Genomic DNA, 115343 nt, shown 5'->3' with positions numbered 1-115343 from the left:
TGCCCGAAGCGCAACTCGACCGCTTCATGTTCAACGTGAAGGTTGACTACCCAAATCTGGCGGAAGAAGAGCAGATTCTGAATGCGAGTTCGGCGAGTGAGCGTCAGGAAGTGCGGAAGGTTCTTTCGGCGAAAGCGATCCTTTATTTGCAGAAGCAAATCCAAGCGATCGAGATTGGCCCATTGACGGTGAACTATGTGGCGCGACTTGTTCGTGCGACACGGCCGATCGATGACACCGCACCAAAATTCATTCGGGAATTGGTGGATTGGGGGGCGGGACCTCGTGCTGGTCAATTCTTGATCGCCGGCGGTAAAGCAATCGCCGCAATGGATGGACGGGCGAGTGTCTCGATTCAGGATATTCGCCGGGTTGCGATCCCCGTATTGCGACATCGCCTTTCGACGAACTTTCAGGCACAGGCCGAAGGCATGACCTCGGATTCTGTGATTGCACGCCTGATCGATGAAATCCCGGAGCCCAAGATTCCAAAATATGTCTAAGCCGCCGGTTGGATCAGGCGGATTTCGATCCTTGATTCGTCGAGCGACTTGTCGCCGTTGCAGATTCTGATTCCGCGATTCTGACTGTCCGCCCCATTGGAGATGCGTGTCGATGAAATCAAACGTCGTGCTGATCGCGTGTGTGGGTTTGCTTTCGGTTTTAGGGATCGCGAATAACGGCGAATCGGCCGAGGCTGTGACGTCGTCCAGCGTCGTTGATCCCGGGCCGAATCGCCGGGATGAGCCGATGGCCAGCGAATTCTCACTGGAGAAGGCGACGTCGTTTCTCGATTCGGCCGCGCTTCAGTGGCAGAAGGATCGTAAGTGCTTCACCTGTCACACGAACTACGCTCACCTCTACGCTCGGCCGGCAAAGTCGGATTCAGACACCACTGCGCACGAAGTACGTCAGTCTGCAGAAGAGCTGATCACGCGCCGCTGGGTCGAAAGCGGGCCGCGTTGGGATGCGGAGATTGTGGCCACGGGGGCGGCGCTGGCGTTTAACGACGCCGCAACGACGGGCAAGCTGCATCCGCTGACACGGCAGGCGCTCGATAGGATGTGGACGGTCCAGCGTGATGACGGTGGGTTCACCTGGATCAAGTGCAATTGGCCACCGATGGAATCGGACGATCACTACGGTATCGCACTGGCCGCACTGGCCGTTGGCGTGGCGCCCGAAAACTACGCCCAAACTGAAAATGCCCAGCAGGGAATGGCGAAGCTGCAGGACTATTTGAAGAAGAATCCCGGGACGATGCTGCACCATCGAGCGATGGTGCTGTGGGCGTCGACAGCGGTGAGTGGGTTGCTGAGCGATCCGGAAAAGCAGCAGATTGTCAATGAATTGTTGGCCTTGCAAAAGGCGGATGGTGGATGGGGCCTGGCAACGCTCGGCGACTGGAAGCGCTTCAATGATGAGCCGCAAGAGACTGAAGTCAGTGACGGATACGGAACAGGTTTCGTCGTCTACGTCTTGCGTCGGAGTGGGATTCCTGCCAACGACGCGCGCATCGAGCGTGGTGTCAATTGGCTGAAGAGCCATCAGCGCGAAAGTGGCCGATGGTTTACGCGGTCACTCTGGAAAGACAGCAAGCATTACCTGACACATGCTGGAACGGCCTTCGCGGTCATGGCGCTGCAAGAATGTGAACCTCAGTGAATTGATTCAAGTGACTCAAATCGAGAGTTTTTGAATTCTCGAGTTCCGGGCATCGGCAACGTATAGAAAATGCTGGCTGTCGAATGCCAGGCCATGGGGTAGGCGAAATTGGCCAGGTTCTTTTCCTTCTCCGCCCACCCTGCGAATAAAGTGGCCGTCTGCGGTAAACTGTTGGACGTGGTGGTTTGTGGAGCTCACCCACACCCGGTCGTTGTGGTCGATTGCGACGGCCAGGGGGCCTGGCATGTAGCTGTGGCCGCCGAAATGGCCGGGACCGACTTCGTTATCTCCCCAGGCGAGAACAAATGTGCCGTCGGGGTGAAACTTCTGCACCCGACCGACTGACGCCTCGGTCGTGTAGAGATCTCCGTCGCTGTTGAAGGCCAGAAAGTGCGGCCCGCCGCCACGGCCTCGGGGGGACGAGTTGCCACCAAATTCACCCGTCGCCATGCCGTGCTTACCCCACGCGCCAAGGGGCGATCCCTGAGGTGAGAGTTGCTGCACGCGTTGGTTCGCCTGATCGGCGACATAGACAATCCCATCTCGACCAATCGCGATCCCACCCGGTTGGTCGAATTCACCCGGGGCCGATCCTTGCTTGCCAAATTCTCTGACGAGTTTGCCTTCGGGATCATAGACAGCCACTTTGTGCTTCATCATATGTGTGACATACAACAGGCCGTCTTTGTCCAACGCCAAGCCCCCGGGCATGGGATCGGTTTCAAATGCGTCGAGAAACCGGCCTTCTTGGTCAAATCGCTGCACGCGCGACTTGGCTTCCGCGTTCGATTGCCGAAAGTCCGTCACCAGAATCTCATCGCTTTTGTTCACAGCGATCGCAATCGGGATATTGAACTCCCCCTCGCCATGGCCGTTGGTCCCCCATGTCAGTACGACTTGAGGAATTGTCGACGCTTCGTCCTGGCCTTCAGATTGAGCCCAGGCTGACGGCGAACCGAGCGAAGCGGCTCCGCAAAGTCCACATCCGATCCGTAAGAAATCCCGGCGTCGCAGTTTCATCGGACTTCTCACAATTTCGGGACACTTATGAATCGTATCACTGAATACTATTGTGAATCGCGTTCGGGAACATCACAAGCGTGCAGAAACGGAGAACCGATTTCGATGCCCGGCGAAGTTTGCTTCGCCAAACACATGCATCTCGTGGTCGGCTTCGGAACGGCGTCATTCACTTTTTGGGGTGACTGTGAACCGTGGATGTGAACAGCAGTCTCATATTGGCCGGAATCGCACACATTTTGCCGTCGGGCACTAGTGCGGCTGCAAGTACCCACGAAATGCCCCCCCCCGGCAATCTTGACTTAAGTCGCGAGTGACGGACGCAATTGCCGCTCGCTGCGCGAATCATGTCGTCGCTGCATCTTGGATACTTGCTTTTGCAGCATACGAATTGCGGGCACCTCCAGAAGTTGTCCATTTCCGGAGAGTGTGTGCTTAAGAAGTTTTCATGGTGATTGAAGGGTGTGGTCGCAAGTGTCCGCTACCCAGGCGACCTGACTTCCAATAACCTCGCTGTCGTTGCATCACTCGCGTTGTCGACCGTCGAAGGTGACAGGATCATCGGCGGTTGGGCACGGAAATCGCTCTCAAGACGTTGGTCTGGAGTGATCAACTTGTTCGCGTATCGCCTTCCAAGAATGTCGTGTTGAGTGAGCTAAAACGAAAGACAGAGAAATGACAACGACCAGATGGATTTACTTGAGCTGCCAGGTTGCAGCCGTCGTTTGCATTCTTGCCGCTCATTGTCCAGCCGCTGGCAATGAAATTGCGGATATGATCGTACAAGCGCACGCGGACGGAAAAACCGAGGTGACCATTCCACCCGGGATTTACACGTCATCGAACTACGGAGTGAATCTCAAGGACATTGGCAATCTCACGGTGAACGGTGACGGAGTTACTCTGCTGGCTGGCATCGGTATCAGCTTGACTCGCTGTCATGACATGACGTTTTCCGGATTTACGCTGGATCAATCTCCACTCCAGTTTACCCAGGGTACCATTTCGGCTGTGTCACCGCCAAATGGCCCCGCCGCGGCATGGATTGAGTTCAAAGTGGACGCCGGTTATCCGCAATTTCCAGTGACATTCAAGCCGACGAGCATCGGAATTTTCGATCCCGAATCCCATCAATGGAAGCGAGGAGTTCCCGATCTTTACGCAAAAGACGTACAAACGATTGATGCGGATACCGCGCGTCTTCATCTTGCTTCATTTCCAGATGGTATCGTCAATGTCAAGGTCGGCGACTCGATCGTGCTGAAGAGCAGCGGCATCTCCGGAATCAGTGTCAATCAGTGCGACAATCTGACATTTAAGGATATCACTTTATTCCATTCGGGGATTCTCGTCTCCCAAAGTGGCCGCGGTATGGTGCTTGACCATATCACGATCGCGCGCGGGCCTCGGCCAGAGGGAGCGACGAGAGATCGACTATTGGCGGCGCTGTCGGACGGCGTTCACTATGCGAACTCACGCTTCGGTCCGACGATCGAGAATTGTGATTTTGGTTTTCAAGGAGACGATGGGGTGAACCTTCATGGTCCCACGTTGGCACTCGTCGGCTTCGAGCCGCCACGTACGGCATGGGTTGCTTACAGGATCAAGGATCCACTTGATCAACTCGTTCAGCCCGGCGACATGCTGCGCTGTATGGACCCGAATACGTATAGCGTAATGCAAGAATTGACGATCGCAACAATAGAACGCGAGCAGCAAGACCTGCCAGAAGCTTTGGCAATACTTAGAAAGGCGATTGACAACAAAGGTCTCGACAATGCGTTCGTATTTAAGGTCACGATTGAAGAATCACTCGATGACCTGCCTTTGGGTGTCGTGTGTGATATCCCACAACTGAATTGCCCCAATTTCGTGATTCGAAATAACGTCTTTCATGATAATCGAGGGCGTGGACTGCGCATTGACGCATCCGATGGAGTCATCGAGCACAATCGCATTGAACGCACGAAAATGGCGGGAATTGCACTGGGCCCAGAATATCCGTTTTGGGGAGAAGCCGGCTGGGTGACCAATGTGCAGATCATTGGGAATCATTTGACCGATATCAATACCTATTCAACGACCGCCGTCAACGGCTGGCCGGACGGTGGTGCGATCAGTGTGGGAGTCAAGCTGCCCATCACATGGGACAAAAAGCTCTCTTCGACCACGACTGTTCCGTCAGGGAATCGCAAGATCGTAATTCGAGGGAACGTGATCGATCGCGCGGCATTGAATGGCATCTATATCAATGCCGCCAGCGATGTCTTGGTAGAAGATAACAAAATGCGGGAGACGAATTATTACCAGGCGGCCGGCAGAGATCGTCACTTGTATCGATTGAATATCGGAAAGGGCATCGATGTCACAAATTCAAAACAAGTGGTCTTGAAGAATAATCAAATCGAACGCAACAAGGCCAAGCCGCAAGCGAAAAGGCGGTAACCCGGGCCACGACGCAGTCACCGCGAGAATCGATTGTCGAAGTGGCTGCGGCCCTCTTCCACGTCAATGGAGGGCGGACGTTGTAGTGAGACGACGGCCAATGTTGACCGAAAAATTTCCGCCAGTGGCCGCCTGGGTGTTTTGCGGCCGTTGTTTCATGTGAATCCTGACAAATTTGTCGCCGACCATTATGGCGTCGCGGCCGGATTCGCAGTAATGAGAAGCGGTGAGCTTCGTTAAAGCGACGGCCGAAGAACTGGCTGACATCGACTGGCCCCTGAAAACGCACATGACAGCCGATTCAGATCAGTTCGTTCAAGATCTCTTCCCTCCAAGGCCGCCAATCGACATGATGTCGCGACGAACAAAATATTGGTCTTCGGCCGAAACTTTCTGACCTCGTGCGTGTTTGATGAGAGGGAAGTCGCCGGGACGTTTTCCGGAAAACGGAACGCTGTGACTGCGACCATGAACACTGTGGCAAACGTCGAAGATTCGGGATATCTCCACGATCCCGAGGTCCAGTTGATGCTGCGCGCGAAGAAGGGCGACGATGATGCATTTTCCAAGCTTGTTGTCGCCTATCAGGATCGCCTGACAACCATCTTTTTTCACATGACCCAAAATCAGGAGGCTGCCGAAGATCTGGTCCAGGAAGTCTTCATGAGGATTTACCGGGCGCGTCATGGGTACCAGCCCAACGCCAAGTTTTCGACATGGCTGTTTCGAATTGCCAACAATCTGGCGATCAATGCACACCATAGTAAGGTCCGCCGAAAAGAGATCGCGTTGCCAACCGGCGAATCGTCGTCGCAGAATTCGATTCATCCCGACGATCGGCTATTGGCGGAAAAGTCGGCCATGACCCCCACGCGTCAACTCGACAAACGCGAGCTGCAGGCGGTGGTACAGCAAGCGATGGATCAATTGAACGAACGCCAGAGATTAACGGTTCTGCTGCACCGCTTCGAAGGAATGAGTTATCAGGAAATCAGCGACGCCATGGAACTCTCGGTGCCTGCCGTAAAGTCCTTGTTGTCACGTGCCCGCGACACTTTGCGTCAGGCCCTCGAACCCTACATGCAAATGGGAAAGTAATTCGCAAAGCAGCACATTTGGTGAAATTGAAATGGCACGCTTCCAAAATGGACGCGCACAAGCGGGATCGATCACTCATCGGTACGCCGTACAACACACATGACCGTGTCAGCCCCTGCCCATGGTTGCTGATGGACCGCATCTGACGAACTGCAACATGGAAAAATCCGTCCGCCTAAGCGCCGAACAACGAGACGATCTGGTCGCCTACCTTGACGGGGAATTGCCCGACGAGCAGGCACGCACGATCGATCAGATCATCGCGCGCAGCGAGGTTGCCCGTCACGAAGTCGAAGCGTTGGCACGGACTTTTGAATTGCTGGACGTACTTCCCACGATTCGCGCGTCAGACGATTTTGCCACCCGCACCCTGACGTCGTTGAAAGTGATGGAAGCCCCCTTCGTTCTGACGGACCAATGGTGGTTTCGATATCTGGTTCGCACGGCAACCATCTGCTGCTGGATTGTGGCGTTAGGCGGATCGGCCTGGCTGGGATTCGAGATCACCCGTGATTGGATTCCAGACCGAAATGAAGAGATCCTCCGCGACTTGCCGATCATCGAAAACCTAAACAAATATCGAGATGCAGGTGACATCGAATTTCTGAGGCAACTGAAGTTTTCCGGCGTTTTCGAGGAACCTCAGGAGAAATAAGCCATGCAACACCGTGTTGCCCTGACGATTGCCCTCATTGCCGCTCAACTCTTGACCGCGCCGCTTTCGGCGCTGGACCGACAGGTCATCGAGGATCGCGTGAAGCGACTCGAGAACTTGTCAAAAAGCGATCGTGAACAGTTTGACCGACGTGTCGCCGAATTTGAACAGCTGAGCGGCGAAGAACGCTCGCGTGTTCGCACGCTTCATGAAGCCTTGATCGCCGATCGAAAATCGAATGGGGGACTCACGGCTCTTCTCCAAACGTATGCCGATTGGCTGGACACACTGTCTCCTATTCAGAGGGACGAGCTTCAGCGTGAAAAAGACACGGGCAAAAGAATTGCATTGATTCGAAAACTGAAAGAAGAGCAGGATCACAAATCGAAAGACGAAGACGATCGACCGAACGAAACGGCTGAACGAATGGATGTCGAGACACTTTCGTTCATTCGCCGCAAGATCGATCAACCGTACGGATTCGACATCGCCGATCTGACAACGACGATGAAGGCCCTGGTTAATGATTTGCCGCCGGAAAAACGCCTACCCGGATTCGACGCGCCTCAGTTAACGCAATACACGCAGATCATCAATGCGCATGCGCAGTGGAAGCAGTCATATAGCCAATGGCCCGATGATGACACACTGGCGAAGATCAAGAAGGCGATCAAACAGCGAACGGCGGAATTGATCACGCATTCAAACGCCATGGGCGAATCGCCTCGCGAGACAGCCGTAAGGCTGCTTCTCATGGGAATCGTGAAGCAGGCAGATTCTTCGATCAAGATCTCGAATGACGAGCGTGAAAAGGCATTGAATTCGATGAAGCCGGACGAACGGCGAAAAGTGGAAAAGCTTTCGGTTGAAAGACGCAATCAGGTCCTTCGACGGCGATATTTTGAGAGCCATGACGATGACGCTTATAAACGTTGTTTGGAAGTCCGCAAAAGCGTGATGGACCTGTTCCAGCAAATGGATGTGAAGCTTCCAACGATGCTCGAAAAATTCAAGAAGAACTTCGAGAAGATTCCCAAGGAAAAGGATAAACAACTCTGATGTCACGCTGGCCGTTCGTTTTGGTTGCCGCCCTGATCACACTGCCAATCTTGTTGATGGCCGGAGTCGGTGCCTGGGCAATCTGGAACTCGGGCCACTGGTTCTGGTTGTCGTGGGCGATTCCGATTTGCTGGAGTTTGGCGTGGGTCGTACTTCAGCTCGTCAATCGAATCGAAGTCCCACTTCCCGAAGTCGGCTCGAAAATTCACTGGACGCCGCGGGATCAGTCTGCGGCCGCAATCATCAAAGCGGAACAAAAACGAGTCGCGGAATTCACCGGCGAGCAACTGATTGATCCCCAGTTCTACACGACACGCACCATCGAGATCGCAACCGCGTTTGCCAAACATTATCACCCGAAAGCAACTGACCCACTGGGGGCGGTCTCCGTAGTCGAACTGTTGACCGTTGTCCAACTGGTTGCTGAAGATCTCGAAAAGCTGTTGCGTGAAAATGTACCTGGAAGTCATTTGGTCACGGTCGCGCAATGGAAAATGCTCGCCAACGCACCGGCCTGGTGGCGAACGATCAATAATATTGGCTGGTTGGCGTCGGTCATTATCAACCCGGTCAGTGTCGCACGCTATGCAGTGTCCAAGGCCTTCGTCGATCCGATGTCGAAGCAGATCCAGACGAACGTACTCGGAGCCTTCTATGCCATCTTCGTGCAGCAACTGGGCTTCTATCTGATCGAACTGAATAGTGGCCGACTGCGGGGTGGGTCGGCTCGATATCGTGCGGCAATGCATCGGCTCGAGCCCGCTCCCCAGGTGACCGATGCCCCACGAGAAGCTCAACCGCCCAACCGCACAGAGCCCGTTTCCGTCACCATTGCAGTCATCGGCCAAGTGAAAGCCGGAAAGTCGAGCCTCGTCAATTGCTTGATCGGCGAACAGCAAGCCGCCGTCGACATTTTACCCCTGACACGATCTGTTGCGCGTTATGACATGCAAGTCGAAGGGAATTCGGATCGACTCATCCTGCTCGACACACCGGGCTACAGCGATTCGGGAGCCACCAGCGAACAAATGTCCGAAACGCGCGAGGCGGTTCGAAATGCCGATCTCGTCCTGCTCGTCCTTGATGCACGGTCTCCCGCCAAGCAAGCCGACATAACAGCCCTTGATGACCTGGCCGTTTGGTTCCGGGACCAGCATCGACTGAAGCCCCCGGCGATCGTCGGTGTCGTTTCGAAAATCGACGGGCTAAGCCCCGTCATGGAGTGGGCACCGCCCTATTCGTGGGAGCAGCCAACACGTCCGAAAGAACACAGCATTCATGCGGCGGTCGAATTTGCGCGGCAGACGTTTGCCAGTCGTGTTGAATCGATGGTTCCCGTTTGCACCGATCGAGAGCACGGACATGTCTTCGGCGTCAACGAGTATCTCCTGCCGACAATCTCTCTATTCCTTGATGAAGCGCGCGCCGTTTCGCTCGTGCGATCGCTGCATCGCGAATACGACCAAGAGCGTGCATGGAAGGTCGTTGGCCAGTTGATTTCCGCGGGCACGAAGATTCAGCAGTTCGCACCGGCATTTACCAAGACTCAATTGCAGCAGGTCGCGCGCACGATTCTCGGTTCCGTCATCAAGAATCCCTAAGAACTTTGGCCAGACGATTCACGAGGATCCTCCTGCGACAATGTATGCCCAGCGGGATTCCGCAATTGGACGCCACAATTCTTACCGCATAGAATCTTGCTGCCGCGGCAAATCGCACTCAGGTCAATGCTTCAGAAAGGCCGTTCATGAGGTTCGTTCGAATCAACCTGCCTGCAGTGCATCTGATTGTCATGATCCTGCTGATCTCAGGACAGACACGCGCGAGGGCGGACGACCCGGTCAAGACACCAACCGAAACGTCGAAGACCTCGGACGCCGCAGTTCGTCCGACCGAGAAAACCGTTCAGGAACTTGCCGCGAGTGCGAAAAAGTCCGTCGTGGTCGTGACCTTCACCGGCCGCGATGGACAGCGTCAAGGGCTTGGAGCCGGCTTCATCTTGTCGGCCGATGGACTGATCGCGACGAATCTGCACGTCATCGGTGAAGCTCGTCCAATCCAGATCGAACTTCATGATGGCCGCAAGTTTGATGTCACCGCAGTCCACGCGACCGAACGCTCACAGGATCTTGCAATCCTCAAGATCGACGCCCGCGATCTACCGACACTTCCTTTGGGAAATTCCGATGAACTTCGTGAAGGGCAAGCCGTCATCGCCATCGGAAATCCGCTGGGGCTGGAACGGAGCGTCGTCAGTGGAGTCTTGTCCGGCCGCCGCGACATCGACGGACGAAACATGCTTCAGATTGCGCTGCCGATCGAACGCGGCAACAGTGGTGGTCCCCTGCTGGATCTGCAAGGGCATGTTCATGGACTGCTGACATTGAAATCCCTGAAATCCGAAAATCTGGGCTTTGCAATTGCCGTGAATGCGCTCAAGCCACTGCTCGATAAACCCAATCCGATCCCGATGAGTCGCTGGCTGACGATTGGAACCATTGACGCCGATGAGTGGACGGTGCTTCCCGGCGGACGATGGCGTCAACGCGCCGGACAGATTGCCGTCGATGGGCGGGGGGGTGGATTTGGGGGTCGCGCGGTTTGCATTTCGAAAACCGCACAACCAGTCGTTCCCTACGAAATGTCGGTGCAGGTCAAGTTCACCCCCGGCGATGGGGCTGCGGGATTGGTGTTTCATTCCGACGGCGGCGACAAGCATTATGGATTCTATCCAAGCAACGGCAATGTCCGGTTCAGTCGCTTTGACGGTCCCGATGTTTATTCTTGGGCTGTCTTGCGGGAAACCCGCGCCAACAATCTGAAAAAAGATGGCTGGAACTTGCTGAAAGTCCGCGTGGAATCCGACCGCGTGTTCTGCTTCCTGAATGGTGAACAAGTCTTCGAGGTGGACGATTCCACCTACAAGACTGGCAGTGTCGGCCTGTGCAAGTTCCGTCAGACAGAAGCCGAATTCAAGAGCTTTCGAGTGGGCGAGCGATTAACGGAAAATAAACCTGATGCGGCCGCACTGGAGCGAATCACGAAAGCTGTCGAAGGAATGACGCACGAGGATTCGTCATTCACCACGGCACTACAGCAGCTCAAAGGTGAAGGGGCCGTCGTCGACGCATTCCTGGAACATCAGGCGAAGGCGCTGGAATCGCGTGCCGCACAACTTCGGCGACTTGCAACCGACATCCACACTCGAAGAACCCTCAGCGAATTCCAGTCAGAAATTCAACGTGATCAGATCGACTTGTTGAGAGCGGCGCTCTTGATCTCCAAGCTAGACAATCCGGAACTCGAGCTTGAGGCCTACATCGGACAACTCGAACGTCATACCGCGCGAATCCGCGCTGCGGTCGCAGAAAACTCAACCGAAGAAGAACGCTTTGCGGCGCTCAATCGATATTTGTTCGAGGAACAAGGGTTTCATGGCAGCCGTACGGACTATGGGAACCGTTCCAACAGCTACATCAATGAAGTTCTCGAGGATCGCGAAGGACTTCCGATCACACTTTCCGTCCTGTACATCGAAATTGCCAAGCAACTCAACTTGAACATCGTCGGCGTTGGTATGCCCAGCCATTTTCTCACTCGACATGAACCTAAAACCGGACCCGCTCAACTGGTCGATGTCTTCGATCGTGGAAAATCGCTCACCCCCGCAGAAGCGCAGGCGATGTGCGAAGAACTTTCAGGATTGCCCTGGCAGGAATCGTATCTACAAACAATTACGTCACGCGCGATCCTCGAAAGGATGCTGCGAAATCTTGTGAATGTGGCCCGCGAATCGCGTGATGCCGAGAGGATGCTGCGCTACACCGAAGCGGTGCTCTGCCTGAATCCTGAGTCTGCACAAGATCACCTGAATCTGGGTATTCTCTGCTATCAGACGCAGCGTTGGCAGCAGGCCCGCTCGGCAGTCGAATGGCTGTCCACGCACGACTCGGCCGTAGGACGCGACACCATTGAAGAATTGGGGCATGCGATCGCGCGCGAGTCTGAAAAGTAAGCCGCGCGTCCGTTCGGCCGATCCGATTTTTCAAACGTCACACCATATGTTGCCTTATCGCATTGCACTGCTGTTTGAATACGCCACTTTGAACGGCGGCGAGCGTTCCATGCTTGCTGCGATTGACTGGCTGCAAGCGAACGATCCGCGATTTGCATTTGTCGCGATCGCTCCCTCAATCGGACGGCTTGCCGATGCACTGCACGACCGCAAGATCCAAGTTATCGACCGGCCGCTCAAGCCGTCGCAAGGATTGCCATCGTTGTCAGGCGATGTCGAATCGCAGCTGATGCGTCTGATCGAATCCTGTCAGCCCGACCTGTTGCACGCGAATTCGCTCTCAATGGGACGTTGGACCGGAAGAATTGCATCGACACTTCCGATTCCCACGTCATCTCATTTACGCGACATCATCAAACTCAGCCGCGCGACCATCAACGATCTCAACCAAAATACACGGCTCATCGCGGTCTCGCAGGCGACGCGCAGGTTTCACATCGCTCAAGGTCTTTGCGACGATCGCTGTACCGTTGTGCATAACGGCCTCGATCTGAACCACTTTCAACCCCGAGCACGCACGGGGCGATTGCATGCGGAACTGGGATTGCCCGTCACTGGGGCGGGATCTCCGAATCGCCGCTTCCCGTTGATTGCCACCATCGGTCAAATTGGGTTGCGAAAAGGCCAAGACGTTTTGGCTGCCGCGGCCACACAGATTGTCGCGAAGGTGCCCCACGCTCATTTTCTTGTGATTGGCGAACGGTCGTCACAAAAACTGGAGAGTGTCCAATTCGAACAAACCATCGTCCAGACGTTCGCGCAATCGAAGTTGAGCGACCGCCTGCACTTGCTCGGGCATCGTGAAGATGTTGCCGCTGTTCTCAATGAAATCGATCTTCTCGTCCACCCGGCAAATCAAGAGCCATTCGGGCGTGTCCTGTTGGAAGCATCCGCGTGTGGCGTTCCCATCGTCGCCACCGATGTCGGAGGCACATCAGAAATCATTCTTGACGGTGAAACCGGCTTGCTCGTCCCACCTCGCGATCATCACGCCCTCGCAGGATCGGTGATTGAGGTACTGACGAATTTCCTCAGGGCAGAACGACTGAGAACCCAATCGCGCGAACGCGCTCTTCGTCAATTCTCCATCTCAGATTCTGCGAGAAATCTTTCACAAGTGTGGATGGAAGTATTAGAACATCATCACGCACGACCGCGTCTGCTCGATGGACGCTCGCTACGATAATCAATTGCTGCCAAGGAAGACGTCTTGCCCTTCACGGCCTGATGAAAGCACGGAGACAGTCTCAAATCGGATTCAAAAACTCCTTGAAACTGTGTAGATCAAGACATCTGCCGTCACAAAGTTCAGCAGTCCGCGAAAGCCCCTTCGCGGCAGGAACTGCCACAACGCATTAATACTTCGGCGACACCGTCGAAATAGTCATCTCGCATTACCTATCCTGCCATGTGGGTGACTTGCCGGTTCAAGTTGTCCGGCTCGTTCCGTCGATAGCGACGAAAGAAGTCTCTGGAAGAGGCGGATGGTGCGGCTGTTTTCGTGCCGTGATTTCTAATTTCGGTGAGACAGAATCGCACGTCGTGGGCGAACGGAGTCCCAATATGAATGGCCGAATCAGGCATTTTGCCGGCAGCGTGGCCGCAGTCATCGTGATGACTGGGATGGCGATTGTCGATACTTCGGCACAGGCTGCGACGCTTCCCAAGCCGACGCATACGAACAAGACTCGGTTTCGAATTCCGTTTAAGTTCGATGCGGCCGCCTTACAGCGGATGAACGCTCGCGAGATTCAACTGCATGTTTCGCGCGACCATGGCGCGACGTGGGACATTGCGCAAGCCCTGACTCCCGAGGGCGGACGCTTCGAGTATCAATCCCCCTCTGAAGGAGAGTATTGGTTCTCGGTGAAAACGCTCGACGGACGCAATCACCTTCATCCACCGAGCGGCTCCTACGAAACAGGGCTGATTGTCGTCGTTGACCAGACGCCGCCCGCCATGTTCCTTTCGATGCAGCAGTCTCCAAACGGTGTGATCCAACTCAACTGGCGTGCCAGTGACGTCAACCTTGATGCGAACACGCTGAAGCTGGAATTTCGTGCCCCCGGTTCCAACGATTGGGAAGCACTGCGAGTTCCGGCGCGCAGTACTGGTGAACATTCCTGGACAGTCAATCAATCCGGGATGGTACACGTCCGCGGAACGATTGGTGACCTTGCCGGAAATGTCGGACATGGTCAGGCCGAGTCGCAAATCAATGCATCCGGTGACGCCCCCGAACGTCCACGTCCTACACGCCGCCCACCAATCGCCAACTCGACCTCACCCGAGGAATCGCTGTCCGCAACGAGGCGTCCTCCGGCTGTTGAAATTCCCATCAATCGGCATGAGCCATCCGAAGATCATATTGGCCCCATCATCAACCCCCAAGGTGGTCTGGCACGCTACGAGCCTTCGACCGATCGCCTGGTCTCGCGTACGCGTACCGACAATACGCCTGAACGTTGGACAGGCGGCAAAAGCGACTCCGTGCAGATTTCCAACGCGTCGCTTGGTTCTCCAGCAACTCCGATCACGCCACCGCCCGCGATTCCTTCGAATCCGCAACCGACGACGGCACGTTCGACCGAGTTCGAACGGCCGATTCCCGCTCAACGCTCGAATGCCCCATTCCGTATCGTTCCAAATTGTCACTTTCAGATCGCCTACAAACTCGATGAAGTCGGTCCTTCTGGTGTCGGCGGAGTGGAATTGTTTATCACTGAGGACAATGGCCGCCAGTGGTGGAAATATGATGACGATCCCGATCAGCGCAGCCCGTTCGATGTGAAGGTGCGACACGACGGACTTTATGGGTTTGCCATTCGCGTCCGCAGTGGTGCGGGGCTTTCGAATGATCCGCCCTTGCCGAACGAGCCCCCTGCGATTGTGATTGCCGTCGACCAGACGCCACCGAGCGTTGAGCTATTCCCGATCCAGCAAGGGCATGGCGTTAACATCAACCGCCTTCAGATTCGCTGGAAGATCACGGACGACTATCCCGCTGAAAAGCCAGTGGCCCTCTACTATGCTGCCAACCTGAATGGTCCATGGGAACCGATCAGCAATTGGAAAGAGGATGTTAACGGCTCGTTTGAGTGGACGGTTGGGCCTGGTGTGCCCCCTCAGTTTTATGTCCGTGTTGCCGCTCGGGATGCGGCAGGAAACATGTCCAAAGCGGAGACACCCACTCCGATTGTCGTCGACCTGATGCGGCCAACCGCACGGATCGTCGATGTCGAAGTCCCGACCGCTTCAGGCCCGCAATAGGTGCAAACAGCGCGGGGCCCGACGTGGCGCTCTCATTTCCAAAGGCCTTGAGTGATGGCATCAATTCGCCGCCACACAAGGCCTCTTGTCATATCAAGTCTCTCGTGCGTCCTTTTCAGGATGCAATGTTCACGAAGACTTTGAGTGCTTCTTTATCCTCGACCAGCAGCCTCATCATTTCCTTATAGTTGTCGAGACCATCCACGGGGTTTGTCAGGATTCGTTCCGTGACCCCTGGGTAGGTGAGTTCTCCAAGCGACAACGCCGCGATGCCCAGTTCGAAATGGCGGCGGTTGCCATTGACGCTCGATACCAGCAGTTTGTTGCCCAGCACCCATTCCAGGTTGATCTTCGCCGCATCAATTGTGACGTCCGACTTGCCACCGGTGATGCTGGTCCAAATCAGGGCACCGTTATGTGCGAGAACTTCCATCGAACGGAAACAGACTTCGGCGTTGCCGGTCGCTTCGAAGATGATGTCCGGCTTGCCAACCTTCTTCACCAGATCGTGCAGAGACGTTTGCCGAGTACTGACGTAGGTCGCGCCGTACGCTTCCGCAATCTCTTGCTTACGGTGCGGCCCGGGTCGAGTGGCCAGTGTAAAGACTTCCATCCCTCGCAGCCGTAACATCATCGTCGCCAGCAGACCGATTTGGCCTGATCCCATGACGAACGCGCGTTTCGGGTTCCAGACCTGAAGTCGCTGTTGCGCGAGGAACGCCTGATCAATGGCCTTGGCACAGACGCTGGCGGGTTCCGACAACACGCCCAGATGTTTCAACTTGACGGGAACCTTCACCATATATTCAGCATCGTCAACGAACGATTCGGTCAGATACCCGTGGCAAAGATTGATCCCACGTTCGTAGTAGACTTCTTCGCTGGTGATGTCATTTCGTCCAATGACGTCAAAGAGCGATCCGCCGGGACGACGCACTGTGCATGAAACGTAGTCTCCCGGTTTGAGTTCGGTGACTTTATCACCGACTTCAAGAACTTGCCCAAAGCTTTCGTGACCGATCACCAGATGTTCGCCGGTCGGCGGAGCGTTGCCGTACAGAGCCTCGTTAATTTCACGATCGGTGGCATCCACTCCAATTTGCAACGTCTTTACGAGGACTGCACGCCCCTCGGGAATCCGGCAGACGTGGGGGTGGGGCTGGTCGGTCAACTTCGGGGCAGGAATGTCTCGGAGGTGAACGCTGTTTGGCTTCCCCGGTAGTACGGCAATGGCTTTCATGGCAGCTTTGACTTGTCCGAAATGAACTGATAGTACGAAGCAGGCTCTCGCAATCGCGAGCCGTTCGCGGGGGAAGTTTAGCCCGAGTCCAGTTTTGATACCAGCACTTAAAACATGAAAACCCCGAAGGCGATCGTTCGGATTGCCCGCGTTTTTGACGGTCACACAGCGTGTCCGCCGACTTCGATTCAGCGAATCGCAAATGTCATGACATTTCGTCGCGATCCGTGGCTCAATAGGATCGCGGCCCAGCGCGTGCTTCCGTCAACGCAACGAAGTTGTCAGGCAAGGATCGGCCTGACAACTTCGCCGTGAACGTCAGTCAAACGGTAGTCGCGTCCCTGAAAGCGATAGGTCAGGTGCGTGTGATCGAAGCCCAGCAGATGCATGATGGTCGCCTGCAGGTCATGCACATGGACCTTGTCTTTCGCGACGGAAAATGCCAATTCGTCGGATTCACCATAGGTGAATCCCCCTTTGGCGCCACCGCCTGCCATCCACATGGAATAGCAGTCTGGAAAGTGATCGCGGCCCAGATTGGTGCTGGCGGCGGTTCGCCCTTCGCGGAATGGCGTTCGGCCAAACTCGCCTCCGCAAACGATCAATGTATCCTTCAGCATCCCCCGCTGCTTCAAATCCTTGATCAGCGCCGTGACCGGCTTGTCCATGGTCGCGCATTTCTTCGTCAGACCATCGGTCAGATTTTGATCGGCACTTGTTCCATGAAAATCCCAACCCCAGTCGAACAACTGCACGAACCGCACACCCTGCTCGCACAGTCGACGAGCCAGCAGGCAGTTGTTTGCGAAGCTCGCGGCGCCCGGCTGAGCCCCATACGCTTCGAGAGTTTCTTTCGTTTCCTTGGTGATATCCATCACGTCCGGAACCGAAGTCTGCATACGGAAGGCCAGTTCGTATTGAGCGATTCGTGTTGTCGTTTCGGGATGCCCCAGTTCTTGGGCCTGGATCTGATTCAGATCATGCAGTGCATCGAGCGTCTGGCGTCGGAGCTCGCGTGACATTCCGGGCGGATCGGACGCATAAAGCACAGGGTCGCCTTTCGAACGACACTGAACTCCCTGGAAAATCGACGGCAAAAAGCCACTGCCGTATGAGTTCTTGCCGCCGTTGGGTTGAACCCCGCTCGAGATCAAAACCACGAACCCGGGCAGGTTTTCGTTTTCCGAACCCAGGCCGTAGGTGGTCCACGCTCCCATTGAAGGACGACCAGACCGCGCCGAGCCTGTATAGAGCAACAGTTCGGCCGGCGCGTGATTGAACTGCTCAGTAAACATTGAGTTCACTACACAGAGATCATCGGCCACCGTCTGCAAACCAGGAAGCGCGTCGGACAACCAGACACCGCCTTCTCCATACTGTTTGAACGTGCGCGGAGTTCCCAGCAGCTTCGGCGTCCCGGTTGTGAATGCGAATCGCTTGCCTTTGATGAACGATTCGGGAGCGTCCTGTCCGTTCAACCGAACCAGTTCAGGTTTGTAGTCGTACAGATCCAGATGCGGAGGCGATCCGGTCAGGTGCAGATAGATCACCCGCTTGGCGGTCGGGGCAAAATGAGGAGCCTTTGGGGCGAGCGGATTGATGACAGCCGCGGGCGCCGCCTTCCCCTGAGTTCCCATCAGCGACGACAAGGCCAGAGCGCCGACACCCAGCTTGGCGTCAGAGAGAAACTGTCGACGCGTATGCAGACGAACCTGTTCGAGTTGTGGATTCAAGGCTTCTGATCCTTTCGGGATGGAGAATCGAGCCGGCATTGGTACGGCTCAATCGCCCGGCATTCCTCGTTTATCGTTTCATCACGGCTTCGTCGAGATTCAGCAAAACGTTTCCGACAACCGCCCAGGCCGCCAGATCGGCGAGATCCTGATTGGCATCGACCGCTCCGATCGGTTCGGTCGCGAGCTTTTTCGCATCGTCAGCATTCTGACGGAAATGGCTGACTGATTGAGCATGCAACCGCACGAGGCGTTCCAACTCACCATCGCTCGGCAGTCGTGACAATGCGAGTCGAAATCCGTAGACGATCCGTTCCGTAGGCGTTGCGCCGCCTTCTTTGAACATCCGTCGCGAGAGCGCCTGAGCGGCCTCGACATAGACCGGATCGTTCAGAGTGACCAGCGCTTGCAGGGGCGTGTTCGTTCGGACGCGACGGACGGTGCAGACTTCTCGATTGGGGGCATCGAATGTGGCCATTGACGGATAAGGATTTGACCGTCGCCAGGTCGTATAAACGCCACGACGATAGCGATCTTCGCCGGCACTAGTTTGCCAGTCGGTACTGCTTCCGAACGCCGCGCTCAAGCCGAGATTCGGCTGGGGTGGTTTGACGGGCGGACCGAACATCTTGGAACTCAACAGACCACTCACGAACAAGGCCTGGTCACGCAGCGCCTCGGCCGACAACCGGAATCGAGGCCCTCGCGCCAGAAAGCGATTGTCTGGATCGTGCTGCATCGTCTCTGGAGTCACTTTTGACGATTGTCGATAGGTTGCCGACATCACCAGCGTTTTCAAAAACGCCTTGGTGTCCCAGGGACCTTGCTCGCCACGTGACGCACTGGAACCGTTGAGTCCTGCGAGTTCGCACGCCAGGTATTCGAGCAGTTCCGGATGGAACGGCTGGTCACCCTGCGAGCCGAAATCTTCGCTTGTCGCAACAAGGCCAATCCCAAACAGTTGTTCCCAGTATCGATTGGCAATCACGCGGGCGGTCAGGGGATTACTGGGGGCCATCAGCCACTGCGCCAGCGTCAGGCGATTGCGAGGTGCCTCGGCGGGCAAGGGGCCGAAAATCGCAGGAGTGCCCTCGGTCACTTCCTGGCCAAGATCTTCGAAGTTGCCGCGCATTTGCAGCTTGGTGACACGGCGTTTTTCTGCCAGCTCTTTCATGACCGGGACCGTATCCGGCTTGAGGTCAGCGACGGATTTTTGCAACGCCGCCAGCTGTTTGCGTGCCGCGTCGAGTTCCGGCGCGATCGTCAGGTAGTGCTGCGTGATCTCCGCCAGTTGCTCAGATGTCCGGTCATCGGATGAACGTTGAAGTGCCGCCACCACTGCGACCGGAGTCTTGACCCATTCCTCAACCCGGACTTCACTCGTCGCCGAGATTTTGAAATTCGCCAGGGTGTGGTTCGCCAGATCCGATTTCTGCTCGATGGTCAGCACGACACTCGAATCAGGGGGAACATCGGCGTTTGGCTTCAAGAGGAGTGTGAGAGTGTGCGGCGTACCGACAGCACCACCGATGGCCCAGCCGTGACCTTTCGAGTCTTTGCCGGACAAGAGATTGGCGGTGTTGAAACCTTGTTGATTGTAATCAGCAATTGCGGTCACGAACTCAACATTCATGGGCACATCGATGCGCGCTTCCGAGGAGGGAGCGGGTGGTGCCGCCATCTCTTGTCGCCAGACCGGTTCGTGCTGCTCGTTGAGTACGACAAGTCGGTAATTCGCCAGCCGCTCGCCTGCCGAATCCGTCCGATTCCAGATCGCAATCCGATCAACGCGGCGCACGGCCTTTAGGTCAAGTTCCCACCAGGGATCTTTCCCGGCGGCCGTGTGCGTGGTCGAATTGGCGGCGTGATAGTCTCCGTTGGTGTTCCCATCAATGGCGCGCTTCGCGTCGCCGCCAAAGTCGGTGCTGATCTGCTTTGCGTCGCCCGTCAGGGCAATGTTGTCGCTGCCGTCAAAGACTTGAACTTCAGCCAGTGACAAGAATTGCTCGCCCGACATTTCGACGCGGACGTAACGGCCTTCAATCGCCGAACCCGCTGGACGGACAAATTTCGCCGTAATTTTCGAGACTGCAAAATTCCCCTGACCGTGGCCGGCGCCTCCCCCTGGTAGTGCCGGGTCTGGAATCGCTTCGATCCTTAGGGCTCTCAACGTCTGATTGATGGGAGAAGGCGGAAGATTCACCGTGTAGACATCCGTGACAGCCCCCGCCCCGACCGCGATTCGACCGTCATCGGTGATCGAGGTCGGCATCTGAGACAGGGAAACTACCTGTGTCGGGATCTGCGTCTGCCAGGTCAAAGATCGAGGAAATGTCTGATCCCACCTGGCTTGGGAGTCGGTCAATTCCGGCGTGACCGTTTTCAAGACGGGTTCGAGCGCGGCAATCTCGTCCTGCCATTTGGATCGCTGTTGTTTCTGTGATTCGCTGTAGATCGACAGAAGTGGAGCTTCATCGCGCAGGTCTGCGTCGGCCGTGTTGTTGAAAAACGCAAAGAATCGGAAGTACTCTTCCTGTGTGATGGGATCATACTTGTGCGTGTGGCACTGGGCACACGCCATCGTGGTCCCCATCCAGACCGCCATCGTTGTGTTCACTCGATCGACAACGGCCACGTTGCGGAACTCTTCGTCGTTTGTCCCACCTTCGTTGTTGGTGAGTGTATTGCGGTGAAAGGCCGTCGCAATCAGTTGCTCTTCCGTGGGATTCGGCAGCAGATCGCCCGCAATCTGTTCGACGGTGAATTGGTTGAACGGCTTGTTGGTATTGAAGGCCTTGATGACGTAGTCGCGATACAGCCAGATTGTCCGGGCGGGATCATCCGCATAGCCTGCCGAGTCCGCGTAGCGTGCCAGGTCGAGCCAGAGCAGTCCCCAATGTTCGCCGAAGGCGGGCTTGGCCAGCAGGCGGTCCACAAACGTCTCGTAAGCGCGAGGGCTGGAATCCGCGAGGAACGAATCCACATCCTGAAGCGATGGCGGCAATCCCGTCAGATCGAGCGACACGCGGCGGGCGAGCGTGACACGGTCGGCTTCGGGCGACGGCGCGAGTCCCTCATGTTCGAGGCGGGCGAGGATGAATCGATCGATTTCGTTGCGACACCAGGCCGTATTCTTGACAATCGGTTGCGTCGGCATGACGGGTGGCACGTAGGACCAGTGCTGGGAGACTTTGGCGCCCGATTTGATCCAGAGCTTCAGCAGTTCGATTTCTCGTGGCGACAATCGCTTCGCCGCGCCGGGCGGCATCGCCTCGTCGGGATCCGTCGACGTCACCCGTTTGATTAGTTCGCTGGCGTCGGGATCACCGGGGATAACGGCCGCATGTCCGCCGAGATCCGCCAGAATTCCTTCCGTCGTATCCAGTCGCAGACCATCGGTCCCCCCTTTTCGCTCGGCGGGATCAGGTCCGTGGCAGCGATAACAGGCATTGGAAAGAATCGGCTTGATATCGCGACGAAAATCGACGGATTTCACACCTTCGTCGGCACCGGCCGAGTTGTACGCGGCCCCGGCGAGAATTGAGCAGCAGAATACGAATGCTGTTTTCGACCTGAAATGACACGTTGAAGAGCAAACTGTCAGTAGCCCAAAGAGCTTGCGGAGGATGCTCGTGTACCAGTCAGGACCGAGTGACGGTGTTGCAAGGGAAGTGGCCGGGCGAATCAGTTGAAGTGCAGGTTGCATTGATCGAATTCCATCCGTCCGAAGTGGGCTTGAACCATCAACGTCAGTTTATCGAATGCCAGACCGCCTGTCGCCCGAATTTCGCTCTTTCTGACCGGTTTGCCGTCGTCGGAAAGTGGCCGCGCGACACATTGATCTCTGCCCTTTACCGAGCGATCAGGATCTGTAGGGGCCCCCCGAATTCCACCAACCGAGGTGGCTTTTGCTGACAAAATACGCGTTTCGTTTTTTCGTGAAAAATTTGATCACCCTGAGCAACATCCCTGATTTCAGGGCTCAAACCCCGATTTTGAAGTTGCTCATCGGGACTTTCCGCGACGCCTGGAGTTGGTTTGAACAGCATCACTAGTTGCTTCCGCTTCTGACTTGTGTTTGGGGTCCCCCTGAGCGTTCTTCTTAGGAAGTTGCCAGACCCAATATCGCTCTTGCTTCGCCTTGGTGGCCACACATTCCAAGTGTCGAAACGCGCGGCGCAATGAAATCGAGGTGATCGCGTTTTCGGTGGCGTCTTTGCGAATGAGACTCGACCTGACCGCCCCCTGACTCAACCGCTGTTGTAACCAACTCATGACTCGCTGCAGCTCACTGATCTCTTCGCGCGCGGCCATCCCTTGTCGGTTTTGTCTGGCCAGCGCGAAATACTGTTCGCTGGTCACGGACGTCGGTTTCGAATCTGCGACGACTGCGCGATTCTGAATTGTAAACCTCATTCCGGGTTGAGGTTCACCAAGATTTTGTTTGATGGGCAGGACCAATCGCTCGTGTTCGTGGTCTCGATCGTGTGTGATCAACAGAACGGACCGTGCCGCACGTGACAGCACTTCATTTCCGATGGTGGCACTGCGATAGGCCGTTCGACCGACTCCAGGCGAAGGCAAGTTCGAATTGGCCAGTGCGACAATCGCCACATTCCAGCGGTTTGCCATGCGGACCAGTTTGGTGACCTTCTCGGGCAGGTCCGAGCCACGTTCATTGCAATTCATGAAACGTTCAACAGGGTCAATGATCACCAGGGGCACATCGATGTCGTGATTGTCGAAGGCATTCAGACACGCCTCCAACTGATCGAAATAACGGATTGATTCGAATTCCCGCCCCGATAGCGGCATCCGGCTGTAGGGTGCCAGCTTGGTCGATTGGAACTCGGCCGACATGCGGAACACCCGCGAAAGGTCCGCTTGGGCCGCGTCCAATCGTGGCCGTATGGTGTCTCCGAATGAATCCTCTGCCGAGTACATCAGCACTGTTCCCGGCGGAATCCCGTCGGCGGAATCGCTTTCGCCCCCTGCATCCGCGGCTGACTCCACATCGCCCTGCTCTGCGCCGAGGCCATTCGCTTGAGCACTCGGAAGCCGCCGTCCCCGACTGACCATGGAAGCGACATAGAGTGCGAACAGACTCTTTCCGACGCCGGGCTCGCCGACGACCAGCGTGAGCTTTCCTCGGGGAATCCAGCCCTCCCAAATCCATTCCAACGGCCGGGACTCAATCTCTCCCAGGTTGATGAACGGACCGGTCAAGGGCTTCGGAGGAGGCGTAGGTTCTGGGTCGTCGCTTGTCTCCTGGAACGGTTTGAAAATCTGGATGCCATCCCCGAAGATTGAATTCGTCAACCCTGTACCGAAATCGAGCGTCATCTCCATTCTCCTTTTGCGTCACATCCGGCGAGCGATCGAACACGTTTCGTTCGACGATAACGTCCGACACAAATTCCGCAGCGCGAGAATGAGCCTTGTTTCCAAACGTTTGGAACCTGGCCCCAAGGTGCGAGAGAACAACAACTCATGACGCCAATTGCATTCTTCCTTGCGCCTCCGCGCCTTGGCGTCGTTTTTTTCGTGATTGGATATCGTGAGAAAACAAGACAACGCAAAGGCGCCAGGGCGCGGAGACGCAAAGAAGAAAATGGCAATGATGGCAGTATTGCCTTCCTTTGCGTCCTGGCGCCCTTGCGGCTTTGCGTTAACTTCTAATGCTGGAGCTTCGTCAACTGCGAGATTGTCAATGTCGCTGGTGCACCCGATCCAATTTTCACAGCAACCTCCCTCGGAGAACGACTGGAGTCGGATGCGATCCAGTTTCTCAATCAATTTTACCTTAAGCAATTCGTCGTGAGCGGCGAGGTCATCGGAAAAACGCCCGCGACGAGGAGAGCGACTCTGACGGAACGATCACCCTGAAAGCCACTTCGACGAAATCGATCGTCTGCAAACTGGATTCATGGGAATCAATCGCCTCCGAATCCATCGAACTCGGTGATTCGATCACGGTGACGGGCCGGAACACACTCGAGTCCCCCACAGATTCGATCAAACTCGCACGCTGCCTGTTTTGGCGTGCATATTGACACATGGAAATACGCTTGCTTTTTGTGAACGCTCAATATCAGCGGAGGATTTCTACGGCCTGCAATTAGTCCGAATCGTTTTGACAATAAATCCGAGTGTAGTCTTCATACTCTGTGTCTTTTAAATCCGCTTCGATGACGCGTTGAGCGACGTCAAAATCCACCACATAACAATAAACTTCCATTGTGCCTGAACCAATACTGCCGCCGTCACAATTACCCAACCCCGTCCAACCAAGCGTCTCGCTGATGTGGTTTTCAAGTGTTTGACGTTTTGTGAGATCTTGCGGCGTTCCAACCCCTTCAATCGCGTATTCGATGACGATGATGGCGTGCTCATCAATTGAAATAGGAGTAAAGCCCAGGCCAAGAGCGGGCTGCAAAACACGGATAACGGCATCCTCGTTGGGCTCGCCCCTGGCAAGGCGGTGTTCTTGACTCTCACCTTGCTCGCCGACAATTCCCCAGTGTTCTGTAACGATATCATCATTGCTCCAAGCTTCGTGATATCGAAACTCACCGCTTGTGCGTTTGTATAGTTTGAGCATGGCGTCTATTTCGAAGAATGCAGACTGGTGGGGACGTTTCTAAGATTGTCGACAGCTTCTGGCAAGCTGCGTGAGCAAAGTGAGGGAATCGTTCCGGATGGTCAAGCGAGCCTCGTCCGAAGTGATCAAACAGGAATCGCTCGGCGCTTTGCTGCAAACACCGGATGCTGCACTCGACGGGCTCAAGCCGGTCGAGGTCATTGAACGAGGAGGAAGCGATTGCCTTTGGTCAATGATTTACTTCTTGCGGTCTGGGCTGCCATCGTAAAAACCGCATGGGAAAACCGCATGACTGGTAAGCCATTTGAGTCATTGAGTTCAACCGGGTGGTGATTCCAATTGCGATCCCACCCAGACGACGGCTTCATCGCGACCGTCGGCGGTGAACGCATGTGGCAATCGCTCGAAATTCCAGATTTGATTGACCATTCCTTGTTTGGCTTCCAGATCTCCGTCGTTCAGAATGTGCAGCATCAGTTTCAGGCCGTCCTGTCGGTGCGGACCGACCGGGATTTCGCGGCATCGGCCGGCGACGTAAACGGACGTTGCGGCAGCAACCGAAGCCAGCCCTTTCGCCTGAAGTGCGATTGTTTCCAGAAAATCGCGTCCTCGCGGATCACCTGAATCGAAGAGTGCTCCCGCCACACTCAGACGCGTGTCCTCGTCTCCTTTGCCTTCATCCCAAAACTGCTGCAGGACAGCGAGACTTTCCGCGGCATTGAGAAGCCGAAGCGCCTCGATCGCGACGTTGCGATGGGGTTCGTCGCCGTTATCGAGCCAGTCGGCGAATCGTGGGAAAAGACAGACCTCACCTGCAATCGCGAGGGCAACCGCGGCCTCTCCAGAATTCTTTAAATCCGGACCGTCCAACTTTTCCATGTACTTTTGCCTGAGCCGGGAATCCTGGAGCATGGACTTTGAGGGATGGATGACGTGCCAGAGATGCTGATCGGGGTCATCAAAAAGATCCAAGACAACGTCCAGAAATTCTGGATCCTTCTGGATGCGAAGGAACATGAGGGCATTCATTCGTTTGGACTGCGTGGCATCCGTGTCACGGATGACGGTCTTCAGCTCCGCTGACAGCGCATTTTCGAGCTGACGCGCATCTTCATCGGACTGAAAGTTGGCACGATGGACAAGATCTCCAAACAGGGGATCGAGGGCTTCATAGTCCTGTGCCATGGTTGGCAACCTCACTCTGAGTGTGATGAAGAACAAGGGGGCTAGCAAAACCCATATCACCAAGCTCGACCAAGCTGCATGACGGCCTCTTTTCTGTCTGTTTGATCCGGCGTCATTCGCCCCCCAACAAGCCGCACAGTCTGGCTTGAAGAGAGCACACGTGACCAACATCAGACAAAAAGGCGGGGTTGGTCATTCACTGGGCGATACTGCTGCATTGACCCCCGTTTCGCCTTTTGCGAATGAGCCGGAGATAAATGTTGTGTCGGGGCGCATTTTGACCGGTGTTGCCAGATAGACAATGAACCAACCAATGAACAGCCCAGAAGCAGGCATCATCAATAGCACAAATCGCTGAAATTCAGGATCCGATGGTGAAATGAGCGCAATTTCCCGCGCCACCATGAACCCGGTTATCGAAAACAACAGCGGAGACCAGATGAAATGCAATGCGGGCTTCATGTGGAACTCCAATTCTATAATGCCTGTGGAAGTTCAGGCCCGGGTCGAACATCTCCGGATGGATTCTATTGCCGTTTGAATTGTATTGTTGTACAGGCCCGACTTCAACGAGATCCTCTGATAGCCGACGGCCTGGTGCAGTTCGCCAACCGCATCGCCTTCTGGTCGTCGTGGCAGAAAAAAACACGGCAATATGCGTGCAAATGGACATCATTAAAGAATGCCTGGACCTGCAGCTCATCGCTTGAGGTTGCTTAGTGACCGCGGCATGGTCCTTAACATTTCGATGTCGCACTAGTTATCAAGGTTGGCGACGACTCCATCGCTGATCGTCGACATGCGAGAGAGCGTTGATGCGTCAGCGTTCTGGCTGATGAAACGAACGCTTCCGTCTGCATTCAGAAATTGCGCTCCGCCGACGTGCTGGCTGGCGAAGGCATTGATCGACGAGCCGTTGACCACGAAGCCGGCAGTCGGCGGCAATACGCCGACGACTGCGGACTGGAACGTATCGGCCGGACAGCCAATCCACATTCCTCCGACACGTTCTCCGGCGGCGAAATTCTGTAGACTGGAATCCACATCTTTCCGGTAGCACTCACCGACGGCAAGCGTATTGCTGGTGCCGTCGGTCACGTCTCGAATTGAAGCGCAACCAATGAGCGCTGCATCGCCGAATAAACCCTTGAGGCCAACTGCATTTTGTTGCACACCTGAAAATGTAAGTAGCCGAGTGTTGTTTGTTTCCAGTCCATAGAAGTTTACCCCGGCAATTCCGCGGTAGTTCGACTTCGCATGGGCGCTGGGGCTGTTCGGGGTGGTGGATGCATCACGCGTCGGATTCAGATCTGGATCGGTCGCGGTCGGGCAGACGTAAGCGGAAATTTTCGTCCGTTGTAACGCGGCATTTCCAATCCCTACTGGTCCACCATTGTCACAGACCGCCTGACTTGAGTTGACGTTCAGCGCATTATATAGGTTGGCTTGATCCAGGTAGGGCAGCAGAAAGACGCCCCAACCCCATCCTTGACCTGTCGACGTGAAAGTGATGACGCCGTCGGAACCGACCGGGGCTCGAACGATTGCATTCGTCACACTCCCGCAAGGAGTTGCTGTGGTGGTCAGAGCGGGAGTCCCCATGTAGCCCATCGGAAAGCAATTGTAGACGTCATGATAGTTGTGCATCCCCAAGCCCATCTGCTTGAGATTATTCTTGCACTGTGTCCGGCGAGCGGCTTCGCGTGCTTGCTGAACGGCAGGCAGCAGCAACGCAATCAGCACCGCGATGATGCTGATCACCACCAACAACTCGATCAGCGTGAAACCCCGCCGACGGGAAGGCGTTCGAACGGCAAACAAACTCAAATCTGACATGGCGCAAGTCCTCAGATATGGAATAGATTTGACGGCAACAGAAAGAAAAAACGGGAATCGGTGCGAACCACCAACCCCGCAATCGCTTTGGATTTCTACTTATCGACGGAATGTCGAATCAGTCGGACGCAGACGATCATGGACGAAAGAGATGGTTCTCTGGACTCGGCAGGTGTTTTCGAGAGGGAAGCGAGTCCGGAGGGGACGGTCTGGATGATCGAAGCGACGAGCAACCGTCCTCGCTTGACCAACCGTTCTGGTTGAGGCCGTCCTCGTTCAGGCGGGCAAATTCTACGAGTTATTCAATTTGATTGACGGACACGAGGATTGTTGCGGAGAGTTCCACTCACAAGGACTCACGTTTTCCTAACGCGAAACGTGTGGGTGGATTTCATCTCCATTCACACCGACTCTCAAAAGCTGACGAATTTTTAATCTTGCGACAATCCGAAGTCTTGTGTTTTTGCAACATTCTTTATGCGAAATGCGACAACGCACGACACACGTGCCAGATTCGCGTTCATTGTTCGCCGACGAGGTTCCGCGTTGACTTGGGATGTGTGAACGCGGGTAGATTGGTGGACGCTTGCTGTGTCGGGACGAAAGGGGAAGAGCGGAAAGTCAGCAGAAGCCGTTCGCGAGGACCCGCGCGGGCGGGGCGTTTCGTTAGCGTGACGGTGCGAGCCAGCGTAACTCGGCTGCGAGCTGCGGATCGCATTGGCCGTCGCCACGGGCGAGTGCTTGTGCGCGCTGCTGCTGCTTCAAATAGGCCAATCGGCGATGGGCGCGCACCACCAGGCTCAGGTCGGCCTGGCAGCGGCGACAGGTCTCGCGGAGGGTCTGTGCCGCGCGGCAGACGGGGCAGCGGAAGTCGGGTTCATCGGACATAGAATAACAGATCGTCCAGTTCCGCGATGAGGCTGGCGACTGCGGCCGGGTCGTCCAACGTCATCGCCTGCTTCAAGTTTTCGCAAAGCAACTCAAGATCTTCCGCGTCCTGGCCTTCAACAGACGCTCTCAGCGAGTCCGCTTTCTTGAGGATCGCGACCGCCTCGGGAAATCTCACTTCCGCGGACGCGTGATCGGCAGTGCTCAATGCGTCCTTCCCATCCGAGTCCTCTGCTTGCCACTCGTTGGAGAATGGCCCGTCGTCTTCGTCCAGAAACTCAACTGAATCGTCGAACATTGTTTTCAGTCGCGATTCCGCACGGTCTCGGTCGTCGGCTTGGAACTGACTGAGTGCATTCTGAATCGTCAAAACTTGACTAAGGCCGGTGGCAGATTGCGTCGCACTGACCTTGAGGATGCCGTCCAGCGTCAGATCGAAACGGACGACGACCTTGTTTCGATCTCCACTGCCCGTTTCGAGTTCCAGTCGAAACTTTCCAATTGACTGATTGCGGTGCACCTCGGGCCGTTCCCCTTGCAGTACGTGGATATCGACCGCGTCCTGGTCGTCGTATAAGGTCGAGTAGGCTTGTTCATAGCGTGCGGGAAGGGGTGTATTCCGATGGATGATCGGCGAGAAGAACATTTTCGGTCCCGCGAATGTCATCTCAGTACACGCTTCAATCCCCAGCGTGTGTCCCGTCACATCCACCAGCACGGGCCCCGCCGATCGGCCATCGATCATGGCGGCCTGTACCGCGGCTCCCAGGGCGACGGCCAGGTCGGGGTCGACCGCGCGGCTGGGTTCTCGCTGAAATTCCTCGCGCAGACGGGCCTCAACCAAAGGAATTCGGGTGGAACCGCCGACCAGTACCAGGTCATCCAGTTGATGGATGGTCAGGCCCGACTCGCGCAGCGCCTCATCAAGGCTGTCGATCGTCCGCGCCACGAACGGTTCGATCAGCTCTTCGAACTCCTCACGGGTCACCGTCGCTGTCAGATGTAGGGGCTGGCCAGCTTTTTCGGCAATGAACTCTTCCGTAATCTCTACGGTTTCATCGGTTGAGAGTCGTCGTTTGGCCTGTTCACACGCCAGCCACAATCGATACCGCGCCTGGGAGTTTTTTCGCAAGTCCACTCCGTGCTCGGTCTGGAACTGATCGGCCACATGATTCACGAGCACCTGGTCGAGATCGTCGCCGCCGAGATGCACATCACCGCGACTGCTGAGCACTTCGATGACACCGGCTTCCATGCGGACGATCGAGACGTCGAAGGTTCCCCCGCCGAAATCGTAGACCGCGATCTGTTTGCGATCGTGGGAACCGGCGTGATACACCAGCGTCGCGGCGGTCGGCTCGTTGATGATCCGCTCGACTGTCAGCCCCGCGAGCCCTGCCGCTTCACGAGTTGCCTGGCGCTGGTTCTCGTCGAAGAAGGCGGGCACCGTGATCACAGCCCGGTTCACCGGCTGTCCAATTGCGCGGCTGGCCCGGTCTCGCAAACGGCGCAGAATCATCGCGCTGATTTCTGGTGGGGTGAACGTCTGATCGCCGAGCGCGACGGGGTCCATACGTCCCATTTGGCGTTTGATCGAGGCGACCGTGCGATCGGGAAAGGCGGCCAGTTGATTCCGTGCGGCGACGCCCGTGACGAGTTGTCCCTGGGGATTGATCCCCACCACCGACGGCAGCAGTTTCTCACCCGCTTCGTCCAGTACCAGGGGCTTCCCATCGACGATGATCGCCACCACGCTGTTGGTGGTTCCCAGATCGATCCCGACAATAGGATCTTGACGATCGGCCATGCGCAATCTCTTTCTGTTGATTCTGCTGAAATAAAACATTGCCCGGTCGCAACTATTTCGTCACTCGCACATCGGCGAAACGCACGATGCGACCCTGCCAGCGATACGCGGGTGAAAGCTGTTCCGCAACATGTCCGGAAGGATAATCCGTCGTCACGGCGGTTCCAATCGCGTACATGGTGTCGGCGTCGAATGCTTGTCCTTCGGTCTCAATCCGCTCGATCCCATGTTCATTCAACACGCGGCGAAGCCGCCCCAGCACCAGATCGAGTCCTGTGATGGCCGGGTTCTCGGCAGGCGACGCGGGAACCGATTGCTGTTCCATGACGAAAGTCAACAACGGGCGCGCCAGCCAGCGGGCCAATCGATTCATTCCCGCGAAGTAGCGTTCCACGGCTTTGGCGTCGGCCTCCGCACGCAGTCTGCGATTCGTGTCCCATTGCGCAACGGCCGACACGGCTCGGGACAGTTGATGATCGGTCTCAATCAGGGCCAGCACGAGCGGTCGTGCTTCAACCGTGTCCCCGGCTCCGTTGTCGTTCGCTCGGATGTCGAAAGCACGTGCGTGTAGCTTCGCTTCCAGTGATTGAATGTTCGTCACCGCCGTCTGAATCTGCTCGGCGACAGCACGACTCTCTTTAGTTTGTCCGCGCCACTCGTGTCGCATCGCGGTGAAGGCCTCGACAATGTCTACGGCACCAAACTGAGGCGAATCATCCAGTGACGGATCATCGCGTCGCGGCGCGTTCCCGTCGCGTGGTTCCCGATTGAATTCCCATGGGAAAGTGGCGTCATTCATGTGGCGTCTATCTTATCGTGTTACGAAGTCAAATCATGGCGGCCATGGAAGTTCACTGGTATGTGATTCAGTCAGGTAGAAGAGGAGAGGCAGAGTTGTCGGGGGCCCGATTGCCCAGACTCAGCAGAAATGCAGAGGTCATTCGGGGCGGGTTCCGTTTTTGCGATTCCAGTACATCCGACCACTGGGGCGCGTCGTCGCCAGGTGGAGTCGTCAATCGCCGCGCGACAGAGAGCGGATCTTTGGCCGCATCAAACGCCTCCCGAATTTCCCGGAACTTTTCGGGTTCCCGGTCCGGCGGATATTGCTTCACGAGTTTTAGATACCGGGCGCGGATCTCTGCTTCGCTGGCATCCGGAGCCACGCTCAGAACGGTAAATGGATCGTCAGGTGTCGGAGAATTCATCCGTGAGATTCCTTGCTTTCAAAACGGCGTCGCGCTGTCGGTTGATCGTGCTTGCTCTGCCGCTTTCCGGGCCGCCTGACACTTGCCACAGTTGCAGTCCGGGTCGAAGCGCCGATCGTTGTCCTCGAAATCATTCCCGTCGTCATCGTCATCGCTCCCAAACATGGTGCCGAAAGGGAAACCAAAGAGCGATGAATTTGCGTCCAGCAGGTCGTCCAGTTCGTCGGCCAACACGAGAAACCAATGGCGATAGTAAGCATCGCGCTGTGACGGCGCCGCCTCGCGCAAGAGAGGTCCCAGTTCTCGATACGTATCAGTGTCCCACTGATAACGCTCTTTCAGAAATGCGTTCAGTCTGGCCGCAACGAACATCGGATGCCGCAGGAGGTCCGGTTTAAAGAAGAAGGGCGCCAGTCTTATCTGATTGCCGCTCGGCCAGAAGCGACACTCTGATCCCCAGAGCACAACTTTGTGAACCCGTTCGTCAGTGACGAAGTCTGTTCCCTGTTTGCCCGGTTTCGCCAGGCGCGCGATCAATTCCTTTCCAATGTTGGCGCCGTGCATTCGATAGGCGGGATAGAGCAGTCGTGTGCGCTGCAAATCCCAGAAGAAGCTGCCGGTTTCCAGGAGCTCTTCAAGCGAAAGCAGGTGAAGCTTTTTCACGGCTTGGTCCACGGGCAACCGCAACGGTTTGAGCTCTTCGGCGGACAGCCGCATCTGCTGAGCCGCTCCCAGCATCATGCAAGCATCGGGCAACGAACCGCGTGTCAGGCCTGAGGCCTGACAGATCTGCTGGCGCTGGATTTCGAACGCTTCGGCCTGTCCGCTTCGCAGCATCCAGGCGGCTCGCAGATAGGGAAGCCATTGCTTTGAGAGCCACGCTGGCCAGAGAGATTCCGCGGCATCCAATCGGGCCGGGACGTCCACCAACCAGGCTTTCCGACGAGACAGCCGCATCGCTTCCAGAAGCTGCCATTTCCACGGCGTGGCACGCACGCGGGGATCATCAATCCGGGAAGCGGCCAGACTATCGACGTGCGGCCTGGCTTCTTCCAACTGATCGTTCTCGAGCAAATAGTCGACCAGCCACAGTCGCGGCTCGATGTCCTCCGGCAGACTTTGTGACCAACCTCGCATGACATCGGCCAGTTCTTCTTCGAACGGCTTCCGTTTGGCTTGTGTCAGATTCTCGTCGTCCAACTTGGAATCGAGCCAATTGCTGTAGGTCTTGTGCACCGGACGATTCTTGGGATCGGCCTTCAACGCCGCCTGCAAATGCGTTCGAATCGACTTGGAATCCTCAACCGGTCTGAACCTTAGCGGCAGCATCTCACCGCCGCCATCGGGCTGCATGAATGATTTCGCTTCCTGGAAATGAATCTGACTGGCGATTGCACCACGGAGCGCCTCGGTCAGATCCATATTTTGAGGCAGATCGTGGTTCAAATACTGGTTCAGCGACCGCTTTGCGGTTTTCTCTGCCGGAGGATCATTCTGGAAGCGGCTATAAAAGAAATAGGTGAGCAACCGGTTCTGCCGATCGTGCCGCGGGCCAGGCAACGACCGGACCACCTCATCAAACAGGTCGTGAAAATTCTGAACGAATGTTCGGCCAAGTGCCGTCTGTGAGAGTGCGGCGATCAAGTCTGGTTCGGTGTCTCCGTATTCTTTGAAAAACTGCTTCAACCACTGGAACTTCCGTGGTCCCAGCACCAGATCGTTGCTCTCTTCAGGCATGTTCACGCCGGCCTCGGCCACGCGTAGGGCCGCCCGGTCAAAACGCACACGCCGTAGCAGCTTGCCATGATAGAGCAATTGATCATCACAGCGGCTCAAAGGGATCGCCGGTGAGGCCACTGGGTCTGCGTCCGCCGATTCCCCGTTCGCTGCGGGCGGCGAGGTTTGTTCGAGATCGGAGCGTAAAGCGATCATCATGGCCGTCGCGATTCGACCAGGCCGCCGCTCGGTATCCAATCGTTTCCACGCCTCGCTCGCCGCTTCGGTGTCATCCGCCAGCCAGTCCACCAGGCCGCGAATGAACAGTCGCCATTCACTGAGCGGGCTGCTGCGGGAAATCACGGAGAGACGCGTGACGGCCTCTTCTCCGCGAGATTCCGTCGCCTCATGAAGCACTTCGCGAACGAGGGAGACCTGTTGAGCCACATCCGGCGGCAACGTGGCAAGCACCGAATCATCGAACACGGCCACGTCTTCAACAGTCTCTCCCGCCCAAGCTCGGGGAATCTGCTTCGACAGTCGCTCGCGATGCCGTGCGTTGCTGCCCAAGGGAGCCCCGCCGTTCCGCGGGTTTTCAAACGCGCGTCCCCGCGACTGCTCCTGTTTCTTTCGTTTCTCTTGCCGTTTTTTCTCGTGTCGTTCCTTTTGACGTTGCGACCTATTCCCCATGTTTCACATCCATTTGCTCTGGGATCTTTGCCCAACCTCCTCGCGGAACATGCGGCATCACCAACGGGACCTCCGCACGATGAGCCCCATTTTGCCGAAGCCGCGCCGTCTTAGGAAGTGATCACACGCTCTCTCACGTTTGATGCAACAACACTGGCATATTCTGAGTCGGAAGGCCACTCGAACGGTTCTCACGGCGGCAAGCATCCCGCCAACGCGATTCCAGTCCTTTCGCGCTGTGTCACTCAGATTTCGTGGGTGGTTCGTCGCCGTACGTTGGCTTCGATTGGCTGGTTGTATTCCGCGAGCTTTACGAATTGGGCATTTTCGACGTCGTAGGCGAACACCTCGCCCGTTTCAATCTTGTAGACCCATCCATGCAGATGGAGGTCACCTCGCACGAGACGTGAGCCGACCGCGGGAAGCGTTCGCAAATTCTCGAGTTGAACCAGGACGTTTTCTTCGACAGTGGCCGTCAGCAACCTTTCTCCTTCCAGGTGGCCGTAGTTTTCACGCATGATTCGACGGGTCATTTCGGCGTGCGAGAGCCATGACGAAACGGCGGGAAGCGACGCGACCTTTTCGGGATTCAGTAGTCCCTGCATCGCACCGCAGTGGGAATGGCCACAGATGATAATGTCTTTGACGCCAAGGGCCGCGACCGCCAGTTCGATCGTCGCGGCTTCTCCACCGTTCCCCGCACCGTGCGGTGGAACAATATTTCCGGCATTGCGAAGAATGAAGAGATCGCCGGGCTTGGCCTGGGTGAGCAGGTTCGGGTCGATTCGGGAATCCGAACAGGTGATAAATAAGGTCTCGGGATTTTGGCCCTTCGCCAATTGTTCGAACAGTCCTTGCAGCGGTAGGAACGATTTTCCTTGGAATTGGTGAATGCCTTGAATCAACTTTTGCACAGTCCCGCGTTACCTTTCTGGAAAACGGATTGAGGTCACTTCGCGAGCGCGAAGTTCATTTTTCCGCCCAACTTCTCCGAGTCTTATCGATGGCTTTTCGAAGCTCCGTTGCCGCAAGCGATTCGTTTTCAAGAAAACGGGTCGCATCCATTAACCAGGAAGCGATTTTTGGCTGGGGTAGCTGATAGAACACACGACGCCCTTCTCGACGTTCGGAGACGAGTCGGTGCGACCTGAGAACCATTAAATGCTGTGACACTCCGGAGTGGCTGATCCCGAGAGCGTCTTGCAATGAATTCACGTCACGCTCTGCATCGCGCAACTCTTCGATAATGCGGATTCGGTGCGGATGCGAGAGAACTCTCAAGAAGTCAGCAAGTTCCTTTGCGACCAAGGCGCGGTGTGGCATCACGGCTCCCTTGCACTTAATGATTCAAACATTTGAACATTATGGACTACTGAAATTCCGGTCAAGGAATTCGTTGCTTGCAATCTTGAGAGACGCCGCGCCAAACGAAGCATGATCCCAAGAAGTCGCGCCCGGTTCGAGCGGAGGTGGGATCGGAGTGGTTTGAATTGGTCATTGATCACGGTCAAGGAGGGGGATCGTCCGCAAAAAGAAGCAAGTAATAATAGTCGCTACGGGTGATTTTCGGCCGCGATTGTTAGTACATTGTTAATATACTGATCGCCGTTCACAGCCCGAAGAGAGAGGGGATAGGTGGATCTTTCCGACCTGTGAACGGTTCGAATACAATGCTCCGAATCACGGGTTGGGGCATTTCAATTCAGGAAATCATTTCGGCTTCACGACTCTCTGTATCATCGTAGTTCAGATTGCGAGGATTCGATCATGACCAAATTTTGCCTGCTGGTTTCTACTCTCGTCTGTGTTGCTGGAACGTTGAACGCCAGTGATAAATCGCCAACGAAGATCCTGAGTGGAAAGCCTGTCGCCACGTCTTCACGATCGAGCACGTATTACGATGGAAAAGGCGGGTATGCGGGGCGAAGTGCAACCAGCGGCAGCAGGACTCAAATCTACGACAGCACGGGACGCCCGGCTGAGCGAATCACTGCGTCAGGAGATTCGACGCAAATTTATGATAACAAGGGATCGCACGCCGGTCGCACGCAGACATCAGGCAACACAATCACCTACTACAACAAGAATGGGTCATTCGACGGACGGTCAACCACATCGGGTAACACAACGATATTCTATGATAGCAGGGGGGCGTTTAGCGGCCGGTCAGAAACCTGGGGCGGAACGACAAAGTACTATGATTCCCAGGGAAGACCAGTCGGTTCAATCCGCCCATGACGGCATCATGCGCGCGAATCGATTTCGGACCGATTCAACCGGCCTGTCGCCACAGCGGCCTTCTCGGAAACGCGACTTCGGCGGTCGTTGTGAAATTTCGATCAACCGGACGGATACCATTGCTCGAGAACTTCGCGCCAGGCGGACATGTTGCGGCAGACGGCCCAGGCGTTGCGGAGTTCCGTGAATTGAGGGTGCAGTCGAGCGAACTTGATTCCGAACATCCGCATGGTGAGATGCGCCTGTTTCTCACCCGATGATTTCAGGCAAAGTTCTGCGTGCATTTCGAGAACTCGACGTTGCTCGGCCAGATTGGGTTCAGGCAGCGGTCGTCCCGCGGCCAAGGCGTTGGCCTGGGCGAAGATCCAGGGATTGCCAATGGCCCCCCGTGCGACGGAGGCTCCGTCGACACCGGTATCGCGAAGCATTTCGAGGCAGGCTTGGGCCGTAAACAGGTCACCGCTTCCCAGGATCGTCTTCGAGCCCGCATGTTGCTTGACTTCCCGAAGGAAGTCCCAGTTACTTGGGCCAACATAACGTTGTTCGACGGTGCGGCCATGAACGGTGATCGCGGCGACGCCGCGGGCGAATGCCCCATCGAGGATACGGAAAAAGCGTTCGCGACTTTCCTCGGAATCATCAATCCCACGCCGCATCTTCAGCGTAACAGGAATCGAATCCGGTACGGCGTCTCGCGTGCGACTGACGATTTCCAGCGCGACATCGGGTTGGCTGAGGTGATACCCGCCTCGGCATCCACTGACGGCCGTTTTGACCGGGCAGCCGAAGTTGATATCGATGACGTCGAACCCCGCCGCGACAAGCCGCAGAGCTGCCGGTGCAAACTCGCTCGGGTTTGATCCCATCAGTTGGCCGCCGACGGGGTGCTCTTCGTCGGTGATCGTCAGGTGTCGCCGGGCGTGATGCTGATTCGTGGCATCCAGGACGAACCGATCGATCAGGACTTCGGCAAGAGAATAACTGGCGCCTAACCGTCGCGCGACGATGCGCATTGGACCGTCGCTGTAACCGCTGAGCGCGGCTTGTACAACCGGAAATCCGATCTTCACCTGACCAATCGACAACGGACGGACGTTTCCCAACCCCAGTTCGGGCCTGGATTGTGAGCGAATTGGGGGCGGATGCTTGTCTTGAATCGAGGTGACGTTGGTCATAACGCCTATTCTGACAGGTTCGCCAGCGATGGGAAGCGTCACGCCCCGGCGACGTCATGCGCACGTATGTTCACATTGCTGCAATTCCGGTTTGGGCGAACTCGTGAAAAGAGTCAGACGCTGCTCCAGGCATTCATGGCCAAGATGCCAGATCACCCTGCGTTCCCCTTCCGGCAATACAACGGGGAACTTAGAATTGGGCGGTTCCGTCTTCCGGGGGGAACAGGTTTCCGACGAAGGCATTGCGGCGAAAAAGGCAGGATGCGACATGCAACAGATGAGAATTCCTCACTGGCTCAAAATTGTTGTGATCAGTTCCGTGGTTGTGGGAATGTTTCTGCGCGCCTCCGTGGCCGTCGACGGAGTGAACGCAGCAGGCAAAGAGAAGTCCAAGCCCAATCGGCTGGCCAAAGAAACGAGCCCGTATCTGCTGCTGCACGCTCACAACCCTGTAGATTGGTACCCCTGGGGACCGGAAGCGTTCGAGAAGGCCAAGAAGGAAGGAAAGATGATTTTCCTTTCTGTCGGCTACAGCAGTTGTTACTGGTGCCACGTCATGGAGCGAAAAGTCTTCATGAACGAGGCGATCGCCAAGACGCTCAACCAAGATTTTGTCTGCATTAAGGTCGACCGTGAAGAACGTCCCGATGTCGACGACATCTACATGACGGCATTGCAAGTTTATTATCAGGCGATCAAGGCACCCGCCAGTGGTGGTTGGCCGCTCTCGATGTTCTTGACCCCCGATGGGAAACCGATTGCCGGAGGAACCTACTTCCCACCGGAAGCGACGGAAGGGAACGAGGGGTTCCCCGCGATCCTGGCCAAGCTGACGGACTTGTGGAAGAACAATCATGAACAGATGGTTGGCAACGCTGACATCGTGGCGAATGAGACTCGACGACTGATGCGGCCGAAGTTGTCGCTAAAGCCGGTGGAAGTGAACGCCAAGCTGGTGGAATCGGTGTTTGCCGCCGTCGCGGGGAGTTTTGATCCGGAATTTGGCGGAATCGATTTCAATCCAAACCGTCCGGACGGACCGAAATTTCCCACGCCGACCAAGCTGTCGTTCCTGCAACAAATGCTCTATCGCAGCCCAAACGAAGATGTCTCGAAACTATTGGATGTCACGCTGCTGCAATTGGCCTGTGGCGGGATTCGCGATCACGTTGGGGGGGGATTCCATCGATATTCGGTCGATCGCCGCTGGGACGTTCCACACTTCGAAAAGATGCTTTACGACCAGGCGCAGCTCGCCGACGTCTATGCCGAAGCGTATCGAACATCACACCAACCACTGCACAAGCAAGTTGCGGAAGAGCTGTTCGAGTTTGTTGCCCGTGATCTAACGGCCCCTGAAGGGGGATTCTATTCTGCGATTGACGCGGAAACGAACGGCATTGAAGGCGAATTCTACGTTTGGGACGCGACGGAGATCGATCATATCCTGGGGCGATCGGCCGCGGCCTTCAAGGAAGCTTACCGCGTCAAGGAACTGTCCGACTTCGAACATGGAAACGTCCTTCGGTTGTCACAAAAGCGACTGCCCAAAGCGGAAGCGATCAAAGCGGTGGCGACGCCAGCGTCGGCGACGGGATCAGAAAAGGACGAGTTCACGTCCTCGCGCCAGAAGCTGCTCGAAGTTCGCAACAAACGTAAGAAGCCCTTGCGTGATGAAAAACTTCTGACCTGCTGGAACGGGTTGATGATCGGCGCCTACGCTCGCGCGGCCGCTCCGCTGAACCATCCAGAGTATGTCGAAATCGCAGCTCGTGCCGCAGAGTTCATTCTGACGAAGGCGCGTGATTCTCAGGGACGACTGCTGCACACATATGCTTCAGGCCAGGCGAAGTTGAATGCCTATCTGGACGACTATGCTTTCCTGATTGACGGCCTGATTTCGCTCTACGATGCGACCGAAGATGTGAAGTGGCTGAAGGTGGCGAAGCAACTTCAGGATGACCAGCTGCGGTTGTTCCTGGACGAATCAAATGGCGGTTTCTTCTTCACGTCCCATCACCACGAAGAACTGCTTACACGCACCAAGAATTGCTTTGATGGAGTCGTTCCGGCCGGAAATAGCGTCAGTGCTCGCAACTTGATCCGGCTGGCTGCGCTGACCAAAATCTCGAGTTATGCGGATGAAGCACGGGCTACGGTGGAACTGTTTGCCTCGAATATCGAGCAGGCTCCACGCGGTTATGCGAACCTGGCGCTGGCTGCCGCGGAAGTTTTGGAAGCCTCGGCCGAGGAAAAGACCAGCGCGACAGAAGACGAATCGACCGTCGTTTTGGCAGCGGGGGCCGAGACCGCGGGATCGAATGAGCCGCTAATCATCCTTGCAGAACAAAAAGACGAGGGAAACCAGAAGAAAGAAGAACTGGTCAAAGGGCGGGCCTGCCTGTCCACGGACAAGCTGCCGGCAGGGGCGACCTGCCAGTTCATCGTCTTGTTGAACATCAAAGAAGGCTGGCACATCAATGCAAATCCCCCACAACCCGATTATTTGAAGCCGACCAAGGTCTCGTTCAAGTCGAAACTGGGTGCAACGCTTTCCGACATCAAATACCCCGCCGGGCACGGATTCAAGTTTGCTGGCGAGGACATGGATGCCATGGTTTACGAAGGTGAAGTTGCCATTCGCGGGACGTTAACCGTTCCCGAAAAGGCGGCGGGCCAGGTCGACGAAATGGAAATCGTTATCAACTATCAAGCCTGCAACGAATCGGGATGCCAGCCACCGAAGAGTATTCGCCTGACCGGGAAGTTGGCGGCGGCGAAGAAGGGCGAAGCCGTGAAATCGATCAATGCACGGTTATTTGCTCCTCCGGCAAACGCTCAGAAATAAACGGCTGGAATGAATTTGAATCTCGAGAAACTGCGATCTGACGAGGGCAGGTACCTGCTGGCGATTGAATCGTCGTGCGATGAGACGGCCGCTGCCGTGATCGATCGTGAACGGCACGTGCTGTCGAACATCGTCGCAACACAGAACGAACTGCATGAACGGTTCGGCGGTGTCGTTCCCGAAATTGCCTCGCGCGCACATCTCGAGCGGATTCTGCCCGTGATCGACGAAGCACTTCGCAAGGCGAACGTGACGCTGGCTGAAATCGGTGCCGTCGCAGTGACAACTCACCCCGGGCTCGTCGGCTCACTCCTGGTTGGACTCACTGCGGCCAAGACACTGGCACTGGTGCTGGATGTTCCGCTGCTCGCGATCAATCACATCGAGGCGCATATCTATGCCTGCCGAATGGCGGCGGGCCGGGACGTGTTTCCTGCCGTGGGATTTGTTGTCAGTGGGGGCCATTCCAACCTGTACGATTGTCGTTCGCCGGTGGAGTTTGAACTGCTGGGATCGACGACTGATGACGCTGCAGGCGAGGCATTCGACAAGGTCGCTCAGATTCTGGGACTCGAGTATCCCGGCGGGCCCCAGATTGAAAAAATCGGCAGTCAGGGCCGTCCTGATGCGGTGAATTTTCCACGCCCGTTTCTCAATGAAGAACGGCTGGACTTCAGCTTCAGTGGCCTCAAGACGGCCGTGCTTTACGCGGCCAAAGGGACGCCGGGGGCACGAATTCAACCTCCGCCATTGACCCCGCAGCGCGTGGCCGACCTTGCGGCGAGTTTTCAGGCAGCAGCCGTCGAGGTTCTGGTTGGCAAGTGCGAACAGGCGTTGCGGAAGACGGGACGCTCGACACTACTCGTCGGGGGCGGCGTCGCAGCGAACGGAGTCTTTCGGCAGAGTCTCGCCGAGATGGCCCATCGTCGGAACGTGCAGTTGATCATTGCCGAGCGTGAGCACTGCACGGACAACGCGGCGATGGGAGCGCTGGGCTGGGAATTGTGGGAGCGAGGTATGACGTCTCCCCTGGATCTGGATGTGACGCCCGGCTTGGTCCGCAAACGCTGACGCGTTCTTGCGATTGGCCGATCCCGAGTCTCGATCGCGCGTCATGCTCGCGTCGTGAACAAAAAACGCTTGCCGCATTGGGGGGGCCACGCGGCAAGCGAAATTGTCAGAGCCAATGAAGGACACGATCGCCAATTGGCCTAATGCTTGTGTCCCCCGTGTCCTCCGTGCTCGCCACCGGCCTTGAACGCGGGATGATTCTTGTTTCCACGTGCATTCACGTAGGCGACGAGATCCAGGATTTCATCACGGCTCAGCTTGTCGAGCAGCCCTTTCGGCATGATCGAGACCTTGGATTTGGTGCGTTCGACGACGTCACCGCGTTTGATCACGATTGGATCGGCTTTCACGAGCGGATTTTCGACGAGCTTGATGACATCAGGAGTTTCTTCGACAACCAGCCCGGTGACGGTTTTCCCGCTGGCAAGTTCGATCACGTTCGTTTGATACTTCTCGTTGATTTTGGCCGACGGGTCGAGGATCTCTTTCAGAATATCGACGCTCGACCATTTCGCTTCCAGTTTCGTCAGATCGGGGCCAAATTCACGTCCCGCACCGTCCAGTTTGTGGCATCCGACGCAGTTGGCGACCGTAAACAGTTGCTTGCCGTTGCCGTAGCTCGGCATGGCGTGTTGATGTTCGTCATGTCCCGGGGCTGAAGAAAGGGAGCTGATCACATCCGCGAGATCTTCCACTTTCCATTCGGTTCGTGGACGACGGTCTTTCAGGTAGGCGTCTTGGGCTTCGATCTTGTTCGCCGCCAGATACGCATCCGGATTCGCAAGATACGCGTCCAGATCGGCCACGACATACAGGGCGCCGTACATGCGACGCCAGTGTCCAGGGTAGGTACAGACAAAGGGGTAAACCCCAGGCTGAGTCGGTGCGGTGAAGCTGACTCGCTGGGTATCGCGTGGTTGCATCAGAGTGCTTTTCGCCAGCACGTTGTCAGATTGAGGTACGTAGCTCTTTTCCGCGAAGCCAGGCTGCTGGGCATTGGTTTCCGACAAGAGACCGATTTCTTCGAGGCTTCCCGGGCGGGTAATAACGAAGTTGTGCGGCATCAAGTCGCTGTTGTCGAGCAGGAACTCAACTGGCTTTCCCGCGGCGATCGCGATGACATCCTTGTCGAAGGCCATCTTTTCGAAGATGGTCCCGATCTTGATGACTCGCACCCCCAGTTCGCTGAGCGTGGCTCGCGTCCTTTTGGATTCGTCCGGCGGAAGAAGCGTCGACAGCGCATCGGCAAACTCGAGCGTCTCGAGAGCCGAGTTCGATGTTCGTTCGGCAGTCGGAATTTTCTGGATCGAAGCGATCAAAACGCCGATGAGGCCCGGGGCTGCATCTTTAGGCCATGACGATTGAGGCAATCGCTGCATAGCGCGAATGGCACTGCCGCGTTCGACATCATCCTGCAGGAAGGGGCTTAGCAGGGCAAAGGTTTTGGACTCTTGTCCGCGGACGTACGTCAGGGCCGACATGGCGGCGCGACGAACCAGTGAGCCGGAACCGCCGCCTTCGAGCGGGATTGAAACACTGACCTTCGGAGCGGCCAACTTTTCTCGCTTGACGACTTCTGCACGGGTTTCGTCGAGTACCAGCAGGGTAAAGTTCTTCAGGCGATCGGGGATCTCGGTTCGGTTGTAAATATTGATCTGATCGATTGGATACGACTCACCCAGATCGACTTCCCACCAGGGGTCCACGGTCTCTTCCTCGGTGTGCGTCTGGCCGCCATCGCCATAGATGCCGGATTTGTTGCCATCGATTCCGCGACTGGCGACGCCCCCCGCACTGACGTTTTTCTGGCTGGCCTTTCCACGACGGGCCACGTTGGTGCCTCCGCTGATCACTTCGACTTCTGCCAGGGTGAGTGTTCCCTTCCGAGGAAGTTCGATGCGGACATAGCGGCCGACCGTCCCAGTCGCCTTTGCATTCTGCAGCGACACGGGCAACCCCTTCAAGAGTGGCTCGACCTTCTCGTAGAGACTGGCGCGGACCGAGGCATCGCTGATGAGTGGCATCGCATTTACGAAATCGAGCAACCGTTGAACGTCCGATGTCGCCAGAGCCCAGGCTTTGTCGATACTTCCATCGACATTGATCAAGGACACAAAGCCAATTTGGCGGAAGACGGGCTGCTTTGCCGATACAGCTAGCTTTTCGAGTTCGGCTCGTGCCGTCCCCAGTTCCGCCGCGCTTCGGCCCGTCAGTTGACGGACCAGATCGAAGACAACTGTCACATCTGTATTGGTTTTTTTCGCGTCGAGCGCGTTGATGGCGTCGATCACAATGGAGCTGGCCGATTTGCCGTCAAGCTGGGCGAGTCCTGCGACCGCGGCCGAGCGATCTTCGTCCCGCATGCCAGAACGGCTGAGGATTTCGGCCAAAACGAGTCTGTCTTTCTTTTCGTGAAGAAGTTGGTCATTTGACAACTTCTTCAGATAGAACCGTGCACCGGCTTCGGTCGTAAAGGCAACGCGGCGATGTTCCGCCGTGGCTTTGTCCATATAGGGCTGAAGCGTTCGCATGACTTCACCGGATAAGTAGTCGATGAAGGAATCGACCGGCTTCTCTCGTGCAATCAGCACGACTTCGGTCGCTTCGGCCTGTGTCAGAAAGCTGGCCGCCCACATCGCCTGCAAGCGAACTCGCGGAGCCGGGTCCGCCGCCGCCTGCTTGAGCAGATCGAGCGTGTTGCTGATGCGATCACGCCACGCCTGCAGGACGCGGATCGCGGCCGACCGCACATGGTGATCTTTCGCACGCAAACACTGTTCGAGCAGAGTCGAATTGATCACGTTGTGGTGCTGATGAATCCAAAGGCCTTCGAGGACATGCTCTTCGGCATTGGGATTGTTTTTGTCCACCGCAGCGAGCCACTTGGTCGTCGCGGCAATGACGTCGCTAGTTGGGCGGGCCGACAATTCAATTCGAGCTCGGCTACGAACCCTGTCATCGGGATTCTTGAGGGCGTCCAGCAACTTTTCGATCGGCTGCCCGGCAATCGGAACGGGCTTGATCAGGTCGCGGCCTTCGTAACGCAGGCGGTACACGCGTCCGTGAATCCGATCGCGGTTGGGGTCACGAAGATTGTGCTGCATGTGGCCGATGATGGGGTTCTGCCAATCGGTGAAATAGATTGTCCCATCGGGAGCCGTTTCAATGTCGGCCGGACGGAAATGCGGATCGGTGGAGCTGATGAGCACCTCGGGAAACTCGGTCGCGCCATAGCTGCCGCCATCTTCCGTCACCTTGTATTGCAGAATGCCTTGCAGCCCGATCACGTTACCGACCAGCAAGCTGCCTCGCATCTCTTCGGGAAAATGACTGCTGGAAAGGTATTCGATCGCCGGACAGGGGCGAGTCCGTTGCTTGTAGACCGAGGGCGTGCCGCCGTGCTTGTTCGGATAGTCCAGGTAACTGGAAAACAGTGTCGCGTCGTAAGGAACCGAGCCCGTTCCATCGACAACGATGTCCTGGCCCCAGGCGTTGAAGGCGTGGCCATGTGGGTTGGCGAACCCGTATGTCACATAGACGTCGATCTTTTGAGTGCGTGGTTCGAAGCGGAAGACGGCTCCGTTGGACACGCGACGAGGGCCGCCCCAGGGCGTTTCGATTTGTGAGTTGTGGAATGTCCCTTCCTGAAAGTACATCGCGCCGCCCGGATCGACGGCGAAACTATTGATCGTGTGATGGGTGTCCGCAGTGTCGAATCCATGAACGACGCGTTCCTTGATGTCGTATTTGTCGTCGCCGTTGGTGTCTTTCAAGAAGAGTAAATCAGGTCCTTGTGCGACCAGAACTCCCCCGCCCCAGAACTCGAATCCGGTGGGGTTGTGCAGGTCACCTGCGAACGTCTTGCACTGATCCGCCTTGCCATCGTTGTTGGTGTCTTCGAGAATCAGCAGACTGTCATTCATCTGCGTGGTCGGCTTCCAGTGCGGATAGGTCGGCCACGTTGCCACCCAGAGGCGGCCTTTGGTGTCGAACGCCATTTGCACGGGATTGATCAGCTCGGGAAACATGCCTTCGTCGGCAAACAGTTCAACCTTAATATTCTTTGCCGTGGTCATCTTGCTAATTGCTTCTTCGCCCGACAGGAATAGGTGTTTTCCTCCTTCGAGCGGACCGGGCTTATTCGAGATAACCTCAAGGAATTCCGGCAAGTTGTCGTCGACCGGAGCGATGATTTTTCCTTGCGCGGCGGCCCAGACAACCTTGTCCCGGTTGGATGTTTGAACGTCGAGCGTCATCAATTCGCGCTGTGCGACCGAGTAGTTTGAAAGTCCGTCGCCGTAGCCGCCCGGCCCTTCGGCAAACTTGAGAAACGCTCGATCACCGTACGTGGAATAGCCGTCCGTCACGCGATAGCGGTTGTACCAGTAGAAATTCTTGTCGTTGACGGCAGCCAGCAGTGGCTTGAAGCTTTCGCTGGACGCCGGTCCGGCACCGAACAGGCTTTGCGTGATGATCGACGCGATGATCGAATCGCCGTGCGGAGTCTGGTGAATGCCGTTGATCGTACGAGCTGACGACTTCACAGCAGAACTGGAATTGCCAACCGCCGCCCGATCGGCGGTCAAGGTCGCGGCAAACAGATCGACGAAGGGAATCGAATTGGACTTTGCCACTTCGCCCATCGCGTCCGCATACAACTTGAGGCGCGCATTGGCGACATCAACCTGTTCTGCGGTCGGAAGGTTCGGATCACTGAGACGTTCGTGGGCCATTGGTGCAATCAGCACCAACCGCGGAGCGGACTTGCCGTTGTACTGCTGCGCAAGGGTGTGCTTGATAAACGCGTCAACATTCTGACGAAAAGCGTCGAGACCCGCCGGGCCCGCAAACGATTCGTTGTAGCCGTAGAGCGCAAAGACGACATCGGCCTTGGTATTGGTCAGTTCAAAACGATTTTCTTGAGTCTTTCCGGCATCCCGCGGCGACAGTTTCGTCGGTTGCGGGCAGGGCGCATTGCCGCTCAACCATTGATCATGGCTGCCGAAATCGCGCGACCGCAGCCGTTTGGTATCGTCGCGGAAGCCGGTGATCTCGTCGCCGCTGTAGGCGAGGTTGCGAAAGACCAGTTCGTGCTTGGGGAATCGGGCGTGGATCTGCGCTTCCAGATTGCCAAAATGTTGCATCCGTTCGGCGACAGTCCCACCCACGATGCAAATGTGATCACCCGGCTTGAGTTCCAGTTTGGCTTGGGCTAGGGCAACGGACGACCAACACGACAAAACGGCAATTGCGCAAAAAGACCACTTCATTCCGGAATTACCTTCATGCGTTGAAACAGATAACTAGACCGGTCGCAGGAGATTTCTGCTGCTCACGGTAACCAATCAATTCGGACTTCGCGAGGAACAACCGCATCGCGGCGGACGGCGGCTGGAGGAATTGAGTTCGTGGCCGGCTGAAGCCCCTGCTCTATGGCAACGATATATCCAAGACGTCGCGCCGCCCGACACCACGACATCGTCATGACACATCGACTACGGCTGATTTTCCAAGACTCTGCGGTAGTCAAGCGGTGCCTTTTGGTTGGGTAAGATCAGCGGTTCGTATTTCCGCCCGGCAAGGCGTCTGGCATGCTCGGCCTTTGCCTGGGTGACGATTTCAGGTTGCTTGAGCAAGTCCCAGACGGTCGCCGCCATCGTTCGCGCCGCCAGTTGCATTCCTTGCTTTCCAATCGTTGTCCCGCCCGCCGCCACGGCCTGCCAGGAGTGTGATGCGGTTCCTGGGACAAAGCAGGCCGTCGTGAAACCTGCGGTTGGAATGACCCACGAGACGTCTCCGACATCCGTCGAGCCTTTGCCCACTTCGCCGCTCGTGTCGCTGACCTGAGCGATGGAATCGAGCGGCTGTGGTCTGGCAAGCGTTTCGCTGATGCGTTGTGCAAATTGGGCCTGTGTCGCGTCGTACTTAAGATCGTTCAACTGCTTGAGATTCGCGAGTGCAATCTCGGCCAGGCGGTCATTGGGCAGCAGTTCCATCGTCCCGCCGAGATACTGTTCTTCCAGCTTGGTTTCCGTGGCGAGCGCACCGGCCTGGGCACATTTGACGAGCCGCGGATAGAGCTCACGCACGATTTCCGCCTTGGGATGGCGGACGTAAAAGAAAACTTCGGCGAAATCAGGAACGACGTTGGGGGCACCGCCTCCGCTGGTGATGACATGGTGGATCCGCGTCAGATCGGGCGTATGTTCACGCATCAGTTCCGAGGCGTGACAGGTCAGTTCAATGGCGTCCAGCGCCGATCGTCCGAGTTCCGGTGAACCTGCCGCGTGCGCACTTAGTCCATGAAAGCGAAATTTGACGGCGGCGCGTGCGAGGCACGACGAATCGCCGGCCGTGTTTCGTGAGGATGGATGCCAATGGAGTGCCGCGTCGCAATCATGGAAGAGTCCCGCGCGCACCATGAAGGCTTTTCCGCTACCGCCCTCTTCCGCAGGACAGCCATAGAATCGCACGGTGCCCGTCAATTGCTTTGCGGCAATCTGTTCTGCCAAGGCGATCGCCGCAGAAGCGGATGCCACTCCAAACAGATGGTGCCCGCAGGCATGTCCGTATGTACCAGACGGGCGCGGCATCCGTTCCGTCGTGGCTTCTTGAGACAATCCGGGTAACGCGTCGTACTCACCGAGAATCGCGATCACGGGTGAGCCTGAGCCGAAGGTGGCCGTGAATGCGGTGGGGATTTCCGCGACGCCGCGTTTGACTTGAAAACCGGCCTGTTCCAGGACGTCCGCGAGCAGTCTCGCCGATTCGATTTCCTGATATCCGGGTTCTGCCAAGGCCCAGATTTTCAACGCCAAGTCCCAGGATGACGCCTCGCGACGAACGATGCTCTCCGACAGTTTCTCTTTTTGTGCGAACACAGATTCAGAGAGCAGCAGCATGCACAATAGGACGGCGACGCAGCGGAGCATTGTGGGAATCCCTTCTTCAATTCGCGTCTCGGCTGTCAGGCGGCTTTGAGGATGCGACCGCAAAGCCGCCTGTGACGCGCAGTTACTTCTGTTGTTCTTCGAGTCGTCCCTCTTTCAATTCACAATGACGCGGGAATCGGCTTGCCAGTTCCTGGCTGTGCGTCACACAGATCAGCAAGGTGTTTTGTTCGCGATTGAGGTCGAGCAGCAATGAGCCGACACTTTCTGCCGTGATCGGGTCCAGGTTTCCGGTGGGTTCGTCGGCCAGCAGCAGCACGGGTTGGTTAATGAGGGCTCGACAGACGGCGACTCGCTGGTGTTCGCCCCCTGACAATTGCGATGGATAATGTGTCAATCGATCGGCGAGTCCCACGCGCTGCAGCAATTGGCGGGCGCGAGTTTCAGCTTGGGCATCCGCACCCGACCCCGCGAGCATTGGAATCAAGACGTTCTCGAGCACCGTACATTGCGGCAGCAAGTGGTGATCTTGAAATACAAATCCGATCTTGGCGTTTCGAAAATGGGCCTGTTGTTTCTCGTTGAGCTGAAAGGGAGACTGTCCCTCGAGCCGGATGCGACCTGTCGTCGGTGCGTCGAGTGCACCGAGTAAATATAGCAAGGTGCTCTTTCCGGACCCGGACGGTCCGGTGATGGCCAGTGCTTCGCCGCGTGACATCTGCAGGTCAAAGCCGCGCAGAATCGTGAGCGGTCCGGCGGGTGTCGCATAATCTTTTGTCAGTTGTTCGACGACCAGAGTCGGAGACGAGTTGGTCATTCCGCCAGTTCCCGGTGAAAAGTCTCGGCCAATCATTGCTGTTATGTGATGTGCATCTTGAACGGCCGCCTCGCGCATTTCCAGTGACTCGCTTCCACCATCAGGAAAACGCGACCACAATATTCGCGGAAAGCAAGGTTTCGTCCGCGATGCTGATCCCTTGATGAAATCACCAAAGACGAAGCCGGGGCCGTTTTCCATGACGGACATGTGCGTACAGTCTGATGAAAACACCACGACTTTACTTGGCAGGATGATTCATGGACGCAGGGAATTCTGGTCACTCGTTATCACGCCGACGATTCATGGGACAGGGAATTGCGGGATTCTCGGCATTGGCCGCCACGGCGGGTGCCCAGCGGCCGCTTTCCGCTGCCGATTCACCGCTGCGAAATGGCAAATCGCACATGAAGCTCAGCCTGGCGGCCTACTCGTTCTCAAAGTTGCTGACGCGACGCGGAACACCCGAACAACTCGCCCAGGCGAAGTATACGCTGGAGAAGTTCATCGATTTCTGCGCCGAACATGACCTCGACGGAACCGAACTGACGGCGTACTACTTTCCGAAAGAGATCACGAATGAGTATCTGATGAGTCTGAAAGAGCGAACGTTCCGGCTGGGACTGGATATTTCGGGGACCGCCATTGGCAATGACTTCTGCTTGCCACCAGGAGAGGCGCGGGACGAAAATCTGAAGATGTGCCGTGACTGGATCGACTATTCCGCCGCGATCGGCGCACCCGTCATTCGCATTTTTGCAGGGAATATCCCCAAAGGCGACAGCGAAGACGCGGCACGCGAGCGGTGTGTTGACGCGATCAATCAATCGCTCGACTATGCCGCGACAAGGGGTGTCTGCCTGGCACTCGAAAATCATCATGGAATCACGTCGACCCCCGCGCAGATGCTGAAGATCATTCGCGCGGTGAAGCCGTCGCCATGGTTCGGCGTGAATTTTGACGGAGGGAACTTTCATACGGACGATCCGTATGCCGACATGATCGAGATTGCCCCGTACGCCATCAATGCACAGGTCAAGGTCGACATCGTAGCTGGCGGAAAGAAAGCCCCCGCAGACCTTGCTCGCGTGGTCAAGATTCTGAAAGACGCGACGTACCGCGGCTTCCTGGTCCTGGAGTACGAGTCTGACGAAGACCCGTTTGTCGCGGTTCCACGGCATCTGAAGACGCTTCGAGGACTGATTTCTTGATCGAAACGTCACGCATCGTCTGGATAATTCAAAAGGTTTGAGCCCTGGCACTTGTGCGGGGCTCAAACCTTGAATCCTCTGTCATGCGTGGAACGACGCACCATCGGCAAAGCAGTCACTCGCGATGCGCGGCTTTGGCCAGGGATCGCGTGAAGTCGCCGACCGATCGGATCACGGAAGTAGTGTCGGTACCCGCGACCGACAGCGGTTCCAGAAGCTTCACGATGGCCGAGCCAACAATCACACCGTCGGCCTTGCCGCGAAGATGCTCGATCTGATCTGGACCGCTGATTCCAAATCCAACGGCCAAGGGCAGGTTCGTTTGCGATCGAAGTGACTTCAGCATGTCGGCCAGATGCGGCGCGAGTTCCTTCCGGACTCCGGTTGTTCCCGAGACTGCGATGCAATAGACAAATCCGGTGGCACGCTGCAGGATTTTGACCGCACGTTCTGGTGGAGTTGTCGGGGCGATCAATTGGATTAAATCCAGCTTTTCATTCGCCATCATCGCGGCAAATGTTGCGGCTTCGTCGCCGGGTAGATCAGGCACGATCAGTCCCGCCAGGCCGGATGAACGTGCCTGTTTGACGAAGTTTTCAGTCCCATATCGGAAAATAATTGCGTACGAGACCATGCCGACCAGCGGAGCAGAAATTTCGCCACTGACCGAGGACAGCATCTCAAAGATCTCTTTGAGCTTGACCTGCTTTGACAGAGCACGCGTGTATGAGGCCTGAATCACCGGACCATCCGCGATCGGATCACTGTAGGGAAACCCGATCTCGATCAAGTCGGCCCCTGCCGATGCCAGTTCACGCAGGATTTTGGCTGTGGTCGCCACATCCGGGTCGCCTGCCGCGATAAAAGGCATGAACGCCATGCGGTCGGCAGATTTGAGTGCAGAGAATGTCGACGCGATTCGGGTGGCTTCGGACACAGTAGGCTTTCAGCAGTTCGAGCGTGTTGAAAATGAGTCTCGACGAATGGCGGGCGAGGTCTCTTAGAGCTCTTGTCCCGTCAGGCGGGCCACCTCGTTGACGTCTTTATCTCCGCGTCCCGACAGACAAACCACGATGATGTCGGACGCAGGCCGCTGTTTGGCACGATCCAGGGCATAAGCAATGGCGTGCGAACTCTCGAGGGCGGGAAGGATCCCTTCGGTCCGAGCCACGTGGCGGACGGTTGCGAGTGCCTGTTCGTCGCCAATGGTGAGATACCGCACGCGACCGGTATCTTTCCAATAGGCGTGCTCTGGCCCGACACCGGGATAGTCGAGCCCCGCGGAAATGGAGTGCACATCGGATGTTTGACCGTCCGCATCCTGCAGGACGTAGCTATAGGTGCCGTGAAGGATCCCTTTACTGCCGTACGACAGCGTACCGGCGTGATCACCGGGTTTGGGACCGCGTCCACCGGGCTCCACTCCGGTCAGTTCGACATCCGTATCGTCGACGAACGGGTAGAACATCCCGGCTGAATTTGAGCCGCCCCCGACGCAGGCCACGACTTCGCTGGGAAGGCGTCCTGTCGTTTCCAGGCATTGTGCTCGCGATTCACGTCCGATGACCGACTGAAAGTCACGTACGATCATGGGAAACGGATGCGGCCCCACGACCGAGCCCAGGATGTAATGCGTGTCGTCGACAGACGCCATCCAGTCACGCATCGCTTCATTGATGGCATCACGCAGCGTCCGCGATCCACTTGTCACCGGTCGTACTTCGGCCCCCATGGTGCGCATGATGAAGACATTGAGTTTCTGTCGACGAATGTCTTCTTCACCCATATACACGACGCATGGCAAACCGAATCGCGCACAGGCGGTGGCCGTCGCGACCCCATGCTGTCCGGCACCTGTCTCCGCGATGACTCGTTTCTTTCCCATCCGAAGCGTCAGCAGCGTCTGACCGATGGTGTTATTGATCTTGTGAGCGCCCGTATGATTCAAATCTTCACGTTTGAAGTAGATCTGGGCTCCACCACATTCCTTGGTCAAACGCTCGGCGAAATACAGAGGATTGGGGCGACCGACGAATGTTCGTAGCAATCCGTCCAGTTGCTTTTGGAACTCTGGATCGGCTTTGGCCTTGGCATACTCCACTGTGAGCTCTTCTAGAGCGTGCATCAGAGTTTCCGGGACAAACCGTCGTCCGAATTCTCCAAACCGGCCTTCGGCGTCGGGGACTTGAGACGTCGCAGGGCCGAGCGTTGAAGACGGAGCTTTGGACGAAGCAACTGACATAGTCAACCTTCAAGTACAATTCAGGAGAACAGACGCAAGTTCACGTACAAGGCCAATCTTGGGACAAAGGGTTGTCCCTGTTCACATCGACGAGAAAGGCCGATCGATTTCATGAAAACGTATTCGGGCAAGCCGTGGATTGTAACCGCCAGCGCCACCGGAAACAAATTCCGGCGGACCTTCTTACGCGTTTATGAGCAAGCCTCATTCGTTGCGACCGGCATGATGGACGCGGGAAGTCCCCACGTCACTGGCGACGATGACGATCGACAGGGATTCTGATTTCGGGACACTCGCGACATTCGAGAAGTTCGCGACGCATCCCGAAGTTCCCAGTCGAAGATCTCAGAATGTTCGCGTCGGCGATTTCTGCCGACACAGGAAAGGCCGGCTTTCAAGGCGAGATATCGGGCAACAGGACCACCCGGAAGCTCCAGGAGGACTTGCGACCGTCAGGTCGATCGATCACGCGAAGTGGACATTCGCCGACTTCATCGGTGAGGTCACTATCCGTCTTGATCTTCAGCGAGCCCTGATATTCCGTCACCCATTGAATCTCTTTTTCGTCCGTGGCCTCTTTGGCACCACGCATCACGGCGGAATAGTCCTTCAAGACGGGATCGTGTTGATTGGGAATTCCGTGCTGACAGATGATCCGCAGATCGGAGGTTTTGAAGCTGAGTGTATTATTGAGGCTACTTGTGAATTCGATGGCGCGACGTCCATCGGGAAGCGGTGGGAAAAGGCATCCGTAGGGGGATCTCTCATTCAACTGTTCGCCATCGACATCCTGGTACAGTCCTAGAGTCGGGCCTACGCCAATCCAAGCTGTCGCGCCGAGGGGATGACCTTCGAATTTCACTCGCTTGAAATCACGAAGCTTGTCGTCGCCGATATTCTCGATTGAAGTCTCGCCGTTTTTCTCTTTGATGATCCGGATAAAGTCTCGGTAGCCCGCCGCGAGTTCCCATTCCAGCGTCGACGGTAGCGTGGCAATCTGAGGTCCTCCGAGCCACCAGGCAAACTTTTGAGCTTCAAGAACGCAGATGTCGGTGACCGGACTTTCGGTCAGGTCTGTTCTCTCCCAAGTTCGTTCATCGGGCTTTCGCGGCGTCAGCTCGAAATCGACGTTTTCTTTGGCGAATTCGTTGAACATCTGATTCGTGACGAGCCGTTCCATGATGTAAAACGTGTCGACGCTTCGGTCGTCGATTCGTTTCGCGGGTATCAAGCGAAAGCGAACCGAATGGCCAGCGACATCACGCTGAATGATCGTGGCGAAGATCTTACCGCCCAATTTGACCCGGCGCGAATCGGGAGATTCGCTGAATTTGAGCTTGTTCAGTTCTGTCGGCCACCAGGACAGGGACGGTCGACCGATCGAGATTTTGACGTGACGTTCCCACGACTTCGAACCCCCTGGCTCGTAGGCCCGCAACACGATCGGAAGTGGCTCAATGATTTTGGGATTCAGGTCGGTGACGGAAATTGTCACATACTGCGACGTTCCAGGCAGGGGGCCATTCGTCAATGCCACGTCGACGCCCTGCGGCTTCTCGGCCACTTCGAAATCGAGCGGCGCGTTGCGATGAAGATCGACAATGTACGTTAGCTTGACGCTCGTTCCGGCTTCGATCAGGACGGGGGTGTCGGGACTGATTTCGTTTCCCGCGTCATTTGTCAGCGACACCGAGGCAGGCGGAATCGTGATTTGCTTGTACGCATACCATCCGCCACCACAGAGCGCCGCGAACAGCAGGAACAACCAGGGACCAAGACCCGAACTGCGAGGCGGTGGTGTCCGCACCAGCGTCTGGACAACCGCCGGCTCAAGTTCGTCGTCGTCTTCGCCATCGTCAATCAGATCCGTTGGACGGATCGTGTTGACGAGGTTGCGGGTCACCTTCTTGGCGGTCACCGGACGCTTTTGCGCACGGTCGTGCGCTTCGAGATATCGCTCACGCACTTCGCTCATGCTGGCGGGACGGCGTGCGGGATCCTTCTCCAGACACTGCATTACCAGCGTTTCAATCGCGGGCGGATGGTGTCGGTCTGGAGCCACGTCACGAAAGGGAGGCGGCGCGGAGCGGCAAATGGCGTTCAAACATTCGGCAAGCGCCATATGGGACGTGTCGGCTTGCGGAAATGGAACCTGGCCCGTCAACATCTGATAGAGAATCACGCCGAACGCATAAATGTCGGACTGCGGCGTGGCGCGCGGTTCCCGGCCAAGAAGTTCGGGTGCCATGTATTCGACGGTTCCGGCGCCGTCCTGAGTGCGATTACGCTGAGTTCCTTCCGAATCGAGTTTTGCCGCGATTCCGAAGTCCAGCAGCACGAACTTGCTATTTCCAGTTGACGTTCCAGCTTTGCTGACGTGCTCGCGGAGAATGATGTTTCGTGGTTTCAAATCACGATGGATCAGTTGATCGGCATGCGCATAAGCCAGCGCGTCACCGACTTCGTTCACAAATTTACGAAGTTGCTCGGGACTGAGCCGCGAGCCTTGTTTCTTGAACAGCTTTTCGAGGTCTTCGCCATGAAGAAACTCCATGACAAGATAGGCAATCCCTTTGTCGCTGCCGAAATCGCTGACCTGGACGATGTGATTGTGCTTCACTTCGGCCGCAAGTCGCGCTTCTTTCATGAACTCGCGCGACGACAGTCCGACCTTGATGGCCACAGACTGATTGAATTTCTTGTCATTTCCCCGGTACACGGCCCCATAGCCGCCTCGATCGATGAATTTTTCGAGGACGTAACGCCCGTCAAGTTCGCGTCCGACAAGATCCTGCAGATCCTCGAACTGTAGGTCGCCACTCGACATGAAGGCAGCCTTCTCACTCTCATTCTGTTAGACACACCATGTACCAGGCTCATCACCAAGACGTCGTGGGACGTCTTGTCCCGTGCATGATACGAGGTGACGGGTGACGACGCCAACACGAAGCCACAGACGCCAAATCAATTGGTCCGTCTCGAATCTCAACGCCCGCGCGATTTCCCCAAAACCTTCAATTGGACGGTGTGCGACCTCGTTGTGTCCGCATCACCCGCATTTGCGTGCCTCCGTCGATCGTCGCTGGCCGCTTCAGCAACACAGAATTCTGCGAGCAATTTCGAGAATCGGGTCGACCGAGATCACGTCTGATACTCAAGTGAAACGCAGTTCAACACTTGTGAAATATTGATCCAACGCGGGTGACGCTTGGTTCGCCTTGATGAGGCGTGATTTTCGACAACAGGGTGTCGGAGCAATTTCGACGACCCGCGCGCTGCTAGTTAACCGGGAATTGGAGTCTGGGCAACTATATTACTTGCGTCAGTTATGCGGGATTTGACGAATCTGATGATGCGCAGGTGGCAGGCAAAATGCAGGACCGTTTCCGTCACCTCTTCGATTTTGCGGTGAACTTGAAGCGCAAGCGATTCCTAAAGCGAACGTCAGACGTGTTGCCCATGTGGTCTTAAGAAAGCGGAACTTCGTTTTTTGTTGCGTCCCGCACGATTCGAAAACCGATCAGGTTCAACCGCTGTTGTGGCGGCTGCTGTAGTCGCTCCGTCGTCCGCAAAGACCTGGCTTCGTAGGCCCAGCAACCTCCGCGGACAACTCGGTTGACGCCTTGCACGCCCCCGCGTGGATCACGTTCCAATGTTCTGATCTCCGTCGAGTACGGTGCGAACCAGTCCGCGCACCACTCCATGACATTTCCCGCCATGTCCAGAATCCCAAACGGACTGCAGTCATCTTTGGTGGTCCCCACAGGTGCAGACGCCCCCCCATGTCCAACCGTTCGTCCGAACACGGCGCTCGCCGCTGTTGGTGGCTCGTTCCCCCATGGGTATTCGCGCCCGTCTGATCCGCGCGCAGCAAATTCCCATTCCGCCTCCGTCGGTAGTCGACCACCTGCCCAGCGGCAATAAGCGACGGCATCCTCATAACTAACTCCCACTGCTGGCTGATCATCACCGTAAAACAGTGCCGATCCCATCAGATGCTGGTTGTAGAACTCCTGAGGCCGATGGCCCGTCGTTGCGACGAAACTTCGGTACATGGAGTTTGTAATATGCGTTCGAGACATCCAGAACGAGCTGACTTCGGCCGGATGGGGCGGCGATTCGTTTGAATAGGCGTCACTGCCCATCATGAACGGCCCGCCAGAGACAAACATCAACATCGCGCCATCAATCGGATTGACCTGCGTGCGGAACGTCGCAGGATCGGACCTCACCGCGAGACCCAATGAGGGCGTTCGGGACGACAAACTTGTAACGGAAACGGGCTCGTTGGGGATTGGATTCGCCCGAGAATCGTTCAAGACCGCGGTGATCGGGGTACCTTTACAGATGGGATGGGGGCGGCCCGCAGCATCGTGGACCACGGCATCGAGATTGGCGCCGTAACAGTGAAGCATCGTGGCGTGGATATCCCACGGTCCGACGGGCGATGAGGCCGGATAGGCACCGATTCTATCCGATGAACCGTAGATAAATCCCGATTGAATTCCGCCTCCCGCAAGCAGAATTGAATTGCAGCCAGCCCAGTGATCGCGTCCCGCCAGTTCATTGATTTTTGGCGTTCGACCAAATTCCCCCGCAGCGATCACCATCGTCTGGTCGAGCAGCCCCCGTTCGTGCAGGTCGAGCAAAAGAGATGACAGACAAGAATCGAGTCGAGGCAACAGGGTCCCTTTGCACTGGTTGAAATTGTCATAGTGTGTATCGAGTCCCCCGTCCCCTTTGTTGCGCCAATTGACTTGAACGATGGGGACGCCTGCTTCGACAAGCCTGCGCGCGACTAGAAGATTCTGTCCAAACGGATTGCGTCCGTACGCTTCGCGACACGCGATCGTTTCCCGGCTCACGTCGAACGCCGCGGACAGCTTGTTGGCGGCAAGCATCTCGAACGCGCGCGATTGAATTGACGAGAATTGCTGTGCCGGTTTCATTTCGGACAACCGAGAGAATTCGTCGAATTGCTCAACTAAAGTCCGCCGCTGCGCGAAGCGAGCCAGACTGGATTCCCCACGCAATGTGAACTCGGGAACGGCGAAGTGAGGATGATTGGCGTCCTGAGGCAGCAGAAATGGCGCACGACTGCGATCAAGGAATCCTGCGGTCTGCCCAATTCCGCCGGACGTAATTCCTCCTCCAATGACAAACCCCGGCACCGGGTTCTGAGGCGGACAAATTTGTTCCAACACGACGCCGTAGTTGGGGTAGTCGGCGGTCGTGGGGCGTGCATTGGTATTGGGCTGCGGATGCGGCCAACCGGTCATCAATGAATAGAACGCGGATTCGTGCGCGTTGTCTTCATGTGTCACCGAGCGGATGACGGTATAGAGGTGAGCCAAGCGTGCCAGCTTGGGCAGATATTCACAAATTCGAAATCCGTCGAGCGATGTTGCGATCGATTGAAACTCGCCCCGAATCTCGGACGGTGCGGTATCCTTAAGGTCGAATGTGTCTTGATGTGGGGGGCCACCAAACAGCGAAACGAAGATGATCGACTTCGCTTTGCCGACCCGCGCGCTGCGACCGTTGGCCAACGAGTTCGAACCAAACGCTCCGGTGGGCAACGTCAACCCGGGGAGGCAAATCACGCCCGCAGCAATTTGCTGAAGCATCGCCCGACGGAGTGGGTTTGGTGAGCCATCCGTCGAAATTGGGAATTTCGAAATACGCGACTGACTCATAAGTTCTCTCAACGCGATGCCCCACGAACTTTGCCGACTCGACTAGCGTAGCGATGAAACTCGAGGAAGCGAAAGTCACAAGCTCCGTAAGATTTCCGTCGCGGCTCGCTCAGGCATGAATGACGTCCATGCGGCAGGCCATTCCACTTCCGGGGCGCGCCGAGCAGTTCGATCCCGAATCGACGTTTGGATGCCTTTCCATTCTGTGGGCCATCAACGGGGGGAACGACCGGATGAGGGATGCTCACTTGATCTACGCTTTTGCGAATCGACCCGCCATTGGCACTCGCAATGGGCAGAAGGAAGCAAAGCAGCCGATTCGGACGGACGGGAGAGTCAACGACACGATATGAATTCGGCATTCGCGGTTTTGCGACTTGACGTCTTATGCCTCATCGAAGTCATTCTGACGTTCGTACGAGGGCTTGCTCGTCACTGAATCAATCAGAAATAGAGTTGGCATCTGACTCAGAAGAGATCGTTCTTATTTGATCTCAAATCCTTCTGTACGTTCAAGAGAACGGGCGACGCATACATCGCGTGTTGCCAATCGAATGCCAGCCGCACAAATTGATTGAGATACCAATTGAAGCCGATGTCCGTCATTGCTGCGGAATCTATCAAGTCGTGAGGACTCGACAATCCTGCGGTGAACGCTTGGCTTCCCAGCACACGAATCACAATCTCCCAATTATCGAGTCGGATGGGGGATTGTCAAACCGTAGCGATTACCCGGAATTGCCAGTTGCAGAGACTTTCCCATGCAATGGCAACGCCTCCGTTCGATCCTGATCAAATTGCTTGGGCACTGAACGGTACCGGGGAAATGGAGAAATTTAAGACTTCATTCACGAACAAACCAGACGGCCCCCAATAGCACGACATCGAACTCACTCCTTGCCGGTGGTCGTCACGCGCCGAAGCTCCAAAACAGCGTCGGCAGTGGGTAGCGTGAACGCAGTTGGACGAGGCTTTCCGGTCCATTGCTTTTCCTTCCAGGTGCCAACCACACAGGAAACGTTCAGGTTGTTGCCGTCGAGCTCGTAAATTCCCAAGACATCGCCGCCGCTCTTCTGCGCATCAATTGAACGGTGATCCCAAATTTTCGGTTTGGCTGTCGGATCAATGTCGTAAGTGCCGGCCCAGAGTTCGTGGTCTTTCTTGTCCAGCGCGGCATAAGTCCCGTCCTTGCGAAAGACCAACTTCTCCGCGTCCTTCGTCACACCCGTCGGCTGTGCAGTGACGATCCTCCACGTCCCGACGAATGACTCCAAAGCTTGCTCAACCGCTTTCCCTTGGGAATCGTCGCATTTGGGTTCATCACCCAAAAGACACAGACCGAAGAGGGGCAGGACAATTAGCGAGAACAGAGATTTCATGTTGCGGCTTTCAGAAAGTCGAAGTGGTAGCTGTTCACAGGCCGGGAACTGGCTCATTTTCCCGCGGCAAACGGAAGGGTCGCTCTGATCAATGCACTGCGGAATCCAATGAACCCGGGAAATTGTGCCTCTCCCTCTCTCTTCGAGCCGTGAAAGGCGTCCGAAACGGCTGAAACTAGACGCCGTCGACGATTAATCCGCGATAGACTGCTCCATGAAATCGGTGCTTCGCGGCTTCCTGATAGGCGGGGCTGTCGTACCATTCGCGGGCTTCTTCGAGCGTCGGAAACTCGGCGATGACGACCCCTTCCACATCCGGCCCCTCGAGTGTCTGATGGCGACCGTAAGCGGCCAGCACTTTGAGCGAATAGCCCTGCATCGTCGATTGCACCTTGCTCCAGTAGGCCTCAAGCTCCGATTGATTGAGTGTTTTCTCTCGCATGAACACGATGTAAGCGGACATTCTTTGATCCTTGGAAAATGGGACTATCGCAATCCACCGGACGCGAGGATGTGTTCGCCGGTCAGCCAATACGAATCGTCTGAGGCCATGAAAACGACGATCTTGCCGATGTCGATGGGTGTGCCAATTCGCCCCAGGGGCGTCATACTGACAAGCTGTTTCTCAATGTTGTTGCCGAGTCCATACAACCCGGCAGCACGTGTGCCCTCGCTGAGAGTGGCACCGGGATTGACAGAGTTCACCCGAATTTTTCGCGGAGCCAGCTCCTTCGCCAAGACGCCCGTCACGGCATCAAGTCCGGCCTTCGTAGCAGAGTAGATCGAATAACCAGCCGGATAGGATGTTGATGCCCCGGAGCCAATGTTGATGATGCTTCCACCATTGGGACCGAAGTCGTTGAGCGATTCCTTAATCACCAGCAACGGCCCGAGGACATTCACATTCATTTCTCGATGGAACTCGTCTTCCGTGAGTTCGTGAATCGGCATAACTCCGTAGACCCCGGCGTTATTGACCAGGATGTCGAGCGGTCCGACAGCAATTCGCATTTGATGGAAGAGATGCACGACATCGGCGGCCTTCGCGATGTCTCCTTGAATCGCCACGGCGCGACCGCCTGCTGCCGTGATCTCGCGAACGACGGAATCCGCGCCCTCCTGATCGGTCGCGTAGTTCACGACAACCGATGCTCCGGCTGACGCCAGCTCCTTGGCAATCCCCGCACCAATTCCCTTGGATGCTCCCGTGACGAGAGCTGTTTTCCCTTGAAGATTCGACATGTTTTGTCCTCCTGCCTCTTAGACACCTCAGGAAGGGGACTGTGACAAACGACCTCGGAATTTGTTGATTTCCGAATTGATTAATTAAGGTGCAGAGTCGTGCTGAAATCGCGTTGCTCGAGAGTCTGCCGCAGCCACTGAATCTGGTCTTTTGGTTCCAGGAACGGGTGTTCACGGAAGAGTGTGGCATACTGCAAATCGACGATATCGTCGATTTGTCGAACCGTATCGCTAGCGGCGTCACGGATTCGCCGAAGATGACCGGAAACAAATTGCAGGTGATTGGGATCAACATGGCCCGCGTCTATGAAGCCCTTGGTCTTCTTCGGGCAACGACAGGGGTTGTTCGCATTCACCAGACCGCACTGATTGTTCATGAACTGGTACAGGTCACGGCGAGCGCGGGAAAGGCTTTGCCGAAAATTGTCGGGGGACATCTCCATAATCTCGCTGCCAACGGTATCACTTGCCCCGAAAATTTCGCCGAGTGTGAAGATCAGCCGTTGCTTGCGGTCAAGGCAAAGCAGCATCCCCGACGTGCAAGAGATTTTCGCTTCTTCGACCATCAGTGGCAGGTCGACCGGAATGGCGTTCGGATCAGGAAGATTCAGGTCGGGGGTACCATTAATCGCAGCTGCATAGCTAGAGAACGTCTGAGTTTCCGACTCACCACCCCGGCGTTTCATATTCAGCACATGGTTGGCCGTGATCCGGTAGAGCCAGGTGCGGAACTGACTGTCACCTTGAAATGAACTGAGCCGGGTGACGGCTTTGATCAGTACTTCTTGCGTGACTTCTTCGGCATCCTGTGGATGGAAAACCATCCGAATGGCAATATTGTAAATCCAAGCCTGATGACGGAGAACCACTCTTTCAAGGGCGTCCCGGCTTCCATTTTTCGCCTGCTCGATCAGTTCGCGATCGTTCGACTCGTCAACGATCTCAGTAAAGGGATTGTGCATCGCCAAGTTCCTCGTGTTCGGCATCTGAATCTACCTCATCAGACATTATCCGACACCTTAGACACACACGACGGACGAGTGTGACAACGGCCGCCGTATCTCCCACGTTCAATGCTCAAACTCCGACTGCAACGAAAGTTGCAAGCAGATATACAGATGAATCTTACGTCATGTTTTTGGCCAGAATGGCAGCTTCGGTTTTTATGAAAAAGAGTTGGAAGTGGATCGTACGGATGAGTCGTGAATTCTGAGACGTCAGAACAGTCTGTTGAAGTATCGAGGACTGGCTCCCGCCAGATAAAAAACGTCAAGGTGTCCGCCCCCTCATTTCAACAGGCAGCCAAGCGAATGGGTGTCGATCAGAAGCGTTCGCCAGCCCTTCGCGCTGTGCGGATTGTCTGGCGATCTTGATTGACACCACCATTCCTGCTCCTATAGTTTCCTTGGAAACTATAGGAGCAGGAATGGCCAGACAAAACAGCACAAGCCATTTGGATGACCACGCGGGATACTGGCTACGGTACGTCTCGAATCACGTATCGCATGCCTTCGCGCGGAAAGTTGAGGCTCGAGGTGTCACTGTCGCGGAATGGGTTCTGGTGCGGCAGATGTTCGAGATTGGAATAGCCAATCCTAGCCAACTTGCCGATGCGGTAGGCATGACGCGAGGAGCGGTTTCTAAGCTGATCGAGCGTCTTTGCCGCAAGGATCTGGTTGTACGCTCAACTTCAGAGAACGATCGGCGTTATCAGACTGTGGAGCTTACGGCATTCGGGAAAAATCTCGTCCCCACTCTAGCCCAACTCGCGGATGAGAATGATCGAGAGTTTTTCGGGCATTTGAAGACTCAGGAAAAAACATGGCTGATCGGCCTGCTCCAAGACATGGTGCGGTTGCACGGATGGAAAGATTTGCCTGTGGACTGATTTTGTTCGACGCGGCATTTCACAGCCAGTTGCAGTCACGGGGACTGGCTCCGACCAGATCAATAAAAATGCCACGACATCGTGAATGCCAAAGTGCCCGTCTCCTGACTTCAACCGACGATTAAGGAAAACGAATGAATCAAGCAGCGAAACAAACAATCATCGAATGCTCGCAGGCTTCCGCTGAAGGACGCATTCATTTTGGCGAAGTCGTCTCCGCACTGATTCAAGCGGGAGTGGAGTCCTACTACGTGGACTATCGAGCCTGCCGGACGACGTATTACTTTCCCTGTGGCGACACGCTGACGCTGGACAATTCTGCGTCAGAAGCCGAAATCGGAGAGTCCTTTGACGGCGCTGCGATTCAGGCAGCCATCCGTGGCGCCCAGCAAGGAACCGTGATGTATCCAGAATTTAAGCGTCTGTCACAAAAGGCAGGATGCGCCTCCTATGCCGTGTGGATCGCGGGAAAGCACGTGGCCTACTACGGTCGCAGAGGAGAGACTCATGTCGAACGCTTCCCCAGCTAGAGCCGGATTGTACAGCAGGTATCAGATGACTGAAAACGAAGTTTCAGCGGGGCGACTCATCGGCAGGCCTGCCGTTATCGGACTGACAAAGGGCGATACGACGACACAAGAAGTCTTGATCCGCCTGCGCTGTGGTTAACTCTAAGGCTTCCTGCCAGGCACGCTTCGCGGCTGCGTTCTGGCCGAGGCGGAAATGTAGCTCCCCGATCACCGTGTACCAGCCGGGATAGTTCGCGGGAACGTTTTCCGGCGGAACAGCGGCCAGGCGTTCGAGGCCGGATTGGGGTCCATGCAGATACGCTTCGGCGACGGCGCGATTGAGCGAGTGCAGCGGTGACGGAGCAATCCGTTCGAGCGTGTCGTACAGTTCGGCAATGCGTCGCCAATCGGTCTGGGCGAAGGACGTCGCGCGGCAGTGCTCCCATGCGATGCCAGCTTCGACATGATAGCGCGTGAGACCGTCGCCCGATGCGGACCTGGCGAGCCAGTCCATTCCTTCACGCACATCACTCCAATTCCAGGTCGAGCGATCCTGCTCTTCAAGCAGAACAATGGCACCGTCGAGCGCAACGCGAGCATTGAGACGAGCCATATGGAAGCACATCAGAGCCAGCAAGGCATGGACTGCCGGGATGTCGCCAACGGGATGAGCGGCGAGCATTCGCCCCAGTCGACGGCCTTCGTCGCACAGGTCGCGGCGGATCGGCTTGTCGCCGTGTGTGACGTAACAACCTTGGCTGAACAGGAGATAGACGACCACGAGCACTGTTTCCAGCCGAGACGAAAGTTGTGGGGCAGCCGGTGTGTCAAAATCCACGTCCAAATCACAAAGTCGATTTCGTGCCCGCTCAATCCGCTTCTGAACATTGGCCTCGGTTGTGAGCAACGCCCGGGCGATCTCCGCCGTACTGAAGCCGCAGAGTGTCCGTAGAGCGATCGCGACGCGGGATTCAACCGGTACGGCTTCGTGACAGCAGACGAAAAGCAGTCGAAGAGGTTCGTCGCCAATCTCGTCGGCGAAATGTGTTTGAAGTTGCGGCCCTTCCCGCTCGGCCTCGTCGGCCAGACGCGACAATACTTGGACATGGATTCGCTCTCGCCGCAGGGCGTCAATTGCCAGGTTGCGCGCAGTGCGATAGAGCCACCCGGCCGGGTCTTCCGGCACACCGCGGCGCGACCAGGTTTCGAGAGCTTGCGCGAGCGCTGCTTGAACGACGTCTTCGACGAGTTCAAGCCGGCGCACGCCGAGCGATCGAGTTAGCACAGCGACGATCCGGCCGAACTCGTGGCGAAAAAAGTGCTCCACCAATGGGCGCGGCTCACTCATGCATATCCTGCATATTCACGAATTTCGATTGTGTGGCCAGGAGGACACTCGCGGGCGATCGCCACGGCTTCATCGTAGTCGTTGGCCTGGACGATCGTGAAGCTGACGATGACTTCCTTGGCTTCAATATAGGGACCGTCGGACACGACTCCCGCCTTCACGACTCGCCCCGCAGGCTTCAACCCATCGCCACCGGGCACAATCGCCGACGCGAACTTTTGCATCCATGCGTACCAGGCCGCCTGCAAAGCCTGCATTTCCTCGGGAGACGGTTGAGCTTGTGGTTCCGTAGATTCGCGATAGATGAACAGGAATTTCGCCATGATGGTGCTCCAGACATTTTCTTATACGAGGCAGAAGCCTGTCCCCCACCTCTCGTGAATATAACGAACGAGGTTTGACCGTTCGGACACAGGAATTGGAAAAAAATTGACGTGTCCGATGCGATATCCGTAGCGAATCCGAATCATGCGATCCAATCAAGCGATTACGTGCTGAACCGCGATTGTAGACGCTGCTGCAGAGGTGGCGGCCTGGATGGTGCGCGAAATGAAAAGGAATCTTGTTCTTGAGCACTTTAGAATTCGGGAGTCATCGACGGGAACGACGATTCGAATGACCTCTCCCGGCAATCGTGATTTCATCGCTTTCGACGGACTTCGGGTGACTAATGTTCGTCACCATCAGTTCGAAGAGCGGGCGACAGGCCCATTTTCCCCGTTCATAGGATTCAGGCGCATTAAAGTAAGTCTTCTGACGACCGCTGTGAAACGAGCCAGCGACCGCGCTGTGAACCGTTCCAATGCATCTCGCGAGGCACTCGGCCCCGCAGTTTCTGCCGAAGTCCGCAAGTGATTGTCGGACTGATTTGATTGTGTTGCATGTGCTTCGTTTAGCACCAGAGCGGTTCAAATTGATCCGTCACAACATGAACTCCGATAGATCGCCGGTGACGCGTGCTCGCTGCCAGGGCGACAGTCAGGTTTCGTTCACATCTACGGAAGGATCGAAGTGACTTCTTGCGTCAACTTGCGTCTGATGACGTTCCGATTTGGCTGTCTCGTTCTATTTGTTTTCCTGAGCGCCGTGTCCTTCGTTGATGCGGATGAAACGAAAGACTTCGGCGACCATTTTGAGAAACTCTGGGCTCCCACGGACAACAAGTGGGTCAGCTACGGGCAAGGCGACACGCGGGCCGGCAACCAGTCGGTGAACAGCGGCGGCCAGATGATGACGCCCCTCTGGCAAAACGAATCGTCGCTGCTCTTCGGCGATTTTCGTGGACGGACGAACGATCACAGTGGCATCGAAGGGAATCTGGGGGTCGGCTACCGCCGTATCACTTCGACCGGATGGATCGTCGGTGGATCCGCATTTTACGACATCCGCCGGTCGAATTATGGAAACACTTTTCAGCAGGCGACACTCGGAATCGAGGCAATGTCGCTCGCCTGGGATGCGCGATTCAACGGATACATCCCCGATGGCAAAGCCTACACGATGGCCAGCGGAGTGGGCGTCGGGCCCGCAACGCCGGTCCTCAACGGCAATCAACTCGCATTGGCCTACTCCGGTGCATTGATCGAACGATCCTACTTCGGTTTCGACGGAGAAGTCGGTTACCTGCTGGCGAGCAGCACGTCCGGGAACGCGGAACTGCGCGGATTCGTGGGAGGCTACAATTTCGCCACGACGGATTCACGGTTCCCCAATATTGTTGGGCCCAGAGTTCGCCTGGAAAGTCGCCTGTACGACCTGGACTGGCTCCTTGGCAATGGATCTCGTCTCGTACTGGGATTCGAATACCAATACGACCAGGTTCGTAATAGCCAGTACATTGGCCTGGCTCAGGTACGAATTCCGCTTGGGAGATCGAATCGAGTACTCTCGCGTCTTGAGCGCCGCATGCTCGACACAGTGGTACGCGATGTCGATGTCGTTTCGCATGCAGACGTCGTGAATACGAACCAGGTTTCATACGAAGCGGCCGAGATCCAATCGCCGATTGATGGTCGCTGGGAGCAAGTCGGTCCCATCGCACAGGCGAACGCCTCGAGCAATTTGTCGCAAATCGTGAATCACCTCGGTCCCTCCAGTACGGTCTTCGTGGATGGAAGTGGTGGACCGCTGGACGTGACGACCCCAATCGTCATGAATGACTCGCAGCGATTGTTTGGGGGAGGTGAATCGCTGCAACTTCGAGGGGCAACGACCCATGAAGAGGTGAACTATCTCGTTCCAGGCTCGCAGCCGACGCTCGTAGCGGCAAACTCGACGACGAATGTCATCATCGTCAACAACAATAACTGGATCTCGGGAATCAATATTCTGGGCGGCGACAATGCGATTTCCTCCGCAACAGCGCCGACCCCGACTGGATACGCGGCGGTCGATCGTCTCGCCATTCAGAACACAACAATCAGCGGTGCCAATACGGGCGTGGCTGTGGGCGATCTCACGACGTCGCTGATTGAACAGGTGGATTCCTCGAACAACACGAACTTTGGATTTTCGACGGGTGGTCTGACAAGTTCCATGATCCGTGAGAACGCGGCGAGCAACAACGTTGTCGGCTTCTTCACAAATGGCACGGTCTCTGAGGATTCGGTCATCTACGGCAATGTTGCGAGTGGGAACTCGTCGCATGGATACCAGTTCACCGGTGATTTTAACGGGCAATTTGTCGGAAACATCGCCTACGAAAACAGCGGCGCCGGACTGGATTTTTCGGACGCGTCGGTGAACTCAACGGCGGTCTTTGCAAACAACTTCGCGGTCGCGAACTACGGCACAGGGTTCACGTTTGGAACGGTCGCTGGTGAGGTGATCGAGAACCTTGCGTATGGAAATGGCTACGATTCGAATGGGGCTCCCAACTTGAACGGTGGAAATGGCTTTGAGATCAATACTCTGACCGGAACATTCTCTGGCAACATCTCAGGCTACAACTCCGCGGCTGGCATCCGCGTGGAAACGATTGGTTCAACTGGACTGTTCGATCAAAATGTTTCAGCCCTCAACCAAGGCGATGGGATCTTCGGCATCGCGATGGCGGGCACTTTCACCAACAATATCTCCAGCGACAACGGGCTTTCAGGGATCGGGTTTGTCGGGACGGTCAGCGGTTTGGTAAGCGACAATCAGTCGAGTTACAACCAATCGCGAGGGTTCTACTTGGACACACTGACGTCGACCGCCGTCGTGCAAAACAACCGCTCCGACCACAACGACATTGGATTTGAAAGCGTCTCGGCGAATGACGGCCTGTTTACTGGCAACGTTGCCGCGCATAACACGGGCGCAGGAATGCTTTGGTTGTCACCGCTGACGGGAACGGCCAGCGACAATCGGTCATTCGGCAATGGCTCCGACGGATACCAATTGATGCAAGGAATTGCCGCGTCAGGAACTTTCAGTGGAAATCGAGCCACTCGCAATGATGCCAGTGGCTACTACATCACAACTGTGGATGGAACCGTTTCCGGCAACACGGCCAATCGAAATGGCCTGGAAGGATTCTACCTGGGCAGCGTCAACTCGAGCGGGATCGTCGATGGAAACGTAGCGAAGCACAACGGGCAGAATGGTTTCTATGGTTCGTTCATGGATGGGCAATTTACCAACAATATCGCACGAAACAACGATTGGTCGGGCATCAGCTTCATCAACAGTGTTGGTGGCCTGATCGAAAACAACATCGCTCGAGACAATCTTGGACACGGCTTTTACCTGAACAGTTTGACCTCATCGGCGATCGTCCGAGACAACACGGCCACGCGCAACGCGACCGGCTTCACGGGCGTGGCGTTCAATGGCTTCAATCAAAATGCAGGCCTGATCACCGGCAATACAGCAAATAGCAATGTCGGGACCGGCTTCTATTGGACCGAGGCTCTCACGGGAACGATGAGCGACAATACGGCAACGAGCAACGGAACGGATGGGTTCAACTTGACCAACGGAATTGGAAGCACCGGCCAGTTCAACGACAATACGTCGAACAATAACTCAGGCGAGGGATACGCCATCGGGTCCAATTCGGGATCGGCGGCGGGAAACACCGGGTCAGGAAACATCGGTGGATCGAACCAGTACCCGTAACTCACTTCGATCAAGAACGACGTGCGTCGCAGCAGGGTGACATTGCGTGACACCTCCACGGTCCGGGGACGAAACGAGTGAGTGACGATTGTCGCGTTTGGATGAGCCTGCATGGCAGCTTGGAGCTCTTGCTCTGCATTTAAAAAAATGTTCATGTCCTTCGAATTGGTTAGCAACTTTTTCGCCGTTCCGCAGATCACTCATGTGCTCAACGAACGTCTGCCAATTACGAAAGGGTGAATTGCCATGGCTCTTGACGATCAACCGAATCTGGGCAGCTGGTTTCTGCGATTCGACCGTTTCGGTGACACACATGCCGTTGCCGCTCAAAACAAGGACCAGTCCTGTGCGCTGGCGTCGATCAAGATGATCGTGTTCAAAATCAACAAGCTGAGCCCAGGAAAAAGTGCCTTTGCCTTGGAAAAAGACATCGAGAAGATCTATATGCAAGAGGCAGGCGAGGCGAGCCATGATTTCAATGCACAGGGCTCGCAGCGTAACGTCCAGGAAAAGGTTCTTAACCGATTAGGAATTGGTAGCTGGAAGTGGGAACAACCGATCGCCGCCAAAATTCCTCAGCTGCTCATCGACGCTGTTGGGGAGGAAGTGCTGGGTATGGGGCCGGTAATGAATACGATCCGTCATAATTATCCCGCGATTATCGGCTGCAATTGGAGCGGGGGAGGCGGACACGCACTCTGTGTCGATACGATCACAACGGTTCCCGGCATCGGTACATACGCGGCAATCTGCGATCCCTGGGACGCCGACGTCCATATCCAGAAAATCGATATCGGCCAGCCGATCACCTACATCCCCAAACAAGGGATTGGATTTAATCTTTGGGGCGATACTAAAGACGCAACCGATCGAGAAGCGCGTGCAAAACTGAACCAACCAATGCCTGCACCGCCGACCGGCACAATCACCGGCATCATCTACCGCACGTAAACACGGCAGCCGCACCAGAGCGGCCGCCGACTGACGCGGTGACGTTTGAGTCCCCCGAAAATCTTGTCTCGGGAACCGTTATGCCGTGATTCTTCGCGGGCGGTGGACTGTTCGTACGTCGACCCATTGCATGCCGGCCCGACGAGCGGCTTCGATTCCCAGGTCTGAATCCTCGTAGACTCGGCAGTAGGCGGGTTCCGCGCCAAGCCGCCGGGCCGCTTCCAGAAATACGTCGGGTTCCGGCTTGTGCCGTGTGGTGTCTTCGGCCGTGACCATCGTATCGAACCAACCCTCAAGGCCGATGTGGGCAACCTGTTTCGCGACGATATCGCGGAAGCCGCCGCTTGCGACCGCCATGGGGAGTTTTCCCTTGTTTTCCCGCACGATGGACGTGATGGCCGCGATTTCTTCGAGCAAATGCATGCTGTCGAGGAACACTTGTTCCTTTTCCTGAGCGATGGCGACGGCGTCGAGCGACAAATTCGCCTCGTCGGACAGCATTTGGATGATCTTGTCGCTGGGGATGCCTCCCAGCGAATAGAAACGGTCTTCAGTGAACTCGATCCCAAAACGTCGCATGGTTTGGTTCCACGCGACGAAATGAAGAGGCATCGAGTCGGTCAAGGTACCGTCGCAATCAAATATCAGAGCTTGAATCATCGGGCGGGCCAAGGTGTGGTCGTGATAAAGGTCAGAAAGCCGCGATGATGCGGCGCCAAGAACTCAATTCCGTCATGATCTTCGATTATTGAAAAACAAAAAAGGGGACGGGCACCGTGGACGGAGACAATCCCCTTTTTCAAATCGGGCCGACCGGCGATGGACATTTCCGAACGGCTTTTCAGGTATCGAACTCTTTCATTCAGTCATCGCGCAAGTACTTATCTTTACTGTAGATGAATTCTTGTCGATAGCCAACCGCTACGATTCGTTTTTGTCGACTGCGGAAATTCGACACGCCCTTTTGTCGGATTTCCTTGAGATCCGGTTGAAAGTACTTATTGACGATGACCGATCCGACAAATTGCAGCTCGCCCGAGCCGAATTACGCAAACCCCGTTTTGATATCCCAGATTTTCCCCCCGTTCGTTCGGGCATCGATCGACCGTCAGAGGAAGGCACGTCTTCAAAACATTTGTCAATTCGCCGATCAGGCAGGAAGAGACAGGTGCCGGAGACGCTGGGTCAGAGATCGCGGCGTCCTACTGACGATTTGATTCAGAACACCAAGACGAAAAGAGTATTGGGGATCAGCAGCGTTCCTGTCGTGAACAAGCGATTCGAGACGGCCTGAGGCTTCCTCCTGAATTCGAGTTAACAGACTCCGAAGTTTCCGGAACCTTGCGTCATGGCGATGGGTTCGACAAGTCGATCTTCACGGCGGAAGCGGTGGTCTTCAGAACGCTTTATGTTTACAGCTTGAGCCGACTCGCCAAAGAATCCGTTATTGGAACTGCCCTTCTCAGAAAGCTTGCCTTCAAAGAAACGTCGAGTCTCTAGCCTGACCGAAGGGATTGACACGAACCATCCAGGATGGGAAATCGGTGCGACGTTTCTGAAATTGCACCACGGACAATTCATCCATGACTTGGCGAAAAATGTCCATCGAGACCAAATAGGTGCCATACTTGCTCATTTCAGTGTAGGCGACTACCGATTTGAATCGACGTCGTTTCCATCGCGTGGGGGTGAACAATTCGGTCGCGGTCGAAACGCCAAAGCTCGCATGACTAAACAGACCGATCAGGCGCAAGCTTGTTAGGTGCGTCGAATTTTTGAATGGTTCGTAGTTGAATGTTGACCGCGTAGCTCGCGTTAAAACGCAATGTCTGCAATTTCCCCACCGGAAATCGTGCTCAGTGCGCGAAGCGAAGTCGTATCGATGTTGTTGCCGACGAATTTAACAGAGCCGTCAGCAAACAAGGCGTGCGCTCCCCCGGAGTGGCGACTGCGCATGCTCAGACGCTGGTATCCATGTTGGGCAGGCAAGTCCTGAGAATCGACATAGTATGCACTCATGGAATCGCCAACTGACGCATTCGGCGGAAGGTTTCCGCTGACGCAGCACATCGATCCAAACAGAATTAGTCCACGTAGATCAGGGCTTTTCGTACCTTGGCGCAGTTCTCCAACCAAAATCGTGTTGGATGCCCCATCGGTGATGTCGCGAAGCGAATGGGCGACTCCTTTGGTTGTGTCGCTCCATTCGAACGGTCCCGTCAGAAAGCTGGCTCCATAAATATCGTCCTGCTTCCAGTTGTTCGTATTCCCAATATTCACAGCGTAGTTGTATTGCGGCAGGTCCGCATAAAATGCTGCCGGAATATCGCTGGGACAGCGCATCAACGGGATTATCTGACGCGACAGCTCGATGTTCGCCGGCCAAATATAAGCTTCGTTCTCGTTCCAGGCGTGGTAGATGCTTCCCTGATCGATGTACGGCATCAATGCTCGCAACCAGCTATAGCCGCTGATGTCTGCATAACTCCCCGGAAAACCGCCATTCATATGCCCAATCGGAAATGAACGATTGACGTCGTGGTAATTGTGTATCGCGAGGCCAAGTTGTTTCAAATTGTTTTTGCACAGAGACCGTCGCGCGGACTCCCGAACTTGCTGGATTGCTGGAAGCAGCAAGGCAACCAGCAAGCCGATGATGGCCATGACAACGAGCAGTTCAATTAAAGTAAATCCAGATCGATAGGTCGCGGCGTTCACGTTTGTCTGGAATTGAGAATTCGGCAAAGAATGAGGCTTCATTGAATGAAGTGTCCTGCTTGAAAAATTGGTTCAAGCGACGATCCCACAAAGGCTCTACGACAGTCCCAAGTGAACGAGTCTAACGTTGCGTTTGTACAAGAGCAGACATTCAAACCTTTGGAGCGGACAGAGTCAACGTCCGTGAGCTCTGGTATCTGAGATGCGATGCATCACTGTGAATCACATCCCGTCTTGCGGCTTCGCAAAACCGAAGTGGCGTGCCTTGGGTGATGCCAACGGCAGGAATGTCCTGTCGAATTTCCAGTTACTCGATTTCTGTGGGGCCGTTTCGGATTGCGTCAAAGGCTGTCGATCTATACCGCGTGAGGCCCGTGGACTGTGTTCAATTCGCACTGTGTCCGACTCAATTAATGGCATTTGGAACTCAGCACTAATTGAAACTTCGAATTCGTGATCGACCGCGCCGGGTCAACGTTATCACGATCAAATCTGTAAAGCACAAGAAAAGCAAACGATGGGGAGAGTAAAGTCCCAGCCAATGCTCAGTGAAGTAGCCACTGCTTTACCCTCCCCATCAGAATGAAGACAAGCGTTCCAGCAGACCTTGGAAATGTCTTTTGCGAATCCGAGAGTCAATCGGTGTTATAAATTCCTGAGGTTCGACACCGTATCTGACACAATAAGGCTTCGAGCGAACAAGGTTCCGTAAGGAGTATGCCTGAGAGAAATATTTGCAAGTCCCTCCACCGGCGAACGCGAGAGATCTCATCGTGCTGCGATCAAAGACGAATTTGCAAAATCTACGGATAATCAACGCCGCTCCATGCTTAGCGGCCCTGTTGATCGGCAATGAACACATCTTTCTTTGGGAACTTCTCAAATAAGGCTGCGGGCATGCCGAAATTGGTGGCCAACACGTCCACTGGGTTACCTGCGATCCATTGTGAAAGATCGATTGCCTGATAGACGCCGGTGTTCAAACCGATGAGAATGCGACACGGTGTGCTTCCGATATTTTCAATCGAGTGTCCATATCCCTGCGGAATGTAAGCGACATCACCTTTCTCTAGTTCCTCTGTCCGATAGCGGCCATGCGAGCCGAACATCGAAACACTGATTTTCCCACTGATGACGTACTGCCACTCATCTGCCGTGGGATGCCAATGCAGTTCACGAAGGCTTCCCGGTTCAAGATCGAGAACGACGCCCGTGATGGTGGTTGAAATCGGAAATCGAGTGGAATCGACCCTCCATTCCCGCCCGCCTTTGAATTCTGCATGCGGAGCTTGTTCAAGAAGTTCGTATTTGTGAGTTTGCGGCGGAAGCTTCAAGCCTTGGAGTGGGGTCGCGGGCTTTTCGGGTGGCACTGCCCCCCGCGCGAAATAGACTTCCTCTTTTGGAAATCCATTGAATGCGGACTCGGGCAGGCCAAAATTTTTCGCGAGTAGCGACTTGGGAGCGTGGCCAATCCAATCCGAAATGCTGAAGGTGCCAAATTCCGAGAAGTATCCGTTGTCGAAGATCAGGATGAACTGGCAAGGCTCGTTGCCAAGACATTCGAGCATGTGACCATGTCCGCGCGGGAAGAACCAAACATCACCCGCATTGAAATCGTTCGTCTCAGAATTGCCATGCGGATCAATGACCGTTGTACGAACCCGTCCCTCTAGAACGAACGCCCACTCTGCCGCCGTCGCATGCCAGTGAAGTTCTCGCATTGCGCCCGGCTCGATTCTCATGGACACGCCCGCGATCCCTTTCGAGATCGGAAGTTGCTCAACAGTTGCTTCCTTTCCGAAGCTTTTTCCGATGACCTTACCTTCTGATTTCTCCAACGCGAATTTGAAAGTCGGTAGGTCTTTGCCCGACAGTGATGGGTCGGGGACATTGTTCATAAAACTTGTGTCACCGCCTTCCGCTTCTTCGCTCTTTAGGAATGCGGCGGTAGTGGCCGCGGCGAGAACGGCTGCACCTGTCAAAAATTCTCGACGGGCAAAGTTAGACATAGTAACTCCTTGGACGGAAGGTAGGTCAAACGGCCAATGATTCTGATCAAATTTCAACATGTTTCGACGCGATTCGTGAATGAAGAAATCTGTAAGCGATGAGGAACAATCGCAAGTGCCATGCCACTGGGAGTCGCGTCAACTGGGGCAATCTAGATTTAGCAGGTCTTCATGTGATTGATTCAGCTGCATGCTGAGTGCAGCTCGCCTGCCCTGGACATTTGCGTCAGTTCCTTGGGGAAGGAAAGGCCACGTTTGACTCCAGAACATGGTCTGGCAACTTCGCTGTTTCTGAGGAAACTCCCATCCAATCGAGAGCGCCACGAGAGGTGGAAGATGTTTTTCCTCGTCGGCCAATAATCCGCCTCACGAAGCCGATTTTCGCTGCCGGAATAACGCAAACATCAGATTGATCAAAACGATTCGTGAATCGCGAATTGACTGCCCGCTGAAATAAAAGAACCAACGGACCTGCCCTCGATATTTCAAAAAGTCTATTTAGCGTGCCTCGAGGGATCGTGCAGCTGACTCCGAGCATTGGGCGGTTCGGCTTTCCTTTTGAAAGCAGAAATGAAGATTTTTGTCTCCAAACGCAATCTGTCACCATTTCATTCATGACTTGAGCGACCGGTGGCAGTGGATTTGCGTATGCGGCCAGTACTTGGCCTCGGACATCACTTTCGGCAATCGCGTCGCCTCGCGACAGAACAACGCATTGGAATTGGCCAAGCGTCATCGGTCGTTGCTTGCCGAAAATTGTGGCTTTTGCGAGAGGGCATCGACGAATTTACTGATGGACCGTGATAAAACGCGACTCGATGGCGTTCGTGAAAGGCGTCGCGAGGGGGCGACATCGGACGCACTTGCATCAATGCATCTTCAATAATAAACGCGGGATATCTGTAGAGAAACGCGAGTTGGACCCGTCAGGACATTCGGGATCGTGTGATCCACGCCGTCGATTTCGCATGTGAAAAAGGATGAAAAATGACTGATAAACCTGGGCTATTCACCCCGATTACGATGGGCGAGCTGGAACTGCCAAATCGAATTGTCATGGCACCCATGACCCGTTCCAGGGCGGGAATCGCACGGCTGCCGAATCGCCTGATGGCCGAATATTATGCTCAGCGCAGTTCCGCGGGCTTGCTCATCTCGGAAGCGACGACGATCTCAGAGCAGGCGAATGGTTGGAACGAGTCGCCGGGAATCTATACCGATGAAATGGTGGAAGGATGGAAGTACACCACCGATGCGGTGCATCAGAACGGGGGCAAGATCTTCCTGCAGCTATGGCATTGTGGACGCGCTTCGCATAGCAGCTTCCACAATGGCACACTCGCTGTTGCTCCTTCGGCAATTAAGATCAATGAAGCGTCCATTCACACGCCCACCGGAAAGCAGGCGCACGAAGTCCCCCATGCTCTGGAAATTGGCGAGATTCAAAGGATTGTCGAGGACTATCGACGCGCCGCTGAACGAGCAAAGGCAGCAAACTTCGACGGAGTGGAGATCCATGGCGCCAATGGCTATCTCATCGACACGTTCCTTCAATCGAAAACGAATCACCGTGCTGATCAGTACGGTGGAAACATCGAAAACCGCTACCGGTTTTTGAAAGAGGTTGTCGAAGCGGTTGCGTCAGTCTGGACCAAAAATCGGATCGGCGTCCGACTGTCGCCAAACGGTGTGTTTAACGACATGGGGTCGTCGGATTTTCGAGAACAATTCAGTTATGTTGCCAGACAGCTCAATCAGTACAGCCTGTCGTATTTACATGTGATGGACGGGTTGTCCTTCGGTTTCCACAAGCTGGGCGAGCCGATGACGCTGCTCGAGTTTCGAGCGGCATTCCATGGTCTGCTGATGGGCAATTGCGGTTATGGCATGGAGGCGGCACAGAACGCAATTGCGGAGGGCCGAGCTGACTTCATTGCTTTCGGGCGCCCCTTCATAAGCAATCCCGATCTTGTCGCGCGATTCAAGAATGACTGGCCCCTGGCTGAAGAGGCGCCTGTGTCGAACTGGTATTCGCCCATCGGCGAGAGTGGCTATACGGACTTCTCGACATACCGGTAAACAGCACGATCCACAAAACATTTTCAATTGAGGAGAGAATATGTCTACGCGTCCTGGGCTATTTACGCCTATAAGAGTCGGCGCACTGGTCCTGCCCAATCGCATCGTGATGTCGCCCATGACCAGAATTCGTGCCGGAGCAGGATGCGTCCCTACTGAGTCCATGGTTCGGTATTATTCGCAACGAGCCTCCGCCGGCCTCATCATTACCGAAGGAACACACCCCAGCCCAATGGGACGTGGCTACACTTTTCCGCCTGGCCTGCATTCGGATGAACAGGCAGCGGGCTGGAGGAAAGTGACCGATGCTGTTCACGCAGCCGGAGGCCGCATCTTCGTGCAGCTCATGCACGCGGGGCGTGTATCCCACTCCTCTCTCCTGCCCGAACACGCCTTGCCCATCGCACCATCAGCGATTGCTGTCTCGGGCGAGGTTCACACATTCGAGGGAAAGCAGTCATTCGAGACCCCCAGACCTCTTTCAACCGACGAAATACCGATCGTGATCGACGAGTATCAGCGGGCGGCCGAATTGTCGATTACTGCGGGATTTGACGGCGTCGAACTCCATGCTGCGACCGGATATCTCCCCAATCAATTTCAAGTCACGGGTTCGAACCGGCGCACCGACGAATATGGCGGTTCACTGGAGGCCAGAACTCGCTTTACGTTGGAAGTGATCGAGGCGCTTTGTGGTGTGAGGGGTGCAGACCGCGTTGGGATTAAGATCGGTCCCGGGTTTACGGTCAACGACACTTTCGATGATAACCCCGCTGAAACGTACACGTACCTGGCACGCCGCCTCAATCCGCTCGGACTCGCTTATCTTCATGTTGGATATGATAGTGGATACGGCCGAGGGACTGCCCCACCGTTTAATTCGATCGATCTAATTCGGTCGGTCTTCACGGGGACGTTAATTGCCGTTGGTGGATTCAACAAGGCAACCGGAGATGCGGCCGTCAGTGCGGGCCGGGCGGACCTCGTCGCGTACGGCAGACCATTCATTTCCAACCCAGACCTAGTCGATCGTTTTCGGCTCGACGCGCCGCTCAACATTCCGGATGGGCAGACATTCTACGGTGGTGGCGATCATGGCTACACAGACTATCCGACTTTGTCCGAACAGGGGCGGCACTGATATTCCGTGAAATCTCATGGCTGCAATCGACGCAAGCGTTGGTGATTGCAGTGTTCAACGGAGACCGATTGGTCTCCACCGCGCGAAGATGAATCGATATTGAGGGGCCTTGTATTGAGCAACCCAAACCGCGGAATGGAGACGTTTATTGAAATGATTCGATGAAAGAATGGCAGCGTCCATGCGATTCCATAGGTCTCGCCTTGTCCTTCAGAGATGGAAATCGAAGGATAAACGTACTTCCTTTTCCGCGTCCAGGGCTATTGGCTTCGACAGTACCTCCGTGCGACTCGACCAGGGTTCGAACGATCAAAAGGCCGATCCCTGACCCGATCTCAGCCGATTTTCGTTCTCTTACAAAAGGATTGAAGACAAAAGGAAGGATCTCCGGAGAAATCCCAATTCCTGTGTCTTCAATCTGGAGAACAGCCTCTTCATTCTCGATCGAGACCGAAACAATAATCTTGCCACCTGTCGAGCAATACTTGGCGGCGTTGCTGAGAAGATTGTCGAGCAAGAGATCCAAACGGTCGGGGTCGGCCGCGATGACAACCGGTTCCGAGGTGGCATGAAACGTGATCGACAGTTCTTTCTTCTTAAAGTGATTACGTTGACGTTCAATAGTCGCGAGAGCGGCAACGGTCAGGTCCACCGGTCGAGAATGAAGTTTGAATGTCGAATGAGACGCCTGACAGAGATTCATGAGATCATCAGTCAGGGCGTCTATTTTTGCAGCGGACCTCTCCATCCCGGTGAGAATCCAACCAAGTGTGCCGAGATGGTTCTCGTTGCTTCGTATTGCGTCGATTGCCAGAAGGATGTCATGAAGCGGATTACGCATTTCGTGCAGGACCATTGCCAAAAACTCATTTTGAGAATCGACAAGCCCTGGAAACGTCGACGATTCCAGCTGCTTTTCGCAACTCGTCGATGGCCATGGGTTGAGTCTGTCAGACGGTTCACGTGACTGCCGATTTTGTTGAACTCGGTCCAATGAACTCTCTCGAAACGTGGTGTTTACCATTTCAATCCCCTGGCTGAAATCTTTGCATCCCGCCGCTCTGCGAGTTTCCAATCGCGAAGATGACGGATCGCAAAATATTCCTTGTGGCAGTGTGACACGCGATCCAACTGAGGTGCGATGACGGGCATCGTCTCGCAGACTAATACTGCGAAAATTTGAAAACCTAACGGCCGTAAAATTGAAATTTTTCGTGAATTTGAAGCGTGACGCGAAGTCCGACGTCGCTAGCGATTTCGAACCCGATTTCGGCAGCCAAGCCCCCCGCTGCAAGGCGGCAGACCCGGAACTTGCAACGGATGCGGTAAACCTCGTCTACCCCAGATCGCGGATCGTTTTCAGGTGGACATTCAGTCAGATAAAGCCCGCGATGAGCACGTTGCCTCCGAATGATGAACCTAAGTTTGCCCCCGAAAGCATCCAAAGCTCTCTCGTGACACACTTCAATACAATGATAAGAGCGCAGTTCGCACACTTCGTCTGGCCCGCCTCATTAAGCGTGCAGAGTGGACAGTTTCAACCCTTGAACCTCCTGATTGCTTTCTGCGACAAGGACTTACGCACAATCGCGACCAAAAACGCTGTGAGAATTGGCGCTTCCGTGCATTTAAGACGGTGGATATCATCGAGCTTGCAGTTATTGATCAAGCCGGGACAAACTGGCGGGGGGCAATTTGTTCTGTTGGAACTCGTTTGATGAATTGTCAATTCGTCTTCATCGGCGACTTCCCCCGCCGTTTCTGGAAGTCCATTTGATGCGTCCTGGCTCCTACACGAATTTCACTCTTTTGCAGCGTCTGCGGTTGGCTCCCGCAGATCCCATCGCTTGGGCAGAGTTTGTAAAATGGTACGGGCAAAAAATTTATGTGTGGTGCCGTGCTTGGGGCCTACAAGAGGCGGACGCACAAGACGTCACGCAAGACGTCTTTCTTAAGCTGTCCGGGCGGATGAAGGATTTCGCTTACGATCCGAGTCTCAGCTTCCGGGCCTGGCTCAAAACTGTGACGCTCCACGCATGGCAGGACCACATTCAGAAGCACCGCAGGTCTGGACAGGCGACGGGCAGCGATTTCGTACTCAATCAACTGGCTGCCATTGAGGCGAAGGACGATTTGTTTCAGCGTATGGAAGATGCCGCTCAACAGGAATTGCTCAAAGAAGCCGCTGCGCGTGTCCGGTTGCGAGTTGAGACGAGGACCTGGGAGGCATTCCAGTTGCTTGCATTACAAGACCGTACTGGAATCGAAGTGGCAGAGTTGCTCGGAATGAAAGTTGCGACCGTATTTGTCGCTCGTAGCAAGGTACAACGCATGCTTCGGGACGAGATCGCCCGATTGGATCGAGAATAAGTGAGTCGGCTGGAGTTTACTGGGGATCTGATGTGGAAGTATGTCCGTCGACGGAATTGCTCAAACGGTTAATCGAGGATGAGTCAGCCGAATCCGAGCTTCTACAAGTCTTGAATCACGTTGAGAATTGTTTGATTTGTCAGCAGGAACTTCAGTCGCAGTCGCTGCGAACCCCGGGGCCAGATCAAACACATCTTCGCATCGCGCTTTCTGATGTTGTGCGCGATGGCCCAGAAGCGGAAGCCGAAGCGTTTGTAGGACAACTCGCGATCAAGCCGGACAAATCAGGCGTCTCGAAACCCGACGTTCAAGGATACCGAATCTTTGAAGAAATTGGTCGAGGTGCTGCTGGCGTCGTGTATCGCGCCTTGCACTGCGAACTCGATCGATTTGTTGCTCTGAAAATGATCATGGCAGGCCCCTACTTGTCGTCACATGGGCGACTTCGATTTCGCCGAGAAGCCCAGGCCATCGCGAGACTCCAACATCCAAATATCATTCAAATTTATGACGTCGGCGATCAATTTGGCTTTCCCTACTTGGCTCTTGAATGGATCGATGGAGAGGACCTGGCGACCTGGCTAAATGGGGCACCGCGAGTGGCTAAAGAGGCCGCGCAAATCACACAGACTCTGGCAAATGCCGTCGATTACGCGCATCAGAATGGCGTCATTCATCGCGATCTAAAGCCCTCGAATATCCTGTTGAAAAAACAGAGAGACTTCAAAAGTGCGTCGAACCCCGCAAAAAGCGTAGATTTGCCTTGGGAGACCCTGAAGGTGACCGACTTTGGGTTGGCGAAGATCTTGTCCGCTGCGGGTATTGTTGAAGACAATATGACGCGTTCGGGTGAAATCATGGGGACTCCGGCTTATGTCGCACCAGAACAGGCTCGAGGCGATGCGACAGAGATTGGGCCGGCAACCGACATCTATTCGCTGGGAGTCATCCTTTATGAGTTGCTGACCGGTCGTCCGCCCTTCCAGGGGCCCACCCCTGTCGAAACAATGATTCAGTCCGCCCATCAGGAGCCAGTACCGCCGACGCGTCTCGTGGCAAATGTGCCATATGACGTGCAAACCATCTGCCTAAAGTGTTTGGAAAAAGACCCTCGACTTCGATATCTGACGGCCGCCGAGTTGGCCGCCGATCTGGGGCGTTATCTGCGCGACGAATCGATTCTCGCGCGTCCCGTTGGGATATCCGAGCGAACGCTCCGCTGGGTGCGGCGTCATCAATGGCTATCTGCAGCGATGGCTTCTGCTGCGATTTTGTTTGTCGCATTGATTGTTGGATCACTCGCTGCGGCAACTCATTTCCGAGCCATGGAGCATCGCCAACACCTTCTTGCTCTCGACAAAGGACGCCTTGCGGACGAACGAGAGGAGTCACGTCAGAAAGCGGTCGAAGCTGAAATTCGTGCCGAAGGTTTGCGGCACGAGGCCGAGAAGCAGGGCAAAGAGTTTCGGCAAAGTCTTTATCTCTCTCGAATGAACTCGGCCGGTCAAGCAGCTGCAGCGCCTGGTGGAGTCGGTCGTATCGGCGAAATCCTTGCCCCTTGGCAAACCAATCTTTGGGAATCCAGACAACAGGATTTGCGAAATTGGGAGTGGTACTACCTCAATGGTCTTTGCCATCGCGACACCATGACGTTGATGGGACATGCGGCAGGGGTGTCTGACGTTCAATGGAGCCCTGACGGAAAAAAGCTGGCATCGGCAAGCAGGGACGGAACAGTCGGGATCTGGGACGCCGCTGAAGGGTGGGAGCTTCTCGCGATCCCCGGCCACAGCCACGCTGCCATTCGGGCGGCATGGAGCCCGGATGGTCAACGAATCGTCTCGGCCAGCTTAGATGGAACTGTCAAGATCTGGGACGCCGAAAAAGGCCAGGAACTACTTACGTTTCGGGGACATACAGGATATGTATGGACTGCGGTGTGGAGTCCTGACGGGACGCAACTGGCTTCAAGCGGATCTGATGAAACGATCCAGATCTGGGACGCAAACTCGGGGACCAGTTTGCTCGTTATTAACGAGGGCACTCAAGCATTTTCCGATGTCGAGTGGAGCCCAGATGGCCAAAAGTTGGCGTCATGTAGTCGGGATTCGGAGATCCGAATTTGGGATTCTGGTACCGGCCACGCGTTGGTCTCTCTGAATGGGCACGTCAACGGAGTCAATCGGGTCAAGTGGAGCCCAGATGGTCGACGGTTAGCTTCTGGTGGAAATGATAGAACCGTCAAAATCTGGGACTCGAGCGGTAATCTTGAGCCCCTTACCCTTCAAGGCCATAGCGGAGTCGTGTGGACGGTCGCGTGGAGTCCTGACGGAACTCAACTTTCGACAGGGAGTGAAGACGAGACAGTAAAAGTCTGGTCAGTCAACGGAGGGCCCGCGGTCGCTACTTTCCGCGGACACTCGGCCTGGACAGTGGGAGTGGCCTGGAACCCCGATGGACGGAGGTTGGCCTCTGCTGGCTTCGATGGAATGATCAAGGTCTGGAATGCGACGGCGGGTCCCGAGACGCCGATACTCAGCGGCCATCAAGGTGCCGTGAAGGATGTCGCCTGGCGACATGACAATCAGCTTCTCGCTTCAGCCAGCACCGACCATACAATCTGCGTTTGGAATATCGCGCTGGGTCAAGTGGAATGCACCCTACGAGGGCACACAAGCGTTGTGAACTCGGTGACCTGGGAGCCGCGTGGTGCACTTTTGGCATCCGCTGGAGGAGATAAGACAATTCGAATTTGGGATGTCGCAGCAAATAAGATTTTAAACACGTTCAATGGTCACACTGCCGAAGTGCTTTCCGTGGTTTGGAGCCCAGACGGCCGATGCCTGGCGTCGGTCAGTGCAGATCAGACGGTTCGCATCTGGGACGCTGTTACGGGAAAAGAGAATCATGGTTTCCATGGGCACAGTGCTGGTCAATCAGTCCTCGCTGTCTCCTGGAGTCCTGATAGCACTCGGCTGGCAACGGCCTCGTCGGATATGACGGTCAAAGTGTGGGATGTATCGGCCGCTGTCGCCCTACACTCTTTCGAAGGACATTCGGGCGAAGTCCTCTCTGTGGCCTGGAGCCCAGAAGGGCAGTTCTTAGCCTCGACCGGAACTGATAAGACAATTCGAATTTGGAGTCTTGAGACTGGCAAATTAAGTCACACCCTCCGTGGACACACGTCGCAAGTGGTCTCTGTGAATTGGAGCCCTGATGGAATGCGACTCGCTTCTGTCAGTTGGGATCGGACGATTAAGGTCTGGGATGCACAGACTGGCGCAGAGGCTCTGAGTCTGGCATACAATGAAAGTGAAGCGAATTCTGTCGCATGGAGTCCCGATGGAATGTGCCTGGCCTCAGGTTGGCAGGATCACAAGGTTTTGATCCACGATGCGACGTCCGGATATGTTGCGGGGCGGGGGCGAAATTTTCTGCCGGTTCTGGACCGTCAACTTGCGGTAGATCCAAATCATTCAGCGGCCTGGAAATTGAAGGCCGAAATTCATGCTCAGTTGGAAGACTGGGACAATGCAGCCCATGATATCTCGAGGTATTTGGCACTGAATCCTGCGAAGCATTGGTTTGTACCCGTTTCCTGGGCCGCGGGTCCGTATCCCGAGGATTTGAACGCGGGGTTACCTGATGGACTCGACTTGACGAGTGGTGGATCTCTCGATGCGAGCGCCTTCAACACCCCGTTTTCCCAACCGCGTTGGCAGCCGATCTCGCTGTGCTCCAGTGGATATGTCAATTTCGGCTCGTTATTTGATCAGGCCGAACACATCTCGGCTTTAGCGAGATTGCGTGTGTTCTCACCCAAAAAGCAATCCGTCGCACTTCTGGTTGGCTCGGACGACCAGATGGGTTTGTGGGTTAACGGCGAACGAATCTACGAGCACTTGCACGTTAGAAGCGGTGGAGCGAATACGGATGCGGTTCAAGGCCATCTTGAAATGGGGTGGAACACCATTCTGGTATGCGTCAACAACACCCGAGGCCAACACTCGCTGTATTTGCGGCTGTCAAACGCACCTGCGGATCTCATACGAGCGCGGATCGTTACAGACCAATAGCCGTCCGAAAAAATGCGAAGGACAAGCCCCAGGTGTTCACGATGTGATGGCATTAGTGCGAACGCGGTCAGTCGCCGTCATTTCAACAAACTGCAACGCAGAATTGAGCGGCCAGTTTTTCACCTGAGGAAAAACGGACGCGCCGTGCGACTCAGTCGCGAATTCGCAATGAGGTGGCAGCTGGATTGCCCAACAGGCGAGATTGCCGCCATCAGCGCGAATCATGGTTTGATCAACATCGATCGGTTTGGGAAACCTGCGAAGGCGGCATTCAGGTTACGACAGCTCGCTCGATATCCTGCAAATTATGCTTCAATAATCCGGCAGAAGTGCTGGATTGCCCGGGGAATTCGGCGCTGAATGCTGCGGCGACCTGAAAGTCATGTCTGTCGAACCGCGGACTTCTATGGCGGCCGTCATTCACTCATCGCGCGTTCGGCCACGTTACGAATCTCTCCGGCGCGAGCCGTCAACGATACGGTTCGAAAGTGTGGCGCGCATCTTGCATGGAGGGCGATTGCGAGTGCGTTCGCTCTAGGCTCTTAGGGGTCAAGAAGACGAAAAGGCTTGTTGAAAGAAAGAGCATTGGGCCCCTCGAATTCACGAATTCATGGTGTTTTTGAATCGAAATAGATGCCGCTTGCCGTGCTTTCAACAAGCGATCACCGCAATCGAAGTCACGAACATTGACACACTTTAGATCAATCAGGAGTTCACGATGAGCAAATCAAGTATTGCAAACATCCTCTCAACCGCAGCCCCACTGACTCGACAGAACGCTCCTGAGATCCAACCATTTGGTACATTAGTATCCATGCCGATTGCGCTTGCTGAGAGCAGCCGTCGAGTGAGCACCGACAATCTGAATCAGCTGCTGGCCGACACAATTACGCTTCGCGATCTTTACAAGAAACACCACTGGCAAGTATCGGGCCCGACATTCTACCAGTTACACCTGCTATTCGATAAGCACTTCGGTGAACAGAACGATCTGGTGGACCTGATCGGTGAGCGAATCATGACACTGGGCGGCGTCGGTATCGCCATGTCGGCAGATGTCAGCGAAATGACATTAATTCCGCGTCCGCCAAGAGGGCGCGAAGAAGTGCCAGTCCAAATCTCTCGACTCCTTCATGCACACGAAGTCATTCTCCAGGAAGCTCGGACGATGGCACGGCAAGCAACTGAATCTGGCGATGACGGGACGAATGACCTTCTCGTCAGCAGCGTGATCCGAACGAATGAATTGCAGGTGTGGTTTGTCGCCGAACACATCGTCGACTCGCCTCTTGTCCGTGCTGACGAACAGTCATGATGAACCCGCACTTCTCGCGACGGTCGATGATCTGAACAGTTCGACAACGTATCCATCCTCGTAGCCACAGGCAGGAGTCGGTTTCCATGGGAACTTTTCTAACAAAAGACGGCACTCAGCTCTACTTCAAGGACTGGGGTAGCGGACAGCCAGTCGTATTCAGCCACGGGTGGCCGCTCAGCGCGGACGCATGGGAGGACCAAATGAACTTTCTTGCGTCAAACGGATACCGCTGCATCGCACATGACCGCCGCGGGCATGGCCGATCAGGTCAACCTTGGAACGGCAATGATATGAACACATATGCAGATGACCTGGCAACGCTCGTTGAGACTCTCAATTTGAATGGAGTGATTCACGTGGGGCATTCGACGGGTGGCGGTGAAGTCGCCCGTTACGTTGGTCGACATGGTACAAAGCGCGTGTCAAAAGCCGTTTTGATTGGTGCAGTACCTCCCTTGATGCTGAAAACAACGACCAATCCATCCGGATTGCCGATGGAGACGTTCGATCAAATTCGATCGGCCGTACACAACGATCGTTCGCAGTTCTTCAAGGAACTCACAACGGCGTTCTATGGATATAACCGTCCTGAGGCAAATGTGTCGCAAGGCGTTCGCGATGCCTTTTGGCTTCAAGGCATGATGGCCAGCTTTAAAGCCGCATACGATTGCATCAAGGAATTCTCTGAGACGGACTTCACCGAAGACTTGAAGGCAATCGACGTCCCTACCCTTATCCTTCATGGCGACGATGATCAGATCGTTCCGATCGGCGCTTCCGCATTGCGTTCGAATCAGCTCATCAAGAACGCGACACTCAAAGTCTACGTCGGTGCACCTCATGGTCTATGCACGACTTTGAAAGATCGTGTCAACGCGGACCTTCTCGAATTTTTCAGAAAATAGAGCACGATGAACCAACTGGGCATCCTTATGTCGTTCGCGTCTCACTCGAGGACTTCTTGCTGACGGCCTTTGAGCCAGGTCTTCAATCGATGTCAATGGTTCGCGCAGGTATTCAGCAGACGGACAATACGAGGCGTACAAGAAGCATTCGGAATACATCTGTTTCAGTCTTCACGGACCTGCGTCACATCTCAGTGCGGTTTGAGAAGCAACACAGTGAGATGTGACGTTACACAAAAGCAATACCTTGGTACGCGATAGAAGTCCAGGACTCCGCTTCTGCGCTCATTGCAGCGATCTTTACTCGCTGGCATTTCGGCGTCAGACAGCGGGAGCGGCTACTTGTTTCAGTGGATGTGCGCCCAGGAGCGACGTTGTCAGAGAAGATCGTCGTGTAGTCGCAGGAAGCCCAAGACGTTACATAAAATCGCACACCGCCCTGCCACCAATGCGATTGCCAACTTCGTCCAATGTTCCGAGCAATCGTTTTTAGAGAACGGCGATCGCAATCTGATGGCTTTTGTGACGATGACGATCTTGTGTTTATGCGTTTCGCGTCATGCCTTTCGTTTCATCGACGTGAGGGAGTTTCTGTCAATGGTGGGCAATCGACTGATGCTGTCGATGGGCGTTTTCACGCGACGAACATGTGTTGATCGATCATGACTCACTGCTACGGTTGAACACCCGAACCTCTAATGAGCCAATTCATCATTTGATTCGGTTGATGGAGTTAAGCCATCACATCCACGCGGACGCACACCGCAAAGGCGTTGAACTGTCGCCTCGGTTCTGCGTCACACTCGCAGTCGTTCTAATTGTCGAGCATGCTTTGAAACGTGCAATGGTTTGCCACGGCCACGCTCGCTTCGGCATCCGATCATTTTGCTAAAGCACGGCCTGCTTCGCTACGTGAATCACGTCGGTCGAACCGTTTGTAAAGATCCTGGGTCGCCATGGAGAGTAAAGTTCGAGACTCGGCAGCAACGTCGCGCGGACGCGAAACGCTGTTTATTCTTGAGCAGTTTTGCTTGAGATTGAATTCTTACCTCCGAATGCTCGCACGGTGTCGCGTTGGGGACGGTGACTTCGTGACAATTCATACTGGCGTTTTAGCTCACTCCTCCCAAAGCTCTGGTAATCTCCGCTTGTTAGTGATGCGAGGAACGCGATGACATCGTCGATGTCCTGTTCGGACAGCGCGAGTGGTTGAATGTCCTTGTCAAGCCACGGATTGCTCAGACCAGCCCCCTTATTGTAGTGATCCAGTGCATCCCAAAGCGTTTCTTGTGAACCGTCGTGAAAATATGGCCCCGTTACGAGCACATTCCGCAGGTTCGGAGTTTTGTACGCCGCCGTATCGGCGGTGCTTTTCGTGATCAAGAAACGCCCCAGCGACGAGAAATCGGTCCCGATCGCTCCGTCGTCGATCGCTTTCGAGTCACCAGAGGCAACTAGCTCTTCGGCACGGAGTGCCAGTTCACCAATTTTGTGCCTGATAATCCCAATGCCAATGTTGTGAAAGTCATTGTCTTGGAAATAGGTCACGTCTCGTTCGGTGTCCGTCAGTGCGTGACACAGGTTGCAACGCGCCTTCGTATTGAAAAGCTCCCAGCCTCTCTTGGAAGACTCATCAATCGCGTTCTTGTCGCCATTGATGAAGTGATCGAATGGCGAATCAAACGCAACGAGCGTTTTCTCGTAAGATGCGATCGCCTGCAATAAATCCGTGGCATTAACGGACCTGCCGAACGCATTCTGGAATTCCACTCGATACTCTTTGACGGCGGCGACCTGGGACACCACTGCATCCAGCCCGGGTTGTCCCATCTCCAAAGGATTCACGAGTGGCAGGGATGCCTGTTCCTCAATCGACTTCGCCCGACCGTCCCAGAATTGAAATTTGTTGTAGAGAGCGTTTAGTACGGTTGGAGAGTTACGTTGACCAATGCGGCCATGAATCCCAATGGACGTGGCTCGGCCATCGGTAAATGCCCGAGCTGGATCGTGACAAGTGGCACATGATACAGTCCCGTTCGCCGACAATCTGCCATCGAAGAACAGTTTTTGTCCGAGCGCGATCATCGCTTGGCTATGAACGTTATCGCTTCCTTGCAGAGACCGAGTGGCCGCGATCGGAAGTCCCGTTTGCTGCAACGATCGGGGATCGGCAAGTCGTCCAGGTTCAGGAAGTGGTGGGACTTCGCCAGCAAGGATAGACCCCTTGCCATCCCCAGTGGCTCGATCACTCGCTCTCTTTTCTTCACTATGCAAGTGGATTCCGCCGAACACCGTCACGACGATGAGAACCGCCGAACATGTCCCTTTCCATATCGACATCGCTTCTTGCTCCTATCCAGACGCTGTATTTACGTCCATCCATTTGAATGGTCCATGATTCGGAAACCGCATTTAGCAACTCCCGCGCCGTGTGCTTCGCGACTGAGCTTCAGAACCAAATGGTCAATCGAACCTGGTTTCTCGCGGTTTGAAGATGTGCGATTGGACATCGCCGACCGGTCGGCGATCCCGGCTGATTTCGCCGTTGATGGCTTTCCCTGCTTGCATCCGGTCGACGGACCAAGTCGTCATCAGCTGGCGTCAATGATCAATTTGCCTAAACTCCAGTCTCACCCGTCGGACACACTTTCAGCCACGCGGGAAATGTTGATGCCACTTTTCGAATCGCGCAATTCCTGAATCGACTCAGTCGCCGTTTATGATGCGAGTCCGTGGCGGGATCCCGGCCTTGAACTGATCGATTCGCAGGACCAGACATAAATGGCATGTGGATTGCTGATCGGCTGACGGCGCACTTCCGCTGGAGCGCAAACGCGGAAGCGTCGGGTGCTACGTCGGCAGGAGATCGCGTTTGAGGCAACAATTCGAGGATCGTGTGAAAATGAAAATTAGACCCTCGAAGTCACGAGCACGTCGATCTATCAGGCGTGGATACTGCTTTTGCCTGACGTCTGGCCCGTCTACGCAGTTTTCGAATCAGATCACGATAGGGCTGTCGCTCTAGCCTTTTGTTGTCGACTCTGTCGCCTTTCAACGGTTGATGACTTGGTCTCACTTGATCACTTCTTTGCGAGCTCGTGACGGTTTGCGCAGAAGCATCACTCTCCCAAGAAGTCCGAGATGCGACAGACTTTAGGAATGCGAATTTGGATACTATGAGAACTGAAGTACGTTTGTTTGCCCGGCTACGGGAGTTGGCAGGAGCCGATTCCGTAGTCATCGAGATTCAAGCACCAGCTCGAATTCTGGAGCTAAAGCAATCGCTGATTAAAAAGTATCCGGAATTTTCAGTTTATGTTGATCACCTTCTGTTTGCGATCGGGACTCGTTACGCAGAATGTGATACCGCCCAAATCAGCCCGAACGATGAAATTGCGTGCTTCTTGCCTGTGAGTGGAGGCTGATGTTTATGAGCGAGAATACGATTCAGATCACTCACGATCCAATTCAATACTCGACATTGATCGAGGATGTGCGATCCAGAATTGGTGGTGCCGTTGTCTTGTTTCTGGGAACCGTGCGAGAGATGACGGGGGGGCAAAAGACGATTGCTCTTGACTACGAGGCATATCCACAAATGGCCCAGTCCACATTGGAAGAGATCGTCTTAGAGGCGTACAAGAGATGGCCGATTGTGAACACCGCAATTGCCCATCGACTTGGGAGACTTGAGCCAGGTGAAATCAGTGTCGCGATCGCCGTTTGTACCCCACATCGTCATCAGGCTTTCGAAGCCAGCAAGTACTTGATTGATCGCATTAAGGAAGTGGTCCCCATCTGGAAAAAGGAGAATTCGATCGACGGTAGCACGGAGTGGATTCATCCAGGCATCGAATTATTGAGGGACGAATGACATGCACCTGCCGCTGATTGATGGTTTCGGGCGTGAGCATACGAATCTTCGGATTAGTGTCACTGACCGCTGCAATCTCCGTTGCTTTTACTGTATGCCAGCTGAACACGTACAGTTTATGGAACGAAGCGAGATTTTGACATTCGATGAAATTGAACGTTTTGTCCGCATTGCAGTGCCACTTGGACTCCGAAAACTCCGTTTGACTGGCGGCGAGCCACTTGTGCGCCGTGACCTCAATGTGCTGATCCGGAAACTGGCACAGATCAAGGGGATCGAGGACATAGGACTGACAACCAATGGGATCCTGCTGGCAGATCAGGCCCGAGACCTTTTTGATGCAGGCCTGCGGCGTATCAATGTCAGCCTTGATGCGCTCGATGCTCAGAAATTTGCCGCCATCACGCGTCGGCAAGGATACGAAAAAGTGATCAACGGCATTCAGACGGCGAAGGGAATAGGGTTCGATCCGATCAAGGTCAATGCGGTTGCGGTCCGAGGGCTGACAGAAGAGGAAATCGTACCGTTCGGACTGTTCGCGCGACGCACTGGAGTCGAGATTCGCTTTATTGAATTCATGCCGCTGGACGCCGACAATGCGTGGGACCATGGGAAGGTTCTCTACTCCAACGAGATCGTCGAAGTACTTGAACGAGAGATCATGCCGTTAGTTCCGTTGCCGAATCGGAATCCCAAAGCGCCGGCAACTGAATTTGTGTTCGCTGATGGTATTGGTCGAATCGGCTTCATCTCTTCAGTCAGTCAGCCATTCTGTATGAGCTGTGATCGATTTCGAATTACCGCCGATGGCAAGTTGAGAAATTGCTTATTCAGCACTGAGGAAACTGACGTCAAAGTGTTGCTGCGATCAGGATCTGACGACTCCGCGGTCGAAGCCGCCATTCGATCCAGTATCGCAATGAAGAAGGCGGGCCATGAGATCAACGCCGCCAACTTCATCCAGCCATCGCGCCCGATGTATTCGATCGGTGGCTAGTCCCCAAGATCGCTCACTTGAAGCATCGCCGATTTATCGACCTGGATAAATCGGTCAACTCGGGGCGTTTTTGACATGAGATCGATGTTAATTACTCGCCGTCAAACGAAGCGTGTTCTGTGGTCGGATTGAGTGGACAATGAATGGAAATGACGTCGCAATTTGAAGCGAGTGACGCTGAATCGGGATGATACGTGAGCCCAAGTTCTTGCTCAAAGTACCTTGGCCATCGTTGACTTTCCGTGCAATGATCCGCGCGGTCTCATTGACAAATCTGATTGACGCATGGATTGAAACTGACCTACCCGACGAAAACATTCGAAGCTCGAAAGCGGACTGAAGCCGCCGAACGAACGCTCCCGCCATTGTTCACAGAAGACTTACCCTCTCTATTCCTGCGGCCGCACCAGACTCTTCCGTCAGCACTCCCACTTCATTGCGTGTGCGCCGGCAGATTGAAGAACCCAACCCCCAACATGGAATAGATCACAATGAGCATCAGACCTCGGAACCAGTTGGCCTCACCGTCGTAAATTACGTTGCGCGTGACATAGACCGAGAGAGTGATTGCCACGACTTCAGCTTGGGAAAACACCAAGTCGATATCCTGGCCCAACAATACACCGACGAATACGAGTACTGGCGCGACAAGTAGGGCAACCTGAACCGATGACCCCACAGTTGTTGCCAGAGCGAGATCGGACTTATCTGCCAAGCCAAACCGGATCGCGTTCAGATAGTCGGGAACATTGCCTAAAAGTGCGAGCAGAAATACCCCAGCAAATGCGGGGGTAATGTTTAAACCTTCCGAGGCTGGCTCGATGGCTCGAGTTAAGATTTCACTCATGACCGCAAGGCCGAGTGTTGCCATCGCAAGAACAGCGAGCGCCTGGTACCTGAGCCCGTTTGGCTGGGAATGATTATTCCATTCTTGATCGTTCGGCGTCGCGTCTGCCAGGCATTTACCAACAACTGGCTCATTGTTCGCAAGCGTATAGACAATACTTGCAATATAAATCGTCAGCAAGAGCGGCGCAATTTGCAGGCTGATAATGCGAGTAGCACCCGGCGAAGCAATGTTGAATACAGTTGGAATAATCAATCCAAAACCAGAAGCGGTAAGTAGACCTGCGCTAACTCGACTCGTCTTTACGTTGATCGATTGCACTCCGTGCTTCATGCCACCGACAACCATTGAGAGCCCGAGTCCAAGTAACAGATCGCCGATGATCGCACCTGTAATCGACGCTTTGACAACAGAGAATAGTCCCTTGCTCAATGCAAATATGCTGACGATTGCCTCAGGAGCGTTACCAAATGACGCGTTGAGCAAGCCACCCCAGATTGGACCGATCTCCTCGGCAATTGCCTCTGTTGCATCTCCCATGAGTTTCGCCAACGGGATAATCGCAAGAGCCGCAGCAATGAAGACGGTGCTTGCGCTCGTACGATACCAGTCCAGCCCGAGAGCGATGGGTATAAATGCGAGCAATAACCGCCACTGAAGAATCTGACGAAACATCTGAGAGCACCGCCCTATCGATTTAACGCGAGCAACCTGGCCCAGCTGAATCGCTGATTTTCAACAGCTTCGAGCACCTCGGTAGCGCGGATGGCCAAGGTGAGTGTCATCGGCCAGAGACCGGCACGAAGCCGAGGCAACTGCCGTGCCAGAGCGAGAATTCGAAGTGGCTACGAATCGACGAGTTGCTTCATTGAGCTCTAAATATGCGGGGAACTCGGTGCTTTCGATGTTCCTGAGTCACTGAGAATCGCCTGTCACGTCAGGCGAGATCGGGCAAGCAGCGAACACGACAACGTCGCCGAGGCGAAGGCGAGCTCAGGACTCGCCGTCGGACGGTATGTATTTTGTCATGCAGGAAGGATTTCTACCTCATGAGCAGAAGAATCAATCGCTCGAAGCCATATCCCGTCGGCGAATTCGCTGAAAGTCCGAAAAGCACTTTGGATTTGAAATTGGCATGGTTGTTGCCTGAAGGCGACACAGCGGGCCCCTGCTGGTGCGATTAGATAAATGCCATACCTATGCAGGTATCGTCTGCATTCAAATGCTCGCCGCAGTCAATGCCCCTGAAGATTTCAGCGGAAAGAGCACCATGAAATTGAGGATCAAGGGAACTGCGATTCGATTGCGACGTGATCGTAAGGGCCTCGATGAGTTGGTCACAACTGATCAAACCCAGGAAGCGTTAAGGCTTGGCCCTGGACGCTCAGTCGCTTTCAGCTGTTCCGTCGAAATTGGAAATGCTCATCGTGGACAGCCCCGGGCCAATTACGGCAGTGGAAGGCTCGTGCTGTTCATCGACGGAAGCGATGCCAGAGAATGGCGCGGTAGTGACCGCGTCGGATTCGATCATGAACAGGTCGCCGAGAATGCCATGATGCGAATCATCTTAGAGAGAGATTTTGCATGCTTCGACCGCCCGAGCGGCGACGAGTCGGATGACGCGTACGCATTTCAAAATCCGTCAGACGCATGCTGAGTGTAGACAGTCGAGTCCGTCAATGAGTTGCGGGAGAGATTCGATGAGTGATGGATTGCCCTGGCACAGAATTCAGTTCGCATTTTCGATTACGTATCACTATCTGTTTCCTCAACTGACCATGGGGCTCGCGTTGCTGATTTTGGTCATTAAGTTTCTGGCACTTCGCACGGGTGAGGAGTCGTACAACGAGGTCGCCCGATTCTGGGCTCGCATCTTTGCACTCAACTTCGCCATGGGTGTCGTGACTGGAATTCCACTCGAATTTCAATTCGGCACGAACTGGGCCCGCTTCTCGAACTTCGCAGGGGAAATTGTCGGGCACACGTTAGCAATGGAAGGAATTTTTGCGTTCTTTCTTGAATCCTCATTTCTTGGACTCTTTCTGTATGGCGAAAAACGAATGAGTCCCCAACGGCACTTTGCCACAGCTTTTGCCCTATTCCTTGGTTCTTGGCTATCCGGCTATTTCATCATCGTGACAAATGCCTTCATGCAACATCCAGTTGGGTATTCGTTAGGAGAAGATGGCAGATTGCATTTGGCGAATCTGATGGAATACTTGCTGAACCCTTGGGCATTATGGCAATACGCCCACAATATGATGGCCTCGGTCGTGACGGCTTCGTTCGTCGTCGCAGCTGTCGGAGCTTACTGGTCCCTATTGGGCGCGAATGCCAGGCATGCATGGATTTGCTTGAAGGTCGGCATTATCGCAGGGGCGATCTCAATTCTCCTTGTCGCCTTTCCTACGGGTGATCAACAAGGAAAGATGCTGTCCGAAAAGCAGCCTGTGACCTTGGCCGCAATGGAAGGCTTGTTTGAAGGCGGGCCTTATGCAGAACTTGCGATCATCGGGCAGCCCAATGTCGCGGAACTCAAACTCGAGAACCCGATCGTCGTTCCGGGAGTCCTGAGTTTCCTTGCGTATGGTACGTTTGGCAGCAAGGTCAAAGGACTCAACGACTATCCCCAGGACCAATGGCCTGACAACGTCGAGCTGCTCTACTACAGCTATCACATCATGGTCGGGCTTGGCACATTGTTGACACTGGTGATGGGAGTCGCATCGTTCCTGCTCTGGCAAGGGCGACTACTGCAAACCCGAGCGATGCTGTGGGTTCTGATGCTGTCATTTCCCTTTCCTTATATCGCCACGACCGCCGGCTGGTGGACTGCGGAACTTGGTCGGCAACCTTGGATTATCCACGGATTGATGCGGACGGCTGATGCAGGCTCGTTGAAAGTCAATCCCGGAGATGTCGTCTTCACGCTGCTGGGATTTGCGGGGTTGTACTTACTTCTTGGGCTGTTGTTCGTGATCAACGTACTGAAAGAAATCAATCGTGGCCCGGTGGCGCTTAAGTAGGAGTCTGGGATGGAGGCCGTTTGGTTCGTGATTATCGCTGCAATGCTCGCGATTTACGCTGTTTTGGACGGGTTCGATTTTGGGGTGGGCATCATGCATCACTTTGTGGCGCGTAACGATGAGGAACGGCGAATCGTTCTTGCGGCAATCGGCCCCATTTGGGATGGCAACGAAGTGTGGTTGATTGCGGCAGGCGGAGCCCTCTTCATGGCCTTTCCCCTGACCTACTCGACTGCCTTCAGCGGCTTTTACCTGGCACTGATGATTGTACTTTGGCTCTTGATCCTTCGCGGGCTCGCGATTGCATTCCGATCTCATCAGGAGAATCTGGTGTGGCGGCAGTTCTGGGATGCCGTCTTTTCCTGCGCGTCGATAGCCCTCGCGGTCGTCTTCGGTGCGACGCTCGGGAATCTGGTTCGCGGTGTCCCACTTGATGCCGATGGATTAAATGCGATGCCACTCTTCACGAGTTTCATGCCTGGTCCTCAGCCGGGCGTCTTCGACTGCTATACCGTTCTGGTAGGGCTATTTACCCTTGTCGCCTTGGCCGGTCATGGTGCGCTGTTTCTTGTGTGGAGAACCAGCGGACCAGTTCACGCGCGTAGCCAGACTTATGCCGCGGCGATCTGGCGTTGCATTGTTGTTCTTTGGGCTCTTGTGACGTTGGCCACCCTATGGGTTCAGCGAGATCTTTTCATCACCCTTGTGAATCGCCCCTGGTCCGTGCTCTTTGTATCACTCGCAATCGGAGGTATCTGGGGCGTATTTCATTTTATGAATTCCAAAAGAGAATTGGCCGCCTTTGCTTCGTCATCTGCATTTCTCTTAGGCTTGATCGCCGCAACAATGATCGGGAATTTTCCGTTCTGGTTGCGGTCGACGATTGATTCCTCATTTGGCCTCACGGCTTACAACACCGCCTCGTCCTCTTCAAGCTTGAGGACAGCTCTGAGTTGGTGGCTTGTCGGCATCATTCTGATCGCTGGCTACTTCACCGTCCTTTTCCGCTCGATTCGTGAAAAGGTCGACGCACGTGAACTCGGAAATCCGCACTGATGTGTCATGTCAGCAGCGTGAACTGACCTTGCAGCTCTGTTCCAGACAATACGCATCGAGTTGGACACCCCCATGCGACTTTACAGCGCCAGCGTCACGACGGTGCCAATCATCAGCGTCGACAACGTCACGAATTCTGCCGAAGAAGATGAACTGTCGATTGAAGAGCCTCTGGAGATTGAGTTGTTACTTCATGGAACTGATGGAATACGTCCGTATTCCATCGCCGTCACGATGCGTACGCCTGGAAACGATGTCGAATTAGCGGCTGGCTTCTTATTCACTGAAGGAATGATCCAGAGCGAAAATGATCTTGTCGACATTCAATCCACCTCCTCCAATGTCGTTCAAGCGACGTTAAAGCCGTCAGTGCGAATCGATGCCGCAAAATTCAACCGGCACTCATTTGTCTCGTCGAGTTGCGGAGTCTGCGGCAAGCGAACCATCGCTGCTGTCTTCACCGCAAGACGATATCAGGTGAACCATGGAGCCCCACGTGTCAGGACCGAAGTGATTCACGGATTGCCAGGGACGCAACGTGAAGCGCAAGCCAATTTCCATCGAACTGGAGGCCTTCATGCGTCGGCGTTGTTTGATGAGTCAGGCAATCTCCTTTCCTTATTCGAAGACGTGGGCCGACACAACGCACTCGACAAATTGATCGGCTCCGAACTACTCGAAGGCAAATTGCCATTAATCGACAGACTGCTGTTGGTCAGTGGGCGAGCCAGCTTCGAACTCATTCAAAAAGCGGCCATGGCCGGTATACCGGTGGTGGCCGCCGTCGGTGCACCATCAAGTCTCGCAGTCAGTTTGGCTCGAGAGACTTCAATGACCTTGCTCGGTTTCGTTCGGGACAACCGGTTCAATGTTTATTCAGACGCGGGACGATTCGGGGAAGGCAGGTGAATCGTGCAATTCGTCGACAACAACCCATTCGCGTTACTCACGTTTCTCGTCGCCCCCGCGATTTTGACGAACGCGTCTTCGATCATGACTCTCTCGACATCCAACCGATTCGCGCTGGCAATCGATCGCGCGAAGGCAATTCTCGCCGAGATCACGAGAAATGAAACGACATCCGATTTCCAATCAGACCTTCGTGTCGAACATCTGAAGATGGCGGAGGCGCGAGTACTGGTCTTAGTTCGCGCGTTGACGAGTTTGTATGTGGCGGTCGGTGCGTTTTCTGCAGCAACGCTGGTCTCCTTGTTGGGGGCTGTTCTCTTTATTGCTCAAGAAGAATTCCTAAGGCCATTTGCATTGGCCTTAGGTCTGCTTTCCGGCACGACAGGTGTGGGAGGGCTGACTGTGGGATGCGGGATCTTGCTTTGGGAGACCCGTAGAGCTCAGTTGCTCTTGATCGAAGAAGCCAAGTTCAAACTCAAGCGATGTCGAACCAACTGCGTCCCGCAATCGGACGATTCACGAAAGGACGATGAAAGATGAACACGATTACGGTCAATGGTGAGATTCAACAAGCAGCGAGTGGTGAACGGCTGATTGATGTGATTCAGCGTGCGGGAATCGAGATTCCCGCGGTTTGTTATCACTCGCAACTCGGGCCACTTCAAACCTGTGACACGTGCATGGTCGATGTGAATGGCCAACTTGTTCGGGCCTGCGCCGAAATTGTGGTCGACGGCATGACGGTACTGACGAAAACAAAAGCTGCCACTGCCGCGCAGCGCGAGGCGTTCGACAGGATTCTCGCCAATCACATGCTGTATTGCACGGTCTGTGACAACAATAATGGCAACTGTACCATTCACAACACGACCAAAATGCTGCAAGTTGAGCACCAGAAGATACCGTTTCAATCAAAGCCGTTCGAAGTTGACGAGTCCAATCCGTTCTATCGCTATGACCCCAATCAATGTCTGCTATGCGGGCGATGTGTCGAGGCGTGCCAGAACGTCGAAGTCAACGAGACTCTTTCAATTAACTGGGAGGACGAAAACCCTCGAGTCCTCTGGGACGGCGGCGCAAAGATCGGCGAATCGAGCTGCGTCTCGTGCGGTCACTGCGTGACCGTTTGTCCCTGCAACGCGTTGATGGAGAAGTCGATGATCGGTCACGCCGGTTTTCTTTCCGGCATACCGAAAAAGGCCCTGTCAGGAATGATCGATATCGTGAAAGGAGTCGAGCCAGAGGCGGGCTACGGTGCAATTCTCCAGGTCTCTGAGGCTGAATCGGCCATGCGGCAATCACGTGTTCGACGTACAAAGACCGTTTGCACTTACTGTGGGGTCGGATGCAGTTTTGATATCTGGACAAAAGACAGGCACATTCTGAAAGTCGCGCCGGAAAGCGGTCCCACGAATGGCATCTCGACATGTGTCAAAGGCAAATTCGGATGGGACTTCGTCAACAGCGAAGATCGTTTGACGGCGCCGCTGATTCGCGATGGTGACACGTTTCGCGAGGCAACCTGGGACGAGGCTCTGGCGCTGATCGCCCGCCGCCTCACGGAAATCAAGACAAAAACGGGCCCTGACTCAATCGCCTTCATCTCCTCGTCGAAATGCACGAATGAGGAAAGCTATTTGATGCAGAAGTTGGCGCGGGCCGTGATCGGAACAAACAACATTGATAACTGTTCCCGATATTGTCAGGCCCCTGCCACCATGGGACTCTTTCGCACCGTAGGGTATGGAGGAGATGCGGGGTCCATTACCGACATCGCTCAGGCAGGTCTGGTGTTGATCGTGGGCAGCAATACGGCGGAAAGCCACCCGGTCCTGGCAACTCGCGTGAAGAGTGCGCATAAGCTTCGTGGTCAAAAATTGATTGTTGCGGATATCCGCGAACACGAAATGGCCGAACGGGCCGATGTCTTTTTTCGGCCGCGCCCCGGCACCGATCTCGTGTGGTTGTCTGCCGTTAGCCGTTATCTGATTGATGCGGGCTTGATCAAAAAGCAATTTCTCGATCAATGGGTGCATGGTCTGGATGAGTACCGTAAGAGTCTTGATTTGTTCACGCTGGAATTTGCCGAACGTACATGCGGGCTCCCCATCGACACTCTAAAGACGGTCGCGCGTATGATCGCCGAAGCGGATGGCGTGTGCATCCTTTGGGCCATGGGTGTGACACAGCACACCATGGCATCAGATACCTCGACCGCGATCTCGAATCTGCTTTTGATCACGGGAAACTATATGCGACCTGGCGCAGGAGCTTACCCTTTGCGTGGACACAATAACGTTCAGGGTGCCGGCGATCATGGAGCAATGCCAAACAACTTGCCGGGATATCAACCTGTCGACGATCCAGAAGTGCGAGAGAAGTTTGAAAAGTCGTGGGGCGTCAAACTTTCGACGACCAAAGGCCTCGATAATCACGAAATGGTTGAAGCGATTCATGAAGGCAAGTTGAAAGCGATGTATCTGTTCGGCGAAGAAATGAGCCTGGTGGATTCAAACGCGAATTACGTGCAAGACGCTTTCTCCAAGCTCGAGTTTTTTATCGTCCAGGACATCTTCTTCAGTCACACTTGCGAATTCGCAGATGTGGTGCTTCCGGCCGCACCAAGTTTAGAGAAAGAGGGGACGTTCTCGAGTACGGAACGTCGGATCCAACGGCTTTATCAAGTCTTCGAACCGTTGAAGCAAAGCCGCCCTGATTGGCGGATTATTCAAGATGTTGCGAAGCAACTCGGCGCAAACTGGAACTACAAGCATCCCTCCGAAATTATGGACGAGATCGCATCGCTCACCCCGATTTTCGCCGGAGTCAACTACGAGCGACTTGAAGGCTACAAGTCTTTGCAATGGCCGGTTGCAGCGGACGGAACAGATCAGCCACTACTCTATACGAAGCAGTTCGCGTTTCCTGACGGTAAAGCACGGCTTTTTCCCGTGGGTTGGACCGAACCCGTCGAGCAACCGGACGAGGAATATGATCTCCACCTGAACAACGGCAATCTGCTGGAACACTTTCACGAAGGGAACATGACACTTCGTGTTGCGGGAATCCGCAGCAAGACACCCCATGTCTTCGTTGAGGTGTCACCCGAACTCGCCAAGGATCGCGGCATTGTCAGTGGAACGCAGCTTGAGCTGACATCTCGCTATGGACAAGTCTTGGTTCGAGCATTGGTGACAGACCGAGTCCAGGGAAGGCAAATCTTTATGTCGATGAATTCGAGCGAATCTGCAGTGAATCGGTTGATTGGCAGCCATACCGACGCCGTCACACACACGCCCGCCTATAAAGAAGCCTCAGTACGCCTGAGAATTATCGCGGGAGATATCAAATCACCTTTGCCTCGGGTCAATCATCGTTTTGGCACACGTACTCCAAAGCGCGGGGTTGAGGTCGAACAAAAGTGGAAACGCAAAGACTATTCAGTCCCAGGAGCCGAGTCGGCGTCCGAGTTGGTTCAGTTGGATACAAGCATTAAGAAGGAGTAACCAGCATGGCTCAACCCATTCGAATGAGTACTGTCGCTCGCGATCCTCGGAGCGAACTCAAATCACGACTTGATGCTGCCACCACGGATCACGCTGAAGCACTGTTGGCCGCATTAGAAGTTCTGCAAGGCTTGCACGACTGCGGCGTATTGGAACTTCTTCGCGGCGCGACGGGATCCAGTGAAAAGGTTCTGGAAATTGCAGTAGACGCCGCGAAAACGCCAACCTCCATTCGCAGTATTCGAAATCTGATTCTCTTGGTGAACATGGTAGGCGAGATCCAACCGGAACTTCTTAAGGCATTTACATCAACAATTCCACTGGCTCTCGAGACGATTTCCGAGCATCCAGAGCCGCCAGCCCTCTGGCGATTGGGGCTAGGGCTATTGCGGAATCCAGACTCCAGACGAGGGATCGCGGCCCTCAACACCGTGCTCGAGACATTTGGTCGCGAACTCGCAGCAACACGTGCAGAGAAATAGGGTTCATGTCTGATTCAAACACACGTTGCCTGCATCCTAAACGATTCGAGCCTGAATGGAACACGCATTTAAGGTCACTCGAAGGGCTCTTGAGAGATCGAAGACAGATTCGCAAAGCACGCTGCACGACTGCTCTAAACCACACCATAGACACATGCATGGACTGAGAAAATGGTATGTGTACTTTAAGGCATCGAAATGATCAACGAAGACGCGCCAAATAACTTCAACGGGAATAAAAGCCCGAACCTCGAGCCTGCGGTCGCATCGACCCAGGCAACCTTAGACCCCATTCCAGTAAAAAACCCTTTATCGGAAAATGCCGCGGCTGAATCCGACGGGGCTGGGAAACCGTTAGCACACGATGCCCAAAAAGGAAAAATATCGAGATGGCGTCTACGAACCTTGATTGGAGTCGTCGGCTTGGCGACGTTCGGGTATTTCGTCACGCCAATCGTGCTATTTGCCTTGAGTACAGTTTCCACAGACGATGCTTACGTTAACAGCCATGTGACGTTCGTGGCGCCGCGTGTGTCGGGACAGGTTTCTAAGGTTTTGGTCGATGACAACAATCGCGTGAGGAAAGGTGATTTGATTGTGCAGCTCGATCGCGAGCCATATGAAGTGCAACTGAAGATCAAACAGGCAGCAGTTGACCTTGCCATGGCCCAACTATTGGTTGCACGAAACCAGGTCAATGGAATTGTCGCCCAAGCTCGAAGTAACCGATTTAAACTGGACCATGCGATCGAAGATGTCCACAACCAAATCGCCCTGTTGAGTGCGAATGTCGCCACATGGGAGAGTAAAAAGGCCACGCTCGTTCGTGCCCAGGCCGATCTTGAACGAAATAAGCCGTTGGTCGAAAAGGGAGTGCTGACACGTCAAGAACTTGACAAATATGAAGAAGCGTTCCGTGTCGGAGAGGCTGCCGTAAAACAAGCTCTTGAGCAAGTGTATCAGGTTCGAGTTGCGCTCGGATTGCCCGCACAGCCTGCTGACGGAAGTGATTTGACGATCGTTCCACCTGACCTTGATCAAACCTTCTCCTCCGTCCGCCAAGCTGTGGGTGACCTCTTACAGAGCTTCGCACCGCTGGGTGTTTTACCTCCCTCGTACAGTTCAACTCCTAAAGAAATTGTCGCGGCATTCAAAACTCGTGACAGTGAAGGGAACGTCGATCGAATCTATTCCGAACTCGTGAAAACTGCGCCGATCATCAAACAGGCTGAAGCGACGCTCGCCCAAGCCGAACGGGATCTCGATCAGGTTAAGCTGAACCTTCGCTATTGCAATGTTTACGCCGAAATTGATGGCGTTGTGACCCGCAGAAATGTCAATCCCGGGAACAACGTGCAATCCGGACAAGCGTTGATGGCGATCCGATCACTGACTGAGGTCTGGATCGATGCAAACTTCAAAGAGACCCAACTCGCAAGGCTACGAATCGGTCAGCGAGTCGATTTGGAGGTCGATATGTATGGTCACCGACGCAAGTTTAATGGACGAATTTCTGGGTTCACGATGGGAACCGGTTCGACGCTGTCTCTTTTGCCTGCACAGAATGCGACCGGAAATTTCATCAAGGTTGTTCAACGACTTCCTGTCAGAATCGAACCAGTTAATTATGAGCCCGATCAAGATCCTCTGTTCGTCGGTTTGTCCGTTACTCCTATGGTCTATATTCACGAACCTCCTACGGGTCCTGATGCTGGAAAGGTGCTTCAGCCGAATTTCTTTTCCACGAACCCTACGGCATCCTCTGATACATTGTTTGGTGACCGCGAGCCAAACGATCGTTCGAAATCTGATCCTCAGCCACGGGAGACGCAACCGTGAGTCGTTCGTCTCCTGCAAATGCCTCGGTCGCTACCAATGGTCGGCCCGTGAATCTCTGGCTCGTCGCATTCGCCGTCGTCGTGCCAACGTTCATGGAGGTTCTTGACACCACGATTGCCAATGTGGCTCTTCGGTACATCGCGGGTGGCTTGTCGGCCGCGTATGTGGATGCAGAATGGGTCATTACAAGCTATCTCGCCGCGAACGCGATTGTCCTGCCGGTCTCTGGATGGCTTGCGACTCATTTAGGTCGCCGGAACTACTTCTTAGGATCGATCGCATTATTCACAATTGCGTCTGGCCTTTGCGGGATGGCCACCAGTCTTGAAGAAATCATTCTCTTCCGCGTCCTGCAGGGGCTTGCCGGTGGGGGACTTCAGCCATGTACACAAGGGGTGTTGCTCGACACCTTTCCACCCGAGAAGCAAGGCTCGGCGATGACACTGTTCGGAATCGCCGCTCTCATCGCTCCGATCTTGGGACCACCGCTCGGTGGCTGGATCACGGACAATTATTCTTGGCGATGGATTTTCTACATCAATATTCCTGTAGGCTTATTTGCATTTCTAATGTGTTACTGGTTGCTTGACGATCCAGAATATCTGAAACAGGAACGGACCGAGTTGAAAAAGCAGCCCATGCGATTCGACATCCTCGGTCTCAGTCTGCTGGCAGTCGCAATGATCAGTTGGGAGATTATGCTCTCTAAAGGTCAGGAATGGGATTGGTTCGGTGATCCTGAGTGGCGCGTGCAGGCACTTGCCCTTTCATTTGGAGCGGCGTTGGCAGGATTGATTATCAGAGAATTGCGAATCGCTGATCCGGTGATTAATTTCCGACCGTTAGGGGAGAGAAACTTTGCGACGTCGAGCATCATCATTTTTTGCGCTTACGGCGTTCTCTATGGCTCAACGACATCACTTCCCGGTTTATTGCAGTCGCTGTTCGGATACGATGCCACGAGTTCAGGGCTGGTGATGTCTCCGTCCGGATTTTTCTCGGTTGCGACTTTACCTGTGATCGGAATTTTGCTTAGTCGTGGAACAGACGCGCGCTGGATGATCCTCGCTGGCCTCGCAGTCATGTCTGTGGGTAGCTACTGGATGTCCCTGATGAATCTCGATATCAGTCCGTTCCAGGTCATCTGGCCGCGTGTGGTAACGATCGTCGGACTCTCGCTCATTTTTGCTCCGCTGAACGTGGCGGCTTACATGTATACCCCTAGACACCTACGCGGAGCGGCAGTCGGCTTGTTCGCACTGATTCGAAATGAGGGCGGAAGCGTCGGAACCAGTGTGGCACAGACAATTGAAGTGCGACGAGTTCAGTTCCATACATTGCGGCTTAACGAAAACTTGGACCCACTGAATCCGGCCGTGACGACATTTGTCGAACAAGCACACTCAACGTTCTTGGGGCAAACAGGTGATCCCGCCCTATCTCAGCAGATGGCCCTTCAATCATTGGCAAATCTGCGAGACCAACAGGTATTGTCCCTGGCTTACTTCGATGTGTTTCGTGTATTGGCAATTCTTGCCATCATCTTGATGATTTTCGTCGCGCTCATGAAACGTTCCGTCGCAGAAAAAGGGGCTCATCTCGCTGCCGATTGAATGAATCAATTGCCAGTTAAGGAGTTGCCGCTCCGCTGGGTTGGTCCGGTGGGCAGAAGGCCGAGGTCTAGCCCGATAAATACACCGGCTGAAGCGGCAATTGAACGTCGGGAATATCCGGCAAATCTCGTACAATCGCTCGATTCGGGCCTCGCCACCGGACGAAAACAAGAGAACATCAAGTTGCCGTGCGGTCCGATCTTTTTCTGCTTGCGCCAGCAGATCATCAGGACGCGCAGCTTCCAGAATCGAAATGCCCAGTAAAAATCTCGACGAAACGTGAGTGATATCGAATTGCGCCATGGATTTACGGCGTTGTGAGATAAAACCCAATCGGGATCGAAATGGTGGACAGTATTCCGATGAGAGGCGTGTCACAAATTCTGGCGACGATTCGGCGAACCGATTCTTGGTTGCACGTATTCGTCGCCTGCATTGTTTTCGGCTGGACCGAGTTTGGGAACGCGGAAGAACTTTCGTTGCCAACCGCACAGCGAGCTGATCCTGCCGAATTTGCCGCTCAGAATGCGAATGAGGCTATCGACTTTGTCGAATCGATGCGCGTGCTGGAACGACGAATCGACTTGCTCATGAAGCAAAACGAAGACCTAGAACGCCACAACAATAGGCTCGCAGCGCAATTCGATGATCTTTCGCGTCGAATCGAAAAGCCTTTCGATCAGAAGAAGCTACCACAAGATTCGTACTTCTCCCTTTACTCAGACTCAAACCCACTCGCAGATCCTGAATCGCTCCCCGACTCATCCAACGTCGTCGTTCCCACAAATTACTTGTCGAGTGATCTGCAACAATCGAGGAAGGCCTTCAGTCTTACACGAAATGAAGTGGATCTTGATGTACCGCACGCTGCTGGTGGCGGCTCGAAAGCCTCTGGCGGAGATCCTACGTCCACTGGCCGGGCCCAGGAGGATGGAAATCGTCACGTCGGCAAACTGGCACTGAAACCCTATTATGACTTCGACAGTGATGGTTTCAGATTTACGACCGAAGACAATGAATTCAGTTTCGGTGTTCGTGGATTGGTGCAACTCGATGGAAAGGCCTATTCAGAGCCATCTCCAGGATTTGCGAGTAGTGGGTTCTACACGCCCCGGTCTCGGTTTTATTTTGAGGGACAGCTCACCAAGCCCATCCAGTATGAGTTCTCATTTCAGCAGACGTACGACAGCGTGAACCTGCTCGACGCCTACGTCAACTTCAATTATGACCCTGCATTTCAAGTCCGTCTGGGTCGATACAAGACGCCTTTTACTTATGAATGGTATCGCGTTCATATTTGGGACCTGCTTGCCCCCGAACGCTCGCTTTTTGCGACGAACTTCGAGGGCCAAAGACGTTTTGGTGCCATGGGTTGGGGGACGCTTTTCGAAAATCGGGTGGAGTACGCCGTCGGATCCTTCAACACGCAACGAAATGGATACCAACCTTTCAACAACCTCCAAGACGTGATGGCGTTCGTCAACTTCAAGCCGTTCTACAATGAAGATCGCAGCTTCGCACTTAGGGACCTTCAGTTCGGTGGCTCCGTCAATGCAGGCTATGAGAATCAGCCGGTTGCGCCGGCCGCGTTGCGAACGAATAACGCGCCCTCGACGAGCGCAGTGAGCGATAGCGGCGCAGTCAACTTTGCCACTTTACCATTTCTCGCATTCAACCAGGGTGTGACTGAGCATGGGGGGCGCGCACTCTGGGAACTCCATACAGCATGGTACCACGGAGGATTGACTGTGCTGGGAGCTTGGCAGTCTGGGACCGAAAGCTATTCCACCGCCGCGGGAGCACCAAGCCGCATCCCTATTAACGGATGGTTTCTTCAAGCAGGTTATATTTTTACCGGCGAGACGATCCGTGATCGCACCTTAATTGATCCACTCCATCCGTTTGATCTCCGACCAGGCCGCTTAGGATTTGGCGCGTTCGAACCGACAGCCCGTTATAGTGAACTGACGCTTGATCGCCGGGTCTTCAGCGATGGTTTGGCTGATCCGAGCCTTTGGACCAATCAAGCGAAATTGGTTGACATCGGTCTGAACTGGTATTTGAACAAGTTCGTAAAGGTCTATTTCGATTGGGAGCATGCCATGTTTGGTAGCCCTGTTTCGTCTGCCAGCGGTCATCCCCAACAAGCAAACGACTTGTTCTGGATTCGAACTCAAATTTACTTCTGACGAAACGAACACAATCCGTGTCTCGATCGACGTTCCGAAAACGCGCCAGTTATGTGAGCGGCTCGACAGTGCTTTCATTTGGTGACGCCGGCGGATGGTCGCGCCACGAAACACGACTCGGCCGGATTGAATTTGCCATTACGATTTATGAAGAGCTGCGATTGAAAGGTCGCTCGTCAGTTTTAAGAGTTCCTCAGCCAAAAATGCCAGCCGATCGACGAGTGGCTCAATACCTTCGAGCCGACCCTGCTCAGCGTGATCTTCAAGTTCAGAGGCAACTTCTCCTGCCACCGTGGAGAATGTCCCGACCATCCCACAAACCTTGTGAGCGGTCTCGCGCAGCCGGACTGCATCCCCCTCTCGGATGGCATCCTGAATTGCTTTCATATGAATTGGAAGTCCGGCCTTTAAGGCCGCACAAATCCGTTGAAGTATGGCGTCGTTATCTCCACATGCCGCCAATAGCACAGGCATGTTCAGTAGATGACGTGAAGAACGTTCGTTCGTCCAATGGAGGCCCGCGACTCGTTCAATCGCCGCAAATAGGTCCGCAGCCTTAAAAGGCTTGGGCAGAAAATCATCCATACCAGAGGCAAGGCACCTTTCTCGATCTGCTTTCGCGGAACGTGCGGTTAAGGCAATCACTGGCAAATGGTTTCCAACGTTTTTCTCGTGTTCACGAATCGCCTTGATGACTTGAAATCCATCTAACTCTGGCATGTGGATATCGAGAAGCATGAGGTCATATTCGCCATGAATTGCCTGGGCGAGCGCCTGTTTGCCATCCGTTGCCATGTGCACGTCGTGGCCCTGGCCGGAAAGGAGTTGGTCCAAAAGCTGTGCATTGAAGTCGTGGTCTTCAGCCGCAAGAATCCTTAATGGTGCCACGCGAGAGGAAAGAGGTCGGGCGGCTCTCTCAGTCGGTATTCGTGGCTCGTCAGTCTGGTTTGGTTGCTGCGGGATTGCCCCATTCATGACTCGATAGATCGTTTCGAGCAATTCCGACTGCTGAAATGGCTTAAGCAGTTGAGCCTTAATTCCCAAATCACGAGTGCGCGCGATGTCCCCGGGGCGATCTTCCGAACTGAGAAGGACAACACGGACATTCGACAAGCCAGGAATCTCACGAATGCGAGTCACGACCTCGAGACCATCCATTTCTGGCATACGCAGATCGAGCAGCACAAGCGCAAACGGCTGCCCTGCATTAAACGCTTCAGCGAGGATGTCGATTGCCGCAATCCCATCGCTTACCGTGCATGGATTCATCTTCCATCGACGCAACCATTCGCCCAAAATACTGCGATTGGTCGCATTGTCGTCGACGATGAGGACCTTTAGTTGATAAAGCAGATCTGCTGATGCTGAAGGGGCTGGGACGGATGACAATGGTTGATGCTTGAAGCGGGCGGAGAAACTGAATCGACTTCCCGAGCCAATCTCGCTTTCAACGAGGATCTCTCCACCCATGCAGGCGACGAGCCTCGCGGCAATCGTTAACCCCAGTCCAGTTCCACCATACTTGCGTGTGGTTGAAGCATCCTCTTGTTCAAACGCGTTGAAAATTGTCTCCTGCTTTTCAAACGGGATACCGATCCCGGTGTCTCGCACAGAGAACTCTAGCGCAACGTCGCAGTGAGGCAGAACGCCAGACACCGTTTCGACACTCACAACCACCTCTCCTTCATCGGTAAACTTAATCGCATTACCGATGAGATTCAGCAACACCTGTCGCAGTCGGCCTGGATCGCCAATCAGTGAGTCAACGACGTCATCCTGAATATGGCAAACGAGTTCAAGTCCTTTCTTATGCGCTCGCACCGCCAATGCGCGAAGCGTATCACCCAGCACGGTTCGGAGTGAAAAGTTTGAGGGAAACAGCTCCAGCTTGCCGGCTTCGATCTTCGAGAAATCAAGCAAGTCGTTAATGATCGTCAATAAATTGTCGGCGGCGGATTTCACAGTACTAAGCGATTGTCGCTGGATATCACTCAATGAGGTGTCGAGGGTCAATTCGGTCAGCCCAAGAATCGCGTTCATTGGTGTGCGAATTTCGTGGCTGACATTGGCGAGGAACTCGCCCTTCGCTCTGTTCGCAGATTCCGCAGTCTCCTTCGCCACGCGCAACTCGTCTTCGGCCAGCTTGGCATCGGTGATATCGGTGCAGGTACCAAACCACTTGAAGATGCTCCCGACACTGTCTCGAATCGGCACGCCTCGCGTTTTGAACCAGCGATATTCGCCATCCGATCCGAGGATGCGGTACTCCACGTCATAAGTCCTGCGCCCGGCGACTGAGTCTAACCAGCACTGCCGAGTTGCAGCTTGATCGTCGGGATGGAGCACTTCCATCCATTGCCAGCCCAATAGCTGGCTTTCCCTCATTCCCGTGTGATGGGTCCACTGAGTGCTGAAATAGTCGCAGGCACCATCCGACGTAGCGGTCCAGACCAATTGTGGCAGCGCTTCGGTCAGGCTACGCCAACGGCGTTCACTCTCTCGCAACGCTTCTTCGACTCGCTTTCGTTCGGTGATATCCCTCACCAATGCGACGGTGAATCGTCGGCCACCTTCCCAAAACGCCTGGCCTCTAATCTCCACGGGGAAAACGGTCTCATTCTTTCGGCGATGTCGCGATTCGAAGGCAAATATTCGTCCATCTTGAAGTTTGCGGCTGATCTCATCGATCTCGGAAGGGGTCAAGTGAATATCGAAATCGGTTGGACTCATTCCGATCAACTCATCCCGCGAATAACCCAAGCTTTCGCAAGCCTGACGATTCACGTCTAAGACCACGTGCTTTTCGTCATGGAGGAAAAACGCATCCGAGGCGTGGTTGACAAACGTACGAAATCGTTGCTCACTTTCGCGAAGTGCTTCTTCGGCTCGTTTGCGATCCGTGATGTCTTCAGCCAGTCCGGCAAAACGACGAAAGTCGCTGGATGATTTGTCGATCAGGAATGCGCGACTCCGTATCCAGCGAACCGAGTTGTCGGGTCGCATGATGCGAAATTCTAATTCCGAGAAGACACCGTGTCTGCACTTTTCCATGCATTCGATGGCCTTCTTGCGATCTTCGGGATGAATGCTTTCGTTCCACGAATCTGGTTGCTCGTAAAGACTCTGACAACTCCGCCCCCAAACGGCTTCGTAGCCAGGGCTCACGTAGCTCACTCGATCTTCGCGAGTGTCAAAAAGCCAGAAGATTTCTTGGATATTCGCCGCCATCTGGCGGAAGCGTTCTTCGGCTTCACGAAGTGCCTCTTCGGCCCAACGCCGTTCATTGGCCAGAAGGCGGCGTCTGGTCCTATGCAGAGACTCGCTGAGCACGCTTAGCAGTGTGCCTATCAAGACGAACAAGCAAAATCCAACGCTGATGTGGGCGTAAGACATTGCATGGGAACTCTGCGTGACCAGAAGAAAATAGACCGCTGCCAATGAACTGAGAAAGGTCGCGAACAGTCCAGGCCGAAGACCGCCGTAGTACGCGGCGATGGCGACGCCAGGAAAATACGTCATGTGCGGAAGGCGATCCTCGAGGATTGGCCATAGAGGCCAACGCATCAGGAGTGAAACGACCGGAGCGAGCACCGCCACGCAGTAGGCGAGATATCTGGTGCGTCGTATTTCGTACATCCGAATTCCTCGTGTCGCGAAGTCCTATAGCGAACTGCGAGTCGAATGCCAGAAGGTGAATCTCCGTTTCTTGGTCAATCGATGCAGCCAGCGTCTGCTGGACATTCTATGTGGTTTGATTGAGAATGACGCCCGATCGGTTTTCGAAAAATTTACGCTTCTTTTGGCTGGCGAATGGCAACCCTTTTGCTGATTGATGATGATCCGGAAATCGTTGCTGAACAATTGCGATCGACGATCTCGGGTTTGGGCCATCGCGTCGAAGTCGCACGGAGCGGTGCGGAGGGTTTAAAAAAGACCGCCAACAGACCTCCCGACCTGATTTTCCTTGACCTGCGTCTGCCTGATCAATCCGGATTGGAAGTCTATCAACGGGTCCGCCAAATCGATGCGCGCATCCCCGTGATCTTCGTTACCACCGCAAAAGGAGCGGACGCGGCAATCGAAGCCATGAAGCAGGGCGCCTATGATTACCTTTTCAAACCTCTCGACCTGCATCAACTCCGCCACTTGATTGGCGAGGCGCTTGAAGTGTCCCGTCGAATGAGGGAGCCAGCGGTCGTGACAGAGACCGCCTCGGATTGTGATATCGAAGGTGCGATTGTCGGAAATTGCACGTCAATGAGGGAAGTCTACAAGGCCATCGGTCGTGTAGCTGCACAGGATGTGCCGGTGCTCATCACCGGAGAGAGCGGCACTGGCAAAGACGCTGTTGCGAGGGCCATCTATCAGCACGGGGTTCGTTCGCGAGCCCCATTTTTAGCACTGAATTGCGCTGCTATTCCCGAAAACCTTCTTGAAAGTGAATTGTTCGGGCACGAAAAAGGTGCCTTCACTGGTGCCGATCGTCGTCGTATCGGGAAATTCGAGCAATGCAACGGGGGAACGATTTTCCTTGACGAAATTGGCGATATGCCACTGACTCTGCAGCCCAAAATTCTTCGAGTGCTACAAGATCAGACGTTCGAACGAGTGGGAGGAAATGAAACTGTTCGGACAGATGTGCGACTCATCGCGGCGACTCACCGTGACCTGCAAGTATGGTCGCGGGAGGGTAAGTTTCGGTCCGACCTGTATTACCGCCTGGGGGTATTCGCAATCGACCTTCCCCCGTTACGTGATCGGGGCGATGACATTGAGATGCTCGTCCGACATTTTGTGAAACGATTCAGCCGGGAACTCAGTCGCGACGTACGTACGGTGTCGCCTGAGGCAATGAGTCAACTACGCGATTACGGATGGCCGGGGAATATTCGGGAGCTTCAAAGCTTGTTGAAACAGGCGCTCTTGCGTGCGAGTGGCCCGGTCTTACTGCCGGGGTTTTTGCCCGAAATGCTTGTGGGGGGGAGTGATTCCGCCAATCCCTCGTCGACTCCGGCGAACGATTTAAATCTGGAGTCCTTCATCCGCGAACGATTGCATCCTGATGTCACTGATTTATACGACGAGACACACCGCGAGGTTGATCGGTTGTTGCTGAAACTTGCGCTTGAAAATAGCGGGGGAAATCAACATCAGGCGGCACGTTTGCTCGGTATCGCCCGTCAAACCTTACGTTTGAAACTTCGCGAACTCGGGATGCGTGTCACGCAAAGTGTTGAAACTGAAGACGGCGATCAATCGTAATTCCGAGCGCCCGGTGTTTCACGCATTGGGACGTCGTGCATTCCGAATGTTTTTGGGCCTTTGGATTGTTTGAATACAGACTCACGGTCGGACGGGTAGCCCTCTTATCTGGGTGGTCGTTTTTCTTCCGCGAAGGCCTCACTCTTTCGAAAATAATTCGTGAATTCGACCGCCATTTTTGAATTGAACCCGGCGAACTTCTCATTTTCAGCATGGCATCGTTGTTGCTTCATCTGTCGACGAGAAGACGCTCCCTCATTGAGGCGATTCTCTGGCAGACGTTGTGATTGCAGAGGCGGGAAACACTGGGGTTGGTTTGCCGGGTTACGGTAGCGTAAGACAATTTCATCGTGTGGCCAATCGCCCCGTGACACCTTTGAGAGGATATTTCCATGGACTTGAAACTAACGAATAAGCTTGCACTTGTCTCAGGTTCCACGAAGGGGATCGGTCTAGCGATTGCAACTGCCTTGGCGCGCGAAGGATCACGAGTTGTCGTCAACGGCCGCACAGAAGCGTCCGTTGACGACGCTGTCCATGAGATTCTTAAGACAGTACCGACGGCATCAATTGAGGGGTTCGCCGGCGACCTTTCAAAGTCACAGTCGGCCGAAATGCTCGCCTTGAAGTTCCCGATGGTGGATATCTTGGTGAACAATCTGGGGATTTTCGAATCGCTGCCATTCGAGCAAATTACCGACGACGACTGGCAGCGTTTCTTCGAGGTGAATGTTCTCAGCGGTATTCGTCTCAGCCGCATCTATCTGCCGGGCATGAAGAATCGCGGATGGGGCCGGATTGTTTTTATCAGCAGTGAGAGCTCGATTAATACTCCAGTCGGAATGATTCACTACGGTATGACCAAGACGGCACAGTTGGCGGTTTCTCGTGGATTGGCTGAGTCGTGTGCAGGGACAGCCGTTACAGTCAATGCGGTGTTGCCTGGGCCGACGCATTCGGCTGGGGTCGAGGAATTCGTAAATCAAATTAGCGGTGGTCAACCGTTCGCTGAATTTGAGAAGGAGTTTTTCAAGACAGTACGGCCGACATCGTTGCTGAAGCGTTTTATCACGACCGAGGAAGTTGCAAGTTTAGTGGCGTATGTGTGCAGCCCGCTGGCGTCCGCTACGAACGGCGCCGCATTAAGGGTCGATGGAGGAGTTGTTCAAGCCTGTTTCTGATTCAACGTCGTGACCATCCCAAGCCAGCATTAGTTGCTCGTCACTCATGCGAGTGATGAGCCGACATGTTGCACTTCGAGTGACGGAGGTGGTGGTGTCGTTTTGATGGCCGTGATGTGATCGCTTTGGACTTGCCCACGTTTTGTGGGAGCTCGGGATCGAGTGTACTCTAATTGAAAGGAGACTCCGCGATGCCGAGAGACCATCGACAGTTTGTCGAAGCGTTTACGCGAGAAGCGGTTCAGATGGTCCTGATCCAGCAGCTTTCGTTTGCGGAAGTGCCACGCCGCCTTGATCTCCGTGAGAACATGCTGCGGAGCTGGCAAGATCAGTAACGCACCGTCGCCCGTTCAAAAGTACACTGGTCTCACGGATCGCCAGAATTTAAATGGCGCCGTGCGGCAAAAAGAAAAAAGCTCTGTTGGCGAAGTGCCAACAAAGCTTTTTTCCCTTACCTGACTCCGACCGAAGTGCGAAGTCGTTAGGAAATGTAAATCGGGACGACAAGACACCGTTAGAACTTTTTCTGGCCGGCGTCCGGAGTTGGGAAACCAGCTTCCGGCTCATTGTCACCCGATAACCCGATGGTGGCGGACCGTGACAACACCGATCACCCGTAGCGACGGCTGGGGTGGCGATGAACCCTAAAATTACGCTATGCCGCCTCGGTCAGGTGTAGCGACTGGTTAGCCGGCGAGAACTTCGAGACCGATGAACACAACCTCAATACCCACTCGCTTGCCGTCCAGTAGCAATTCATGAATCGGATAGCCACCATCCCCAAACCCCGAGACGGCGAGGGGCATGATCGCGCGCTCGTCGGCACCAAGCTGGACCACACCAAACTCTTGGATGGCATCCAAATCAGCAACCATCTTCTCACTTTCGGCGTTATCCATCTTTTCCCCAGCCTCGTCCAAAACGACCGGATCAAAGATGCCGACTTGGGCAAAGTCTACTCCTACATCGTCGAGGCGAGGACCAAGTGACGACGGCTCAGTTAATATCGCTCTTAATCGCGATACGCGCCGGTCACCAGGATAGGTAATTGTTTTCACCATAATTCGGTACGTACCGCTTTCGACGTCGAAAGTTGGCGAGGGCGGTAGGTCTCGGAAGAACATAGGATCCGAAACGCGGAGTTTGCCGCTGACAATCGACAGAGTGGCGAACTCGATCCAGTCGGATTCCTCCCCCTTGGGAAGGCTCCGATGAAGCTCGCCCTGAGTCGCGACTTCGTACTCTTTCATGGCATTTGCCGTAGGCAGATCAGGGTCTCTTCGGCCGCGATTCTCTGAACTCTGTCCGAGGACACGATGGGGTGCAGCAGCTGCTCATTCATCGATGGTCCCTTAGCGGATTGCGAGACTCCCGATATTAAGAGACGATTGAGAGAATTAGATAGTGGAAAATCGAACACGGCCGCCCTCGAATCGATCAATTGAATTATACAATGATTCTATCACGAACCATCGCTACGCCGCTGTAGTGACTGACGGCGGGATTTGAACTACGCATTATGCCGTAATCAAAAGAGTTCCGTCGATTCACCCGAGCCGTCATTCGATCGCAACCGGCGAATTGAACAAGAACGTCGAGCTGTAACTCCTGTCCCCACAACGAAAAAGCCCTTCGGCGTCCTCGCCGAAGGGCTCATTTCCAGACAAAGTCGGGCTGACAGGATTTGAACCTGCGACCTCTTGACCCCCAGTCGCTCGGTTTTTCTCAGTTCGTCGGTAGAAAAGATCTATTTTCTAGGGGTATTGTGACGTTTAGTAGTCGTCTCGTCAAGTATCGCGGCGTCTCACAGAAACTCCTTAACCCGTGTAAAACGGGGTGTTTCGTGGAAGGTTAGTGAAGGTCATTTCGAAGAAGAAGGCGGGGCATCGCCGGCTCAGGACGACCAATACCTCAACGGAAGAAATTAATTCGCGCTCCAACTCAAGGCCTTTACACGAAGTCGGACATGATCGACTTCGGAATGGGCGAAGTCTTCGAACCATCCGTCGCGGCGTCTACCGCGCCTACAGAACTCCATCCGATTTGTCGGCAGGGTTCCGGAAGCCCCGAGGAATCCAGTACGCCAGCGAACTTTACCAGGCACTGTTGAACCGGAACGGCATCACCTGGTCGATGAGCCGCAAAGGAAATT

At 54.8% G+C, this 115343-nt stretch carries 84 protein-coding genes and 1 pseudogene (1 of these 85 only partly in view); 45 read left to right on the top strand and 40 right to left on the bottom strand.

The annotated features are described in order from the left end of the window. Both OSO_RS0102950 and OSO_RS0102940 read left to right on the top strand, forming a co-directional pair. A protein-coding gene (locus OSO_RS0102950; protein WP_010582061.1) for an AAA family ATPase crosses the window boundary here: on the top strand, positions 1-503 show its 3' portion. 514 nt of this gene lie to the left of the window's left edge; 503 of the gene's 1017 nt are visible here — the last part of the coding sequence; its start codon lies off the left edge, out of view; the stop codon is at positions 501-503. A gap of 112 nt (positions 504-615) precedes the next feature. After that, complete coding sequence (locus OSO_RS0102940; protein WP_010582060.1) at positions 616-1665, top strand: prenyltransferase/squalene oxidase repeat-containing protein; 1050 nt, start codon at positions 616-618, stop codon at positions 1663-1665. A 15-nt stretch (positions 1666-1680) separates the two neighbouring features. Here OSO_RS0102940 and OSO_RS41900 read toward each other — a convergent pair whose 3' ends face one another. Beyond that, a complete protein-coding gene (locus OSO_RS41900; RefSeq protein WP_010582059.1) occupies positions 1681-2685 on the bottom strand; it encodes a 6-bladed beta-propeller in 1005 nt (334 codons plus the stop codon). 675 nt (positions 2686-3360) lie between these two features. On the opposite strand from OSO_RS41900, the gene OSO_RS0102925 reads away from it, so the two are divergent. The 8 genes from OSO_RS0102925 (at position 3361) to OSO_RS0102880 (ending at position 15287) form a co-directional block, all read left to right on the top strand. After that, entirely contained in the window at positions 3361-5130 is a 1770-nt protein-coding gene (locus OSO_RS0102925; RefSeq protein ID WP_010582058.1) for a right-handed parallel beta-helix repeat-containing protein, read from the top strand. A 468-nt stretch (positions 5131-5598) separates the two neighbouring features. Further along, complete coding sequence (locus OSO_RS0102910) at positions 5599-6228, top strand: RNA polymerase sigma factor (RefSeq protein ID WP_050986130.1); 630 nt, start codon at positions 5599-5601, stop codon at positions 6226-6228. A 157-nt stretch (positions 6229-6385) separates the two neighbouring features. Next, complete coding sequence (locus tag OSO_RS0102905) at positions 6386-6883, top strand: anti-sigma factor family protein (protein ID WP_010582056.1); 498 nt, start codon at positions 6386-6388, stop codon at positions 6881-6883. 3 nt (positions 6884-6886) lie between these two features. Next, the gene (locus tag OSO_RS0102900; RefSeq protein ID WP_010582055.1) at positions 6887-7942 is read left to right on the top strand and encodes a hypothetical protein; all 1056 of its coding nucleotides are present in this window, start codon (positions 6887-6889) and stop codon (positions 7940-7942) included. Further along, on the top strand, positions 7942-9543 hold the full coding sequence (locus OSO_RS0102895) for a GTPase family protein (protein ID WP_010582054.1): 1602 nt from the start codon (positions 7942-7944) through the stop codon (positions 9541-9543). Before OSO_RS0102900 ends, OSO_RS0102895 begins: the two co-directional genes overlap by 1 nt. 146 nt (positions 9544-9689) lie before the next feature. Further along, positions 9690-11957 carry a transglutaminase family protein gene (locus OSO_RS0102890; protein WP_010582053.1) on the top strand — a complete coding sequence of 756 codons (2268 nt, stop codon included), beginning with the start codon at positions 9690-9692 and terminating at the stop codon, positions 11955-11957. Then, the gene (locus OSO_RS0102885) at positions 11929-13203 is read left to right on the top strand and encodes a glycosyltransferase family 4 protein (protein ID WP_010582052.1); all 1275 of its coding nucleotides are present in this window, start codon (positions 11929-11931) and stop codon (positions 13201-13203) included. Before OSO_RS0102890 ends, OSO_RS0102885 begins: the two co-directional genes overlap by 29 nt. Positions 13204-13580: 377 nt before the next feature. Further along, entirely contained in the window at positions 13581-15287 is a 1707-nt protein-coding gene (locus OSO_RS0102880) for a hypothetical protein (protein WP_010582051.1), read from the top strand. Between the two features lie 115 nt (positions 15288-15402). Here OSO_RS0102880 and OSO_RS0102875 read toward each other — a convergent pair whose 3' ends face one another. From OSO_RS0102875 to OSO_RS0102840, 5 genes are all read right to left on the bottom strand, one after another. Further along, positions 15403-16527, bottom strand: a complete 1125-nt coding sequence (locus OSO_RS0102875) for a glucose 1-dehydrogenase (protein ID WP_029246574.1) — start codon at positions 16525-16527, stop codon at positions 15403-15405. Positions 16528-16808: 281 nt separating this feature from the next. Beyond that, a complete protein-coding gene (locus OSO_RS0102870; RefSeq protein ID WP_010582049.1) occupies positions 16809-18299 on the bottom strand; it encodes a DUF1501 domain-containing protein in 1491 nt (496 codons plus the stop codon). 31 nt (positions 18300-18330) lie between these two features. After that, the gene (locus OSO_RS0102865; RefSeq protein WP_010582048.1) at positions 18331-21966 is read right to left on the bottom strand and encodes a DUF1553 domain-containing protein; all 3636 of its coding nucleotides are present in this window, start codon (positions 21964-21966) and stop codon (positions 18331-18333) included. 299 nt (positions 21967-22265) lie between these two features. Beyond that, a complete protein-coding gene (locus OSO_RS0102855; RefSeq protein WP_010582046.1) occupies positions 22266-23603 on the bottom strand; it encodes an AAA family ATPase in 1338 nt (445 codons plus the stop codon). Positions 23604-24378: 775 nt separating this feature from the next. After that, positions 24379-24861 carry a hypothetical protein gene (locus OSO_RS0102840; protein WP_010582043.1) on the bottom strand — a complete coding sequence of 161 codons (483 nt, stop codon included), beginning with the start codon at positions 24859-24861 and terminating at the stop codon, positions 24379-24381. A 97-nt stretch (positions 24862-24958) separates the two neighbouring features. On the opposite strand from OSO_RS0102840, the gene OSO_RS50570 reads away from it, so the two are divergent. Further along, positions 24959-25129: a hypothetical protein gene (locus OSO_RS50570; RefSeq protein WP_010582042.1), complete on the top strand. Its 171-nt coding sequence runs from the start codon at positions 24959-24961 to the stop codon at positions 25127-25129. A gap of 50 nt (positions 25130-25179) precedes the next feature. Here the strand turns inward: OSO_RS50570 and OSO_RS0102830 are convergent, their stop codons facing one another. From OSO_RS0102830 to OSO_RS52470, 10 genes are all read right to left on the bottom strand, one after another. Beyond that, positions 25180-26046 carry a HEAT repeat domain-containing protein gene (locus tag OSO_RS0102830; protein WP_010582041.1) on the bottom strand — a complete coding sequence of 289 codons (867 nt, stop codon included), beginning with the start codon at positions 26044-26046 and terminating at the stop codon, positions 25180-25182. A gap of 192 nt (positions 26047-26238) precedes the next feature. Further along, on the bottom strand, positions 26239-26508 hold the full coding sequence (locus OSO_RS0102820; RefSeq protein WP_010582040.1) for a hypothetical protein: 270 nt from the start codon (positions 26506-26508) through the stop codon (positions 26239-26241). Positions 26509-26802: 294 nt separating this feature from the next. Continuing rightward, positions 26803-27882: a DUF1559 domain-containing protein gene (locus tag OSO_RS0102815; RefSeq protein ID WP_010582039.1), complete on the bottom strand. Its 1080-nt coding sequence runs from the start codon at positions 27880-27882 to the stop codon at positions 26803-26805. Between the two features lie 666 nt (positions 27883-28548). Continuing rightward, entirely contained in the window at positions 28549-28770 is a 222-nt protein-coding gene (locus tag OSO_RS0102805) for a hypothetical protein (protein WP_010582037.1), read from the bottom strand. Further along, on the bottom strand, positions 28760-30577 hold the full coding sequence (locus OSO_RS0102800) for an Hsp70 family protein (RefSeq protein ID WP_010582036.1): 1818 nt from the start codon (positions 30575-30577) through the stop codon (positions 28760-28762). The genes OSO_RS0102805 and OSO_RS0102800 overlap by 11 nt, the downstream gene beginning before the upstream one ends. A gap of 52 nt (positions 30578-30629) precedes the next feature. Continuing rightward, positions 30630-31376: a nucleotide exchange factor GrpE gene (locus OSO_RS0102795; RefSeq protein WP_010582035.1), complete on the bottom strand. Its 747-nt coding sequence runs from the start codon at positions 31374-31376 to the stop codon at positions 30630-30632. A gap of 67 nt (positions 31377-31443) precedes the next feature. Next, positions 31444-31782: a J domain-containing protein gene (locus OSO_RS41895; RefSeq protein WP_010582034.1), complete on the bottom strand. Its 339-nt coding sequence runs from the start codon at positions 31780-31782 to the stop codon at positions 31444-31446. Positions 31783-31800: 18 nt separating this feature from the next. Continuing rightward, positions 31801-34188 (bottom strand): hypothetical protein, encoded by a 2388-nt coding sequence (locus OSO_RS0102785; RefSeq protein WP_010582033.1) that lies wholly within the window; start codon positions 34186-34188, stop codon positions 31801-31803. Positions 34189-34433: 245 nt separating this feature from the next. Continuing rightward, positions 34434-35102, bottom strand: a complete 669-nt coding sequence (locus OSO_RS0102780; protein WP_010582032.1) for a carbonic anhydrase — start codon at positions 35100-35102, stop codon at positions 34434-34436. Between the two features lie 55 nt (positions 35103-35157). Then, positions 35158-35511: an ArsR/SmtB family transcription factor gene (locus OSO_RS52470; RefSeq protein WP_010582031.1), complete on the bottom strand. Its 354-nt coding sequence runs from the start codon at positions 35509-35511 to the stop codon at positions 35158-35160. A gap of 444 nt (positions 35512-35955) precedes the next feature. On the opposite strand from OSO_RS52470, the gene OSO_RS0102770 reads away from it, so the two are divergent. After that, positions 35956-36426: a hypothetical protein gene (locus tag OSO_RS0102770; protein WP_010582030.1), complete on the top strand. Its 471-nt coding sequence runs from the start codon at positions 35956-35958 to the stop codon at positions 36424-36426. Positions 36427-36527: 101 nt separating this feature from the next. On the opposite strand, the gene OSO_RS0102765 is transcribed toward OSO_RS0102770, so the two are convergent. Continuing rightward, positions 36528-37601 carry a tRNA dihydrouridine synthase gene (locus tag OSO_RS0102765; RefSeq protein ID WP_010582029.1) on the bottom strand — a complete coding sequence of 358 codons (1074 nt, stop codon included), beginning with the start codon at positions 37599-37601 and terminating at the stop codon, positions 36528-36530. Between the two features lie 268 nt (positions 37602-37869). On the opposite strand from OSO_RS0102765, the gene OSO_RS41890 reads away from it, so the two are divergent. Both OSO_RS41890 and tsaD read left to right on the top strand, forming a co-directional pair. Continuing rightward, positions 37870-40449 carry a DUF255 domain-containing protein gene (locus OSO_RS41890; protein ID WP_162130505.1) on the top strand — a complete coding sequence of 860 codons (2580 nt, stop codon included), beginning with the start codon at positions 37870-37872 and terminating at the stop codon, positions 40447-40449. A 9-nt stretch (positions 40450-40458) separates the two neighbouring features. Continuing rightward, a complete protein-coding gene (gene tsaD / locus OSO_RS0102755; RefSeq protein WP_010582027.1) occupies positions 40459-41520 on the top strand; it encodes a tRNA (adenosine(37)-N6)-threonylcarbamoyltransferase complex transferase subunit TsaD in 1062 nt (353 codons plus the stop codon). A gap of 140 nt (positions 41521-41660) precedes the next feature. Here the strand turns inward: tsaD and OSO_RS0102750 are convergent, their stop codons facing one another. The 3 genes from OSO_RS0102750 to OSO_RS0102740 all read right to left on the bottom strand — a co-directional run bounded on the left by OSO_RS0102750 (position 41661) and on the right by OSO_RS0102740 (position 49227). Beyond that, the gene (locus OSO_RS0102750; RefSeq protein ID WP_010582026.1) at positions 41661-46790 is read right to left on the bottom strand and encodes a PVC-type heme-binding CxxCH protein; all 5130 of its coding nucleotides are present in this window, start codon (positions 46788-46790) and stop codon (positions 41661-41663) included. A gap of 225 nt (positions 46791-47015) precedes the next feature. Further along, positions 47016-48452: an amidohydrolase gene (locus OSO_RS0102745; RefSeq protein WP_010582025.1), complete on the bottom strand. Its 1437-nt coding sequence runs from the start codon at positions 48450-48452 to the stop codon at positions 47016-47018. Between the two features lie 82 nt (positions 48453-48534). After that, positions 48535-49227, bottom strand: coding sequence for an ABC transporter ATP-binding protein (locus tag OSO_RS0102740; RefSeq protein ID WP_029246570.1), 693 nt, complete (start codon positions 49225-49227; stop codon positions 48535-48537). 260 nt (positions 49228-49487) lie between these two features. On the opposite strand from OSO_RS0102740, the gene OSO_RS0102735 reads away from it, so the two are divergent. After that, positions 49488-50438 (top strand): sugar phosphate isomerase/epimerase family protein, encoded by a 951-nt coding sequence (locus OSO_RS0102735; RefSeq protein ID WP_010582023.1) that lies wholly within the window; start codon positions 49488-49490, stop codon positions 50436-50438. A 115-nt stretch (positions 50439-50553) separates the two neighbouring features. Here the strand turns inward: OSO_RS0102735 and trpA are convergent, their stop codons facing one another. Continuing rightward, entirely contained in the window at positions 50554-51375 is an 822-nt protein-coding gene (gene trpA / locus OSO_RS0102730) for a tryptophan synthase subunit alpha (protein ID WP_010582022.1), read from the bottom strand. A gap of 63 nt (positions 51376-51438) precedes the next feature. Beyond that, complete coding sequence (gene trpB, locus OSO_RS0102725) at positions 51439-52680, bottom strand: tryptophan synthase subunit beta (protein ID WP_010582021.1); 1242 nt, start codon at positions 52678-52680, stop codon at positions 51439-51441. A gap of 111 nt (positions 52681-52791) precedes the next feature. On the opposite strand from trpB, the gene OSO_RS50565 reads away from it, so the two are divergent. Beyond that, complete coding sequence (locus OSO_RS50565; protein WP_157604972.1) at positions 52792-52962, top strand: hypothetical protein; 171 nt, start codon at positions 52792-52794, stop codon at positions 52960-52962. Between the two features lie 112 nt (positions 52963-53074). On the opposite strand, the gene OSO_RS0102715 is transcribed toward OSO_RS50565, so the two are convergent. The 6 genes from OSO_RS0102715 to OSO_RS0102665 all read right to left on the bottom strand — a co-directional run bounded on the left by OSO_RS0102715 (position 53075) and on the right by OSO_RS0102665 (position 61959). Then, complete coding sequence (locus tag OSO_RS0102715) at positions 53075-55507, bottom strand: bifunctional serine/threonine-protein kinase/formylglycine-generating enzyme family protein (protein WP_010582020.1); 2433 nt, start codon at positions 55505-55507, stop codon at positions 53075-53077. A gap of 640 nt (positions 55508-56147) precedes the next feature. Next, positions 56148-58376 (bottom strand): DUF1501 domain-containing protein, encoded by a 2229-nt coding sequence (locus tag OSO_RS47360; protein ID WP_010582018.1) that lies wholly within the window; start codon positions 58374-58376, stop codon positions 56148-56150. 890 nt (positions 58377-59266) lie between these two features. Then, on the bottom strand, positions 59267-59755 hold the full coding sequence (locus tag OSO_RS0102680; protein WP_040591830.1) for a TIGR03067 domain-containing protein: 489 nt from the start codon (positions 59753-59755) through the stop codon (positions 59267-59269). A 175-nt stretch (positions 59756-59930) separates the two neighbouring features. Beyond that, the gene (locus OSO_RS0102675; protein ID WP_010582014.1) at positions 59931-60218 is read right to left on the bottom strand and encodes a DUF1330 domain-containing protein; all 288 of its coding nucleotides are present in this window, start codon (positions 60216-60218) and stop codon (positions 59931-59933) included. Positions 60219-60241: 23 nt separating this feature from the next. Further along, on the bottom strand, positions 60242-60997 hold the full coding sequence (locus OSO_RS0102670) for an SDR family NAD(P)-dependent oxidoreductase (protein ID WP_010582013.1): 756 nt from the start codon (positions 60995-60997) through the stop codon (positions 60242-60244). Between the two features lie 80 nt (positions 60998-61077). Further along, positions 61078-61959, bottom strand: a complete 882-nt coding sequence (locus OSO_RS0102665) for an RNA polymerase sigma factor (protein WP_010582012.1) — start codon at positions 61957-61959, stop codon at positions 61078-61080. A gap of 464 nt (positions 61960-62423) precedes the next feature. Here OSO_RS0102665 and OSO_RS0102660 point away from each other — a divergent pair, with 464 nt between their 5' ends. Together OSO_RS0102660 and OSO_RS0102655 are read left to right on the top strand one after the other, a co-directional pair. Continuing rightward, positions 62424-62885: a MarR family winged helix-turn-helix transcriptional regulator gene (locus tag OSO_RS0102660; protein WP_010582011.1), complete on the top strand. Its 462-nt coding sequence runs from the start codon at positions 62424-62426 to the stop codon at positions 62883-62885. A gap of 134 nt (positions 62886-63019) precedes the next feature. Further along, positions 63020-63415 (top strand): DUF1398 family protein, encoded by a 396-nt coding sequence (locus tag OSO_RS0102655; protein ID WP_010582010.1) that lies wholly within the window; start codon positions 63020-63022, stop codon positions 63413-63415. Positions 63416-63458: 43 nt separating this feature from the next. Here OSO_RS0102655 and OSO_RS0102650 read toward each other — a convergent pair whose 3' ends face one another. Further along, the gene (locus OSO_RS0102650; RefSeq protein ID WP_010582009.1) at positions 63459-64742 is read right to left on the bottom strand and encodes an RNA polymerase sigma factor; all 1284 of its coding nucleotides are present in this window, start codon (positions 64740-64742) and stop codon (positions 63459-63461) included. After that, complete coding sequence (locus OSO_RS0102645) at positions 64739-65065, bottom strand: YciI family protein (protein WP_010582008.1); 327 nt, start codon at positions 65063-65065, stop codon at positions 64739-64741. Before OSO_RS0102645 ends, OSO_RS0102650 begins: the two co-directional genes overlap by 4 nt. 688 nt (positions 65066-65753) lie before the next feature. Here OSO_RS0102645 and OSO_RS0102635 point away from each other — a divergent pair. After that, the gene (locus OSO_RS0102635; RefSeq protein ID WP_010582006.1) at positions 65754-68843 is read left to right on the top strand and encodes a right-handed parallel beta-helix repeat-containing protein; all 3090 of its coding nucleotides are present in this window, start codon (positions 65754-65756) and stop codon (positions 68841-68843) included. 366 nt (positions 68844-69209) lie between these two features. Continuing rightward, positions 69210-69794, top strand: a complete 585-nt coding sequence (locus OSO_RS0102630) for a hypothetical protein (protein ID WP_193378326.1) — start codon at positions 69210-69212, stop codon at positions 69792-69794. 78 nt (positions 69795-69872) lie between these two features. Here the strand turns inward: OSO_RS0102630 and OSO_RS41880 are convergent, their stop codons facing one another. Continuing rightward, a complete protein-coding gene (locus tag OSO_RS41880; RefSeq protein ID WP_010582004.1) occupies positions 69873-70454 on the bottom strand; it encodes an HAD family hydrolase in 582 nt (193 codons plus the stop codon). A gap of 88 nt (positions 70455-70542) precedes the next feature. On the opposite strand from OSO_RS41880, the gene OSO_RS0102615 reads away from it, so the two are divergent. Continuing rightward, positions 70543-71088 carry a hypothetical protein gene (locus tag OSO_RS0102615; RefSeq protein WP_157604969.1) on the top strand — a complete coding sequence of 182 codons (546 nt, stop codon included), beginning with the start codon at positions 70543-70545 and terminating at the stop codon, positions 71086-71088. Next, positions 71037-71294, top strand: coding sequence for a recombinase family protein (locus OSO_RS52465; RefSeq protein ID WP_083842763.1), 258 nt, complete (start codon positions 71037-71039; stop codon positions 71292-71294). Before OSO_RS0102615 ends, OSO_RS52465 begins: the two co-directional genes overlap by 52 nt. Before the next feature lie 315 nt (positions 71295-71609). On the opposite strand, the gene OSO_RS0102605 is transcribed toward OSO_RS52465, so the two are convergent. Next, positions 71610-72554: a DUF1559 domain-containing protein gene (locus OSO_RS0102605; protein ID WP_010582001.1), complete on the bottom strand. Its 945-nt coding sequence runs from the start codon at positions 72552-72554 to the stop codon at positions 71610-71612. Between the two features lie 788 nt (positions 72555-73342). Continuing rightward, positions 73343-74521 (bottom strand): cupin domain-containing protein, encoded by a 1179-nt coding sequence (locus OSO_RS0102595; protein ID WP_010582000.1) that lies wholly within the window; start codon positions 74519-74521, stop codon positions 73343-73345. Between the two features lie 987 nt (positions 74522-75508). On the opposite strand from OSO_RS0102595, the gene OSO_RS0102580 reads away from it, so the two are divergent. Together OSO_RS0102580 and OSO_RS0102575 are read left to right on the top strand one after the other, a co-directional pair. After that, positions 75509-76600: an alkene reductase gene (locus tag OSO_RS0102580; protein ID WP_010581998.1), complete on the top strand. Its 1092-nt coding sequence runs from the start codon at positions 75509-75511 to the stop codon at positions 76598-76600. Positions 76601-76640: 40 nt separating this feature from the next. Then, positions 76641-77741 carry an alkene reductase gene (locus tag OSO_RS0102575; RefSeq protein ID WP_029246562.1) on the top strand — a complete coding sequence of 367 codons (1101 nt, stop codon included), beginning with the start codon at positions 76641-76643 and terminating at the stop codon, positions 77739-77741. A gap of 145 nt (positions 77742-77886) precedes the next feature. On the opposite strand, the gene OSO_RS0102570 is transcribed toward OSO_RS0102575, so the two are convergent. Both OSO_RS0102570 and OSO_RS52460 read right to left on the bottom strand, forming a co-directional pair. Then, positions 77887-78444 carry a sensor histidine kinase gene (locus OSO_RS0102570; protein WP_237729248.1) on the bottom strand — a complete coding sequence of 186 codons (558 nt, stop codon included), beginning with the start codon at positions 78442-78444 and terminating at the stop codon, positions 77887-77889. Between the two features lie 3 nt (positions 78445-78447). Continuing rightward, positions 78448-78765, bottom strand: a pseudogene (locus OSO_RS52460) (histidine kinase dimerization/phospho-acceptor domain-containing protein); the annotation flags it as partial. 752 nt (positions 78766-79517) lie between these two features. Between OSO_RS52460 and OSO_RS0102555 the strand changes: the two are divergent. From OSO_RS0102555 to OSO_RS0102530, 4 genes are all read left to right on the top strand, one after another. Next, entirely contained in the window at positions 79518-80111 is a 594-nt protein-coding gene (locus tag OSO_RS0102555) for an RNA polymerase sigma factor (RefSeq protein WP_010581994.1), read from the top strand. A 32-nt stretch (positions 80112-80143) separates the two neighbouring features. Further along, the gene (locus tag OSO_RS47355; protein ID WP_010581993.1) at positions 80144-84187 is read left to right on the top strand and encodes a WD40 domain-containing protein; all 4044 of its coding nucleotides are present in this window, start codon (positions 80144-80146) and stop codon (positions 84185-84187) included. Positions 84188-84905: 718 nt separating this feature from the next. Then, positions 84906-85502 (top strand): Dps family protein, encoded by a 597-nt coding sequence (locus OSO_RS0102535; protein ID WP_010581991.1) that lies wholly within the window; start codon positions 84906-84908, stop codon positions 85500-85502. 86 nt (positions 85503-85588) lie between these two features. Next, on the top strand, positions 85589-86410 hold the full coding sequence (locus OSO_RS0102530) for an alpha/beta fold hydrolase (protein WP_010581990.1): 822 nt from the start codon (positions 85589-85591) through the stop codon (positions 86408-86410). A 1011-nt stretch (positions 86411-87421) separates the two neighbouring features. Here the strand turns inward: OSO_RS0102530 and OSO_RS0102520 are convergent. Beyond that, positions 87422-88750, bottom strand: coding sequence for a cytochrome-c peroxidase (locus OSO_RS0102520; RefSeq protein ID WP_010581989.1), 1329 nt, complete (start codon positions 88748-88750; stop codon positions 87422-87424). Between the two features lie 836 nt (positions 88751-89586). On the opposite strand from OSO_RS0102520, the gene OSO_RS52455 reads away from it, so the two are divergent. Genes OSO_RS52455 through moaA form a run of 3 tightly spaced genes read left to right on the top strand, consistent with a single transcriptional unit; the run spans position 89587 to position 91281 of the window. Beyond that, complete coding sequence (locus OSO_RS52455) at positions 89587-89835, top strand: MoaD/ThiS family protein (protein ID WP_010581987.1); 249 nt, start codon at positions 89587-89589, stop codon at positions 89833-89835. Between the two features lie 5 nt (positions 89836-89840). Then, positions 89841-90284, top strand: a complete 444-nt coding sequence (locus OSO_RS0102505; RefSeq protein ID WP_010581986.1) for a molybdenum cofactor biosynthesis protein MoaE — start codon at positions 89841-89843, stop codon at positions 90282-90284. Between the two features lies 1 nt (position 90285). After that, positions 90286-91281 carry a GTP 3',8-cyclase MoaA gene (gene moaA / locus OSO_RS0102500; protein WP_010581985.1) on the top strand — a complete coding sequence of 332 codons (996 nt, stop codon included), beginning with the start codon at positions 90286-90288 and terminating at the stop codon, positions 91279-91281. Between the two features lie 433 nt (positions 91282-91714). Here moaA and cax read toward each other — a convergent pair whose 3' ends face one another. Then, positions 91715-92803, bottom strand: a complete 1089-nt coding sequence (gene cax, locus OSO_RS0102485; RefSeq protein WP_010581983.1) for a calcium/proton exchanger — start codon at positions 92801-92803, stop codon at positions 91715-91717. A gap of 374 nt (positions 92804-93177) precedes the next feature. Here cax and OSO_RS52230 point away from each other — a divergent pair, with 374 nt between their 5' ends. The 11 genes from OSO_RS52230 (at position 93178) to OSO_RS0102425 (ending at position 106748) form a co-directional block, all read left to right on the top strand. Beyond that, a complete protein-coding gene (locus tag OSO_RS52230; protein WP_261340371.1) occupies positions 93178-93312 on the top strand; it encodes a hypothetical protein in 135 nt (44 codons plus the stop codon). 38 nt (positions 93313-93350) lie between these two features. Then, a complete protein-coding gene (locus OSO_RS52450; RefSeq protein ID WP_010581982.1) occupies positions 93351-93785 on the top strand; it encodes a DUF7009 family protein in 435 nt (144 codons plus the stop codon). A 43-nt stretch (positions 93786-93828) separates the two neighbouring features. Continuing rightward, entirely contained in the window at positions 93829-95154 is a 1326-nt protein-coding gene (locus tag OSO_RS0102470; RefSeq protein WP_010581981.1) for a cytochrome ubiquinol oxidase subunit I, read from the top strand. Between the two features lie 9 nt (positions 95155-95163). Continuing rightward, complete coding sequence (gene cydB, locus OSO_RS0102465; protein WP_010581980.1) at positions 95164-96210, top strand: cytochrome d ubiquinol oxidase subunit II; 1047 nt, start codon at positions 95164-95166, stop codon at positions 96208-96210. Between the two features lie 72 nt (positions 96211-96282). Beyond that, positions 96283-97119, top strand: coding sequence for a formate dehydrogenase accessory sulfurtransferase FdhD (gene fdhD / locus OSO_RS0102460; RefSeq protein ID WP_010581979.1), 837 nt, complete (start codon positions 96283-96285; stop codon positions 97117-97119). A 3-nt stretch (positions 97120-97122) separates the two neighbouring features. Further along, positions 97123-97659: a DUF2721 domain-containing protein gene (locus OSO_RS0102455; RefSeq protein WP_010581978.1), complete on the top strand. Its 537-nt coding sequence runs from the start codon at positions 97123-97125 to the stop codon at positions 97657-97659. Beyond that, positions 97656-100625: a formate dehydrogenase subunit alpha gene (gene fdhF / locus OSO_RS0102450; protein ID WP_010581977.1), complete on the top strand. Its 2970-nt coding sequence runs from the start codon at positions 97656-97658 to the stop codon at positions 100623-100625. Before OSO_RS0102455 ends, fdhF begins: the two co-directional genes overlap by 4 nt. A 5-nt stretch (positions 100626-100630) precedes the next feature. Then, positions 100631-101107, top strand: a complete 477-nt coding sequence (locus OSO_RS0102445; protein WP_010581976.1) for a helical membrane plugin domain-containing protein — start codon at positions 100631-100633, stop codon at positions 101105-101107. Positions 101108-101530: 423 nt separating this feature from the next. Beyond that, complete coding sequence (locus tag OSO_RS41870; RefSeq protein WP_202799917.1) at positions 101531-102946, top strand: HlyD family secretion protein; 1416 nt, start codon at positions 101531-101533, stop codon at positions 102944-102946. Next, positions 102943-104559 (top strand): DHA2 family efflux MFS transporter permease subunit, encoded by a 1617-nt coding sequence (locus tag OSO_RS0102435; protein WP_010581974.1) that lies wholly within the window; start codon positions 102943-102945, stop codon positions 104557-104559. Before OSO_RS41870 ends, OSO_RS0102435 begins: the two co-directional genes overlap by 4 nt. 362 nt (positions 104560-104921) lie before the next feature. Further along, positions 104922-106748 (top strand): OprO/OprP family phosphate-selective porin, encoded by a 1827-nt coding sequence (locus tag OSO_RS0102425; protein WP_157604965.1) that lies wholly within the window; start codon positions 104922-104924, stop codon positions 106746-106748. Positions 106749-106886: 138 nt separating this feature from the next. On the opposite strand, the gene OSO_RS47350 is transcribed toward OSO_RS0102425, so the two are convergent. Next, entirely contained in the window at positions 106887-110384 is a 3498-nt protein-coding gene (locus tag OSO_RS47350) for a PAS domain S-box protein (RefSeq protein WP_010581972.1), read from the bottom strand. 174 nt (positions 110385-110558) lie between these two features. Here OSO_RS47350 and OSO_RS0102410 point away from each other — a divergent pair, with 174 nt between their 5' ends. The 3 genes from OSO_RS0102410 (at position 110559) to OSO_RS50560 (ending at position 113526) form a co-directional block, all read left to right on the top strand. Continuing rightward, positions 110559-112010 (top strand): sigma-54-dependent transcriptional regulator, encoded by a 1452-nt coding sequence (locus tag OSO_RS0102410; RefSeq protein WP_029246557.1) that lies wholly within the window; start codon positions 110559-110561, stop codon positions 112008-112010. 392 nt (positions 112011-112402) lie between these two features. Next, on the top strand, positions 112403-113191 hold the full coding sequence (locus tag OSO_RS0102400) for an SDR family NAD(P)-dependent oxidoreductase (RefSeq protein ID WP_010581969.1): 789 nt from the start codon (positions 112403-112405) through the stop codon (positions 113189-113191). Between the two features lie 191 nt (positions 113192-113382). Next, complete coding sequence (locus OSO_RS50560) at positions 113383-113526, top strand: transposase (RefSeq protein WP_010581968.1); 144 nt, start codon at positions 113383-113385, stop codon at positions 113524-113526. Between the two features lie 351 nt (positions 113527-113877). Here the strand turns inward: OSO_RS50560 and OSO_RS0102390 are convergent, their stop codons facing one another. Both OSO_RS0102390 and OSO_RS51840 read right to left on the bottom strand, forming a co-directional pair. Then, positions 113878-114441, bottom strand: coding sequence for a hypothetical protein (locus tag OSO_RS0102390; RefSeq protein WP_010581967.1), 564 nt, complete (start codon positions 114439-114441; stop codon positions 113878-113880). Between the two features lie 700 nt (positions 114442-115141). Continuing rightward, a partial coding sequence (locus OSO_RS51840; protein WP_237729247.1) for a hypothetical protein occupies positions 115142-115343 on the bottom strand: 202 nt, incomplete at its 5' end.

It is taken from the genome of Schlesneria paludicola DSM 18645, assembly GCF_000255655.1.
In the GTDB taxonomy this organism is placed as follows: domain Bacteria; phylum Planctomycetota; class Planctomycetia; order Planctomycetales; family Planctomycetaceae; genus Schlesneria; species Schlesneria paludicola.
Note: the sequence above shows the minus strand (reverse complement) of the source record. Positions and strands in the feature narration are given on the sequence as shown.

Excerpts from the sequence above, each read along its gene's own strand:
- OSO_RS0102940 (WP_010582060.1), top strand. The coding sequence starts at position 616 with ATGAAATCAAACGTCGTGCTGATCGCGTGTGTGGGTTTGCTTTCGGTT.
- OSO_RS41900 (WP_010582059.1), bottom strand. The coding sequence starts at position 2,685 with ATGAAACTGCGACGCCGGGATTTCTTACGGATCGGATGTGGACTTTGC.
- OSO_RS0102925 (WP_010582058.1), top strand. The coding sequence starts at position 3,361 with ATGACAACGACCAGATGGATTTACTTGAGCTGCCAGGTTGCAGCCGTC.
- OSO_RS0102910 (WP_050986130.1), top strand. The coding sequence starts at position 5,599 with ATGAACACTGTGGCAAACGTCGAAGATTCGGGATATCTCCACGATCCC.
- OSO_RS0102905 (WP_010582056.1), top strand. The coding sequence starts at position 6,386 with ATGGAAAAATCCGTCCGCCTAAGCGCCGAACAACGAGACGATCTGGTC.
- OSO_RS0102900 (WP_010582055.1), top strand. The coding sequence starts at position 6,887 with ATGCAACACCGTGTTGCCCTGACGATTGCCCTCATTGCCGCTCAACTC.
- OSO_RS0102895 (WP_010582054.1), top strand. The coding sequence starts at position 7,942 with ATGTCACGCTGGCCGTTCGTTTTGGTTGCCGCCCTGATCACACTGCCA.
- OSO_RS0102890 (WP_010582053.1), top strand. The coding sequence starts at position 9,690 with ATGAGGTTCGTTCGAATCAACCTGCCTGCAGTGCATCTGATTGTCATG.
- OSO_RS0102885 (WP_010582052.1), top strand. The coding sequence starts at position 11,929 with ATGCGATCGCGCGCGAGTCTGAAAAGTAAGCCGCGCGTCCGTTCGGCC.
- OSO_RS0102880 (WP_010582051.1), top strand. The coding sequence starts at position 13,581 with ATGAATGGCCGAATCAGGCATTTTGCCGGCAGCGTGGCCGCAGTCATC.
- OSO_RS0102875 (WP_029246574.1), bottom strand. The coding sequence starts at position 16,527 with ATGAAAGCCATTGCCGTACTACCGGGGAAGCCAAACAGCGTTCACCTC.
- OSO_RS0102870 (WP_010582049.1), bottom strand. The coding sequence starts at position 18,299 with ATGCCGGCTCGATTCTCCATCCCGAAAGGATCAGAAGCCTTGAATCCA.
- OSO_RS0102865 (WP_010582048.1), bottom strand. The coding sequence starts at position 21,966 with ATGCAACCTGCACTTCAACTGATTCGCCCGGCCACTTCCCTTGCAACA.
- OSO_RS0102855 (WP_010582046.1), bottom strand. The coding sequence starts at position 23,603 with ATGACGCTCGATTTCGGTACAGGGTTGACGAATTCAATCTTCGGGGAT.
- OSO_RS0102840 (WP_010582043.1), bottom strand. The coding sequence starts at position 24,861 with ATGCTCAAACTATACAAACGCACAAGCGGTGAGTTTCGATATCACGAA.
- OSO_RS50570 (WP_010582042.1), top strand. The coding sequence starts at position 24,959 with ATGGTCAAGCGAGCCTCGTCCGAAGTGATCAAACAGGAATCGCTCGGC.
- OSO_RS0102830 (WP_010582041.1), bottom strand. The coding sequence starts at position 26,046 with ATGGCACAGGACTATGAAGCCCTCGATCCCCTGTTTGGAGATCTTGTC.
- OSO_RS0102820 (WP_010582040.1), bottom strand. The coding sequence starts at position 26,508 with ATGAAGCCCGCATTGCATTTCATCTGGTCTCCGCTGTTGTTTTCGATA.
- OSO_RS0102815 (WP_010582039.1), bottom strand. The coding sequence starts at position 27,882 with ATGTCAGATTTGAGTTTGTTTGCCGTTCGAACGCCTTCCCGTCGGCGG.
- OSO_RS0102805 (WP_010582037.1), bottom strand. The coding sequence starts at position 28,770 with ATGTCCGATGAACCCGACTTCCGCTGCCCCGTCTGCCGCGCGGCACAG.
- OSO_RS0102800 (WP_010582036.1), bottom strand. The coding sequence starts at position 30,577 with ATGGCCGATCGTCAAGATCCTATTGTCGGGATCGATCTGGGAACCACC.
- OSO_RS0102795 (WP_010582035.1), bottom strand. The coding sequence starts at position 31,376 with ATGAATGACGCCACTTTCCCATGGGAATTCAATCGGGAACCACGCGAC.
- OSO_RS41895 (WP_010582034.1), bottom strand. The coding sequence starts at position 31,782 with ATGAATTCTCCGACACCTGACGATCCATTTACCGTTCTGAGCGTGGCT.
- OSO_RS0102785 (WP_010582033.1), bottom strand. The coding sequence starts at position 34,188 with ATGGGGAATAGGTCGCAACGTCAAAAGGAACGACACGAGAAAAAACGG.
- OSO_RS52470 (WP_010582031.1), bottom strand. The coding sequence starts at position 35,511 with ATGCCACACCGCGCCTTGGTCGCAAAGGAACTTGCTGACTTCTTGAGA.
- OSO_RS0102770 (WP_010582030.1), top strand. The coding sequence starts at position 35,956 with ATGACCAAATTTTGCCTGCTGGTTTCTACTCTCGTCTGTGTTGCTGGA.
- OSO_RS0102765 (WP_010582029.1), bottom strand. The coding sequence starts at position 37,601 with ATGACCAACGTCACCTCGATTCAAGACAAGCATCCGCCCCCAATTCGC.
- OSO_RS41890 (WP_162130505.1), top strand. The coding sequence starts at position 37,870 with ATGCAACAGATGAGAATTCCTCACTGGCTCAAAATTGTTGTGATCAGT.
- tsaD (WP_010582027.1), top strand. The coding sequence starts at position 40,459 with ATGAATTTGAATCTCGAGAAACTGCGATCTGACGAGGGCAGGTACCTG.
- OSO_RS0102750 (WP_010582026.1), bottom strand. The coding sequence starts at position 46,790 with ATGAAGTGGTCTTTTTGCGCAATTGCCGTTTTGTCGTGTTGGTCGTCC.
- OSO_RS0102745 (WP_010582025.1), bottom strand. The coding sequence starts at position 48,452 with ATGCTCCGCTGCGTCGCCGTCCTATTGTGCATGCTGCTGCTCTCTGAA.
- OSO_RS0102740 (WP_029246570.1), bottom strand. The coding sequence starts at position 49,227 with ATGACCAACTCGTCTCCGACTCTGGTCGTCGAACAACTGACAAAAGAT.
- OSO_RS0102735 (WP_010582023.1), top strand. The coding sequence starts at position 49,488 with ATGGACGCAGGGAATTCTGGTCACTCGTTATCACGCCGACGATTCATG.
- trpB (WP_010582021.1), bottom strand. The coding sequence starts at position 52,680 with ATGTCAGTTGCTTCGTCCAAAGCTCCGTCTTCAACGCTCGGCCCTGCG.
- OSO_RS50565 (WP_157604972.1), top strand. The coding sequence starts at position 52,792 with ATGAAAACGTATTCGGGCAAGCCGTGGATTGTAACCGCCAGCGCCACC.
- OSO_RS0102715 (WP_010582020.1), bottom strand. The coding sequence starts at position 55,507 with ATGTCGAGTGGCGACCTACAGTTCGAGGATCTGCAGGATCTTGTCGGA.
- OSO_RS47360 (WP_010582018.1), bottom strand. The coding sequence starts at position 58,376 with ATGAGTCAGTCGCGTATTTCGAAATTCCCAATTTCGACGGATGGCTCA.
- OSO_RS0102680 (WP_040591830.1), bottom strand. The coding sequence starts at position 59,755 with ATGAAATCTCTGTTCTCGCTAATTGTCCTGCCCCTCTTCGGTCTGTGT.
- OSO_RS0102675 (WP_010582014.1), bottom strand. The coding sequence starts at position 60,218 with ATGTCCGCTTACATCGTGTTCATGCGAGAGAAAACACTCAATCAATCG.
- OSO_RS0102670 (WP_010582013.1), bottom strand. The coding sequence starts at position 60,997 with ATGTCGAATCTTCAAGGGAAAACAGCTCTCGTCACGGGAGCATCCAAG.
- OSO_RS0102665 (WP_010582012.1), bottom strand. The coding sequence starts at position 61,959 with ATGCACAATCCCTTTACTGAGATCGTTGACGAGTCGAACGATCGCGAA.
- OSO_RS0102660 (WP_010582011.1), top strand. The coding sequence starts at position 62,424 with ATGGCCAGACAAAACAGCACAAGCCATTTGGATGACCACGCGGGATAC.
- OSO_RS0102655 (WP_010582010.1), top strand. The coding sequence starts at position 63,020 with ATGAATCAAGCAGCGAAACAAACAATCATCGAATGCTCGCAGGCTTCC.
- OSO_RS0102650 (WP_010582009.1), bottom strand. The coding sequence starts at position 64,742 with ATGAGTGAGCCGCGCCCATTGGTGGAGCACTTTTTTCGCCACGAGTTC.
- OSO_RS0102645 (WP_010582008.1), bottom strand. The coding sequence starts at position 65,065 with ATGGCGAAATTCCTGTTCATCTATCGCGAATCTACGGAACCACAAGCT.
- OSO_RS0102630 (WP_193378326.1), top strand. The coding sequence starts at position 69,210 with ATGATCGTGTTCAAAATCAACAAGCTGAGCCCAGGAAAAAGTGCCTTT.
- OSO_RS41880 (WP_010582004.1), bottom strand. The coding sequence starts at position 70,454 with ATGATTCAAGCTCTGATATTTGATTGCGACGGTACCTTGACCGACTCG.
- OSO_RS0102605 (WP_010582001.1), bottom strand. The coding sequence starts at position 72,554 with ATGAAGCCTCATTCTTTGCCGAATTCTCAATTCCAGACAAACGTGAAC.
- OSO_RS0102595 (WP_010582000.1), bottom strand. The coding sequence starts at position 74,521 with ATGTCTAACTTTGCCCGTCGAGAATTTTTGACAGGTGCAGCCGTTCTC.
- OSO_RS0102580 (WP_010581998.1), top strand. The coding sequence starts at position 75,509 with ATGACTGATAAACCTGGGCTATTCACCCCGATTACGATGGGCGAGCTG.
- OSO_RS0102575 (WP_029246562.1), top strand. The coding sequence starts at position 76,641 with ATGTCTACGCGTCCTGGGCTATTTACGCCTATAAGAGTCGGCGCACTG.
- OSO_RS0102570 (WP_237729248.1), bottom strand. The coding sequence starts at position 78,444 with ATGAATCTCTGTCAGGCGTCTCATTCGACATTCAAACTTCATTCTCGA.
- OSO_RS0102555 (WP_010581994.1), top strand. The coding sequence starts at position 79,518 with ATGCGTCCTGGCTCCTACACGAATTTCACTCTTTTGCAGCGTCTGCGG.
- OSO_RS0102535 (WP_010581991.1), top strand. The coding sequence starts at position 84,906 with ATGAGCAAATCAAGTATTGCAAACATCCTCTCAACCGCAGCCCCACTG.
- OSO_RS0102530 (WP_010581990.1), top strand. The coding sequence starts at position 85,589 with ATGGGAACTTTTCTAACAAAAGACGGCACTCAGCTCTACTTCAAGGAC.
- OSO_RS0102520 (WP_010581989.1), bottom strand. The coding sequence starts at position 88,750 with ATGTCGATATGGAAAGGGACATGTTCGGCGGTTCTCATCGTCGTGACG.
- OSO_RS52455 (WP_010581987.1), top strand. The coding sequence starts at position 89,587 with ATGAGAACTGAAGTACGTTTGTTTGCCCGGCTACGGGAGTTGGCAGGA.
- OSO_RS0102505 (WP_010581986.1), top strand. The coding sequence starts at position 89,841 with ATGAGCGAGAATACGATTCAGATCACTCACGATCCAATTCAATACTCG.
- moaA (WP_010581985.1), top strand. The coding sequence starts at position 90,286 with ATGCACCTGCCGCTGATTGATGGTTTCGGGCGTGAGCATACGAATCTT.
- cax (WP_010581983.1), bottom strand. The coding sequence starts at position 92,803 with ATGTTTCGTCAGATTCTTCAGTGGCGGTTATTGCTCGCATTTATACCC.
- OSO_RS52230 (WP_261340371.1), top strand. The coding sequence starts at position 93,178 with ATGAGCAGAAGAATCAATCGCTCGAAGCCATATCCCGTCGGCGAATTC.
- OSO_RS52450 (WP_010581982.1), top strand. The coding sequence starts at position 93,351 with ATGCTCGCCGCAGTCAATGCCCCTGAAGATTTCAGCGGAAAGAGCACC.
- OSO_RS0102470 (WP_010581981.1), top strand. The coding sequence starts at position 93,829 with ATGAGTGATGGATTGCCCTGGCACAGAATTCAGTTCGCATTTTCGATT.
- cydB (WP_010581980.1), top strand. The coding sequence starts at position 95,164 with ATGGAGGCCGTTTGGTTCGTGATTATCGCTGCAATGCTCGCGATTTAC.
- fdhD (WP_010581979.1), top strand. The coding sequence starts at position 96,283 with ATGCGACTTTACAGCGCCAGCGTCACGACGGTGCCAATCATCAGCGTC.
- fdhF (WP_010581977.1), top strand. The coding sequence starts at position 97,656 with ATGAACACGATTACGGTCAATGGTGAGATTCAACAAGCAGCGAGTGGT.
- OSO_RS0102445 (WP_010581976.1), top strand. The coding sequence starts at position 100,631 with ATGGCTCAACCCATTCGAATGAGTACTGTCGCTCGCGATCCTCGGAGC.
- OSO_RS0102425 (WP_157604965.1), top strand. The coding sequence starts at position 104,922 with ATGAGAGGCGTGTCACAAATTCTGGCGACGATTCGGCGAACCGATTCT.
- OSO_RS47350 (WP_010581972.1), bottom strand. The coding sequence starts at position 110,384 with ATGTACGAAATACGACGCACCAGATATCTCGCCTACTGCGTGGCGGTG.
- OSO_RS0102410 (WP_029246557.1), top strand. The coding sequence starts at position 110,559 with ATGGCAACCCTTTTGCTGATTGATGATGATCCGGAAATCGTTGCTGAA.
- OSO_RS0102400 (WP_010581969.1), top strand. The coding sequence starts at position 112,403 with ATGGACTTGAAACTAACGAATAAGCTTGCACTTGTCTCAGGTTCCACG.
- OSO_RS50560 (WP_010581968.1), top strand. The coding sequence starts at position 113,383 with ATGCCGAGAGACCATCGACAGTTTGTCGAAGCGTTTACGCGAGAAGCG.
- OSO_RS0102390 (WP_010581967.1), bottom strand. The coding sequence starts at position 114,441 with ATGAAAGAGTACGAAGTCGCGACTCAGGGCGAGCTTCATCGGAGCCTT.